Below are 115343 nucleotides of genomic sequence, written 5' to 3'. Positions count from 1 at the left end.
TTCTTTAAGAATGGGGCTTTTTTCAAGCAGGTTTTTATCTCTAGAGAGCGATGCGTAAGAATATTTGGCGAACGCTTTAACGACTTCATTAGAAGATTGCGAAAGCCTTTTAAACTCGTTTGCATCGTTTCTCTCACTCGCTCTGGCGAACTGATACAAATCATACAACTCTGGGGCGACTTCTTTCAATCTTTTTTGCAAGGCTATATTATTAGGACTCTCTAGCACTTCATTATAAATTTGAGTGATCCGCTCTCTCGTTTGCTCATGCTTATAATCTTGCAATTTCGTATCCCCTAAATAAGCGATAAAAGCCACCACGATAAACAACAACACCCACTTGTAGCGTTTGAAAAACTTTTCTAATCTAAACGCCCCCTCTAAAAGCTTTTCATCGCTTTTGAATTCGTTTTTAACTTGCTCTAAATTTTCCTTAATACTCATGCCTTGCTCACTCCTGTGCTACCAAACCCCCCGCTACCCCTTGAAGTTTCATCTAATTGTTCGCATTCTATAAATTCGGCTTTATAAGTTTTTTGAACCACCCCTTGAGCGATCCTATCCCCTACTTGGACTTTAAAATCTTTATCGCTCAAATTCGCTAAAATGACCTTAATTTCGCCCCTATAATCATTATCCACCGTGCCAGGAGAATTCAACACCATCACCTGATGGTTCAAAGCCAAACCGCTACGGGTGCGCACTTGCAATTCATACCCCACTTCTAAAGACAAACAAATCCCTATTTTCACCAACCCCACGCTATGAGGTTTGATCGTTACTTCTTCTACAGCGTGCAAATCAAAGCCTGAAGAACCCTCGGTTTGGTATTCAGGGATAAGGGCGTTTGGGTGGATTTTTTGGATTTTAATTTTCATCAAAACAAATCTCTTTATAATAAATGTCTAAAATTTCAAAATCGCTCTCACCATTAGGCAATTGAATGCTCACCGCATCGCCCTTGCTCTTGCCTATCAAGCTCTTAGCGATCGGCGAACCAAAAGAGATCAACCCTTTAGCCGGATCACTCTCCACGCTCCCTACTATCGTGTAAGAAAACTCTTTATCGTTATCTAAATTAAGGATTTTAATCGTGCTGCCAAAACTCACTTTATTATGGGCTAAAGCGCTTGGATCAATCACTTGAGCGTTAGCGACAATTTCGCTTAAATCCACGATCCTCGCTTCAATGAAGCGTTGTTTTTCTTTAGCGGCATGGTATTCAGCGTTTTCTTTCAAATCCCCATGCCCTCTAGCAATATCAATTTCTTTCACAATATTAGGCCGTTCCACCTCTTTTAATTGCTTTAATTCCGCGCAAATCTTATTGTATCCATGCATACTCATAGGTTCTTTATTCATTTAATCTCCTAAGCTTATTCAGTAGAGATTATAGTAAAAATTAAGTTAAATTCAGCAAAAAAGCCATTTCATTAGCGATTTTTCTCGCGCTCCCACTGGCTAAATATTCCCTTAATCTCAAACTTTCTTTAAAATAGCGCTCTCTGTCCATTTCTTTATACGCTTTTAACAAACCCTCTACGCTCAAAAAATGCTGGATCAATTCCGGGTGTAATTGGCTCTCCCCAAGCCCTGGAGTCTCATCATTTAAGGCGTTATAAAAGATGTTCGCTAAACCTATATAATGCAAATTGACCAACATTCTAGCGATCAAAAAATCCATCGTTTTAGCCCTATACGCTAACACAAAAGGCGTGCCAATCAAAGCGGCCTCTAAAGTCGCTGTGCCGCTGCAAATGAACGCAAACTCCGCTTCAAACAAACTCTTATGCGCATCATAAGAAATTTCAAATAATTGAATGTCTTCTCCATAAAGAGCTTTCAAATCCAACCCCTTAAAGAAACTCGGCACCACTAACACACGCCTTTTAAACCCTTTGTTTTGTTCTAAAATTTGAGCCACTTTGACAAACAAAGGGAACATTTTAGCGATTTCGCTTTTTCGGCTTCCTGGCATAAACACTAGAGTTTCGCCCTTAATATCTTTTTTATAATATTTAATTTCATCTAATAGAGGGTGTCCCACATATTGGGCTTTTTTTTGGTAATAGCTCACTTCAAAAGGCAAAATCGCTCCCAAAAAATCGCAGTATTTTTCAAGGCTTTTAGCGCGCCATTTTTTCCATGCCCAAACTTGCGGTAAAATATAATACATGATTTTTTTATGCGGATCTTGTTTTTTGATTTTTTTGGCTAGGGGGATATTGAAAGAAGAAGAATCCATTAAAAGCACCATATCCGCTTGTTTGGCTAATTGGACCATTTCTTTATGGGCTTTGAGTAAAAACCCTAAACGGCCTATCACATCTCTAAAACCCATGATAGAAAATTCCCTAGGGCTATAGAGAGCCTCTTTGCCTTCAAACACGCCAATAAAACGATAATCTTTAGGCAAATTGCGGCGTAATTCCTCTAAATGCACATTAGAGCTCGCTTCTAAAGCGCTCACTAAAATCGTGGGCATTATTTGTCTTTCAAAAGGTTTTGGACTTGATAGAGCTTGACTTCTTTATGCAAATCCCTTAATTCAATTTTGAGTAACGAATTTTCAAAATCTTTTTTAGAGAGATGGTTTTTTAAAAACCTGTTTTCGCGCAAAACGCTGCGGTATTGCAAATAAAGCCCTTCATCAAACACGCGCTTGCTTGGTTTTGCTATTATAACTTGATTGTCCTTAGTGTAAATCTCCACTTCTTCAAGGGCTTTAGGGAAAATTACATCCTCTTCTGTATTTTGTGTTTCTTTGTTTAAGCGGGAGTTTTCTTTTTCTAATTTTTTTTGATAGATTTCTTGTTTCAAACCTTTTAAAGCGCTCTTTTTCTTACGCAAGATTTCTTGGACTTGCTTCAATTCCAAACGGATTTTTTTTAAAACTTCTCTAGTGTCTTTAATTTCTTGTTGGTAAGCGTTCAATTCTTCTTGCATCGGTTATTCCGCTAACATTTCCAAAGACAACAAACGCATTTCATTACCTTGAGTGATAACGACATTCTTGCTGTGGCATTTCTCACACACCCCATAATCTAGCGCGTTAGGCTTAAAAACATGCAAACAATCCTTGCATTCTAATTCAACTTTTTCATCCACAATGTCTAAAATAGCGTCTTTACACACCAAAGATTCTTCTCTAAAAGTCTCAAACGCGCTCACAAACAAGCTCTTATCCATAGCGCTTCTTTCACCAATACCGACCACAACTCTTTCAATCTTATGGGCTTGATTTTTCTTCGCATGCTCTTCGCAAAGAGCGATTAAAGAAGAAACGACCGAGTATTCATGCATACTAAACCTTAATCTTTAAATTAGCCCCTATTATATTGTATTAGAGTAATTTTTTAGTTTATTGCTTCAGATTCAATAGGGTGTTAAGGATTTGATCGGATGTGGTTACCGCTTTAGAGTTCGCTTGAAACCCCCTTTGAACCACAATCAAATTCGTTAAACTCCGGCTCAAATCCACATTACTAGACTCCAGTTTAGATCCTGAAATCGAACCCCTACGCCCCGTATTAGCCGCACCGATTAAGGCTTGCCCTGAGTTTCCGGTTTGAGAAAAGACATTCCCGCCTAAAGCCTGTAAGCCCGCATCGTTAGCGAAATTCGCTAAAGCCACTTGAGCGAGCGCTAAAGTCCTGCCATTACTGAACGCTCCTAAAAGCACCCCGTCTGAATCAAAGCGGACATCCATCAAATCGCCCGCTTGATAGCCGTTTTGCTCAATCGCATACGTTTCAGAAATCTTATCCACGCTCGTTAGCCCGTCAAAACTCCCTGAGGAACCAAAGGCTAAATTGATGCGTTGGGGGGCATCAGCGCCATTTTTAGGGTCAAATTGCAAAAGAGGCGGGTTCATGCCTGCAAGCGATCCGTCATTATTGAAGTGCAAACGGCCTCCCTCAAACACATTAGGCCTAGCCGCTGACCCCCCTACTAATTCCCCAGGCTCAGGCACGATCACTCTAAAATTCCATTCCGCTCCCCCACTCCTATAAAACTCAATGCGCATGGCGTGTTTAGTGCCTAAGCTGTCTATCACATCAATGCTTGTCGCATGCGTAGCGTGGGTGAATTTAGAACTGCTCGCTGACGCTCCCCCTTCAATTAAAGAAGCGGTATTAAGCCCTTTCATGGCGTTTTTAAACAAAACATTGTTCGTTACGCTGTCTGAAGAATACCCGCTCACAAAGATATTAAGATTTTCTTTAATGACATTTTTATTGTCTTTATTATTGATTTCAAACATGCCGTATTGGTTGATTGTAACCCCTATAGAAGCCGCTGAGTCCTGGTAATTGTCCGCTAAGCTAGGATCTTTAACGATATTAGCGTCATGCTGGATTAAGGTGCGCAAGTCTTCAGTGGTCCTAAACTGCCCAATATCCGCATTAGGGCTGATAGAATGCGTATAACTATATTTGAAAGCCGTTACATCTTTATCGCCGTCTAAAAAGTTAGCGAACGCCCCGGTTCCGGCTTGAGTAACCACAATGTTTTTAAGCTTTTCATCGCCGTCTAATTCATTGGTGTTTTCCAAACGCAATTGTTTGCCGTCCAAATAAGCTTCAATCCCTGTTTGGCTTTTGACCGCATTGATCGCATTTTTCGCCGCTACTAAGCTTGAAGTCCGGCTCACCGCTGAATCGTTTGTGAAAGAAATCTTAACCCCATTCAATTCAAGCGTGCTGTTTTCTGCAGAAGGGAGGATGTCTTTGACCATTTTCGCGCTTTTATAGCTCACCCAAATTCCTTGGTTTTCATTCAATAAAAGAGCGTCGCCATCTTCATTGTATAAAGATCCCATGTCTTCGGCGACTTGAGCTAGATTCGTGCCTGAATCATACACCGGATTAATGCCATCTGAAGGGGTTTTGGCTGAAGAATCCAAAGCAAATATCGCCGCTGTTTGATCCGCATGCCTTCCAGCGTTTAAATTCGCCCTCATAGAAATGCGGTTACTCGCTCTAGCAGGCATCACCATTCCAGGATCAATTCTGATGTTTTCTAAAGGGCCTGTGTTATCCACTTTTAAAGCGTCCGTATCGCTCCCTTTATTGCCGGTATCGCTCCCGTTTCTCACCCACCCTTGCACCACAAGCCCGCCGGTGGTAACCAAACTCCCTTGCGAGTCAAAAAGAAACTCCCCATCTCTAGTGAAATTGCGCGTGATCCCCCTATCAGGGCTAATAATAAAAAAGCCATCGCCTTGAATCGCTAGATCGGTTTTGACATCTGTGTTTTGGATATTGCCTTGTGAAAAGATTTTAGTCGTCGCATCCACGCCTACCCCAAGCCCCACAGAAAAGTCATTCTGCCCTGCTAACCCGTTTTTATAGGGTGCAGTAGCGATGAGTTTGACTTGAGAGAGCATATCCACAAAAGAAGCCCTAGAATATTTAAACCCAGTGGTATTCACGTTCGCAATATTGTTACTCTCAATATCCAAAGCGATTTGGTGGGCTTGCATCCCATTGACACCAGACCATAAAGACCTAAGCATGGTTATCCTTTAATGTAAAGAAATTCAATCTATGCACAATAAAGCAAAAGTTGTTCCTAAATAGCTTTTTAGAATGATTGGTTGCGGATTTTAAAGTTTTGTTAATCAAAAAGATCGGTCAAATTCATAAGGGTATAGGGGGTTTTGTAACACTACCCCTTAATTACGCTTTTTAAAGACTATCGCTCAAATTTAAGAATCTAACTCGCTTTAGCGCAAAATCGCGCATTCATGATCTTGAATCTCTTCGGCTGAAGCGCGATTTAAAGTCAATGGGTTAAATTGTGTCGCTAATAAGACAAAGGAGTTATCACTTTGTTGCACCACCGCCAAGCCATAGTCCCCCATGCGTTTGTGTGCATTAGGCACTTCTTTATTAAGCATGACAAACGGGCTTTTTTGCGCTAATTCGCTCTCTGTTACCCGACGCGCCAAGTATTTATGCCCATTCAAGCCCCCTGATAATGGCGACCAACGGCTGTTGATTTTTTTTAGATGATTGTCCAGCCGTTTGCGCACATCAAGGCTAATGCAAGAGATATGGATGTGAAAATGGTTTTGCGATCGCCCTTTTTTAGAGTTGATCGTCAAAGAAATTGCGCTATCAGGAATGGGTTGGCCGTATTTTTTACTCATAAAATCACGCGCTTGCCAGGATAAATAAAAAAAGTTAGGCGTAGAGGGATCAAGCAACAAAGGGCTTTCAATACCGCTAATGTGAGTTGTTGGCATCAACAAATATTGCAACGGGCCGTTAATATCTTTTAAAACCACATAGCCGGCATCGGGTTTGACTTCTATGCATGGCGAAGGATTCTGACTTTTCTCATAATTAGGCAGACATTTCTCAAAAACAATCTTACGCAACACATTTGGATCTTTAGCGTTTAAACTCATAACAGCGATAGCTACCACCGCTAAAAAAAGAAAGCCCACTTTTTTCATCTTTTTTGCTCCTTGTTTTTAATGAGAGTTTTTACAAACCCTTTTATTATTTTTCTACAATAGTGGTTAAAATCTTTAATCATTATGATTATTTTAATAAATTTTAACTTATTCGCTCCATTTAGTAACCTATTTTAAAAGAGCTTTTTGAATACCAACGAGAAAAACTTAAATTGATAACATTAAAAAAAGCTAAAAGAATTTTTTAAAATATTAAATAGCTTGCGTTAATCAGGTGGTAATTTTTCATCATGCGATCTTATGGGGTTGGTGCTTATCAAAATAAAGCGTTTTATAATCTTGATTTAGGTAATATCATCGCACTAATACCACAATAAGGACGATTATCATGCAAGATTTACCCCCATGCCCTAAATGCAACGACGCCTACACCTACCATGATGGCACGCAATTGGTTTGCTCTAGCTGTTTGTATGAGTGGAATGAAGATGAAGTTAATGATGAAGAATTGATCGTTAAAGATTGCCACAATAATCTTTTACAAAATGGGGACTCGGTCATTCTCATTAAGGATTTAAAGGTTAAAGGCTCATCTTTAGTGCTTAAAAAAGGCACTAAAATCAAAAACATCAAGCTTGTCAATAGCGATCACAATGTGGATTGTAAAGTGGAAGGGCAGAGCCTATCTTTAAAATCTGAATTCCTTAAAAAAGCTTAGGAAAATACAAAAACTTAAGAGTAAGAAAAACTTAGTGGCTTTTTAAGCTTGTAAAAATCATTTTTTAGAAAAAATCAACTTATCCAGCTTGAAAAAAATCACCGCTCCAATGGTTTGCCCCAAGAAAAGATTGAGCCACAACGGAAAACTGAAATAATAAAAAATCTCCATAAAAGGCAGCATCACCAACGCGCTCAACATCCATCTAAGCCAATAAACCAAAAACAGCTTGGAAGCGTATTCTGTGCCAAGTTTCTTAAAAAATTCTCGCATAAAGACAATCCTTTAAACCCTTTTTGCAAACTCTCCCTAAAAAGGAAAGCCCGCTATCAAGGAATATTCCTAGATTTCATGCCTTTAGACAATCGTATAGGACACTCTTTTTTCAAAAAGTTTGCTCTCGTAATTGCCTAAATCCCTACCATCCACAAGGGCAAAGGCATCGCCAAAAGTCGCCAATAAGGCAGAATCTAACTGCATGTCTTTATGACGATTCAATGGGATAAAGACTTCCTTGTGGTTATTTTGAAAATCAAACGCTAGAAATGAATCTTTCAAATACACTTCCACTCTAGGAGCGTTTTTCACTACGCTGTTTTGACCCAGTTTCAAGCCTTGCACTTCAGCGCTTTTAATCCCACACGCATGGCATAAGGACACAAACATGCTCTCTTGTGAAATGGTTGCAAACCAAGGCAAACTCTCACGCTTGGGTAAATTTTCTTTACCCTCTAAAGCCTTCTGTCTCTTAGGCATCTCATGCTTGATGAACGCATAAAAGTTACGGACGCTTTCTTTGGGGGTTGTTCCCTTGAGCTGGTTGGCAATGTTAGCCACGCTCGCATCGTCTCTTTCATAACGCCCCATTGCTACAAAATCGCTCGTTTCAAACAAACGCTCATTCAATTGATAGCTAGCGATCTCATAAGACAAATGGACTTGCTTTTTTTGAGCGCTTTTTAAAAAATCCACTTGCAAATAAGGCACTCCAAAATTGAGCATGCTTTTATAACTGGCATGATTGCCTTGTAAATGCACATTGCTCGCTACAACACTCGGCATGGGAATGAAAAGTGAAGTGTGTTCTGCAGAATCAAAATCAATGCTGTATTGAGCTTCTATTTTATATTTTGCAACACTCCCTTTGCTTTCTTCTGCCTGCAAAATCTGTGCTCCTAAAACAGCACCTGTAGCGCCTAAAGCAGTCGTTTTAATAAAATCCCTTCGTTTCATAACTATAACTCTTTATTGTAATTTTTAAATTCGTTGAATGAATGAAAAAGTAGGACACACCACCAAAGGATTGATGAGTATCCAAAAACCTAAATTTTGAAAGACAAAGCGTTCCTAAAAATAAGAACGCTTAAAGAAAAGGGTTACTTTTTCTTTTTTGTGTGGTGCATGTCTTTTCCATGCATGTCTTTCATCATTTTTTGGTGTTTTTCAAGAGCTTTTTTAACTCCCTCAGCGTATTTGGGGTCAGCTTTCTTGAAATGCTCCAATTGTTTATCCACAATTTCCTTATGGGTAACATGAGCCAAAGACTCTCCAATAGTGTCATGCAACCTTTCTTTTTCATCAGCTGGCAATGAGCGGTAGTAATCACCTGGTTGGGTGTAGTAATCGCTATCCTCAGCTCTGTAATCCCAATTCCACACTTCAAACTCTTTTTCAATATGAGCTAAGTTGAACTTAGGATCTCTCGCGCTCTTATCTTCTTTATAGCCAGGCAATGAGCTAGGCGTATAGTTTTGTAAAGAGCCGTAGTATCCGTTTTGCATGTAACCATCTCTGCTAGAAGAGTGGAATGGGCATCTTGGCCTGTTAACCGGTATCTGAGGATAATTAACCCCTAAGCGGTAGCGGTGTGTGTCTCCATAAGAGAATAAGCGGGCTTGTAACATCCTGTCAGGGCTATAGCCAATTCCAGGAACGACATTAGCCGGAGTGAATGCCGCTTGCTCCACTTCTGCGAAATAGTTTTCCGGATTTTTATTCAACTCTACAATGCCCACTTCCATCAATGGATAATCTTGGAGATACCAAATTTTAGTTACATCAAACGGATGGAATCGATACTTCTTAGCATCCTCTTCTGGCATCACTTGAATGCTTAATTTCCATTTTGGGAAATCCCCTCTAGCGATCGCATTGAATAAATCCCTTTGATTGGAATCCGGATCGTATTTTCTGATTTCTGCGGCTTCTTCGTTAGTCAAGTGCTTAACGCCTTGCATGGTTTCAAAGTGGAATTTCACCCAAAAGCGTTCGCCTTTTGCATTGATAAGACTGAAAGTGTGGCTGCCAAAACCATCCATGTGGCGGAAAGATTTAGGGATCCCTCTATCGCTCATAACCCATGTTACTTGATACAAGCTTTCAGGAACATTGCTCCAAAAATCCCATACCATGTCGTGGTTAGGTAAATTGGTTTGAGGGTCTCTTTTTTGAGTGTGGATGAAATCAGGGAATTTGATCCCATCACGGATAAAGAAAACAGGCGTGTTGTTCCCTACTAAATCCCAGTTACCTTCTTCAGTGTAATACTTCATCGCAAAACCTCTAGGGTCTCTCACCGCATCCGCACTGCCTCTTTCCCCTGCCACAGTAGAAAATCTGAAAAAGCATTCTGTTTTTTTGCCCACTTTAGAGAAAATTTTCGCTTTAGTGTATTTAGTGATGTCTTTAGTCACGGTGAAAGTGCCATAAGCTCCGCTTCCTTTAGCATGCACTACCCTTTCAGGGATCCTTTCTCGATCAAACGCCGCTAACTTTTCCAAAAACCAAGTGCTTTGCAATAAAACAGGACCTCTAGGACCAGCTGTAATCACATTGTTGTCATCCCAAACAGGAGCGCCAAAAGCAGTGGTTTGTTTCACATCTTTATTAACCATGATTCTTCCTTTATTTAGTTTTAAATCTTCGTAATCTAACACTAAGCCGATTACTTGTGGTGATTATTACATAATTTGTTATACAAAGACTAACAAGATTCAATTTCCTTAAAAAATCTTTTTTTTAAGAATAAAAAACCCCCTTAAGTATTTCTATTTGTAACAATTAATGAAAATAAGAAAGATTAAAAACAAAATTTTATTTTTAATCTGGTTTTAATAATAATTATCATACTATTCTATCTCAATGCATTGACAGATTTTGTTTTTTTTTTTTTTTTTGATTTTTATTTTTTGAATTTTTAGATTAAGGAGAATTGTTGGATGTTTTTAAGATCATACCCAAAGCTTAGATACGCTTTATGTTTACCCCTACTCACTGAGACTTGCTATAGTGAGGAACGCACTTTAAATAAGGTTACCACCCAAGCCAAAAGGATTTTCACTTACAATAATGAGTTTAAGGTTACTTCTAAAGAATTGGATCAACGCCAAAGCAATGAAGTCAAAGACTTGTTTAGGACTAACCCTGATGTGAATGTGGGTGGAGGGAGCGTGATGGGGCAGAAAATCTATGTGAGAGGCATTGAAGACAGGCTTTTAAGGGTTACGGTGGATGGGGCTGCGCAAAATGGCAATATCTACCACCACCAAGGCAACACCGTGATTGACCCTGGCATGCTCAAAAGCGTGGAAGTTACCAAAGGTGCGGCGAATGCGAGCGCAGGGCCAGGAGCGATCGCAGGAGTGATTAAAATGGAGACTAAAGGAGCGGCTGATTTTATCCCTAGGGGGAAAAATTATGCAGCCAGTGGGGCGGTGAGTTTTTATACCAATTTTGGCGATCGAGAAACTTTCAGATCGGCCTATCAAAGCGCGCATTTTGATATTATCGCTTACTACACGCACCAAAACATCTTCTATTATAGAAGCGGCGCTACAGCGACAAAAAACCTTTTCAAACCCACACAAGCTGATAAAGAGCCAGGAACTCCTAGCGAGCAAAACAACGCTTTAGTTAAAATGAATGGTTATTTGAGCGACAGAGACACGCTCACTTTCAGCTGGAACATGACACGAGATAACGCTACACGCCCTTTAAGGAGTAACGCTATAGGGTTAGCCTATCCTTGTGAAGCCCCTTTTAGCCCTGATAGCGATCAAGGGTGTCCTAATGTGTTGGATAGTTTCACAAGATACATGTATCACTCCGTCAATACCGCCAACAATCTTTCCTTACAATACAAAAGGGAAGCGGGAAATTCTTTTGGCGACCCACGATTAGATTTTACCCTTTATACAAGCATTAGAAACGCTCAATTTGATCCCCTATTTGATCCTAATGGCGTTTATGCTAAATTCCCCACTTCTCAAGCGAGTGCATGGGAAAAAGAAAATTACCCATGCGTGGAAGGCGCTTATTGCACCCCAAGCTTTTCAGATGTGGATAAGCCAAGCTCACAGCCTAGGAATTTGTTTTTAAACAACACCGGGTTAAACCTTAAAGTCGCGCATGTGATTGATGAAGCCACAGACAGCCTTTTTGAATACGGATTCAACTACCAAAATTTAAGCGTTTTTGACGCTCGCATCCCTAAATCAGAATTATACAGGCCTAATCAAGTCTATACTGATGATAAAGGGCAAAAACAAATCGCTTGCAGCCTTGTGGATAATAACCCCAATGACCCTACTTTGTGCCAAAGAGGGAAAGCGAACGGGAATATTTATGGAGGCTATGTGCAAGCGAATTACTCGCCTCATAAAATCATCACTTTTGGAGCCGGGGTAAGGTGGGATGCATACACGCTTTATGATAAGGATTGGAACCACCGCTACACTCAAGGCTTTAGCCCTAGCGCGGCTCTTGTGCTAAGCCCCATTGAGCCTTTATCTTTAAAAATCACTTATTCTCAAGTTACAAGGGGGGTTATGCCAGGAGATGGCGTGTATATGCGCCAAAACGATTTACGATACGCTAAAAATATCAAACCTGAAGTGGGCTCTAACGCTGAATTTAATATTGATTATTCAGGCCAGTATTTTAGCGGGAGGGCTGCGGCGTTTTATCAGGCTTTGGATAATTTCATCTCACAATACGCGCAAAGTTTGATTGTAACCAATTTGAGTCAAGCGATTAGGATTTATGGCTATGAAGTGGGCGGGACATTCAAATACAAGGGCGTGAGTTTGAATGTGGGGATCTCGCGCACTTGGCCCACCACTAGGGGGTATTTAATGGCGGACAGCTATGAGCTTGCCGCAAGCACCGGTAATGTTTTTATCATCAAATTGGATTACACCATCCCCAAAACAGGGATCAATCTTGCATGGCTTAGCCGCTTTGTTACCGGTTTGGATTATTGCGGGTTTGATATTTACTTGCCTGATTACGGGACGGCTGAGAAACCCAAAACCCCTACCGATTTAGCCAAATGCGGATCCCAATTAGGGTTAGTGCATATGCATAAACCGGGCTATGGCGTGAGTAATTTTTATATCAATTGGAGCCCTAAAACCAAAAGCCACTGGAAGGGTTTGTTGCTTTCAGCCGTGTTCAATAATGTTTTCAACAAATTCTATGTGGATCAAACAAGCCCCTATGTCATGAGCCCGGACATGCCAGGCACTGACGCTGTTAAAAGAGCGATCGCCGAGCCCGGGTTTAATGCGCGTTTTGAAGTGGCTTACAAATGGTAGTTAGCGGGGCTTTAAGCGTTGCGCATGCGTGATAGCAACAGCTATCGCATCGCTAATATCCAAAGGCTTGATTTCGCTTGTGATGTTAAGCAAGCGTTTGACCATAAAGGCCACTTGCTCTTTAGCGGCTTTCCCGTTACCGGTTAGGGCTTTTTTGACTTGTAAGGGCGTGTATTCGCTGAAATTACCAATCCTTTCTAAAATCTTTAAGGACAACGCCCCCCTGAATTGCGCGAGCTTGATCACGCTTTTAGGGTTATACGCAAAGAAAATATCTTCAATCGCCACTTCATTAACTTCGTAACGATCCAATAAGCAATCTAAGGCTTCTATCAAGTCTAAAATCTGTTCTTGCAAGCGTGTCGTGGTGATATTAATGAACCCGGCCGTGATTAAAGAAAGCTTGTTAGAAGCGTGAGAAATGATAGCATACCCGCATTTCCTACTGCCTGGGTCTATTCCTAAAATACGCATCAACCATTCCTATTATTTAATTGCAAGGTTTAAAAAACGCTATTATTATATCCATGTTTCTTGTTGGCGCAAAATACAAGATTGCATTAAGAACTTTTAAAAAATTTAGCGTATAAATAAGGGAGCAATAAATGAAAGCAAACACAATCATACTAGTGGATTGGGAGAATTTCAGACGCGATATTAAACAAACAAAATGCGTTAATTACAATATCGCTTTAGATGTGATCGTTACTATCAGAGCTTTTTTACTAGATGATGAATGGATCAGTCGTATTTACTTTTATACCACCCCACCCTTTGATTTTGAACATGCGTTATGGGATAAGAGGAACGACACTCTCCAAAATGAAAAAAATCCGGGAACAGAAATGAAAATCTTCACCAGCAGCGACATTGAAGAGATCTTACAAAGCAGTGAAGCGACTAAATGGGAGAAGATTTATAGCGATGTGGAAAATTTCCAACACGATCTGGCTTCATTGGATCAAGTGGAATTGAGGTTAGGGAGGACTAAGTTAAACGCAATAAGAGTGGAGTTTGATGGGAGTTATAGGGCGTTATTAGAACAAAAACAGGTGGATATGCTCATGGGTCTTGACATTCAAAGAATAGCCTTTAAAAAAATAGCCGATAGGATTTTGATATTTTCAAAAGATACGGATCTAATCCCCGCGCTCAAATTAGCCAGAGATGAGGGGTTAAGGGTGGATATTGCCGATTTGTCTAACAGATTGTCTCTTCTTAGCCAGGATTTGAAATACAATTCGGATAAAGTGAGGAAATTGAGCAGTAACGAAGTCAAAGACAAGCTTTTTTCCATCAGAGAAAATCTCACTAAAACCAACTGGGCTTTAAACTAAACCATAAAAAGGGTTATTTCATTTTTATAGAGTTTAAAAAATCGTTTTTTAAAAACTCAATTATTGGCATTTGATCAGAACAAAGCCAGAATTTTTAAAGGGGTTTTTAGGCTTATTTTTCTCATACTGACTGGGTTGGGTAGTTTATTGCCTTGCTTATTCTTTTGTGGTAGGATTAGGGTTATCAAGGTTTAGGGGATTAGTATCTTTCCCCTTGTAATTTGGCACTAAAGGCGACTGAGTTAGCCCATTCCTTGATTTATCTGCTTCATAGCCTATAATAACCCACTCACTCTTTAATGATTCGCCTTATCCATTATCCTTCTCGCTTCTTCTATGATTTGATTGTAGCTATTGAGTTCGCTTTCTTTCATTTCTTGACTTTTTCAAGTTTTTGTTTTATAGTTTCAATGGTAGCCCACTCATTGCTTTTTAGCATTTTCAGCTATCCTGCGGAATGAAAGAGTGGATAATGTCCGCCTTGTCAATCTCTGCTTTAACATCATTTTTGTTTTTCATTCATTCTCCTTGCGTTCTCCTTGAAAAGATTTAGGTCGTTATTTGACTTTGTTGGGGTTTTTATGGTAGCATCCTTACAGACATCGCTATAGGAACTCGACCTATGGTTGCCCATTAGAGGGTTTGGTGTCTTGCATTAAAGCTTTGATTGGTATATCGTTTTTAAGGTTAATTCATTTTTCACTCCTTGACTTATTAAAGTTTTTTAAGTATTGTTCTTTTTAGCACCACCATGGGAACTCGACCTATGGGACACCTTCGCATTAGCGTTGAGTGAGGTGCTTGAAAATTCTTTATAAGCCTTGTTATTCTTATAATCTCCGTTACTCTTGAACATTGTTTTTAAAACTAATTCACTCTTTCTATTATTTAATATTTTTGTGCTAATATTGTCAAGGCATGGGTTGGAGAATAATTTTCTAACCCACACTAAAAACACTTTAAGTGTGCCAAGAGACCCTGACACATAAGACGCAAGGGCTTGTGTATGGTCAAGGTGAGGCTTTTTAATGCTTTTCATTCCTTACTCCTTGTGTTTAATTTTTTATTGTTAAAGTTTCAAAACGCATTAGCTTTTTCAAGTATGTCTAGCACTCAACTCATAACTGATGTTTAATCGCCATTCTGAGATTTTGCTAATGTTTTTCTATGGGCTACACTATCCTTATAATTTCATTTTATGCTTCGTTTTTAGTATTAATTCATACTTTTTTGCGTTGGCTTGCTCTAAGGGGCTTAAATGGGTAGGTTTTGGTGTGGTTTGGTTTAAATTTTCTGTATTTTTTAATAAATCCTCTTGATCTGTTAGCGGTTTCTGGGTAGGATTAGGTTCTACGGAGTTTAAAGAATGAATGTCCTTTTCTTTAGTGATTGCTTGCGAGGTCGGAAAATGCGTGGGCTTCTCTGTTGTATCTCGTAATTCATAACTGCTTATCACCCAATGATTTTCTAAATCTTTGTTATTCCATGTGTTATTTAAGCCTACTCTCTTGTTTCCATAATCTACAAACACACGCCCTAAATGATCCGTTCCTTTAGTGCCTTTCTCTAACACTTCAGGGATAGATTTAACGATATTTAAAGCGTATTCTTTAGCTTCTGCTTCACTTAAGCCATCAGCAAGCGCTTGCTGTTCTCTTCGTTCTATTATGTGTGCTAACCCATAACCTACGCTCTCTTTAGTCTTTGGCGTTCCCCAAACAAAATCAATCCCTCCTAAATCCTCCCTAAACGCTACACCTGCGACTTGTCCGTTTTTCTCTTGTAAGAGTTTCTCTAACGCTTCCTTAGGCTTTAGGGAAAACTCGGGGTAATTCTTCCCAAACTCTTTGAGTGGGGTTATAGCGTGTTCTAAATCGCTCGCTTTAGATCTTATGTCTTCACTCGCTTGTTTGACGCCGTTATTAAGCTCTTCAATGATTTTAAGCGTGTTGTTTGAGAATTTAGCGTTTTTAGCACTCAAGTCTCTTACTAGGGTTTTAGCGAGCGGATACTAAAAACCTTTTTTAAGAGCGCAGTTGTTGTAAGGCTTCTTTAATCGCTGCTTCTATGCTGAGATTGGGTTTTAGGGTTTTTAAGACTTGGTTGATTTCGGTGCTTTTAAAGCCCAAACTCTCTAAAGCTAAAAAGACTTCGTTGTGCGCGGGTCTGTTTTCATCTTGAATAAAAAAGCCAATCAAATCCACCATGATCTTATCAGCGAGCTTTTTCCCTATACCTGGGACTTGCTGGAGTCTTTTGACTTCTTTAGTAGCGATAATGCTTTCAAATTCATTCGGCGAAAAGCTTGAAAGAATGGCTAAAGCGATACGCCCCCCTACCCCATTGATTTTTAAAAGCCTTTCAAAAAGGATTTTTTCGCCCTCTTCTAAAAACCCGTATAAAAGATGTGCATCTTCTTTAATCACTTGCAAGATTTTCAAACGCGCTTTTTGGCCCGCTTGAAGCAAAGCGGCCGTTCGCATAGAAACTTGCACCCCATAAACAACCCCTTGCACTTCTATATGCGCTTCTAAAGCGGAGATTTTTTCCACAACCCCTATCAAACCCACTATCATTTTTATCCCTTTTTTATCTCGTTGTTTTAGCCTTTTATAGCGCTTTTAGGGATTTTTTGATTTTATGATCTTCATAGATCACATCCACGCTTTCATTGTGGCTTAACATGGCGGTTGAATTGCTCACTTTAGGGTAATTGCGATGGTAAATCACGATATTTTCTTGCTTGAAAGGGTTTTTAGTCGTAATGCTTGCATGCTGGAAGCTGTTTTCTATACTGATGAGTTTAGCGTAACATTCGTTATTGATTTTTTGCAATTCTAGCATTTGAGCTTTTAAGATTTTCAAACGCTTTAAAGCAAACATAAACTCGCTATAAGCGTCTTTCACGCTTTCTTGTTGCATTAAAGAGTGTTTGATTTCTTCAGTGGCGTTTTTAAGCTTTTCCATGATGGCTTGATGGTTTTTGACTAAATGGTTTAAGGACTGGTGCTGAGCGATGATTTTTTTAGATTTTAACCCTAACGCATTGAGTTTTTGTTTAGCGATCTTCAATTCTTCTTGGTTTTCTCGCCCCCCAAAAGCGTAAAAAATAAAGCGGTTGCCATTGCCATCCACCTCATCAATCCAACATTGCTTGGAAAAATACAGCTTGTTATCGCTTTTAAGCTTTTCTAAAGCGATTTCTTTCGCATAGACCACGCTCCCCGCGCTCGCTTCCACTTTAACGCTATTGGCATACACCTTAGCACGCTCTAAATACTTGCACTCAAACTCTTTAGCGTAGCACACGCCCTTATGGTTAGTGATACGCGCTTTATTGGCATAGACATAGCTTTCAGGGTGGATTTGCCCCTCTATAGTAATTTCTTTAGCCACTAAGATCACATTCTTGCCCACATTGCCCTTAATGTTAATCGCACTCGCTTCTAAAATGAGATTAGAATCAATCGCATCGCTCAATTCGTCTTTAGCTTGAATCTCTAAAACCAACCCGCTCTCCACTCCCCCCAAAAGATTGGGCGTTTCAATGGATTTGATCCCGTTTTTAAAAATAAAATTTTGCTTAGAAACCAAACGCCCTTTTTCCATTTTAACCCCTTGTAAGGCTTTGGAGTAATACACTAAAGCGTTATTTTCTTCTCTTTCTTCAAAAGCGTTTTTGTCATGCCCTATAGGGGTGGGCGAATTGGCAACTTTAGGCAATTCAATATAAAGGCCTTTAAGGTTACGGCCATCTCTCCCTTGTTTGGGGTAATTCACGCAAGCGACTTTTTGATTTTCTTTAGCGATATAATCATTTTCTTTAACAAAAAATTCTTCTTGATCGCGAATAATGTGCGTTGGAAGGTATTCTTCTTCTAATAAAAAGTGGGATTGTTCTTCTGTATTAGGGATAAAGGTTGAAGAAGCGTATAAAATAAAACGCTTATTTTGGGCTTCTTTTTGATATTTTCTTAACTCTGTTTTTAAATTTTCATACATTTGTGAAAGGTGGCGAAACACCACGCCTTCAAAGGCTAAACGCTCTTTGATATACGCAAACATTTCTTGATAATGCTCTTCAGTGTCTAGGACAATAAAACACTCGTCTAAAACGATTTCTATTTTACTCAAATGTTCATCCACTTCCACTTCAAAAAAGCGTTTATAAGCGTTTGATTTGATTTTAATGTCGTGGGTTTGATAAAGGGTTAGCTCTTTTTTTTCATAGTATTCATCTTCTTCTAGTTGTTGCAATTCCCCACCAAAAGCCTCGCTAAAATCGTCTTTAGCGCTGTTTTTGATAAAAATAGAAGTTTTTAAAATCTCAAACCACAGATCTTCTGTTTGTAATTTATTTTCAGCGGCTGCTTTTTTTAATTCTTTTTGAATGTCTTTGCACCGCTCAACTTTTATAGGGGCAAAATGCTCCAAGCTCATTTTTTAATCCTTAAATGGTATAATATAAGAATTTGAAAAAAGAAAATATGCTAACAAAAAAACGCTGAAAATTAGGTAATAAATACGACTAATATGCTAAAAAAAATATTTTTAACCAACAGCTTAGGGATTTTATGCTCTAGGATTTTTGGCTTTTTACGGGATTTGATGATGGCCAATATTCTAGGGGCCGGGGTGTATAGCGATATTTTCTTTGTGGCTTTCAAATTGCCTAATTTGTTCAGGCGTATTTTTGCGGAAGGATCTTTTTCGCAAAGCTTTTTACCAAGCTTCATACGAAGTTCCATTAAAGGGAGCTTTGCGAGTTTGGTGGGGCTTATTTTTTGTAGCGTTTTATTGATATGGTGCTTATTGGTGGCATTAAATCCCTTGTGGCTAGCTAAACTCCTCGCTTATGGCTTTGATGAAGAAAAACTCAAACTATGCACCCCTATTGTAGCGATCAATTTTTGGTATCTTTTATTGGTGTTTATCACCACTTTTTTAGGCGCGCTCTTGCAATACAAACACAGCTTTTTTGCCAGCGCTTATAGTGCAAGCTTACTCAATTTATGCATGATTTTAGCCCTTTTTGTTTCTAAAGAAAAAACGCATTTAGAAGCGTTGTATTATTTGAGTTATGGCGTGCTTTTAGGGGGCGTGGCTCAAATTTTATTGCACTTTTATCCTTTAGTCAAATTGGGCTTATGGGCTTTATTGTTTAAAGGGTTGTTGGGTTTTAAGACTAAAAACGCCGCCAAAAAAAAATACCGCTCTCAAAGGGTTAAAAGGGATTTGAAAGGGTTTTTCAAGCAATTCCTCCCCAGCGTCTTAGGCAATTCTAGCGCTCAGATCGCTTCTTTTTTAGACACCACGATAGCCTCTTTTTTAGCGAGCGGGAGCGTGTCTTATTTGTATTACGCTAATAGAGTCTTCCAGCTCCCTTTAGCTTTATTTGCCATAGCCATATCCACAGCCCTTTTCCCTAGCATTGCGATCGCCATTAAAAACAATCAGCAGGATTTAATCTTACAGCGCTTGCAAAAGGCGTGGTTTTTTTTGGTGGGGGTTTTGCTTCTTTGCAGCATTGGGGGATAATGTTAAATAAAGAAATCACAGAGCTTTTATTTGAAAGGGGGCAATTTAGCCCTAAAGACACCCTAATCACTTCGCAAGTCTTTTCGCTCTATCTTTTAGGCTTGCTCCCTTTTGGGCTAACCAAACTCTTTTCTTTGTGGCTTTATGCGAAATTAGAGCAAAAAAAAGCAGCTAAAATCTCTTTGATTTCGCTTTTTTAGGTTTAGCGGCTTCTTTGAGTTTGATGCCTTTGTTAGGGGTTTTAGGTTTGGCTTTAGCGAATAGTTTGAGCGGGTTATTTTTATTCGTTTTAACGATAAAAGCGTTTGGCTTTCAACCATTCTTGGGTATAATTAAAAATTTGAAATTATGGCTTGTAATTCTTTTCCTCGCTTGCGTGGAAATCTTATTACTCTTAGCGTTCAAATCGTGGGTTACACATTTATATTTATTTTATTATTTTCAAGGTTTTTAAATGTTTATTTATGATACCAAATTAAAACAAAAAGTCCCTTTTGAGCCTTTAGTTGAAAAAAAGGCGAATATTTATGTGTGCGGGCCTACGGTGTATGATGACGCTCATTTAGGGCATGCTAGGAGCGCGATTGCTTTTGATTTGTTAAGGCGCACGCTTGAATTAAGCGGCTATGAAGTGGTGTTAGTAAGGAATTTCACGGATATTGACGATAAAATCATCAACAAAGCCCTAAAAGAAAGCAAAAGCATTCAAGAATTAAGCAGTATTTACATTGAATCTTACACGAGGGATTTGAACGCTTTGAACGTGAAACAACCCAGCCTAGAGCCTAAAGCGAGCGAGTATTTAGACGCTATGGTGCGCATGATTGAAACGCTTTTAGAAAAAAATTTCGCTTATAGAGTCTCTAATGGGGATATTTATTTAGACACGAGCAAGGATAAAGATTACGGCTCTTTGAGCGTGCATAATAGCAGTATGGAATTTAGCCGTATCGGTTTGGTGCAAGAAAAACGGCTTGAGCAGGATTTTGTGTTATGGAAAAGCTATAAGGGGGATAATGATGTGGGCTTTGATAGCCCTTTAGGCAAAGGGCGCCCTGGCTGGCATATAGAATGCTCTAGCATGGTTTTTGAAACTTTAGCGCTCGCTAACACCCCTTATCAAATTGACATCCATGCAGGCGGAGCGGATTTGTTATTCCCCCACCATGAAAATGAAGCGTGCCAAACCCGTTGCGCCTTTGGCGTGGAGCTTGCCAAATACTGGATGCATAACGGCTTTGTGAATATCAACAATGAAAAAATGTCTAAAAGTTTAGGGAATAGCTTTTTTGTTAAAGACGCCCTGAAAAACTATGATGGCGAAATTTTGCGCAATTACTTACTAGGGGTGCATTATCGCTCTGTTTTGAATTTCAATGAAGAAGACTTGTTAATGAGTAAAAAACGCTTGGATAAAATCTATCGCTTGAAACAGCGCGTTTTAGGGACTTTGGGAGGGATAAATCCAAACTTTAAAAAAGAAATTTTAGAATGCATGCAAGATGATTTAAACATTTCCAAAGCGTTGAGCGTTTTAGAAAGCATGCTTTCTTCTACGAATGAAAAACTGGATCAAAACCCTAAAAACAAGGCTTTGAAGGGCGAAATTTTAGCGAATTTGAAATTCATAGAAGAACTGCTTGGCATCGGGTTTAAAGACCCTAGCGCGTATTTCCAGTTAGGCGTGAGTGGAAGCGAAAAACAGGAAATTGAAAGCAAAATAGAAGAAAGAAAACGCGCCAAAGAGCAAAAAGATTTTTTAAAAGCCGATAACATCAGAGAAGAGCTTTTGAAACAAAAAATCGCTTTGATGGACACCCCACAAGGCACGATTTGGGAGAAGTTTTTTTAAACGCCTCCAATTTTACCTTTTTACACATTCTAGCCCAAAATTTCAGCCATTTTACTTTTTAATCCTATGGGTTTTATATTCATTTATCTTAACTTAATAAAAATTGAACATTGGTTGTAGATACTATATATTTATAGCCTTAATAGTAAATACAACAGAAATTTTCTAGTCTAAAGTCGCACCCTTTGTGCAAAAATCGTTTTACAAAAAGAAAGGAAAGAAAGGAAAAGAAATGGAAATACAACAAACACACCGCAAAATCAACCGCCCTATTATCTCTCTCGCTTTAGTGGGGGCATTAATGGGCACCGAACTAGGGGCTAATACGCCAAATGATCCCATACACAGCGAGAGTCGCGCCTTTTTCACAACCGTGATCATTCCAGCCATTGTTGGGGGTATCGCTACAGGAACCGCTGTAGGAACGGTCTCAGGGCTTCTTAGCTGGGGGCTCAAACAAGCCGAACAAGCCAATAAAACCCCGGATAAACCCGATAAAGTTTGGCGCATTCAAGCAGGAAGAGGCTTTAATAATTTCCCTAACAAGCAATACGACTTATACAAATCCCTTTTATCCAGTAAGATTGATGGAGGTTGGGATTGGGGGAATGCCGCTAGGCATTATTGGGTTAAAGATGGGCAATGGAACAAGCTTGAAGTGGATATGCAAAACGCTGTAGGGACTTATAACCTTTCAGGCCTTATCAACTTTACTGGTGGGGATTTAGACGTGAACATGCAAAAAGCCACTTTGCGTTTGGGCCAATTCAATGGCAATTCTTTCACAAGCTTTAAAGATGGTGCTGATCGCACCACGAGAGTGAATTTTGACGCTAAAAATATCTTAATTGATAATTTTGTAGAAATCAATAATCGTGTGGGTTCTGGAGCCGGGAGGAAAGCCAGCTCTACGGTTTTGACTTTGAAAAGTTCAGATAAAATTACAAGCCGTGAAAATGCGGAAATTTCTCTTTATGATGGTGCCACGCTTAATTTGGTTTCAAGCTCAAATCATAGCGTTGATCTATATGGTAAGGTGTGGATGGGCCGTTTGCAATATGTGGGAGCGTATTTGGCCCCTTCATACAGCACGATAAACACTTCAAAAGTGCAAGGGGAAATGAATTTTCGCCATCTCGCTGTGGGCGATCAAAACGCCGCTCAAGCGGGCATTATCGCTGGTAAAAAGACTAATATTGGCGTGCTGGATTTGTGGCAAAGCGCGGGGTTAAGCATTATCACCCCTCCAGAAGGCGGCTATGAGAGTAAAACCAAAGATAACCCTAAAGATAACCCTAAAAATGACACGCAAAAAACAGAAATCCAACCCACGCAAGTCGTTGATGGGCCTTTTGCTGGCGGTAAAGACACGGTTGTGAATATTTTCCACTTAAACACTAAAGCCGATGGCACGCTTAGAGCGGGAGGGTTTAAAGCTTCTCTTAGCACGAATGCGGCTCATTTGAATATCGGCGAAGGCGGTGTCAATCTGTCCAATCAAGCGAGCGGGCGTTCTTTATTAGTGGAAAATCTAACCGGGAATATCACCGTTGAGGGGACTTTAAGAGTGAATAATCAAGTGGGCGGTGCTGCTGTGGCAGGATCAAGCGCGAATTTTGAGTTTAAGGCTGGTGAAGACACCAACAACGCCACAGCCACTTTCAATAACGATATCCATCTAGGAAAAGCGGTGAACTTAAGAGTGGATGCCCATACAGCTTATTTTAATGGCAATATTTATCTGGGAAAATCCACGAATTTAAGAGTGAATGGCCATAGCGCTCATTTTAAAAATATTGATGCCAGCAAGAGCGATAACGGGCTAAACACTAGCGCTTTGGATTTTAGCGGCGTTACAGACAAAGTCAATATCAACAAGCTCACTACATCTGCCACTAATGTGAACGTTAAAAACTTTGATATTAAGGAATTGGTGGTTACAACCCGTGTTCAGAGTTTTGGGCAATACACTATTTTTGGCGAAAATATAGGCGATAAGTCTCGCATTGGTGTCGTGAGTTTGCAAACGGGCTATAGCCCGGCCTATTCTGGGGGCGTTACTTTTAAAAGCGGTAAAAAACTGGTTATAGATGAAATTTACCATGCCCCTTGGAATTATTTTGACGCTAGGAATGTTACCGATGTTGAAGTCAATAAGAGGATTCTTTTTGGAGCCCCAGGAAACATTGCCGGCAAAACAGGGCTTATGTTTAATAACCTAACCCTAAACAGCAACGCGAGCATGGATTATGGTAAAGATTTGGATTTAACCATTCAAGGGCATTTCACTAACAATCAAGGCACGATGAATCTTTTTGTCCAAGATGGGCGTGTAGCGACCTTAAATGCAGGCCATCAAGCAAGCATGATATTTAATAATTTAGTGGATAGCGCGACCGGGTTTTACAAACCACTCATTAAGATCAATAACGCTCAAAACCTCACTAAAAATAAAGAACATGTTTTAGTGAAAGCGCGAAACATTGATTATAATTTAGTGGGAGTGCAAGGCACTAGTTATGACAATATTTCTGCAAGCAATACCAATCTGCAAGAGCAATTCAAAGAGCGCCTAGCCCTTTATAACAACAACAACCGCATGGATATTTGCGTGGTGCGAAAAGATAATCTCAATGACATTAAAGCATGCGGTATGGCTATTGGCAATCAAAGCATGGTGAATAACCCTGAAAATTACAAATATCTTGAAGGTAAGGCATGGAAAAATACAGGGATTAATAAAACGGCTAACAACACCACAATCGCTGTTAATTTAGGCAACAATTCTACGCCTACTAACAGCAGCACCGATACCACAAATTTACCCACAAACACCACTAATAACGCGCGTTTCGCTAGCTACGCTCTCATAAAGAACGCTCCTTTCGCTCACAGCGCCACTCCTAATTTAGTCGCTATCAATCAGCATGATTTTGGCACTATTGAAAGCGTGTTTGAATTGGCTGATCGCTCTAAAGATATTGACACGCTTTATACTCATTCAGGTGTGCAAGGTAGGGATCTCTTACAGACCTTATTGATTGATAGCCATGATGCGGGTTATGCCAGAACCATGATTGATGCTACAAGCGCTAATGAAATCACCAAGCAATTGAATGCGGCCACTACCACTTTAAACAACATAGCCAGTTTAGAGCATAAAACCAGTGGCTTGCAAACTTTGAGCTTGAGTAACGCGATGATTTTAAATTCTCGTTTAGTCAATCTCTCTAGAAGGCACACCAACCATATTGACTCGTTCGCTCAACGCTTACAAGCTTTAAAAGATCAAAGATTCGCTTCTTTAGAAAGTGCGGCGGAAGTGTTGTATCAATTTGCCCCTAAATATGAAAAACCCACCAATGTTTGGGCTAACGCTATTGGGGGAACGAGCTTGAATAGTGGCGGCAACGCTTCATTGTATGGCACAAGCACCGGCGTAGACGCTTACCTTAATGGGGAAGTGGAAGCCATTGTGGGCGGTTTTGGAAGCTATGGTTATAGCTCTTTTAGCAATCAAGCGAACTCCCTTAACTCTGGGGCCAATAACACTAATTTTGGCGTGTATAGCCGTATTTTTGCCAACCAGCATGAATTTGACTTTGAAGCTCAAGGGGCGCTAGGGAGTGATCAATCAAGCTTGAATTTCAAAAGCGCTCTATTGCAAGATTTGAATCAAAGCTATCATTACTTAGCCTATAGTGCTGCAACAAGAGCGAGCTATGGTTATGACTTTGCGTTTTTTAGGAATGCTTTAGTGTTAAAACCAAGCGTGGGCGTGAGCTATAACCATTTAGGTTCAACCAACTTTAAAAGCAACAGCAATCAAAAAGTGGCTTTGAAAAATGGCTCTAGCAGTCAGCATCTATTCAACGCTAACGCTAATGTGGAAGCGCGCTATTATTATGGGGACACTTCATATTTCTATATGAACGCTGGAGTTTTACAAGAGTTCGCTCATGTTGGCTCTAATAACGCCGCGTCTTTAAACACTTTTAAAGTCAATGCCGCTCGTAACCCTTTAAATACCCATGCCAGAGTGATGATGGGTGGGGAATTGCAATTAGCTAAAGAAGTGTTTTTGAATTTGGGCGTTGTTTATTTGCACAATTTGATTTCCAACGCAAGCCATTTCGCTTCCAATTTAGGAATGAGGTATAGTTTCTAAATACCGCTCTAAATACCACTCTTAAACCCATGCTCAAAGCATGGGTTTGAAATCTTACAAAACCCCTACAACGCATACACGACAAGCTTATTGTCATGCCAGATCGCTTCTAGGGGCGTGTCATAGAGCGCGCTTAAATTGTGTGAAGTCATAGCGATTGGTGTGGAAGCTTGCAAAAAAAGTTTTTTATCTTTGAGCATGACCACATGCGTGGAGTGCCTGGCAACCAAATTGGGATCATGGATATTGACTAAAACGCTCAATTCTCGTTTTTTCATCTCATCTTTAATCGCATCAAAAAAAAGGGCTTGGTTTTTTAAATCTAACGCGCTCGTAGGCTCATCTAATAACAATAAGGGCGTTCTTTGCAACAAACTTCTGGCTAAAAGCACCATTTGCCTCTGACCCCCGGACAAATCGTTAATGCCTTGATCTTTTAAAGACTCTAAATCCAAGCGCTCTAAAACGCTAGTGGCTTCTTTAATGTGCTTAGCTTTAGGCATAGCGAATAGATTCAAATGCGTCGCTTTCCCCATTAAGACAAAATCTAGCACGCTGAAATTAAACGCATAATATTCCACTTGGGGGATATAAGCAATCAATTTGGCTTTTTCATAAGGCTTTAAGGGTAAAATATCCTTGTTACACGCTTTAATTTCGGTTTCTTCTAAAGGCTTCAAAAGCCCTAAAAGGCATTTTAAAAGCGTGGTTTTACCGGATCCATTAGGCGCTAAAATGCTGGTGATGCTGTTTTTTGGCACGCTAAAACTCAACTTGTCTAAAATGAGTTTTTGAGAATATTTAAAGGACAGGTTTTTAACTTCTAAGACCATCACACCCCCCTAGTCCTGAACAAAAGCCACAAGAAAAAAGGCGCTCCTAAAACGCTTGTCGCAATGCCTACCGGTAAATCATAGGGGGTAATGGTTTTAGCCACCACATCCGCTAAAAGCAAGAAAAACGCCCCCATTAACAAAGAGCTTAAAAGCAATTTTTGCAAATTCGCCCCAAAAAACAACCTAGCCACATGCGGAATGACCAACCCAATCCAGCCAATCGTGCCGGACACGCTCACCGCTAAAGCGCTCGCCACGCTCACACACACCAGACAAAGCGATCGCAATAACACTGGGTTAATCCCCAAGCTCAAACTTTGCGCATCGCTCAAGCTCAATAAATTAATACGCCACCTTAACAAAAAGAGCGGGATAAAGCCTAAAGATAGCCCTATGAAAGCGATCAAACAATCCTTGTAACTGCTCAAAGACAAGCTCCCTAAAAGCCACACGACAATCGCTTGCGCTTTTTGGGGGATCACAAAGAATTTGATCGCTCCGGCAAGTGCGCTTAAAAACGCGCTCAACACCACCCCTGAAAGCACCAATGAAAGGACGGAATTGCCTAAAACCCTATTCATTGCTAAGACAGCAAGGCTGGCTAAAATCGCCCCAAAAAACGCTAAAATCGCAATATTAGACTCCACTACCGCTATCGCCATCGCCACGCCTAGCATCGCCCCGCTAGAAATCCCTAATAAAAAGGGATCAACTAAGGGGTTTCTAAAAATCGTTTGCATCACCACCCCACTCCCGGACAAACTCGCCCCCACCAGGAGCGCTAAGATCACTCGTGGTAATCGTATTTCTAAAATAATAACACTTAAAGAGCTCAGTTCTTCATTGTGCAAAAAGTGGTTTTTCACGTTAAGGCACACTTCTTGCCATTCTTCCAAACTCAAAGACTCCCCTCCAAACAACAGCACCACCACCGCTAAAATCACGCAAGCTAAGGCGATATGATAGGTTTTAAGCATCACGCTTCCTTTTAAGAACGATTAATCTGAACAAAGAATCATACCAGCTACTCGGGAGGATTTGATACAACGCTAGCAATAATTGGGTTTTTAAGCCGATCAAATAACGGGCCTTGATTTTTTGACTCATACTAAGAAAAACGATTTTTTGCGCCACGGCTTTAGCGCTTAGGGCTTTTTCATACACGCTCGCATAAAAAGTTTTAGCCGCATTCACTTCTAACGCATAAAGGCTATCTTCGCTCTCAAAATTCTCAACTGAAAAAGCGGTTTTTTTCCAGTTGCTTTTCACTGGGCCTGGCTCAATCAAACACACTTGAACGTTAAAGGGTTTAAGCTCTAAACGCAAGGCATCGCTATAAGCCTCTAAGGCATGCTTACTCGCGCTGTAATGGCCTAAAAAGAGCATGCTCATACGCCCCGCTATGGAAGAAAGGTTAAAAATCTTAGAATAGGGCTTGTTTTTTAATAAGGGCAAACAAAGCTGCACCACTTCACAAAGGGCGAAAAAATTCACGTTAAATTGCTTTTTAACCTCTTCAATGGGCGTGTCTTCCACGCTCCCAAACACCCCATAACCGGCGGAATTGATCAAAACATCGCAATGATCTTCTTTAGCGTTGATGTTTGAAAACACTTCCTTTAAAGCGTTAGAATCGCTCACATCAACATCAACGCTCTCGCATAACGCATGGTTTAACGCCACGCACAAAGTCGCATGCCTAGAGAGCGCATAGACTTTATACCCTTGATTTAACAGCATTAACGCGCACTCCAACCCAATCCCAGAACTCGCCCCAGTGATAATTGCCACCTTTTGGCTTTCTTTTTTCTCTCCAACGCCCATTATTTAACGCTAACCCTCTTATTATTTTTCTAATGTCTCTAATATTCACTCAATATTACTTAATTTTTACTAATATATAGTTCTTGGAATGTTTTTTACAAAAAACATTTTTAACACCAATTTTAATTAAGGAGGAGCAATGCCTCAAATACAATCATCGCATTCTAGCCATTTTGATTTTACTATAGACACAGCGGATCGCACTAAATTATTGATGAGCTATTTAGTCGTGCCTACAACCGCTAATTTCAACAATGTCATGCATGGGGGGGAATTATTGAATTTATTGGATAAAGTGGCTTATGTGTGCTCGACTCGTTATTGCGCTAAAGGAACGGTCACTTTAAGCGTGGATGGGGTTACTTTTAAATACCCCATTCCTGTAGGGAATTTGCTCACTTTTTTAGCCAGCATCAATTACGTAGGGAACACTTCATGCGAAGTGGGCATTAAGGTTTTGAGCGAAGACATTAAAACTCGTGAAATCACGCACACGAATTCATGCTATTTCACCATGGTGGCTGTGGAAAATGGCAAACCCACCCCCATGCCTAAATACGAGCCTAAAACAGAGGTTGAAATCCGCCGTTATGAAGGGGCTTTGAAGCGCAAGGAAATGCGCACACGAGGGTATTTAAAAAGTGGCAAACACGATGGTGTTTAAAAAGCAAAAAAAGCGTAAGCGGTGTTTTAACCCTAAATTTTATCCCTAAAAAGGGGGGGGTAGTTGGCGAGCGATTGGTTTAAGCGTTATAAATTGTGTGGGTGGATTAAAAACAGCTTGCTATGACTGCCTAGTCTTACTAAAAAAGCGTTGCTTTCCACTCTATAAGTGCCAAAAATTTTAAAAATTTGGCTAAACACTAGGATTTCACAATCTCAGTAAAATCGCTAAAGTCCTCTACCTTAAACGCTCTAATATCCCTAACAGATTTTTTAAACCACTCAATTTGAGAGAGTTTATTGATCGCTTTATAGACTTGCGCTAAAGTGTTTTCTTTAGAATAATTAACATAAACGCTCCCTTGAGTGTTTTCAAACCCTAATAGCTCTAATTCTTGTCTTAAACCATCATAGGCTTTATTGTAGGGTTCTCCGTATTCTTTTTTTTAAAATCTCAATCTTTAAATCAAACGCTAAAGCATACATTTTCAAAACCTTTACTATTTTTTCTTTTTAACTCGTTTATAAAATCATTTAAACTATCAATTTGAGTGAGATTAATTCCATTTAACGCATCTCTCATGGCTTGTTGCGTTTCAAGATTTGGGATCTCATGCCCCAAAACAACAATCTCTTTTATCATCAAAAGCTTGGCTGATTTTTTACTCTAATTGATTGATGAGATTAAAAAGCTGTTTTTGGCTGTATTTTGTGTAGTCTTTGTTGGTGTGGTGTTTGGCATGCTGATTCCTTTTATTAAATTAAGATAAGTTCATTATAACAGCCCAGTCAAAACAGCTCGCTATGACTGCCTAGCCTTAACAAAAAAAGAATGTTTTCTTGTTTTTTAATTTGATAGACAAGCAATAAATCCGGTTTTAGGTGGCATTCCCTAAAGTCTTTTAAAGTGCCTTTGAGTGGGTGGTCTTTGTATTTGGGTTCTAGGGGCTGCTCTGTGGCTAAATTTCCAACCACTTTATACAAAAGCTTTAAATCAAACCCATTTTTAACAAGAATTTTAAGATCCTTATCAAATTTTTTACTGGTTTCAATCGTCAGCATTTTTAAATCTTATTTACAAGTTTTCACAATGCTTCTTAAAATCCTCTATGCTTTTAAAACAAAGGCGGTTCTTGGTGTCCTTAGCCCTTGCTAAGATTTCTCGCTCTTCTTCTATGGTGTATCCATTTTCGGTTAAGTTTAGCGCTTTAAATTGGAGCGCTTTTTTAATCCTTTGTTTTTGAGCTTGGATTTCTTTCAATTTTTCTAACGCTCTTTTTTGCTTGGTTTTGATAGAATTTAAAAAATTAAAAAGCTGTCTTTGGCTGTATTTTGTGTAATCTTTGTTGGTGGTGTTTGGCATATTTATTCCTTTAAAAATATAAGATCAGTTCATTATAGCGCAAGCGATAGAGTGGGATTAAAAAGGTTAGAAAAATCAAAAACTTTGTTTTGTGAAAAAACTTAAAAAAACAGATGAAAAATCAGTGAAAAACTAAAAGATTAAAAAGCGGAGGGAGAAGTCAGTGAAAAATCAGTGAAAAAGATTAAACCCCCCTAAAGAAACGCTTTTTAAAAACTATCGTTTAAATTAACGCCAAGTTCCCCACTAACTAATCACTAAAAACGCTAAAAAAGATTTTTCATTTTTAAAATTATCACTTGCTTTTGGCAAGCTCTTTTATCATTGGTTATAAAAAATACTAAAAAGGATTTTTTTATTAAATCTCCCCAAAAAAAAGAGGATTCAAAAAAAAGAGGGTTCAAAGAGGGTTTAAAAAAGAAATCCCTTAAAAAGAAGCCCCCTAAAAAAAGGGAATTTAAAACAAAGAATTTAAAACAAAGAATTTAAAACAAAGAATTTAAAAAAAAGAGAGTTCAAAAAAGAAGCCCCCTAAAAAAAGAAAGTTCAAAGAAAGAGAGTTCAAAGAAAGAGAGTTCAAAGAAAGAGAGTTCAAAGAAAGAGAGTTCAAAACAAAGGGTTCAAAAACAAAGAGTTCAAAACAAACCCCTAAAAGGGAGTTTCAAAACAAAGGGTTTTAAAAAAGAGAGTTTAAGAAAAGAAATCCCTTAAAAAGAAGCCCCCTAAAAAAAGGGAATTTAAAACAAAGAATTTAAAACAAAGAATTTAAATAAACCCCCCAAAAAAGAGAGGATTTAAGAGGGGGTTCAAAAAAAAGAAAGTTCAAAAAAAAGAAAGTTCAAAAAAAGAAAGTTCAAAAAAAAGAAAGTTCAAAAATAAAGAGTTCAAAAATAAAGAGTTCAAAACAAAGGGTTCAAAAATTTAAAAAAAGAGAATTTAAAAAGGGGGTTCAAAGAAAAAGGGGGTTCAAAAAAGAAATACCTTAACAAGGGAGTTTAAAAAACAAACCCCCCAAAAAGAGGGTTAAAAAAGGGAGTTCCACAAATAGCTAAACATCAATAAGCGAACACATAATTCAAATACACGCTATAGAGCCTTCGGTATTTGAGTTCAGCCCCCATAAAGGAATAGTAATTGGTGTTGATGGTGGGGATTTTAAGCCCTAGTTCAATGCCGTGTTGAGCCACATGATCGCTGCCTTTTTTCTTAGATCTAGCGAGATTCATCCTCACTCCCATGTTGAATAAGAATTGGAAATTCGCCACGTTCATTTTAGCGTTATAGACGTTATTCACGGTGGCTAAATTCACGTATTCAGAGTTAAGCCATGAAGTGCCCGCTAACGCAATGCCACCAAAAAGCCCCACAGAAAGCTTGTTGTTTTTGCCTAAGAAATTGGTGGCTTTATCGTTGATGAAGTTATAGAGGGCGTCCGCTCCAAAGCCATAAGTCCACACGTCAGAAGCCGAGTTGAAGAAGCTGGATTTGATGAACGCATGGTTGTAATCAAAAAAGCCGTAGTATCTTGCGCCCCATTTTCTTTTTTGGCCAAAGAATTGCTTGTAGCCCACCTGAATACCGATCCCATTCATGGCACCGTTGTTGGTTTGAGAACTGACGATGCCCACTTTCCTAAAGGGATTACGCCCTAACTCTTGGTTGATGGTTTGGACTTGGTTATACGAGTTTTGATTCAAGTAGTAGTTGGTTTCTATGCCTTGCGGGCTATAGGGGTTATTCTTTTTGCTCACCGCATTTTGCAAGCTTGAGCCGTTAGGGATGCTTGAAAGCGCAGTAGTGATGCTGTTATAGGTATTCCCTAATTCATTGTATCGGGATTTGAAATTCACCAAAGTGTCAGCGATGTTTTCGGCTTGCTGTATTTGCTGTTCTTGAGTGCCAAAATGCGCGATGCTGTTGGTTAAAGCCGTTATGGTTTCTTGCACATACGCGCAACCGGCCCCCCAAGTGTTAGAAGTTACCCCTTGATTAGGCAATGTCCCACCCCCATCTCTGCATGATGCCAAAAAAGCGCTAACAAAATTGGTCATTTCTTTCTTAGATCCTACTAAAATCGTAACATTATTGTTGTTTTGCATGACTTCCAAGTTTTTTTCACTTGCTCAGCTAAATTGAACATACTCGCTTGCGCTTTAGCGTTAGCGAGCATGCCTTGTGCAAAGCCAGCGTCTGTGAAAGGGTTGAAGTTACTGGGGTTAGCTATTTCTGCTTTTTGGTTAGTGTTAGCGATTTTGCTTTGCACGACGATTTCTTGAGCGTTTTTGATCATGCTAGTAACCTGGCTAAATTCCTGTTGGAAGATTTGGCACGCGTTCCCCCTTGTGTTTAAACCCCATGGTTGGCCATCCCCTGGAGCGTTTTCGTTATTTGTGGATCGCACGAGAGGGCATTGCGTGTTAAGGACTTGCATGATGTTTGCTGCTTGATTTAACAACTCTTGAGCGTTATTGGTGATACTAAATTTGACGGTGGCTTTGTTATCATTATAAGTAGTGGTGATCGTTACGCCGTCTTGATTGGTTGTTTGCGTGCTACTACCATTACTACCATTACTACCACTGCTACCGCTGCTGCCATTTTTCGCTTGGCAGAACTGAACCACACCGCCGTTAATACTACTATTCTGTTTCTGTTTGCATTCGTATTCATATTCCACATGCACTTCTGTGCCGTTCCCGCCTAATTCAGGAAACCCCTTTTGATCTTTTAAAGCTTGTTGGATGATTTGATAGGCTTCATTGAGTTTTTTGAATTCATCAATAGACATGCTTTTACCAGGACCAGTCGGTTCATACCGGTTGCAAGTAATGCTCGTGGAACGCTGTCCTGGCTGGCTATTAAAGATTACGCTGCCAGGCCCACTCCCTGTGCCGTTCCCGTTCCCACACATGATTGCATAGCCGATGGTATTCCACAGCCCCACCGCCGCATTTAATGCCAAAAAGACGGCTTGATAAGCGGGGGAGTTGGTTTTTTCTTTGAGCAAACCCGTCGCGCCCGCATTCAAATTGTTGATCGCGCCAGATACAGCACTCGGATCAGCGGACAATTTGATCAGGGTGTTTAGGGTGCTGTATCTAGTTAAAAGGTTGTTCAGCTTTTCATAATTGTCTGAAAGCTCTTGGATGCCTTTGGTGTTTTTCACCATTTGAGCGGCTTCACCGATTTGATAGCCTACGCTTGTGTAAAAGCCGTCGTCTTCAGCGCTCAATGCGGAAACTAAAAGCGAACCTAAAGTTAATGAAAGGATGTGTTTTTTCATGTTTTCTCCTTTTTGGATTAAATTGGATTAGTATTAGGGATTTCATACATTAGAATACATTTGCATTAGAACGCATTTGCATTGGAATGTATTTGGAGTATTATAACATAAAGCGTTTTTTTTTTTTTTGTCATTTTCTTAAAAATTTTGTCATTTTTTTGCTTTTGGCGCTTTTTGTTTCGTTTGGTGGTGTTAAAGTCATGGTTAAAACTCAATTTTCTTCATTTGAAATTCGTTTTCTTCACTTGAAACTCATTTTCTTAAGTTAAAACTCGTTTTCTTCATTTGAAATTCGTTTTCTTAAGGGGATAGGGGGGTATTTTGAAATAACTCTCCCCCTACAACCCCCAATTAAATCCCCCTAACCCAAGAAGACCGCTTTTTTAGTAAAGTTATCGCTTGCTTGAGCTCTTTTATTATTTATCTTAAAAATGCTAAAGCATTTTTTAAATTCTATAAATTCTATTAAACAGAGTTAAATTTAAAAAAAGGGATTGGTTGCGGAGAATGGATTTGAACCACTGACCTTTGGGTTATGAGCCCAACGAGCTACCGGACTGCTCTACTCCGCGATATAAGAACGCGCTAAAAGGAAAAATGGCTGGGGTGCAAGGATTCGAACCTCGGAATGCCAGGACCAAAACCTGGTGCCTTACCGCTTGGCGACACCCCAACAAATAAAAGAAGCATTATACAAAAGCTTTTTAAAAAAGTCAAGCTAAAACGCTATAATTCCATCATGGAAAATGGATTTGACCCCATCATTTATAAACGCTATTTGAAAAAGAAAGAAACCTTTTTGCTGTTTAAAAAAATCGCTCAAGTCTCTGCGTTTAAAAATTTAAAACTCCAACTCAAGCGAAGAGAAGTAATCAACCGCTATGTTTCTCAAGCTTTGGGGGATTTAAAGCATGGGTTTAGATACGCTAAAATAGAACACCAAATCCTAAAAATCTATTTCACGCACCCGAGTTTCTTGAAAGCCTTTAAGATAGAAGAATACTATTACACCAACCGCCTGAAAGCCCATTTTTTAGAAACGCAAAAAACCCTAAAAGCTTTAAATTACCCTTTTGATTTTGACACTATCCAAGCGAGCGTTAAGAAAAGGGCTTATCAAAAACCAGTTGTTAAAAAAGAAAAACCCCCTAAAAGCGTGAATGTCAATTGCGAAGGTTTGAGCGATTTCACTAAAAAGCAATTTCTAAAGCTCAAACGTGCTTGTAACGATAATACGCCGCACACGCCCCCTTGAGAGCTGACCATGCAACTGCCGATCGGGTTTTGCGGGGTGCAAGTTGTGGCGAATAGTGAGCAATCTAAGGGCTTAGAGCAATTTCTAAAGCTCAAACGCGCTTGTAACGATAATACGCCGCACACGCCCCCTCAGAGCTGACCATGCAACTGCCGATCGGGTTTTGTGGGGTGCAAGTTGTGGCGAATAGCGAGCAATCTAGGGGCTTAGCGATGCCTTTTAAAATTTCCCCGCACTTGCATGCCTTGTTTTCTTTGGAGGTTTTGTGGCTTAAGTGTTCTTTAAAGACTTTTTCAGCGTCATAAGAAGCGAACGCTTCTTTGAGTTTGAGAGCGGATCGTTTGATATTCCCTAACCCTCTCCATTCAAAATTTTCTCTCACTTCCATGCATGCATTGACTAACTCTTGCGCTTTTACATTCCCCCAATAGCTCACCGCTCTTTTGTATTGGATTTCTAGCTTGGCTTCTTTGTTTAAGGCTTGTTTAATAAGCATCAGCACGCTTTCTAATATATCCACCGGCTCAAAACCGCTCACAATAATGGGGAGTTTAAAGCGATCCACTAAAGGAGTATAGATTTGAGCGCCGCTGATCACGCTCACATGGCTAGGGGCTAAAAGGGCGTTAATTTGGCAGGCTGGATCTTCTAAAATCGCGCTCACGCTCGGAGGCACTAAAATGTGGTTGATGTGGAAAAAAAGGTTGTGGATTTTTTCTTTTTTAGCATTCCATAAAACGCTAGCGCTCATCGGCGTTGTGGTTTCAAAACCGATCGCAATGTAGATGACTTTTTTATACGGGTTTTCTTTAGCGATCTCTAAAGCTTGCATGGGCGAATACAAAAAGCGCGCATCCAGCCCCTTTTCTCTGGCTTGTATCAAACTCCCATAGCTCCCGGGGACTTTCATCATATCCCCTAAACTCAAAACAATGCTGTCTTTGATCATAGCGAGTTCGTAAGCTTCATCAAGGCGCGCTCTTGGCATCACGCATACCGGACACCCCGGCCCATGCGCAAACTCTAAGTTGTTAGGCATCAAATCCAAAAGCCCGTATTTCATGAGAGAATGCGTATGCCCTCCGCACACTTCCATGATGACTAATTTTTTTTCAAGTTTAAAAGCGAGTTTTTTGATTGCATTAGAGAGCGCTAAAAGGGTTTGCTTGTCTCTAAAAGGGGCGATGAGATGATTAACGCTCATTATCACTCATGCGTTTCGTTCATTTTGGCGATCATTTCTTGATAAAGTGCAATGGATTCTAGGGCTTCTTTTTCATCAATCTTACTCATCACATAGCCGATGTGGAGCAACACATAATCGCCCACTTTAACGGACTCGCCCATTAAATCCAAGCTCGCCTCTCTTTGAACGCCTAAAGTTTCTAAAAGCGCCACATTATCGTTAATGGCTATGACTTTAGAGGGGATCGCTAAACACATTAAAACGAATGCGTGGATTGGTAATTTTCACGCTTTTTTTCTAAAAGGAAATTTTTAAAATCTTCCAAGCTTTTAGGGTCTTTGGAACTCATTAAAAAAATAGGCGCTTCAGGCTTTAATTTTTGCATGTCTTCTTGGACTTGAGAAACCCTGAAATTAAACACTTCAATCATATCCGCTTTACTGATAATGACCGCATCCGCGCACATAAACATCGTGGGGTATTTTAGCACCTTATCATCGCCCTCTGGGACTGAGAGTAACACGATATTCATCGCCGCTCCTAGATTATAGCTTGAGGGGCAAACCAGATTCCCCACATTTTCAATGATTAAAAAATCGCTTTTTTCTAACGCCCCCTCATCTTTGAGTAAATCAAACGCCCCCTCAATCATGCTCGCTTCCAAATGGCACGCTTCGCCGGTGGTGATCTGGTGCGCGCTCACGCCTTTTTTACGCAACCTGTCCGCATCTCTGTTGGTTTGCAAATCGCCCTCTACCACGCAAAACTTAAAGTCTTTAAAATCCGCTAGATTTTCTAGCATCGTGGTTTTACCGCTGCCAGGAGAGCTCATGAAGTTTAACACATACAGCCCTTCTTTGAGATAGCGCTCTTTCATTTCAGCGGCTTTAATGTCGTTCTTGCTCAAAATCTTTTCCACGATTTTGACGTCTTTTTTACTCAAATTAGGGTTATTTTGTAAAGATTCTTTTCGTTGTTCGCTCATTTCTTTTCCTTGTCTTTTAAAATTTTCGTATTGTAGCGTGCTTAATTAAACGACTATCATTAAACGACTTCTTTTATCTTTTTGGCTCATTTTTTAGATTAAAACGCGCTTTTACCCTAACCCCTTATCGTCGCTGTCGTTTTTATCTTTTAACACTAATTTAATGATCCTCCATATGATGATTAATAAAATGATCGTTAAAAGCAAATACCAAACATTGATAAAAACGGCTTTCATCATTTGATTTTCCTTATTTTTTACTCAAAGACAATCTTATAACGCTATTTTCTAAAGCGTCCAAACGGTGCGAAACTTGGGCTTCTAGGCTGATTAACGCTCCCTTAGGCATTTCTATTTTTTCATCTCCCACTTCAAAAACGATTTTTCCCTCTAAAACCTGCACGCTAATCGCTCCCGGGGCCTTGTGTTTGTCCATAACAGCTCCTTTAGGCATGCAAATGCGGATTTCTTTATTGGAAGAATTTTCATTCAGCGTTTCAATGTGGAGTTTTTCAAAACAAACGCCCTCTAAAAAATTAACCACTTCCATCAAAAACTCCTAGTGTGATATTTTCTTAATTTAGAACTTAATTTAAGAAAGCTAATTTTTACCCAAAAATTTCTTATAGATTTCTTAAACAATTCTTTATCCTGTTTTTTCCAAAACCTTTTTGGTTTGCAAAGCGATTTCTAATTCTTCATCAGTAGGGATGCGTAAAACTTGGACTTTAGTATCAGGCTGGCTCAAATCCACTAGAGCGTTATCCGGATTGTCGTTCGTGGGCTTACATAAAGCGATCCCTAAATTTTCTAAGCCTTCACACACGCTCTCTCTTAAAGCCGAGTAGTTTTCCCCTAATCCCCCTGTAAAGAGGATCGCATCTACTTTTTTTAAGACTACCATGTAAGCCCCAATATACTTTTTAATGCGATAAGCGCACATTTCAAAAGCGAGTTTGGCTTGCTTGTCGCCTTTTTCCTTTCTGGCTTCTATGTTTCTCATTATCCCCACCAATGCCTTTCAAACCGCTTTCATGATTTAAAATTTTCATCACTTCTTCTAAGCTCTTATTTGCGCATTGCGCGATGTATTCCACCACAGTGGGATCAATATCCCCACACCTTGTGCCCATAATCAAGCCTTCTAAAGGGGTTAGCCCCATAGAAGTGTCCACGCTTTTACCCTTTTGAATGGCGGCTGCGCTTGAGCCGTTCCCTAAATGCAAACTAATCGCGGTGAAGCACCCAAACGCTAAAGCAATTGGGCTTCCTAGGCTGATGTTGCCCGTAGGGAAAGTTTGGTTCTCACTCTGTGTCCCTAATCATAGGGATTTTACAGAGTTTGAGCTCCAACGCATTCCCTACAGGTCTCACACATCATATCTCCAAAGGCGTAACTTTGCACACTTCCTGCACTAGATACAAATGTATGGGGGTATTATACTACAAATTAGTGGCATTCATCCCAAACACTAAAGATATTTGGGATTTCTGCTTGGGTGGTTTTAAAAGCCCACTCGCATGATCTTTAATCACAAGCTTTTCTTTTAATTCTTGATCGTTATGGTGCAAATGCGATTTGATTTTCAACTGCCCTATTTCTTCGCCGATTTTTTCGGCCAAACCGCTCGCTAAGGGCTTATTTTCTTGCATGTCAAACAATTTAAACTTAATAGACGAACTGCCCAGATTCAAAACTAAAATTTCCATCATTTCTCCTAGTCAATTAATCTTGCGCTTGAAGGGCGCTAATCAAAACGGTGTTAACAATATCTTCCACTAAAGCACCCCTACTCAAATCGTTAATGGGCTTGTTCAAGCCTTGTAAGATAGGCCCTATCGCCACGGCTTTAGCGCTCCGTTGCACCGCTTTATAAGCGATGTTTCCGGCGTTCAAATCCGGGAAAATAAAAACGCTAGCTTGCCCGGCCACTTGGCTGTTAGGCATCTTTTTCTTCGCTACGCTTTTGTCAATGGAAGCGTCAAATTGTAAAGGGCCATCAATTTCTAATTGGGGATCTAACTTTTGAGCGATTGTTAAAGCTTCGTTGATTTTGTCTATCATTTCGCCTTGAGCGGAATCGCCTGTCGCATAAGAGAGTAAGGCTACTTTAGGCGTGATATTGAATTGCTTGGCGCTCTGCGCAGAAGTGGTAGCGATCTCGGCTAATTCTTTAGCGCTAGGGTTAGGGATAATCGCGCAATCCCCAAAGACTAACACTTGGGTGTCCAAACACATTAAAAACACGCTTGAAACCAGGCTCACGCCGGGCTTAGTCTTAATGATTTGTAAAGCGGGTCTAATGGTCTCAGCCGTGATTGACCCCAGAAACCATGGCATGCACATAGCCTGAATGCACGAGCATGGTCGCAAAATAAGTCTTATCCAGCGCTAATTGCTCGGCTTCTTGCTCACTCAATCCCTTTGATTTTCGTAATTCATACAAACTATTAGCGAACTCTTCTCTATAATGAGAAGTGTTGGGATCAATGATTTCTACATTTTCCAAATTCAAGTTCAAATTTTTCGAATTAATGGTTTCTTTATCGCCTAATAAGATCAATCCCACCGCGCCCATGGCGTTCAAACGATGCGCGGCTTTTAAAATCCTTTCATCTTCGCTCTCTGGTAAAACCACTTTTTTAATCTGTTTTTTAGCCTTTTTTTCCAAACTCCTTTGAAAGGCTAAAGGGGTAATAATCTCGCTTTTTATTTGCAATAAATTTTCAACTACACCCGCTTCTAATTCGCCCTTACAAAGAGACGCACTCAAAAAATGTGGTTTTTCAAGCGTTTCGCCCGCAAATAACCCTACAGCGAAAGGGGCTTCTTTTTTGAGAATATGAGAATGCATGGCTTTCAAATATTCCAAACTCGTTTGCGCGACAGCCACAACAGGAGCGTTTAAATGCTTGGCTAAAATGGTGTTTAAATCTAAAAGAGCGTTTAAGAAAAACTTCGGCGTATACCCCAAGCAAACCACAAAATCATGCGTGGTTTGTAATTCATCATAGCGTTTGAGAATCGTTTCAAATAGTAACTCTTCTTGAGCAGCACTCACAAGCTCTAAAGCCTTTTGTTTGTCTATGGTGCTATGAAATTCTAAAGAGTTCAAGCCCTCGCACTCCCCAAAGCCCTCACGCCCCCCATCAATGGGCGAAAACAAGGCGATTTTTTGATAGCGTGGCTTCAATGCTTTTAAAAGGCTCTTACAAGCAGCCCCTAAAACTTCGGTATCCTCTGGGTAAATCCACAAACCTTGCATGCCAACCTCACTAAAATTATCGTTTTTATTTAATTGTAGCAAAATTTAATTAAACCTAAACGAAACCATGATTTTGTAAAAAGGCTTTTAGCATTTTTACAACACTAATATAAAAGAGCTTGACGCTAGCTGTAAAACAAAATTTTAAAAACCAATTTTTTAAAGATTAAAAACAATATTTTATAATTCCAATCAAAACAGAGTTAAGGAACTCTTTTTGCTTGGCTTCCACCATGTAAAATAAAAGAGTTGTTTTAAAAAGGATAATCATGCCATCTCCTGTTAATCCCATTCACACCAACGCAAGCGCCAACGCAAACGCTTTGAATAGCGGAGCGAAAAACGAAGACACCAAAAACGCCCCTAAAAGCGCATCAAAGGATTTCAGTAAGATCTTAAACCAAAAGATCTCTAAAGACAAAACCGCCCCTAAAGAATCGCCAAACCATAGCACGTTAAAAGCCACGCCCAAAGACGCTAAAGAGGACGCTAAAGCGCTTGAAAAAACCCCTACCCCACACCACCAACACGCTCAAAATCCCGCCAAAGACCAACAAGCCCCTACCCTAAAAGATTGGCTCAACCACCCAAAAACCCACCCAACAGCCCCACATGAGGCCCAACATGAAACCCATGAGGTTTTTGAGACTGACCCCAAAAACCCTAACGAAACTTTAAACAAGAATGAAAAAAAGCCTAACGAAGTTGCTTCTAACGCTCATCAAACAAACTTGCCTAATAAAAACCCTATAACCCCCACTAACCACGCTAACAACGCTATCAAAAACCCCACAACCCCAACCCATAGCGCCAAAGAGCCAAAAACCCTTAAAGACATCCAAACGCTCAGCCAAAAACATGACTTAAACGCTAGCAACATTCAAGCGGCCACTCCGTTAGAAAAAAAAGAAACTCCCTTAAGCACGAGCGATCAGCTTGCTTTGAAAACAACGCAAACGCCCACTAACCACACCCTTGCAAAGAACGACGCTAAAAACACCGCCAACCTTTCTAGCGTTTTGCAATCTTTAGAAAAAAAAGAACCGCAAAATAAAGAACACACAACCCCCAAAAATAATGAAAAAAAAACGCCTCCTTTAAAGGAAGCTTTACAAATGAACGCCATTAAAAGGGATAAAACGCTTTCTAAAAAAAAGCCAGAAAAAACCCCTACTAAAACCCAGATTACAGCCCCAAGCGCAACGCCAGAAAATGCCCCTAAAATCCCTCTTAAAACGCCCCCTTTAATGCCTTTAATAGGAGCTAACCCCCCTAACGATAATATTCCAACGCCCCTAGAAAAAGAAGAAAAAACTAAAGAAGTAAGCGATAATAAAGAAAAAACTAAAGAAACTAATAACAGCACTCAAAACGCGCAAAACGCCCAAGCTAGCGATAAGACAAGCGACAATAAAAGCGTTACCCCTAAAGAGACGATCAAGCATTTCGCCCAACAATTAAAGCAAGAAATCCAAGAATACAAACCCCCCATGAGCAGGATCTCTATGGATTTATTCCCTAAGGAATTAGGCAAGGTTGAAGTGATTATTCAAAAAGTGGGTAAAAACCTTAAAGTGAGCGTGATTTCTCATAACAACAGCTTGCAAACCTTTTTGGATAACCAACAAGATCTCAAAAACAGCCTGAACGCTTTAGGTTTTGAAGGGGTGGATTTGAGCTTTTCGCAAGATTCTTCTAAAGAGCAACCCAAAGAGCTATTCAAAGAGCAAGAATCAAGCCCCTTAAAAGAAAACGCCCTAAAAAGCTACCAAGAGAATACGGACCATGAAAACCAAGAAACGAGCATGCAGATCACTCTTTATGCGTGATTTTAAGCAAGTTTGCTCTATAATAAGACATCTTTAATAAGGAAGAGATCATGGCCATTGATTTAGCAGAAGTTACAGGAGCTAAAGCCGCACAAGAAAGGAAAAAAGAGCAGCCCACCATCGCTAACGGGTTGGATAAAAACGCTTTCATGAAACTCTTTTTAGAGCAATTGAAAAATCAAGACCCCACCGCTCCTATGGAAACGGATAAGATCATCACCCAAACCGCGCAGCTCACGCAAGTGGAAATGCAAGAAGAAAACAAAAAAACCATGCAAGAAGTCGCCAGTGCCATGAAATCCAATAAAGAAACTAACGAGTCTTTAAAAGATTTTCAAGGCGCTTTAAAAGACACCATGGAAAACCTGAATAAAGGCATGGACGATAGCTTGAAAGCGAATAACGCTTTAAGGGAAGTAAGTGCGCTTAATTCTGTGAGCATGATAGGCAAAATCGCTGAAACCGATGTGAGCGGGGCGAATTTTGACGGCAACAATAAGCTTTCTTTCTCGCTCTTTTTTGATGAAAAAATTGACGCTTCTAAAGGAGTGCCAGCGATTCAAATCTTAAATGAAAACAATGAATTAGTCAAAACGATTTCTTTAAAAGATTATAACGGGCAAAAGGGGTATATCAATTTTGAATGGGACGGCACAAACGAAAAGGGCGAAAAAGTCCCTAAAGGCAATTACAAAATCAAGGCTGAATACAATTTAGACTCTCACAACAAGCAGTATTTGCAAACGCGCATTGGTAGGGGCGAAGTGGAAAGCGTGGTTTTTGATAAAGGCAAGCCCATGCTAAGAATGGGCGAAATGATTTTACCTATAGACAGCGCGATAGAGTTTTACAAACCGGATCAAAAACCCCTTGATCAAAAACCGCTTGAACAGAAATTCTCTGAACAAAAACCCATTGATCAAAAACTCTCTGATCAAAAACCGCTTGAACAAAAGCCCATTGATCAAAAACTCTCTGATCAAAAACCGCTTGAACAAAAGCCCCAAACCCCCCCTAAAGAGACAGCATGAACGACACCTTATTAAACGCTTATAGCGGGATTAAGACCCATCAGTTTGGTATTGACAGCCTTTCCAATAATATCGCCAATGTCAATACTTTAGGCTATCGCTCTAATGATCCGGAGTTTAAGACCCTATTTTCTTCGCATTTAGACGCTTTGAACGCCAAATCCGTTGTGGCTAACGACCGAAATTACGGCGTTACAGGCTCAGGCAATGTCCTTTCTAATAAAGACGGCGAATACATGCCTAGTGAGGGGGAATTCCACATGGCGTATCAAGGCAAGGGCTGGTTTGTGATAGGGCCCAATAAAAATGGGGAAATGACCATTAATAAAGACGGCTTTAGCAAAAAACAGGATAATTTTCTCACGCGCGCCGGTAATTTCGCACGAGATGCTGATGGCTATTTAGTAACCCCTGAGGGCTATTATGTTTATGGCATTGATTTGAAAAAAATCAAAGACGGCACGCTCAATTCCACCGCTAGAGATGAAGACATTGAAAAATTGCATGGCAACACCCTTTCGCCCTTACAAATCCCCCAAGATTTGACTTACCAGCCCGTGCTTAGCACGAAAGTGGGTATTAGCGTGAATTTAAACCCTAAAGACCATTTAAAAGGCGTGCAAGATTTTTTCTTAAACGATAAGGGCGAGATTATTAAAGAGCGTTTTTTAAACCAAGATATTAACGCTTTAGCGAATAACGATAACGAGCCCATAGACGCGATCACTAATCGCAAGTTAAACGTCAGTATCCAAAAAGAAGATGGCAAAAAAGAGGATTTTGTTTTCACTTATGGGGACGCTGAAAAAGGCGAAAACCAATTCAAAACTTTAGGCGATTTGCAAAAACTCCTTAAAGAAAAAACCGGGCTAGACTTAAACCTCATCAAAAGCGAAAAAGACGCCAAAAGCCCCCCCCTTTTATTAGAGATCGCTAATCCTAGCGAAACGCCTATCACCTTTAGCTTGAGTGGGGGCATTGCGGATAAATTGGGCTTGAAAGCGGACGGAATGGAACTGAAAAAGGGCATCAGCAGGGATTCAGTAGCGATTAAAATCCCTTATTACAGCACAGAAGTGGATATTTATGATAAAGCCGGGGATAAATACTTGCTCCAAAGCGAATATTACATGACCAATTCCAACGATCCCACATCAAGCCCCACGAGTAAAAGGAAAAACCAAACTTGGGAAGTGAAAAGCTACATCGCAGATCCCAAAAACAAAACCCCTATCAATGATCCCACTTGGGAAATTGTCGGCTTTGATTCAGCCACGCACAAGATGAAATCCGCCCCCATGACTTTGGATTTTAAAGGCAATAAGCTCACCTATTCTTTAGATAAGAGCGAAAACCATGATTCTAGCGATTTGTCTTATCAAGACTCTAAACTCTTAGAAGCGAGTCAAGATGGCAAGCCTAGGGGCATTTTTAGAGACATGCGCATTGAAGAAAATGGCGTGATTTCTCTAGCCTTCAGTAACGGGGTGGTAGAGCCGGTCGCTCGCATCGGTATTTTAGCTTTCACTAACGATCAAGGCCTAAGGAAAATCGGCGGTAATCTCTATGAAATGCAAGAAGGCACCATTAATGGCGAAAACAGACCCCTAAGCGGTAACCCCATTTTAGGGTGGGACGAAGAGGGCAAGCTCAAGTTTGGGAAAATCAGGCATAAATATTTAGAAACGAGCAACGTGAATGCCGGGAACGCCCTAACCAATCTCATTTTAATGCAAAGAGGCTATTCCATGAACGCTAGAGCCTTTGGCGCGGGCGATGACATGATTAAAGAAGCCATTAGCTTGAAAAAATAAAAGGCTGAAATAAGGAGTGTGGTAAAATATCTTTTTTAATAAGGATATTTAATGATACCCACACAGCTTAATGAAATTGCAGAATTTTTAAAAACAAACCCTTATCATTTGTCTCAACCCTTACAAGATGGGTGCTTAAATTCATTGGTCAATGAAGAAGAAATTTTAAATACCATTAAGGATTATTTTCCTATCCAACTGCCAAAAGCCAGAGAGTGGTGGGATTTTAGTTTTGAAGAAAACGATATTTTTTATCCTGTTAATATTAAAACCACCACCACAAAAACCGCTGATAATCTTAATTGCAAATTAGGGATTTATTATGCGTTGTGCGGCTTAGTGCCGGAATTTAATAACGAAATCGCATGGGAAAAATACTTTCAAAAACTGCATAAAGACTTAGGCAAAAACACCAATAGGGACTATTATTTTTTAATTATCAACAAAAACGATCCTAAGGATATTTTTATCAATTCCTTAAAAGGCATTCAAACCCTCCAACCTAATGGCAATAACTTGCCCTTCCAATGCAAGTGGGACAACAACAGAGAAATCATTCAAAGAGATTTTGATGGAAGTAAAAATTTCATCTTAAGCGCTTTAGCTAAAAGTGTAACTCTAAGGGCTAATATTTATTAAGAGAATTTTTTGGAGAATTTTTTGCATAATTTAGATATTAAAACTTTAGGGCAGGTTTTCACCCCTAAAAAGATAGTGGATTTCATGCTCACTCTCAAACACAATCAAGGGAGTGTTTTAGAGCCAAGCGCGGGCGATGGGAGTTTTTTAAAGCGCTTAAAAAAGGCTGTAGGGATTGAAATCGATCCTAAAATCTGCCCTAAAAATGCCCTTTGCATGGACTTTTTTGACTACCCTTTAGAAAATCAATTTGACACCATTATTGGTAACCCGCCCTATGTCAAGCACAAGGATATTGCGCCTAGCACGAAAGAAAAACTCCATTACAGCCTTTTTGATGAAAGGAGCAATCTCTACTTGTTTTTCATAGAAAAAGCGATCAAACATTTAAAACCTAAAGGCGAATTGGTTTTCATCACCCCAAGGGATTTTTTGAAATCCACTTCCAGCGTGAAATTAAACGAATTGATTTACCAAGAAGGCACGATAACGCATTTTTTTGAATTAGGCGATCAAAAGGTTTTCCCAAACGCCATGCCTAATTGCGTGATTTTTCGTTTTTGTAAGGGCAATTTCAGTAGAATCACCAACGATGGTTTGCAATTTTTGTGCAAAAAAGGCATTTTGTATTTCCTCAACCAATCTTACACGCAAAAATTAAGCGAGGTTTTTAAGGTTAAAGTGGGGGCAGTGAGCGGGTACGATAAGATTTTTAAAAATGAAAAATACGGGAATTTAGAATTTGTCACCTCAATCACCAAAAGAACCAATGTTTTAGAAAAAATGGTTTTTGTCAATGAGCCTAATGATTATTTACTCCAGCATAAAGACAGCTTGATGCAAAGAAAGATTAAAAAATTCAATGAAAATAACTGGTTTGAATGGGGGAGGATGCACCACATATCCCCTAAAAAACGCATTTATGTCAACGCCAAAACGCGCCAAAAAAACCCCTTTTTCATCCACCAATGCCCTAATTATGACGGCTCTATTTTAGCGCTATTCCCTTATAACCAAAACCTAGATTTACAAAACCTCTGCGATAAACTCAACGCTATCAACTGGCAGGAATTAGGCTTTGTGTGCGGCGGGTGTTTTTTATTTTCGCAACGCTCTTTAGAAAACGCTCTTTTGCCTAAAGACTTTTTAAATCTAGGATAAAACTTGTTAGAAACTTTGCAATTAAACCCTGAGCAATTAAAAGCGGCCAAGGCTTTACAAGGGCATAATTTAGTGATTGCGAGCGCTGGCACGGGGAAAACTTCTACGATTGTGGGGCGCATTTTACACCTGCTTAATAACGGCATCAAGCCTGAAGAAATCTTGCTTTTGACTTTCACCAATAAAGCGAGTAATGAAATGATTGCCAGGGTGGCTAAATACTCCAAATTAAGCTCCAAAATTGAAGCGGGCACTTTCCATGCGGTAGCGTATCGCTATTTAAAAAAGCATTACCCTAATTTAAGCCTGAAACAACCTAAAGAATTAAAAAAACTTTTAGAAAGCATTGTGGACACTAAAAACGCCATAGACGATGATAAAAAGCCCTACACTTCACAGCATCTCTACGCCCTCTATTCTCTTTATACTAACGCTCTAAAACAAGAAGATTTTAGCGCATGGCTTTCTAATAAAAGCCCTGAACACACGCCATACGCTGCCTTTTATGAAAACATTTTAGAAGAATTTGAAAACACCAAAAAAAAGCATAATTATATTGACTATAACGACTTGCTGTTGCTCTTTAAAAAAGCAATGCTAGAAAGACCTAGCCCTTATAAAGAAGTGCTTTGCGATGAGTTTCAAGACACTAACCCCTTACAAGAATCCATTTTAGACGCCATCAACCCTCCCAGTTTGTTTTGCGTGGGCGATTACGATCAGAGCATTTACGCTTTTAACGGGGCGGATATTTCTATCATTTCTAATTTCACTCAAAAATACAAAAACGCCCAGGTTTTCACGCTCACTAAAAACTACCGCTCTTCTAAAGAGATTTTAGATCTCGCCAATCAAGTGATACAGCATAACGAGCGCATTTACCCTAAAAATTTAGAAGTGGTGAAATCAGGGAAATTCAATAAACCCACGCTTTTAAATTACAACGACAATATCGCGCAATGCCAAGACATCGCTAAACGCATTGTCATGCGGAAGAATTTTAAAGAAGTGGCAGTGATTTTTAGGAATAACGCGAGCGCGGATCAATTAGAAGCCGCTTTAAGATCCCACAACGTGCCAAGCAAAAGAAAAGGGAGCGCGAGTTTTTTTGAATCCAAAGAAGTGGCGTTAGCGTTAGATATTTGTGCACTCATCTTTAACCCTAAAGACATTATGGCAGCGATTCACATTTTAAGCTATATCAGCGATATTGGCTCTAACACCGCTAAAGACATTCATGAAGCCTTAATGCTTTTAGGCAATGGCGATCTCAAACTAGCCCTAACCCACCCAAATAAAGAAGCCAAAATTTACACGAAGAAAAAAGAAATCACCTCTATGGGGCTTTTTGAAGAAATTTTTGCCCTAGAAAACAGCTCAAGGTTTAATAGCGTGATAGATAAAGCGTTTCATTCGCACCCAGTATTGATGCACCCTAAAATCTCACTCAATGGGGCTAAAACGCTGAGCGATTTTTTCACTCTTTATACTAAAGCCCCTACTCATTCCCCTAGCGCTTTAATCAAACACATTCTAGAAAGCGTGTTTTTTCAAACCTTTAAAACACGCCTTTTAAAAGAGCGCTCTAAAAATAAGGACGGCTCTTATAACGAATTTAAAAAACTCCAAGCGCAAAAACGCTTCAATGAAAAAATGGACTTGCTGAGTTCTTTGGCGAAAAATTACCAAAATTTAGGGCGTTTTTTAAACGGCACTTTAATAGGCTCTAGTGAAGCCACGCAAGGCTGTGGCGTGAATTTATTGAGCGTGCATGCTTCTAAAGGATTAGAATTTAAAGACGTTTATATTATAGATTTAATGGAGGGCCGTTTCCCTAACCACAAGCTCATGAATACCGGTGGGGGCATTGAAGAAGAGCGGCGGCTTTTTTATGTCGCTATCACAAGGGCTAAGGAAAATTTATGGCTTTCTTATGCGAAAAACGAATTGAGGGAAAACACCAAACCTAAAGAGCATAAGCCTTCGGTGTTTTTGTATGAAGCGGGGCTTTTGAAACCTGATTCAAAATAAAATTGGTTTTTGTATTGTTTGTTTAAAACGCTAGCAACCATAGATTTAACTCTAGCTTGCGCTAGAGCCAAAATTTTAGTATAATTGCGTTGCGAAGGCCATTAAAACTATGATTACTAATAGTAATTTCATAGTTGGTTATCTCCTTTCGGGGTAACCACCCACTATCACCCCAAACCCTAACATACTCCAAATTTTCACAACGAAAGAGAAACCTAGAAATTACTATTTGCGTTAGCGTGATTTTACATTAAAAAACCAAAGAATGCCAAAAAGCGTTTTTAAAACCCCCCCAAAATTTAAGGCTAATCCCCCTATGAAATCCCGTTTTTTTTTTTTTGTAACAAGCGCTCCAATTGCTGTAACTTTATTTCCTTGATAAGGGGTTTTTAAGGGGATTTTTAAGGTTAGTTTAATTTTCATTATGTGAAAATATCACAATTACATCTAACAATTTGTATTACTAAACATTATTTACAAGCTCTGATGTAACTAAATCCCAAATTTAATCTCAATCAAGGAGCATCCCATTGATAAGGAAAATCATGATAAAGAAAAATAGAACGCTGTTTCTTAGTCTAGCCCTTTGCGCTAGCATAAGTTATGCCGAAGATGATGGAGGGTTTTTCACCGTCGGTTATCAGCTCGGACAAGTCATGCAAGATGTCCAAAACCCAGGCGGCGCTAAAAGCGACGAACTCGCTAGAGAGCTTAACGCTGATGTAACGAACAACATTTTAAACAACAACACCGGAGGCAATGTCGCAGGGGCGTTGAGTAACGCTTTCTCCCAATACCTTTATTCGCTTTTAGGGGCGTATCCCACGAAACTCAATAGTAACGACGTGTCTGCGAACGCTCTTTTAAGTGGTGCGGTAGGCAGTGGGACTTGCGCGGCTGCAGGGACGGCTGGTGGCAACTCTCTTAACACTCAAAGCGCTTGCACCGCTGCGGGCTATTACTGGCTCCCTAGCTTGACTGACAGGATTTTAAGCACGATCGGCAGCCAGACTAACTACGGCACGAACACCAATTTCCCTAACATGCAACAACAGCTCACCTACTTGAATGCGGGGAACGTGTTTTTTAACGCGATGAATAAGGCTTTAGAGAAGAATGGGACTGCTACTAATAGTAATAGTGGAACTAGCGGTGCGACTGGTTCAGATGGTCAAACTTACTCCACACAAGCTATCCAATACCTTCAAGGCCAACAAAATATTCTCAATAACGCAGCGAACTTGCTCAAGCAAGACGAATTGCTCTTAGAAGCTTTCAACTCCGCCGTAGCCGCCAATATTGGGAATAAGGAATTCAATTCAGCCGCTTTTACAGGTTTGGTGCAAGGCATTATTGATCAATCTCAAGCGGTTTATAACGAGCTCACTAAAAACACCATTAGCGGGAGTGCGGTTAATAGCGCCGGGATAAATTCCAACCAAGCTAACGCTGTGAACACGCGCGCTAGTCAGCTCCCTAACGCTCTTTATAACGCGCAAGTAACTTTGGATAAAATCAACGCGCTCAACAATCAGGTGAGAAGCATGCCTTACTTGCCCCAATTCAGAGCCGGGAACAGCCGTGCGACGAATATTTTAAACGGGTTTTACACTAAAATAGGCTATAAGCAATTCTTCGGGAAGAAAAGGAATATCGGTTTGCGCTATTACGGCTTCTTTTCTTATAACGGAGCGAGCGTGGGCTTTAGATCCACTCAAAATAATGTAGGGTTATACACTTATGGGGTGGGGACTGATGTGTTGTATAACATCTTTAGCCGCTCCTATCAAAACCGCTCTGTGGATATGGGCTTTTTTAGCGGTATCCAATTAGCCGGTGAGACCTTCCAATCCACGCTCAGAGATGACCCCAATGTGAAATTGCATGGCAAAATCAATAACACGCACTTCCAGTTCCTCTTTGACTTCGGTATGAGGATGAACTTCGGTAAGTTGGACGGGAAATCCAACCGCCACAACCAGCACACGGTGGAATTTGGCGTGGTGGTGCCTACGATTTATAACACTTATTACAAATCAGCAGGGACTACCGTGAAGTATTTCCGTCCTTATAGCGTTTATTGGTCTTATGGGTATTCATTCTAAGAAAGGGGGGAAGAGACAAACATGAAACAAAATTTAAAGCCATTCAAAATGATTAAGGAAAATTTAATGACACAATCTCAAAAAGTAAGATTCTTAGCCCCTTTAAGCCTAGCGTTAAGCTTGAGCTTCAATCCAGTGGGCGCTGAAGAAGATGGGGGCTTTATGACCTTTGGGTATGAATTAGGTCAGGTGGTCCAACAAGTGAAAAACCCGGGTAAAATCAAAGCCGAAGAATTAGCAGGCCTGTTAAACTCTAATACGACAAACAACACCAATATCAATATTGCAGGCACAGGAGGCAATGTCGCCGGGACTTTGGGCAACCTCTTTATGAACCAATTAGGCAATTTGATTGATTTGTATCCCACTTTGAACACTACCAATATCACACAATGTGGTGCTACTAATAGTGGTAGTAGTGGTGCGACCGCAGCCGCCGCTACTAGCAATAGCCCTTGTTTCCAAGGTAACCTGGCTCTTTATAACGAAATGGTTGGCTCTATCAAAACTTTGAGTCAAAACATCAACAAGAATATCTTTCAAGGCAACAACAACACCACGAGCCAAAACCTCTCCAACCAGCTCAGCGAGCTTAACACCGCTAGCGTTTATTTGACTTACATGAACTCGTTCTTAAACGCCAATAACCAAGCGGGTGGGATTTTTCAAAACAACACTAATCAAGCTTACGGGAATGGGGTTACCGCCCAACAAATCGCTTATATCCTAAAGCAAGCTTCAATCACTATGGGGCCAAGCGGTGATAGCGGGGCTGCCGCAGCGTTTTTAGACGCCGCTTTAGCCCAACATGTCTTCAACTCGGCTAACGCTGGGAATGATTTGAGCGCTAAGGAATTCACTAGCTTGGTGCAAAACATCGTCAATAATTCTCAAAACGCTTTAACGCTAGCCAACAACGCTAACATCAGCAATTCAACCGGCTATCAAGTGAGCTATGGCGGGAATATTGATCAAGCGCGCTCTACCCAACTGTTAAACAACACCACAAACACTTTGGCTAAAGTTACCGCTCTAAACAACGAGCTTAAAGCTAACCCATGGCTTGGGAATTTCGCTGCCGGTAACAGCTCTCAAGTGAATGCGTTTAACGGGTTTATCACTAAAATCGGTTATAAGCAATTCTTTGGAGAAAACAAGAATGTGGGCTTACGCTACTACGGCTTCTTCAGCTATAATGGCGCGGGCGTGGGTAATGGCCCTACTTACAATCAAGTCAATCTGCTCACTTATGGGGTGGGGACTGATGTGCTTTACAATGTGTTTAGCCGCTCTTTTGGTAGCCGAAGTCTTAATGCGGGCTTCTTTGGGGGGATCCAACTCGCAGGGGACACTTACATCAGCACGCTAAGAAACAGCCCTCAACTTGCGAGCAGACCTACAGCGACGAAATTCCAATTCTTGTTTGACTTGGGCTTACGCATGAACTTTGGTATCTTGAAAAAAGACCTAAAAAGCCACAACCAGCATTCTATAGAAATCGGTGTGCAAATCCCTACGATTTATAACACTTACTATAAAGCTGGCGGTGCTGAAGTAAAATACTTCCGCCCTTATAGCGTGTATTGGGTCTATGGCTACGCCTTCTAAAAAAGCTCAAGGCCTTTTATAGGCTTTGATTGAACCCTTTAACCCCCACTTTAAAAACAACCCAAAATCTTTATCAAATGTTGTCAAATAATGGAATTAACCCCCCTAAGAACGCTTAAAAAATTTGTTTGTGCAAGCTCTTTTATTATGTTTATTTTAAAATGCGTCTTTGAGTGTTTTTAACTTGTTGCGATTAGTCTTTGAACAAACCTTTTAACCCCAACTTTAAAGACAACCCAAAATATTTATCAAATATTGTCAAATATTGAGATTATTCCCCAAGAACGCTTTAATGGTGAAAGTGTTCAAACGCTAAAGGCGTTTAGGATTTCTATGGTTTAAAACTTTGTTTTATGGTTTTAAATTTTATGATAAAACCCATTTTTTAAGGGGATAGGAAGTATTTTGAAACCCCCCCCAAAACTAAATTCTCTCTAACCCAAGAAAACCGCTTTTAAAACCCCCAAGCAGAAATCCTAAACATCTTTAGTGTTTGGGGTGAATGCCGCTAATTTGCAGTATAACACCCCCATACATTTGCATCTAGCGTAGGAAGTGCACAAAGTTACGCCTTTATAGATATGATGCGTGAGAGCTGTAAGGAATGCGTTGGAGCTCAAACTCTGTAAAATCCATTAGGCACACAGAACAAGAACCAAACTCCCCCCAACATCAGGAAGCCCAATCGTCTTTAGCGTTTGATCACTTCACAAAACGAGCCACGCAAAGTATTAGATTTTAAAAAATGCTTTGGAGTGTTTTTAGTTTGCTGTGATTGGAAATCAAAACTTCAGCGTGAGGTTGGTCATCATGTAACTTCTGTCTTGGTAATTCGCGCTAAAGTCGCCATCAGGATTATTGAATTTGGGCGCTCCAAAATACCCTGCTTGATAGCCTTTATTGATCCTAGCCCCATAATAAGTGATCCTAAAGTTAAGGAGAACCGATTCAGTGAACGCATAGCTCGCATTGAATTGCAAGGAATATTCATTAGCCCTCCCCACTTGCCCTAACGCATTCTTATTCGCATGAGAGACGCGCCCAAAAACATGCCATGCAAAACGCTTATGGATCCCTCCAACAGAAGTGTAAAAAGTGAAAGTGTTAGCGTTAGTGATCGCATCAGCCAACCCATCATAAGCCGTATTATCCCAAAAATCATAGCCAATCATTCCGGCATGCTTAGTCGTTATGGAGATTTCACTACCGATATAGGAAGTGTTATTCCCCCTTGGCATCGTGTGAGAGCCTAAAAAAGCGTCCGAATTGCCAAAGGTGTTATAAAAGCCAATGGACCAGTTGAAATTATCCCACCAAAAAACCTGGCGGATATTTAAAGTAACGCCATTCCTCCCTAACAACGAGCCATGGGGCGTGCTGTCTTCTAAACTATAAGTGTTTGTCTCTGGGTTATACCACCCCCTATAGTATAAAGGAAAGGTTGTCATGATCATGCTTTGAGAGCGAAAGCCCACATTTTCAAAATTCCTATTCGTGTCATAGACTAGCTTAAAACCAGGAGCGTTATAAGTCTTAGGCGCAAAATAATAAAAAAATTGAGCGTCTAAACCTTTATAAGAATAAGTCGTGGTGATCCCATGCCAGCCATAGTTGATAAAATCGTTGCTGTTATTAGGATTGCCTCCCTTTTTCAAATAAGGCACGGTCGCAAAAAACTCATAAATCCAAGAGTTAAACGCTAAACCTCTCCCAAAAGAACTCCACCACCAAAACCTTAACCTTTGCGTTTCAGTCTTATAGGGCTGATAATACACTTCCCACCCTTGATTCGATCCGCTCATAAAATCAATATTCGCTTCATAACGCCCCGCTTTAAACCCAAAAACATCTTTGTAATCGTATCGTAAAAAAGCGGTATCCACCACATAAGGCCTTGCATGATAGCTCGCTGATTGAGAAGTCCCCGCATAAGCAGGGCCAAGATACTTATTGAAAAAGTATCCATGATAGCCCCCAATGAAATTCTCCACAATTGAGCCAAAAACCTTCCCGTTAGCCTGGTTAATATAATATTTGGTCTTATCGTAAGGAATGGCTGCAATCGCCCCACCAAAAGAGACAGAGAGCCTGTGGTTTTCGGTGCCTTTAGGGAGTAAATTGACTTTGACTTGCGCTAAAGTTACAATATCTATAAAACTTTCAGTAGGATAAATCCCTTTTTTGGTATTGATTTGAGAATTGTTAAAACCAATCTTAGAAAAGTTCTCCACACGACCACTAAACCGATAATCAAAAGCTTCTACAGGACATAATAAAAGCGATAAAGAATAAGTCAAAAAATACTTTTCTTGCCTCATTAAACTCTCCCTAATTTTAATGGTATGATCTTTTTTGTTGAGATTATAATTATAATCAAAAATAACATAAAATTAAAATATTAATTAAAATCCGCAACCCTATTTTACAAAAAATAACCTTTTATTTTAAATTGGTTTAAAATCAAAGGATTAAAATCATATATTTGTTACTTCTAAAGAATGTTTTATTTTTTGATTAGATCCGCTACCCATGAAATCCTCATTTTTAGCTCCATTATTAAAACTTATAAGAAATTTCAAACCTAGCGTTAAAGCCAGGCTCTGCCATGCCCCTTGCGTATTTGTCTTGATTGGGTTCATCAGGGCTCATCACCGGGCTTGCTTGATCAATATATTGTTGGTTAAAAACATTGTTAAACACAGCGTTCAAGCTCAACCCTTCAAGTTTTTTATAAGCGGGCTTATAAGTGATAAAGAAACTGCTCACCCCATAGCCGGGCTTATGCACATGAAAAATCCCGGGCGTTTTAGGGCAATTACTAGACCGTCTGTCAATATCCGTAGGGCCGTTACGATAAGGGCTATAAGAGCAATAACTCAAATCCGTAACAAAGCGTGAAAGCCAAGTGATGCTAAGGCCGGTGCGTGGGATTGTATAGCTTGCCGTTAAAATAAACACATTGCCGGTCGTAGCCGCCAATTCATACACATCAGCGATCAAACGCCCTTTTAAAGAAGGCCATGATCGCGCCACGCTCAAGCCTAAAGAAAAGCCCTTGTATTTAGCCGTCCCTGAAACTTCATAACCCGGCACATAAATAATATCTTGTGCGGGCAAGTTGGTTACAAAAAGCGTTGAAGAAAATTGATTGATGTAATTAGAAATCAATTGGACAAAACCGGCAGCTCTAAAATCAAAATACTGACTGCTGTATTCGGTATTAAATTCCACATTTTGCCCGATTTCTGGCTTTAAATTGCGGTTGTAGCGCAAATTATCTTGACGCATCCACACCAAACCTCCAGGCATAGGGCCTCTGGTTACATACGCGTAAGAAAGCCTGAAATTCAAATTTTCTAAAGGCGAGACATTTAAAGCCGCACTAGGGCTAAACCCTTGGGTTATGTGCAATTGCCAGTCTTTATCCACTAAAGTATAGACATCGTAACGAGTCCCTGCCCCTAAAGTTACCATAGGATGCAAGGTGTAATTCGCTTGCGCATACACCCCAACCACATTCGCCGTAGCGCCATTCCGTTGGCAACGCCCGTTCATGTTGGGATCATTAGGGCTTGTAACCCTTAAGCACGCATCAGGGGCATCGCCCGGTTTGACTAATTCGCTATTAGGGATCGCCTTATCAAAAGTGGTTAAGTTTTGGTAATTCAACCCGTATTCCAAAAGATTGTCATTCTTATGATCTATGGTGTGGATCACGTTCGCATTGAACCCAGAATTGATGATGAATAAATTTTTATTAGCCACCACAGAACCCCCTCCAAGGCTTTTAAAAGTGATGGAGCAGGTTTGTTTAGTAGCGTCATAAATGCCCCCTTGCGCCACGCATTGATTTTCTTCACCGAGTTTTGGGTTTGGGGTGAAAGGGATGATAGTCGCTATATCGCTAGGTCTGAAAAGCGGATCAATTTGGACATTCCTGATACTTGTATAGCCATTGATTTTTAATTTAGGATCACCAAAACGACTCCCCCCTTCTCTTTCATAATTCAAACTCACGTTATGCACTAAATTGACGCTATAAGTTTTAAACAAACTGGCGTCATTTTCAAACAAGCAATCATCAGGGTTTTTCTCGTTAGGGAAAGCGTTGAAATCGCCGCAAGAATAGGGTAAAAAAGTGCCGGTAAAATTCGCTCTTAAAGGGCGATTAGCGTTATCTCTAGTCATGTTATAGCTGAGCGTTAAGGTATCTCTTTCGCTCAAATAACCATTGATCTTAGCCATCACGTTGTTTTGCTCGCTAGGACTCCCTGTAACTTTATTATCCGCTTTAGGGTCAAAAAGATTTTTCATCGCATTATCCCCATCACGATAGTAAAAAATATTTTGGTGCGTGTAATACAAAAGCGCATCAAAATGATGGTTACGATAAGCGCCCATAATGGTTTCCCTGTCCCCAAAGTTGGTTAAAAAAGTGGCAGCCCCACTTATGGCGTAGTCTTTACCTTTAGGGATAAAATCGCTCGCGCTTTTAGTCTCCATTTTGATCGCGCCAATCAAAGCCATAGGCCCAGCGCTCGCTTGAGCCGCCCCCTTAGTAACCACCACGCTTTTGAGCATTCCAGGATCAATAATCGTATTGCCTTGATGCCCATAGCTTGCGCCCATTTGCGCCGCGCCATCCACCGTAACCCTAGCCAATCTGTCTTCAATACCGCGCACGTAAATTTTTTGCGCCATAACCGCGCCTCCGCCCACATTGATATTGGGGTTTCTTCTAAACATGTCGCTGATTTGGTTGGCTTGCCTTCTTTCTAATTCCTTACTTGAAATGGTTGTCTGGTTGTTGTAATTAAAGATTTTAGCCGCTTGAGTGGTAACCTTACCCAAAGTGTGTTGGGCGTTCTTTTCTTTATCCTTTTTTCTTTCTGTCTTTCTTTCTTCTTCTTTGGCCTCTAATTCAAACATTCCTAATAAGGACAAAAAAATAGAAAAACTACAATATTTTCTAAAACGCTTGTCATTCATTCTTAAAATCCTACTTATGATAATAATTTCTCTTAAAAAATAAAGGTGTTATTATAGTCAAAAAAATATTACAATCGCCTTAAAAGAGCTAGCCATTTTTGATAAACAAATGATAAACTTTTAGAAAAATCCCACAAAAACCCCTTTCAAAGCACGCAGAATGCGAAATAATAAAGGGTAATTTTATCTTATTCTCACTTTTTTATTTTTATAAAGCCTGAATATTTTAGAGCTAGAGCTTTCAAACAAACCCCTTTCATCGCTCACAATGACATCAGCGAGACTAAAAGCGATTTCTTTATCATAAGCGCATTGGGTGAGGTTGGCTGAGGTGCTATAGAGCGTTTTAAAACGCTTTAAAAAATCCCCATGCCTGCCCCTAACCACACGAACGGCCTTAGAGTTAGGATAAATAAAAGTAGTTTTAGCGCTTCTTCTAATGAGGCTTTTAAACGCGTTGGGCGCGCGCACCAGGCTTTTTAGGGTGCTAAAATCAGCGCTTTCTATTAAAACGCTTTGGTTTTTAGGGCGATTTTTTAAGGCGTTGAGCTTTTCGCTATCTTTAGAAAGCAGTCCTATAGTGGTATCGCTTTGAACGAGATACACTAACGCCATCAAATTACTTCAAATAATCTTGTAAGGCTAACAACTCGTCTTTTTGAGAACTTTCTTCTAACGCTAAAATTAAGATTTCTATCGCGCTTAAAGTCGTGAAATAACTCACATGGTTTTTAAGCACAGAAGCGCGTATGAGTTTGGCGTCATCTTGAGATTTGTGATCGCTGGTGTTGATAGCCATGCTGATTTCCCCATTCATCATCAAATCCATGACATTGGGGCGGCCTTCGGAAATTTTAAGCACTTTTAAAGACTCCACACCGGCTTTTTCCAAAGCCTTATGCGTGCCTTCTGTGGCGCACAATTCAAAACCTAACTGAACCAATCGTTTCATTAAAACGCACGCTTCTTCTTTATCCTTATCTTTAATAGAAACAAAAATAAGCCCCTTGTTTTTAATGGGGTTAAAGCAAGCCGTTTGAGCCTTAAAAAATGCAAGCCCTAAAGTTCTAGCAATCCCCATCACTTCACCGGTGCTTTTCATCTCAGGCCCCAAAATCAAATCCGATCCATAAAGTTTATTAAAAGGGAAAACCGCTTCTTTTAAAGCCACAAAATGGGGCATTTTAGGCTTATAAACGCCATTAGAATACTCTACGATATTTTTTTTATCATAAAACTTCAAGGCTTCTTTCAAATCTTCTAACACCATAACCCTAGTCGCCACTTTGGCTAAAGGAACGCCTAAAGCCTTGCTTAAAAAAGGCACGGTTCTGCTGGCTCTAGGATTGACTTCAATCAAATACAGCGAATTTTCATAAACAGCAAATTGGATATTCAATAGCCCTACTACGCCTAAATGCAGAGCGATTTTCGCGCTCACTCGCTCAATTTCATCTAAAATTTCAGGGCTTAGAGTGGAAGGGATAAAGCATGCAGAGTCGCCTGAATGGATACCGGCTTCTTCAATATGCTGTAAAATGCCGGCAATATAGACCTCTTTTTTATCGCAAATAACATCCACATCTAATTCCACCGCTTTTTCTAAAAACTTATCAATGAGGAGCGGATTTTTAGGGCTAATCTCCAAAGAATGCGTAACGCTTTCTAAATAATGGCGCAATTCTTCAATATTTTCTAAAATTTGCATGTGTTGACCGCCTAGCACATAACTAGGGCGCACGATAATAGGGAAACCAATCACATTAGCGATGCTATAAGCTTCATCAACACTCTTAGCCATGCCGTTTTTGGGCTGCTTAATGTCAAGCTCTTTTAAAAAGAGGGAAAATTTTTCTCTATCTTCAGCAATATCAATCACTTTAAAAGGCGTGCCAATAATGGGGGCTTGCATTTTAGCTAGATCTTTAGCGAGTTTTAAAGGGGTTTGTCCTCCAAAATGCACGATAATGCCATCCACGCGCTCCCTTTGAATGATGCTTTTCACGCACTCAAAATGAATGGGTTCAAAATAGAGCGTATCGCTCGTGTCATAATCCGTGCTAACCGTTTCTGGATTGCAATTGAGCATGACGCTTTTAATGTTTAAATCTTTTAAAGCAAAGCTCGCATGCACGCAACAATAATCAAATTCAATGCCTTGACCGATGCGGTTAGGCCCAGAGCCTATGATTAGGATTTTCTTTTCTTGTTTTTCTTGTTTGTTTCCAATAGGGGGCAAAGGATTAGGGGCATAGGTGGAATACAAATAAGGCGTGAGCGATAAAAACTCCGCCGCGCAAGTGTCCACTTCTTCAAAATTGGGCGCGATTTGTAAATTAGATCTAGCTAATTCCACTTCAAAAGGACTCACCTCTAAATTTTCATTTTCTTTGATTTTAACGGCAATCCTGGCATCGCTAAAGCCTAAATTTTTAAGCCCTCTTAATTTTTTGGCGTCCGTTAAAACGCTAGAATTGATGCCCTCTTCTGCTTTGACTAGCTTTTGAATTTGAGATAAAAACCACTTGTCAATCTGGCACAATTCAAACACTTCATCCACGCAAACGCCGAGCCTGAACGCATCAGCGATATAAAGCAAGCGTTTGGGATTGGGCCGGCGGATTTCCTTTTTTATCGCTTCTAAATCTTTGCTCAACGATTCAAACCCTAGCCAATTGTTTTCCAAAGAGCATAACGCTTTTTGTAAGGCTTCTAAGAAATTCCCCCCTATCGCCATCACTTCGCCAATGCTTTTCATAGAAGTCCCTAAAGTGCTAGAAACACCGGCAAATTTTTCAAACGCAAAGCGAGGGATTTTCACCACGATATAATCCAAACTAGGCTCAAAACTCGCCGGGGTGTTGGTAATATCGTTTTTAATTTCATCTAAACTAAAACCCACCGCAAGCATGGTAGCGACTTTTGCAATGGGAAACCCGGTCGCTTTTGAAGCTAATGCGGAGCTGCGGCTCACTCGTGGGTTCATTTCAATCACAACCATTCTTAAAGTCTCTGGGTGGATCGCAAATTGCACATTACTCCCGCCCGTATCCACGCCAATTTCTCTCAAAATCGCAAAGCTCGCATCGCGCATGCGTTGGTATTCTTTATCGGTTAAGGTGAGGCTTGGAGCGATGGTGATGCTATCGCCGGTATGAACGCCCATGGGGTCAATATTTTCAATGCAACACACAATGATGCAATTATCCTTGCTGTCTCGTATGACTTCCATTTCATATTCTTTCCATCCCAACAAGGACTCTTCAATCAAAATTTCATTAATGGGCGAAGCGTCTAGGGCGTTTTTAGCCAATTCTTGAAACTCTTCAATATTATAAGCGACCCCACTCCCTCCCCCAGCCAGCGTGAAACTCGCTCTAATAATGGCTGGAAAGCCAATTTCATTAATGGCTTCTAGGGCTTCTAACTCGTTATAAGCGTAACGCCCTTTAGGCAAATCCATCCCGATTTTTAACATCGCTTCTTTGAACGCTTGCCTGTCTTCGCCTTTTTTAATCGCTTCAATCTTAGCCCCTAAAAGCTCCACGCCTTCTAACATGCCCTTTTGGTGCATCTGCATGACCGCATTTAAAGCGGTTTGCCCGCCCATTGTGGGCAAAATAGCGTCAATCTTTTCTTTTTTGATGATAGCGGCGATATTTTCTGGGGTGATGGGTTGGATATAGGTTTTATGAGAAAATTCAGGGTCAGTCATCACGGTGGCCGGGTTAGAATTGATTAAGATCACTCTATAACCTAAAGATTTTAAGGTTTTACAACTTTGAGTCCCTGAGTAGTCAAACTCACAAGCTTGCCCGATCACAATAGGGCCTGATCCTATCAGTAGAATGTTGGAAATATCGGTGCGTTTAGGCATAACTAATCCTTAAAGAAAGAATATCAACGAAGCGTTATCAATATTTTAAAGTATTTTTTATTAGGTTTTTGCGTGGCTTCCCCCCTATTTTTTCAAACTATTTGTCTCTGTCTGAAAAAATACCAATGATTTGCAAGATAGAAATAAAGACATTCAAAAAGTCTAAATACAAGCTCACCGCCGCATCAATGGGGCTATCGTACATGCCCTTAACGATGTTTTGGGTGTCATAAGCGATGTAAAGACTGAATAAAATCGTGCTCGCTCCCGCAATGACAACCTGGAACATGGGGCTACCCAAAAACAAGTTAATAAGCGAACACACCACCACCACAATCAAAGCGATAAAGAGCATTTTACCCATGTTCGCTAAGTCGTTTTTAGTTTTAAGGGCATACACGCTCATCAAACCAAAAACAATGGTTGTCATGCCCAAAGCTTGCCAAATCGCTCCTAAACCAGCTTTTGCAATCACCATACCCAACAAAGGCACTAGCGTAACCCCTGATAATGAAGTGAAAGCAAACAGCATGAATAAATTCAATCCGGGTTTAGATTTAGAAAACATCAAACCAAAAAACGCCGCAATTTCAGCGATAAAAAACACCCATTTATACTGCACTACGGCTTGAAAGTTCATTAAACCCAGTAACGCCCCGATAGTCGCTAGTAACAAACTACCCGCAAAGAACTTGTAAGTCGTTTTAACAAAACCCACCAGCTCGCTTTCATGCAATAAAGAATCTTCTGCATACGCGTTACGAGAATTAGCTCTGTCATACAATGCCATGTTTTACTCCTTGATTTCAACTCAATATAAATAATTTTAATTAACCTACAGCTAGGTCCAATATAATAGCGCAAAATGTAGTAAAATACCAAACAAAAACCCCCTAAAATTGAAACTGAAGTCTGAAAATAGGATAATAGTTACGATGAAAATTTTTATCAATGGATTTGGCCGCATTGGGAGATGCGTTTTAAGAGCAATCTTAGAGCGTAGCGATACAAACTCTCATTTAGAAGTGGTAGGCATCAATGACCCTGCTAATTGGGAAATCCTGGCTTATCTTTTAGAGCATGACAGCGCGCATGGGTTGCTTTTTAAAGAAGTGCGTTACTCTAATCATAAGCTTATTATCGGCTCGTTAGAGATCCCTGTTTTTAATAGTATCAAAGACTTGAAAGGCGTGGATGTTATCATAGAGTGTTCAGGGAAGTTTTTAGAGCCTAAAACGCTAGAAAATTACCTTTTGCTTGGGGCTAAAAAGGTGTTGTTATCCGCTCCCTTTATCGGCGAATACGATGAACAACAATACCCCACTTTGGTGTATGGGGTCAATCATTTTCTTTATCAAAACCAAGCCATTGTTTCTAACGCCTCTTGCACGACTAACGCTATCGCGCCCATTTGCGCGATCTTAGATAAAGCTTTTAATATTAAAGAGGGCATGCTAACGACCATTCATAGCTACACGAGCGATCAAAAACTCATTGATTTAGCCCACCCTTTGGATAAACGGCGCTCCAGAGCGGCCGCAAGCAACATTATCCCCACCACCACTAAAGCCGCTCTAGCCTTGCATAAAGTGTTACCCAATCTCAAAAATAAAATGCATGGGCATAGCGTGAGGGTGCCTAGCCTTGATGTGTCCATGATAGATTTGAGTTTGTTTTTAGAAAAAAAAGCCCCTAAAGATCCGATCAATGAATTATTGATTGAAGCTTCCAAAGGGGTTTTAAAAGGCGTGTTAGAAATAGATTTAAAAGAAAGGGTGAGTTCTGATTTCATTTCTAACCCTAATAGCGTTATCATCGCGCCTGATTTGACTTTCACGCTAGAGAATATGGTCAAAATCATGGGGTGGTATGATAATGAATGGGGGTATTCTAATCGTTTGGTGGATATGGCGCAGTTTATGTATCATTATTAAGTCATTTTGCGAATCTTTTTGAGTTTGTTTAACATCAAATTGTATAATGTGGGATTTAATAAAAACGATTGGAGTTTTAAATGGCGTTTAAAAAGGCCAGATTGATTTCTAGGTTTATTTCAAAAGGATCTTTCAAATTGAATAAGATCTCAAAGAAATTTTTCAAATTGAATCAAATCTTAAAATGTGAAAAGCCCTTAAAAGGCCATAAAAAAACAAAATCCATTAAAAAGCTCTCTAATCGCAACAAATCTTTTTTAAAAGTTTCGGTTTTATTGATAGGAGCGTTAGGGGGATTATCCCACCTAAGGGCTAACGAATGCCGTTATTGGTCATGGTCGTCTTGGAGTTATCAAGATAATATTGAAAGCGGTCCTAATTCACCCACGCACAACTCTTATTGCCTTTTTAGTAGCGCTCAAGGCTCTGGGACTTATTATTTAAACACTCTTACCACTTATAGTGCTGGTGGGGCTAGTTTCACGCAAAAATTCAATGGTGGCACGCTTGATATAGGGGGGAATATCCGCTTTGGAGGCACAGGTATTAATGGAGGTGATGTCGGCTATATCACTGGAACTTATGACGCTCAAACGATTAATTTTAATTCTAGCCATTTAACAACCGGAAACTCATACGCTGATGGTGGTGGGGCCACGCTCAATTTTAATGCGGCTAACAATATCACTATCAATCAAGCGAGTTTTGACAATAGCGATGCAGGGACGCAACACTCTTACATGAATTTTAAAGGCTCTAATATCAATGTGAGCGGCTCTAGCTTTACAGACGACACTGATGGGGGCTTTAGTTTCAGCGGTAATAATAATCATAGCGCTATCTCCTTCAATCAAACCAACTTCAATCAAGGCACTTATAACTTTAGTAATAGTGCAAGTTCAAGCTTTGATAATAGTAACTTCAATCAAGGGACTTATCATTTTAATAGCACCCAATCCACTTTTGAAAACAGCAATTTCAATCAAGGCACTTATAATTTTAATGACAATACTAGCTTTAATAACGACACCTTCAATCAAGGGACTTATAATTTTAATACCAGCAAGGTGAGTTTTTCAGGCATTAACACTTTAAATTCAAGTTCGCCTTTTGCCAGCCTTAAAGGCAGTGTGTCTTTTGGTTCTGGTGCGGTTTTTAACCTCAATCAAACCCTTAATAATAATCAAACCTATGATATTCTCACTACAAACGGAGCGATCCAGTATGGGGTTTATCAAAGCTATTTGTGGGATCTAATCAACTATAAGGGCGATAAAGCCATTAGCCATGTTGGAGTGGGCAATAACACTTATGATGTAACCTTTGATATTAACGGGCAAGATGAAACCTTACAAGAAACCTTTAACAAACAATCCATCATTACCCAATTTTTAGGAGACGATTTACAACAACAAGCCCAACAAACCTATCAAGAGGATGTAGCTCATTCCCAAAACGCTTTGAATAATGTTACTAGCGACAACACGATCGCAAGCAATGATACAAGCTACACTCAAAGCAAAAATGCTACTGTCGCTAAAGACGCTCAAGGTTTAGAAAACACCAACCAAAAAATCCAACAAGATGAGCAAGCCTTAGAAAAAGATTTAGCTCAAATCAAGCAATTAGCCAACTCCACCACAGGCTTTAGTGAACAAGCTTTCAATCAAGCTCAAAAACAAGAACAACAAGATTTAAAAACCTTACAGAGTGAAGAAAGCACTTTTAATACTGAGCAAGAGGGATTAGAACAAGCGATACAACAAGAACAAGCTCAAGAACAAAAACAAGAACAAGCTCAAGCCCAAAAAACCTATCAAGAGGATGTAGCTCATTCCCAAAACGCTTTGAATAATGTTACTAGCGACAACACGATCGCAAGCAATGATACAAGCTACACTCAAAGCAAAAATGCTACTGTCGCTAAAGACGCTCAAGGTTTAGAAAACACCAACCAAAAAATCCAACAAGATGAGCAAGCCTTAGAAAAAGATTTAGCTCAAATCAAGCAATTAGCCAACTCCACCACAGGCTTTAGTGAACAAGCTTTCAATCAAGCTCAAAAACAAGAACAACAAGATTTAAAAACCTTACAGAGTGAAGAAAGCACTTTTAATACTGAGCAAGAGGGATTAGAACAAGCGATAGCTAACGCTAAGCCTACAAGCCCTACACCCACTCCTACAAAACACACAGTGCAAAACACTCCCCCTAGTCAAGTTCCACCCACACCCCCTACTCAAAATTTACCCACAACAAATGTGTGGAATGGGGTCTATAACCTCCAAAATCAAACTTACTCAAACAAAGGCATTTATTATATCGATCCCAACCTTTCAGGACAGAGCGGTCAAAGCGGCAACACGCTCAGCACTTATACGGCTAATTTGTTTGGAAGAAGTTTTGGCGTCAATATCCAAAATGGCACTTTAGTTATAGGGAATGACACAGAGAGCGTGAATGATAATGGGTTGATTTGGATAGGGCATGGAGGCTTTGGCTATATCACGGGAACTTTTAATGCGGCTAATATTTACTTGACCAATAATTTTAAAACCGGTGAAGGCGTTTCAAATTCAGATGGTGGGGGAGCGAACATTACCTTTAAAGCAAGCGATAACATCACTATGGATGGCTTGAATTATAATGACGCTGAAACCGTTACTAAAATGATTCAAACGGGGGCCAGTCAGCATTCCTATGCCACTTTTGACGCTCTAAATAATATCAGCGTAACCAATTCCAGTTTTAGCGATATGACTTGGGGGAAATTCAGTTTTAGCGCTAAGAATATTTCCTTTTCTAACGCTTCGTTCAGCGGCTTTACAAACCCTGGAGGATCAAGCACTATTAGCGCTAACGCTTCTAATTCTTTAAGCTTTATCAATTCTCGCTTGAATGGGGGAGCGGTTTATAATTTGCAGGCTAATAGCCTTATTTTCAATAACACGCAAGCGGTTTTCAATGTCTTGTATTCTAGGGGGACAAGCAATTTTAACGCTACGACACAGCTTTTAGGCAACACGAATTTTACGCTCAGCTCTCAAAGTTTGCTGAATTTTAATGGCGATACAACCTTACAAAACAACGCTAATATCACGCTTGGCAATAAAAGTCAAGCCGCTTTTAAAAATTCTTTAACGCTTGATAACAATTCTAATTTAAGTTTAGACAATCAAAGCGTTTTGAATGCCAATGGCACAAGCGCTTTTAACAATCAAGCGAGTCTCAATATTTATAACGGGAGTCAAGCGACCTTTAATAGCCTCTTTTTTAATGGCGGGACACTCAGTCTTAACGCTAGTAGCAAACTCAACGCTTCTAGCGCTAGTTTTTCAAACAACACCACTATCAATTTAGACGATAGCGTTTTATCAGCCAATAACACAAGCTCTTTAAACGCTAATATCAATTTTCAAGGTGCAAGCCAGGCTGATTTTGGAGGCAACACGACTATTGATACAGCAAGCTTTAATTTTGACAGCGCAAGCTCATTGAATTTTAATAACCTTACGGCTAATGGGGCGTTGAATTTTAATGGTTATGCACCCTCTTTAACTAAGGCTTTGATGAGCGTTAGCGGGCAGTTTGTTTTAGGGAATAATGGGGATATTAATTTATCTGACATCAATATTTTTGACAACATCACAAAATCTGTAACCTACAACATCCTAAACGCTCAAAAAGGGATCACTGGCATTAGTGGGGCTAATGGCTATGAAAAAATCCTTTTTTATGGCATGAAAATCCAAAACGCTACCTATAGCGATAATAACAACATTCAAACTTGGTCGTTTATAAACCCTCTCAATTCTTCTCAAATCATTCAAGAGAGCATTAAAAATGGGGATTTAACCATAGAAGTTTTAAATAACCCTAACTCGGCTTCTAACACTATTTTTAATATCGCTCCTGAGCTTTATAATTACCAAGCTTCTAAGCAAAATCCTACCGGCTATAGCTATGATTATAGCGATGATCAAGCAGGCACTTATTACTTGACAAGCAACATTAAAGGCCTTTTCACCCCTAAAGGCTCTCAAACGCCTCAAGCCCCAGGCACTTATAGCCCGTTTAACCAGCCTTTGAATAGTTTAAATATCTACAATAAGGGTTTTTCTAGTGAAAATTTAAAAACGCTTTTAGGGATCCTTTCTCAAAATTCCGCTACCTTAAAAGAAATGATTGAATCTAACCAATTAGACAATATCACTAACATCAATGAAGTGTTGCAACTCTTAGACAAGATTAAGATCACCCAAGCGCAAAAGCAAGCGCTCCTAGAAACGATCAACCATTTGACTGACAACATCAATCAAACCTTTAATAACGGGAATCTAATTATAGGCGCTACTCAAGATAATGTTACAAACTCTACTAGCTCTATATGGTTTGGGGGCAATGGCTATAGCAGTCCTTGCGCGCTAGATAGCGCCACTTGTTCTTCTTTTAGAAACACTTACTTAGGGCAATTATTAGGCTCAACTTCCCCCTATTTAGGCTACATTAACGCTGATTTTAAAGCTAAAAGCATTTATATTACCGGAACAATTGGAAGTGGTAACGCCTTTGAAAGCGGAGGGAGCGCGGATGTAACCTTTCAAAGCGCTAATAACTTAGTGTTGAATAAAGCTAACATAGAAGCTCAAGCTACAGACAATATCTTTAATCTTTTGGGCCAAGAAGGGATTGATAAAATCTTTAATCAAGGGAATTTAGCGAATGTTCTCAGTCAAGTGGCTATGGAAAAAATCAAGCAAGCCGGCGGTTTAGGAAACTTTATAGAAAACGCTCTAAGCCCTTTGAGTAAGGAATTGCCCGCTAGCTTGCAAGATGAAACCTTAGGCCAACTTATAGGTCAAAATAACTTAGATGATTTATTGAATAATAGCGGAGTCATGAATGAAATCCAAAACATTATCAGTAAAAAACTGAGCATTTTTGGTAATTTTGTTACCCCATCCATCATAGAAAACTACCTTGCTAAGCAGTCTTTAAAAAGCATGCTAGACGATAAAGGGCTTTTGAATTTTATCGGTGGGTATATAGACGCTTCTGAATTAAGCTCTATTTTAAGCGTGGTTTTAAAAGACATTACTAATCCCCCTACAAGCCTGCAAAAAGACATTGGTGTGGTGGCGAACGACTTGTTGAACGAGTTTTTAGGACAAGATGTTGTTAAAAAGCTAGAAAATCAAGGCTTAGTGAGCAATATCATTAATAATATTATTTCTCAAGGCGGGTTAAGCGGTGTTTATAATCAAGGTTTAGGGAGCGTGTTGCCGCCCTCTTTACAAAACGCGCTCAAAGAAAACGATTTAGGCACTCTTTTATCGCCTAGAGGCTTGCATGATTTTTGGCAAAAAGGGTATTTTAACTTTTTAAGCGATGGCTATGTTTTTGTCAATAACAGCTCTTTTAGCAACGCTACAGGGGGCAGTTTGAATTTTGTCGCTAACAAATCTATTATTTTTAATGGCGATAATACGATTGACTTTAGCAAGTATCTAGGTGCATTGATTTTTGCTTCTAATGGTGTTTCTAATATCAATATCACCACCCTAAACGCCACTAATGGCTTAAGCCTTAATGCGGGTTTGAATAACGTGAGCGTTCAAAAGGGTGAAATTTGTATCAATTTAGCCAATTGCCCCACAACCAAAAACAACTCTTCTACAAACTCTAGCGTAACCCCCACTAATGAATCTTTAAGCGTGCGTGCTAATAATTTCACTTTCTTAGGCACAATCACCTCTAATGGGGCTATTGATTTGTCTCAAGTAACAAATAATAGCGTTATAGGCACGCTCAATCTTAATGAAAATGCGACCTTGCAAGCCAATAATTTGACGATCACCAACGCTTTTAACAACGCCTCTAACTCTACAGCTAACATTAATGGTAATTTCACCTTAAACCAACAAGCGACTCTAAGCACTAACGCTAGTGGCTTGAATGTCATGGGGAATTTTAACAGCTATGGCGATTTGGTGTTTAACCTCAGCCATTCAGTTAGTCATGCCATTATCAATACTCAAGGCGCAGCGACGATCATGGCTAATAACAATAACCCCTTAATCCAATTCAACACTTCTTCAAAAGAAGTCGGCACTTATACGCTTATTGATAGTGCTAAAGCCATTTATTATGGGTATAACGACCAAATCACAGGAGGCAGCAGTCTGGATAATTACCTTAAGCTTTATGCGCTCATTGATATTAATGGCAAACATATGGTGATGACTGACAACGGCTTAACCTATAACGGGCGAGCCGTGAGCATTAAAGATGGCGGTTTAGTTGTAGGCTTTAAGGACTCTCAAAATCAATACATTTACACTTCCATTCTTTATAATAAAGTGAAAATCGCTGTTTCTAATGATCCTATCAATAACCTACAAGCCCCTACTTTAAAACAATATATCGCTCAAATTCAAGGCGTTCAAAGCGTGGATAGCATTGATCAAGCTGGAGGCAACCAAGCGATTAATTGGCTCAATAAAATCTTTGAAACTAAAGGAAGTCCTTTATTTGCTCCCTATTATTTAGAAAGCCATTCCGCAAAAGATTTAACCACGATCGCTGGAGATATTGCCAACACTTTAGAAGTCATCGCTAACCCTAATTTTAAAAATGACGCCACCAATATTTTACAGATCAACACCTACACGCAGCAAATGAGCCGTTTAGCCAAGCTCTCTGACACTTCAACCTTTGCCAGTGCTGATTTTCACGAGCGATTAGAAGCCCTTAAAAACAAGCGATTCGCTGATGCGATCCCTAACGCTATGGATGTGATTTTAAAATACTCTCAAAGAAACAGAGTCAAAAATAATGTGTGGGCGACAGGAGTTGGAGGGGCTAGTTTCATTAATGGAGGCACTGGAACTTTATATGGTATCAATGTAGGGTATGATAGGTTTATTAAGGGCGTGATTGTGGGGGGTTATGCCGCTTATGGGTATAGCGGGTTTCATGGAAATATCACTCAATCAGGCTCTAGCAATGTCAATATGGGCGTTTATAGCCGAGCGTTTATCAAAAGAAGCGAGCTAACAATGAGCTTGAATGAGACTTGGGGATACAATAAGACTTTCATCAACTCCTATGACCCCCTACTCTCAATCATCAATCAGTCTTACAGATACGACACTTGGACGACTGACGCTAAAATCAATTACGGCTATGATTTCATGTTTAAAGATAAAAGCGTTATTTTTAAACCCCAAGTAGGCCTAGCTTATTATTACATTGGTTTGTCTGGTTTAAGGGGTATTATGGATGATCCTATTTATAATCAATTCAGAGCCAATGCTGACCCTAATAAAAAATCCGTTCTAACGATCAATTTTGCCCTAGAAAGTCGGCACTACTTCAATAAAAACTCTTATTATTTTGTGATTGCGGATGTGGGCAGAGATTTATTTATTAATTCTATGGGGGATAAAATGGTGCGTTTTATTGGTAATAACACCCTAAGCTATAGAGATGGCGGCAGATACAACACTTTTGCTAGCATTATCACAGGCGGGGAGATAAGGTTATTCAAAACCTTTTATGTGAATGCGGGCATTGGGGCTAGGTTTGGGCTTGATTATAAAGATATTAATATCACCGGAAATATTGGTATGCGCTATGCTTTTTAATGGTATCATTAAACCTGTTTTTAACAAGCCTAATTCATAATAGGATCACCCATGCAATTTCAAAAAACCTTATTTTCTTTACCCTTATTATTTTTATCTTATTGTATCGCTGAAGAAAATGGGGTGTATGCGAGCGTGGGTTTTGAATATTCCATCAGTCATGCCGTTGAGCACAATGACCCTTTTTTGAATCAAGAACGCATCCCAATCATTTCTAACGCTCAAAACAAAATCTATAAACTCAATCAAGTCAAAAATGAAATCACAAACATGCAAAACACCTTTAACTACATCAACAACGCTTTAAAAAACAACTCCAAATTAACCCCCACTGAAATGCAAGCCGAACAATACTACCTCCAATCCACCCTTCAAAACATTGAAAAAATAGTCACACTTAGCGGTGGAATTGCATCTAACCCTAAACTAGTCCAAGCGTTAGAAAAAATGCAAGAACCCACTAATAGCCCTTTAGAATTAGCAGAAAACTTAAGAAATTTAGAATTACAATTCAATCAATCTCAAAACCGCATGCTTTCTTCTTTATCTTCTCAGATCGCTCAAATTTCAAATTCCTTAAACGCGCTTGATCCTAGCTCTTATTCTAAAAACATTTCAAGCATGTATGGGGTGAGTTTGAGCGTAGGGTATAAGCATTTCTTCACCAAGAAAAAAAATCAAGGGTTTCGCTATTACTTGTTCTATGACTATGGTTATACTAACTTTGGTTTTGTTGGCAATGGCTTTGATGGTTTAGGCAAAATGAATAACCACCTCTATGGGCTTGGCATAGACTACCTTTATAATTTCATTGATAATGCACAAAAACATTCTAGCGTGGGTTTTTATGCAGGCTTTGCTTTAGCGGGGAGTTCGTGGGTAGGGAGTGGTTTAGGCATGTGGATAAGTCAAACGGGTTTTATCAACAATTATTTGACGGATTATCACGCTAAAATGCACACGAGTTTTTTCCAGATCCCTTTGAATTTTGGGGTTCGTGTGAATGTTAATAGGCACAACGGCTTTGAAATGGGCTTAAAGATCCCTTTAGCGGTGAATTCCTTTTATGAAACGCATGGCAAAGGGTTAAACACTTCCCTCTTTTTCAAACGCCTTGTGGTGTTTAATGTGAGTTATGTTTATAGTTTTTAGGGGGGTAGGGAAACAGACACCCCTTAAATGTCAGTGCACCGCAACCTTTGAATTTCAAAAACTCTTTAGTTTTTTTGCCTCAAATGATGGACACTCTCGCCCCCAAGACCATAATTATTAGAATCAATCTCATCTATAATGACCACAATAGAAGCCTTATTTTTGTTTAACACCTTCACCATCAAATCTGAAACCCCTTCAATCAATTGCTGTTTTTGCTCGTTTGTTGGCCCTCCATTTTCTGGCACAAGTTTGATATTGATAAACGGCATGTTATTCCTTAAAATTGAGATAGCGTATTATATCGCTTTTATCTAAACGCTTCATTAGTCTTTCATGATTAAATCCTCTTTTAAAAACAATAAAAGCCCTTTTAGTGGCTTTCAAGTCAAGTTAAGTTTGATATACTAACAGAATGAATACTTATAAAAACAGCTTGAATCACTTTTTAAATTTAGTGGATTGTTTAGAAAAAATCCCCAATGTGGGTAAAAAGTCCGCCTTTAAAATGGCGTATCATTTGGGTTTAGAAAACCCCTATCTGGCGCTCAAAATCACGCACGCTTTAGAGAACGCGCTAGAAAACCTTAAAACATGTTCATCTTGTAACGCGCTCAGTGAGAGTGAGGTTTGTGAGATTTGCTCTGATGAAAGCCGACAAAATTCTCAACTTTGCATGGTTTTACACCCAAGAGACGTGTTTATTTTAGAAGATTTAAAGGACTTTTTAGGGCGCTATTATGTGTTAAACTCTATAGAAGAAGTGGATTTTAACGCCCTAGAAAAACGCCTGATTGAAGAAAACATTAAAGAAATCATTTTTGCTTTCCCTCCCACTTTGGCCAATGATTCTCTAATGCTCTATATTGAAGATAAATTACAACGATTTCACCTCACTTTCACTAAAATCGCTCAAGGCGTGCCTACTGGAGTGAATTTTGAAAACATTGACTCCGTTTCGCTCTCAAGGGCGTTTAATTCAAGGATCAAAGCATGAATTTAAACTTTATACCCCTATTGCATGCTTATAACCATGCGAGCATTGATTTTCATTTCAATTCTAGCGCTAGGGATTTTTGCGTGCATGAAGTGCCTTTGTATGAATTTAGCAACACGGGCGAACATGCCGTTATTCAAGTGAGGAAAAGCGGTTTAAGCACTTTAGAAATGCTTCAAATTTTTTCTCAAATTTTAGGGGTAAAAATCGCTGAATTGGGTTATGCGGGCTTGAAAGATAAAAACGCGCTGACGACTCAATTCATCTCACTCCCTAAAAAATACGCCCCTTTATTAGAAAAAAATACGCATAATTTGCAAGAAAGAAACCTTAAGATTTTATCTTTGAATTACCATCATAATAAAATCAAATTAGGGCATTTAAAGGGTAATCGCTTTTTTATGCGTTTTAAAAAAATGACCCCCCTAAACGCTCAAAAAACAAAGCAGGTTTTAGAACAAATCGTGCAATTTGGCATGCCGAATTATTTTGGCTCACAACGCTTTGGGAAGTTCAATGACAACCATAAAGAGGGGTTAAAAATCTTGCAAAATAAAACGAAATTCGCCCATCAAAAATTAAACGCTTTTTTAATTTCAAGCTATCAAAGTTATTTGTTTAACTCGCTTTTAAGCAAACGATTAGAAATCAGTAAAATCATTAGCGATTTTAGCGTCAAAGAAAATTTAGAATTTTTTAAACAAAAAAATTTAAGCGTTAATTCAAACACCCTAAAAGCCCTTAAAAACCAAGCCCACCCCTTTAAAATCCTAGAAGGCGATGTGATGCGCCATTACCCTTATGGGAAGTTTTTTGACGCTTTAGAATTAGAAAAAGAAAGCGAAAGGTTTTTGAAAAAAGAAGCTGTGCCTACGGGGTTACTAGACGGCAAAAAGGCTCTTTATGCAAAAAATTTGAGTTTAGAAATTGAAAAAGAATTCCAGCATAATCTTTTAAATAGCCATGCTAAAACGCTAGGCTCTAGGCGGTTTTTTTGGGTGTTTGCAGAAAATATAACTTCTCAATACATCAAAGAAAAAGCGCAATTTGAATTGGGATTTTACTTGCCTAAAGGGAGTTATGCGAGCGCGTTGCTCAAAGAAATCAAGCATGAGAAAGGAGAAAATAATGACGAATTTTGAAAAGATTATCGCGCGAAACAGGCTCAAAACGAACGCGGTTTTAGCGACTTATTGCGCGATTTTTGCTTTTATCGGGTTGTTGGTGGATGCTATTAGAATCAACGCTAATGATTTAGGCATAGCCCTTTTTAAACTCATCACTTTTCAAATTTTTCCTACGATTACTATTGTCATGTTTGTGGTGGCTTTTGTCATTATTGTTATTTGTATCCAAAATTTTAGCTCTATCATGTTAAGCGGCGATGAATACAAACTCATTGATCCGAGCAAGGTTTTAGGCTCTAAAGAAAATCAAATCCATCGCCTTTTGTTAGAGCTTTTAGAAGAAGCCAAGCTTCATTTTGAACCGAAGCTTTACATCATTAACGCCCCTTACATGAACGCTTTTGCGAGCGGGTGGGATGAGTCTAATTCCCTTATCGCTCTTACAAGCGCTTTAATAGAGAGGTTGGACAGAGATGAATTGAAAGCCGTGATCGCTCATGAGCTCAGCCACATACGGCACAATGACATCCGCTTGACCATGTGCGTGGGGATTTTGAGCAATATCATGCTGTTAGTGGCTAATTTTAGCGTGTATTTTTTCATGGGGAATCGCAAGAATAGCGGGGCGAATTTAGCCCGAATGATTTTATTGGTTTTACAGATCATCTTGCCTTTTTTAACGCTTATTTTACAAATGTATTTGAGCCGCACACGAGAATACATGGCCGATAGCGGGGCGGCGTTTTTAATGCATGACAATAAGCCCATGATTAGAGCCTTACAAAAAATTTCCAACGATTACACCAATAACGATTATAAAGAAATAGATAAAAATAGCACCCGATCAGCGGCCTATCTTTTTAACGCTGAAATGTTTAGCACCCACCCTAGCGTTAAAAATCGTATCCAATCCTTAAGAAAGCGTGTGATTTAAATGGAAAATTTTTTCAACCAATTTTTTGAAAGTATTGGCGAAGACAAGAATAGAGAAGGCTTGAAAGAAACGCCTAAAAGGGTTCAAGAATTATGGAAATTCTTGTATAAAGGCTATAAAGAAGATCCTAAAGTGGCTTTAAAAAGCGCGTATTTTCAAGGCGTTTGCGATGAAATGATAGTGGCTCAAAACATTGAATTTTACTCCACTTGCGAGCACCATTTGCTCCCTTTTTTGGGGAATATCAGTTTAGGATACATTCCTAAAGAAAAGATTGTAGGCATTAGCGCGATCGCCAAACTCATTGAAATTTATAGCAAACGCCTACAAATCCAAGAAAGGCTGACCACTCAAATTGCAGAAACCTTTGATGAGATCATAGAGCCAAGGGGTGTGATCGTGGTTTGTGAAGCCAAGCATTTGTGCATGAGCATGCAAGGGGTGCAAAAGCAAAATGCGATCATTAAAACAAGTGTGTTAAGAGGCCTCTTTAAAAAAGACCCTAAAACCAGAGCTGAATTTATGCAACTCTTAAAATCTTAGGTTATAATTCTGTGCATGAATAACCCTAATTTATCCTTTTACTATAATGAGTGCGAGCGTTTTGAAAGCTTTTTAAAAAACCATCATTTACACCTTGAAAGCTTCCACCCTTATTTGGAAAAAGCCTTTTTTGAAATGGTGCTTAATGGAGGCAAAAGGTTCCGCCCTAAGCTTTTTTTAGCCGTGCTTTGCGCATTAGTGGGTCAAAAAGATTATTCCAACCAACAAACAGAATATTTTAAAATCGCTTTAAGCATTGAATGCTTGCACACTTATTCGCTCATCCATGACGATTTGCCATGCATGGATAATGCCGCTTTAAGGAGAAACCACCCCACTTTACACGCTAAATACGATGAAACCACAGCCGTTTTAATCGGCGATGCGCTCAACACTTACTCTTTTGAATTGCTTTCAAACGCTTTACTAGAAAGCCATATCATTGTGGAATTGATCAAAATCTTAAGCGTTAATGGGGGGATTAAAGGCATGATCTTAGGGCAGGCTTTGGATTGCTATTTTGAAAACACGCCCTTAAATTTAGAGCAGCTCACTTTCTTACACGAGCATAAAACCGCTAAATTGATTAGCGCGAGTTTGATGATGGGGCTTGTTGCAAGTGGTATTAAAGATGAAGAGCTTTTTAAATGGCTTCAGGCTTTTGGGTTAAAAACGGGTCTTTGCTTTCAAGTGCTAGATGATATTATAGATGTTACGCAAGATGAAAAAGAAAGCGGTAAAACCACTCATTTAGACGGCGCTAAAAACAGCTTCGTGAATTTATTAGGGCTAGAAAAGACAAGCGGTTACGCTCACACTTTAAAAACAGAGATTTTAAACGATTTGAATGCATTAGAACCTACTTATCTTTCATTGCAAGAAAATTTAAACGCATTATTGAACACTCTATTTAAAGGCAAGACATGAAAAAAATTTTACTCACTAACGATGACGGCTACCATGCAAAAGGCATTAAAGCTTTAGAACAAGCTTTAGAAAACATGGCAGAAATCTATGTGGTCGCCCCCAAGCATGAAAAAAGCGCATGCTCGCAATGCATCACGATCACTGCACCTTTAAGAGCGGAGAAAATTAAGGGTAAAGAAGGCCGGCATTATAGGATTGATGATGGCACGCCAAGCGATTGCGTGTATTTGGCTATCAATGAGCTTTTCAAACATGTCCCTTTTGATTTAGTGATTTCAGGGATCAATCTTGGATCTAACATGGGCGAAGACACAATTTATTCGGGAACGGTGGCCGGAGCGATTGAAGGCACCATTCAGGGCGTGCCTTCCATTGCGATTTCTCAAATCCTTTCTAACAAAAATAAAAACACTCCCTTAAGTTTTGATCTAGCTCAAAAGATTATCCAGGATTTAGTCCAAAACATTTTCACAAACGGCTACCCTTTAAAAGGGCGCAAACTCTTGAATGTGAATGTCCCTAATTGCTCCTTACAAGAATATAAGGGCGAATGCATCACCCCTAAGGGCTATAGGTTGTATAAAAAAGAAGTGCATAAGCGCACAGACCCCAAAAATGAAAGCTATTTTTGGCTAGGGCTACACCCTTTAGAATGGCAAAAGCGCGAAAATGAAGACAGACTCTCTGATTTTGACGCTATTGCTTCAAACCATGCCTCTATCACGCCTTTAAATTTAGACTTAACCAGTTATGATGATCTAAAAAGCTTGGAATCTTGGCATGAGGGAATGTTAAAGTGAGTAAAAAGCACCGCTTGGCTTTTTTAGGGCTAATTGTTGGGGTGTTTTTTTTCTTTAATGCATGCCAGCACCGCTTGCACATGGGGTATTATTCAGAAGTTACAGGGGATTATTTGTTCAACTATAATTCCACTATCGTGGTGGCTTATGACAGAAGCGATGCGATGACTTCTTATTATATCAATGTGATTGTTTATGAATTGCAAAAATTAGGCTTTTACAATGTCTTCACGCAAGCAGAATTCCCATTAGATAAAGCCAAAAATGTGATCTATGCGCGCATTGTCCGTAATATCTCGGCTGTGCCATTCTACCAATACAATTACCAACTGATTGATCAAGTCAATAAGCCTTGTTATTTTCTTGGGGGGCAGTTTTATTGCTCCCAAACCCCTACCGATTATTACGCTATCAATGGCTTTAGCGAGCAAATTTTAATGAGCGCTAATTCGCATTTTATTTTGGATTGGTATGATGTGGTGTTGCAAAAACGGGTTTTATATGTGGATGGGAGCGTGAGCGGGAGGACTTGCGGCTATCAAATGCTCTATAGGGATTTGATTAAAAGCACGATCAAGCGCATTGATTTTAACCGCCCTGAACGCTACTACTACAATTTAAGACTGCCCCTTTATCAGCCATGTTATAGGCAATGAGTGATGGTTATCAGGAGATTGTATAAATTTTGCGCTAGCCATGTGGTGCGCAATTGCTCTTCTTTAAAATGCGCTCAAAATATCCATGGGCATAATTATGAAGTGGAGGTTTTTATTGAAACCAACCGCTTAGACAGCGCGAACATGGCGTTAGATTTTGGGCTGATGCAACAAGAAATGCAAGTTTTCATTGAGTCGTTTGATCATGCCCATCATTTTTGGGACAAAGAAAGCGATGAGTTCCAGAGTTTTATAGAAAATCATTGCGTTCGTTATGTGAAATGTTCGTTCAATTTGAGCGCAGAGAGTTACGCTCTCATGTTTTTATACTACCTGACAAGGATTTTACAAAAAAGCGTTTTTTCCAATAACGAAGGGGAGTTAAAAATCTCTAGCGTGCGCGTGCATGAAACTAAAAACGGCTATGCGGAGAGCTTTTTAAAAGATTTAGAAAACCCCCATTTTAAATCTTTAGTGCATCAAAATTGCGTCTCTTTCTCGCAAGGCATTCAAAAATTGTGGCATGATAAGGATTTTTTTAATAAAATCATTAGCGATGAAAAACAATGCTTTTTCCACGCTAAACCCCTACACCAGATCCCATGAAACTCCCGGTCGTTGAGAGCTTTTTTTCCCTACAAGGTGAAGGAAAAAGGATAGGCAAACCCAGTCTTTTTTTGCGCTTAGGGGGTGTAACCTTTCATGTAAGGGCTTTAATTGTAAAACCATATTGCATGATGAAATCCTAACAGGTTGCGATAGCTTGTATGCGGTGCATCCTAAATTCAAAGAAACTTGGGATTATTACAATGAGCCTAAATCTTTGATTGAACGATTAGAGGGTTTAGCCCCTAATTATAAACATTTTGATTTCATTCTTACAGGCGGGGAGCCAAGCTTGTATTTTAATAACCCTATTTTAATCAGCGTTTTAGAGCATTTTTACCACAAAAAAATCCCTTTATTTGTAGAGAGTAACGGCTCTATTTTTTTTGAATTTAGCCCCATTTTAAAAGAATTGCATTTCACCCTGAGCGTCAAACTCTCTTTTTCTTTAGAAGAAGAAAGCAAGCGGATCAACCTTAAAGCCTTGCAAAATATCTTAAATAACGCTAAAAGCGCGCATTTTAAATTTGTTTTAGAGAGCAAAAACGCCGCTCAATCTATCGCAGAAATCAAAAACCTTTTGAAACAACTTTCATTAAAAAATAATGAAATCTTTTTAATGCCCTTAGGTGCAACGAATAAGGAATTAGACAAAAATCTCAAAACCCTAGCCCCCTAGCCCTAGAGCATGGTTTTAACCTTAGCGACAGACTCCATATCCGCTTGTGGGACAATCAAAAAGGGTTTTAAAAAGTTAATCATGACCATCAAAGTTTTTTCGCCCAAATACCCTACTGAATTGGAAGAATTTTATGCCCAACGCATCGCTGATAACCCTTTAGGGTTTATCCAACGCTTGGATCTTTTGCCCAGCATTAGCGGGTTCGTTCAAAAATTGCGCGAGCGTGGCGGGGAATTTTTTGGAATGAGAAAGGATAAAAAGCTCATTGGGATCTGCGGGCTTAATCCTATCAATAAGACAGAAGCAGAGCTGTGCAAATTCCACATGGATAGCGCTTATCAATCTCAAGGGCTGGGTCAAAAACTCTATGAGAGCGTGGAGCGATACGCTTTTATCAAAGGCTATACTAAAATCTCTCTGCATGTGAGTAAGAGTCAAATCAAGGCATGCAATCTCTATCAAAAGCTGGGTTTTGTGCCAATCAAAGAAGAAGATTGCGTGGTTGAGTTGGGCAAAGAAACTTTGATTTTTCCCACTCTTTTTATGGAAAAGATTCTGTCTTAATTGGTGCATCAATTTGACACGCGCCCAAGCGACATTCAAACTATCAAACTTTTATTAACACAGCCTAATTAATGATAAATAAACCCTAAAACAAACGCTTGCTGTTAAAATTTTGTTTTTCAAGCGCTTCGCAAAGTTTTAGAAGCCCTATTTAGGGGTTAACGCTAAAGTAGGCTATCAAAACTACTTTAATGATTTTATAGGGTTGGCTTATTATGGCATCATCAAATACAACTACGCTAAAGCGAGCAGTGAGAAAGTCCAGCAATTGAGCTATGGTGGGGGGATAGATTTGTTATTGGATTTCATCACCACTTACTCCAATAAAAATAGGGGTTAGGGGATTTTAATGAGATTGCAGAGAGGAATTATAATATTCTCTCACCCCCTTAAGAGTTTTACAACAAAATGAGATCCAAAACGAAAAAATTTTATCATCACCAAAACCCACCAACGCTATCGGCTAAGTTTTGATTGAATGACTCAAAGGTTTGCGCATCCTTCATGCCGTGGGCGACACTTCGGTATCACTAGATTTGTGGTAAATTGGCGCCATTAAAAGCGATACGATAAAAGCGATTAAAGCAACCACAAAAATATAAAAGCTTAAACCATAACTTTGCAAGCTTTCAGGCGCTGCTATGGCTTTTGCGTTTAACCAGCTTGAAAGTTGAGGGGTAAAGCCAGCAGTTATAGCATAGGCTATGTTATAAGCGAAAGAAATCCCGCTAAAACGGATTTTGGCGCTAAACACATCGCTCATAAAAATGGGGCAAAAATTCATAATACCTGCGCAAAAGCACGCTAAAAAGTATAAAACTATGGTATTGACTAAACTTGGCGCGTTAGAATAAAATTCTTTAAAGAATAAAAAGCCAAAAAACCCAAAGGCCGCACTAAAAGCCATGCAAACTTTGTGCGGTTTGATTTTATCGGCCAAAAACCCGGTTAAAATAATAGAACTTACAATACCAACAAGTCCTAAAATTTGAAAATAGGTTTTTTCAAACGGAGTGAAATGAAAATTAGGATGCGTAAGGGTAAAATTGGGAACAAAAAGGATAAAAATCAAAATACAAGCGGTTAAAACCCAAGTGATAAGCATGGAGATTGATATGCCAAAGAGAGAGTTTTTAAACACCTCTTTAAGCGGGAATTTGACTAAGGCATCGTCCTGCTTCATTTGCTGAAAAACAGGAGTTTCTTCTAAAAAGCGCCTCAAATACACAGAAATGATACCAAAAATCCCTCCAAGCCCAAAAGCAACCCGCCAAGCCCAATCTTCAACAACAGGCTTGTCAAAAACCATGTAAATCCCAATATAAACCAAACTCCCAAGCAAAATCCCAGAAACTACGGAAGCGGTTAAAAAACCAATATAAGTGTTTTTTTGGCCTTGCGGAGCATGTTCATGGACAAAAACCCAAGCGCCAGGCAATTCACCACCCACAGCGACGCCCTGACAAATCCTAACAAACACCAAAAAAACAGGAGCTATATAACCAAGATAATGAGCGTTTTTTAGGCTAAGTCCCATGCTATCCACGCCAAAATTCACCAAATGATTAAAAGTTGGCATCAAAGCTAACGCAAAGGTTGGGATCACCATCAATAAAATAGAGAGCATGAACATGTTTTTACGACCGAATTTATCCCCAAAGTGGGCCATCACTATGCCGCCAAGCGGGCGTGCTAGATAACCTGCAGCAAAGATACCATAAGTGTTGATTTCAGACCAAATAGGGCTAAGCGTGTTTGGGAAAAAGTGTTTGGCAATGATGCTTGTAAAAAATACAAAGATGATAAAATCGTAAAATTCTAAAGTCCCGCCAAGCGAAGATAACCCTAAGGTTCTTACCTCTTTTTTGCCTAAATGTTTTATGGATTATCCTTTCACTAAGGCTATCGCCCCGTTTTAAATTTTTCATTTTGAAACTAAGATTGATAGAATTAATGTTATATAGCTACCCTACACCTTAACGGCATTTTTAGATAACAAGCAGTAAATTTATCGTTCAAAAAGTGAATCATTTTACCTTTTTTATCATTAAGCATGACTTAAACGAGTTTAAATTTTGTTTTACCCGTTTTGTCAAAACGCTTTACCCGATTCTATCAGCTAAAAAAACACTCCTATTTAAGACTTAGGCAATAACACTTCTTTTAATTTGGTAATGATAGCTTCTTCTCTTTTTTCACGAAATTCCTTGATATTTTCCCATTCTAATTCTAGGGTAGGGTCAATATAATTTTTTCTTTTATACTCTTCTATGGCTTGTTGATTATCTTTATATTCTTCTTTGAGCCACACCTCAGGGTCTTTATCCTTTTTGGCTTGGTTCTCTGCACCTTCTAAAAGCTGGAGATTGAATAAATAATTCCCCCACTTATAGAAATCTTTATTTAATTTTTTATTTTCCTTTTAAACTTGGACTTTGGATAAATATGGTCTATATGAAAAGTGGTGGTTTTGCAGTTTAGGTTTGGGTATAAGATTTGTAAAATAGGAAAGACTAAAGCATGGCTACTAGAACACATCATTTCTTCTATAGCATCGTTAGTGATTTTTAAAGGCCATGTTTGGTGTTTGGCTAAATTGTGGTTGAATGCTTCAAAAGTGCGAGCTTCTTTGATGCTATGAGCTATGGCACTTAATTTTGTATCCGTTGTAGAACTAAAATAACTCGTGATTTGAGCGTTACGGACAAATTTTAGGGCTTGTTCTTCATCGTTTTTATTCATTTTTGAATTTAAAAAATAAAAATAGGCTAAACTGGATAGGATATAAGCTGAACCTAAATAGCCGGCATAACCATCTAATAGTTCTACAGCATTATAAATGCTCTCTGTAATTTTTTCCCAATTGTCTTCAATCTCTTTGATATTCTTTTTATTAAAATTTTTTAATTCAAAAGTAGTGTCTTTACCAATGAGAAGCAAGCAAGTTTTTAACACCTGGTCTTGCCCCATGTTTGGAAAACCTTTATCTTTTAAAGCATCCACCAGCTCATTCATTTTTTCTCTAATATCGCTTGAAAAGCTTGCTGTCAAAATAGACATCAATAAATCAGAATAGCTTAACTTGACCCCGCCGCTATTGACACGGATAAAAATATTTAAAACTTTATCAAGATTTTTTTCTGTTTCTTCAAAATATGAAATGAGTTGTTTGTCGTGAAAAGCTTTGTTTAGTGTTTCTAGTAATTCTGACTCTTTATCACCTAATTCGTGTTCTCTCGTATAATTTACAACACTTTTTAATTCTAAAATATCCCCCACCTTAAACCACCAATGTTTTTTATCGTTTTCAGGCTTTTGAGCATGAAATTCAAACTGGTAATTGTCTTCTGGGTTGTCCATGTTTGGCTGGTGCTTCAAATTCAAATACAAACGCTTTTCTTCATAAGCGTTAGGGTTATCGTTTTTAGCGTTCTTTTTCTTAAGCGTTCTAGTGCCTTTAAGCCCGATATAAAGTGAGGTCAAGCGTTGTTGGCCATCTAGGACAATATACAACTCATCACGCTTGATTTGTTCAATACGGATTTTTTCATTGTGAGGCTTCCGCTCATCGTAGTTTGTAATGAATTGATAAAGTTGGAAATTGAGTTTATCGCTATCTTGTTCTTCGCTCTTGGCTATATCCTCCTTCTGTAATTTCCAAAATAAAAAAGAGCCGATAGGATAGCCCCTAAGAATGGAGTCAAAAAGTTGCTCTATCTTTTTTCCATCGGCTTTTTTGAGCCACACGTATTCACGCTGAATGTCAGGCAAAAAATAACGAACATTCAATTCATCTACCACTTCTTTAATGCTTTTATCTAAAAACACACCCATGAGAATTTCCTTATTTTGTATTATTTAGGCTGTATTATAATCAAATATTAGAATGAGCCAACCTAATTTAAGATTTTTTCCACGCGTTTTTGGATCACTTCTAAAACCAAGCAAAAAAGCCAATAAATCAAAGCGGCTTCCAAATAAATAGGCAAAAAATCATAGCTGGCGTTCGCTTTTTGTTGCGCGATTCTAAAAACCTCTGCGATAGTTACCACAGACGCCAAAGAAGTTTCTTTAAAAAGGCTAATGAAAGTGTTACTCAGGCTTGGCGTGGCGACTTTGAGCGCTTGAAAAAAGATGACATGCCAAAAGGTTTGCAAGTAATTCAAGCCCAAACTCAAGCTTGAATCCCATTGATCTTTAGGGACAGAAAGAAAGCTCGCCCTTAAAGTCTCTGAAGCGTATGCCCCCACATTAAAGGAAAACGCAATAATACCTGCCGGGATTGGATCCATATAAACCCCAAGAGCGGGCAAACCATAAAACACCACCACGATTTGGACCAATAAAGGCGTGCCTCTAATGATTGACACATAAAAATTCACGCCCGCTAATAAAGCCTTATGCATGAAATGTTTGGGGGGTGCGATTTTAATGAGAGCCACCACAATAGCAATCAATAAGCCCAAAATAAAAGAGATGATCGCTAAAGGCAAAGAAATGCAAAAAGCGGCTTTTAGCATGGGGTAGAAAGCCTCTAATAATAATTCCAAACGCTCCTTGCTCAAATCTAAAGATTCAAAAAACAAAGACAAATTAGGGCTGGCTGACATCTTTTCCAAAAAATTGTTCGCCTAAGCGTTTTAAAACCCCTTTGTTGATCAATCTTTGCATCGCTTGGTTGATAAGCTCTAAGGCTTTTTCTTGGTGCTTGTTAATAACAAAGGAAGCGCCCCCATCTTTTTCTTGGGACTCCCATGCGATTTTAAAGGGGCTATTTTTATGGGTGTTAAGGTAGTTTAAGATCGCTAAAGAACTATTTAAGGTCAAATCGGCTCGTTTTTGCGCCACTAACAACAAGGCTTGCGCCATAGAATCCACCGAAACGATTTGAGCGTCGTATTTGAAAGCGATTTCCCCATAAGTGGAGCTTAAAGTGTTAGCCGCTCTCAAGCCTTTAATGTCTTTAATGTCTTTAATGCGGTTTTCATCTTTTCTAACTAACATGATCGTGCCTGAATAGCTATAAGGCAAGCTTTTATCAAAAGCCGCTTGGCGTTTTTTAGTCGTCAAACTCACCTGGTTAGCGACCATATCAAAACGCCCCGATTTTAGGCCTGTAAGCATGATATCCCATGAAGTTTCATGGAATTTGATTTTCACGCCAAGCTCTTTAGCCAACTCCCTAGCCACTTCCACATCATAGCCGGTGAGCTTGCCCTCTTTATCATGGTAAGTGAAAGGGGGGTAAATGCCTTCTGTGCCAACGCTGATCGTTTCTTTATTAATAAGTTTTTCATACAGGCTAGAAGCGTTCAAAAAACCCAAAAAAAAGCTTATTACTAATAAAAATAAAACTTTTTTCATTTTATATTTTAATCCTGAATTTTTTCAAGCATTCTAACACAAAATAAAAATTTTGCATGGTTTGATTTTAAATATAGACGCGCTCCAAGCGTTTGGATAGGGTGCTGATGGTTTCATAAGGAATGGTGTTTAAAAGCGCAGCGATTTCGCTTGCGTCATTAGCTCTAGCGCTTTTATCCCCAAACAAAATGACCTCATCGCCCTCTTTGGCTTGAATATCATTGAGTTTGACAAAGCACTGATCCATGCACACCTTGCCAATCAGGGGGGCTAATTGGTTATTGATCGCTACTTGAATGCGATTGCCTAAGGCACGCGCTAACCCATCCGCATACCCTAGAGCTAAAACGCCCACTAAAGTCTCTTCATTGGTGTAAAAATGCTCGCCATAGCCAATAAATTCGCCTTTTTTAACGCTTCTGATTTGAACGATTTGCGCTTTCAGGCTGACAACATTTTTCAAGATGGTTGGGCATGATTCTTTCATTTCATTAGAGGGGTAAAAACCATAGAGCATGATGCCTGGGCGATAAAGGTTTAAGAAGCGGTTTTCATTCCCGTTACACAAAGAAAGGATGCCGGCAGAATTGTAGGCATGGCGGTATTGGAACTCTATTTTTTGATCCAAAAGCTGCTCTAAAAAAGCGTTAAAGGCTTTCATCTGGTTTTTAGCATGGGTTTTAATCTTAGCATCAGCGTTGCTTAAATGCGTGAATATTCCTTCCACTTCTAAGCCCTTTAAAGCGCGGATTTTTTTAATGATTTCTATGCTTTTAAAATTAGGCTCTAGACCCAAGCGGTGCATGCCGGTATCAATTTTGAGATGCACTTTTAAGCGTTTTTGAGATTTTAAAGCCATTTGAGAAAAAACTTCCGCTTGTTCAAGGCTAAAAACCATAGCGCTCAAATCGTTATCAATCAGCATGGAAGCGTTAGCATTAGGGCTATAGCCTAAAATCAAAATGGGGGTTTTAGAAAAATGAGAGCGCAATTCTAAAGCTTCATCTAAAGTCGCTACCCCTAAATAATTAGCCCCTTCTTGTAAAAAAATTTCACTCGCTTTGATCGCCCCCGCCCCATAAGCGTTCGCCTTGACAACCGCCATGACACAAGCGTCTTTAGGGACAATGCTTTTGACTGCGCTAAAATTATGCCTTAAAGAAGCGGTATCCACTTCTACAAAACTCGCCCTTTTTAACATGCCATTTTACTTGTTAGAATGCTTGCTAAAATACCAACGAGTTTCAGAATAAACCACTTTATGCAATAAAATCAAAGCGATCAAATTAGGGATAGCCATAAGCCCGTTAGAAAGATCCGCTAAATTCCACACAAAATCAATTTTGGCCATAGCCCCCACCATCACGCTCGCTAAAAAGATCAAGCGGTAATATTTCACTTTTTTTTCACCAAAGGCGTATTCAGTGCATTTTTCCCCATAATAAGCCCAACCAATGATCGTAGAGTAGGCAAAAAAGATCATGGTCAAAAAAATCACCACCGCCCCTAACGAGCCTAGAAAATACTCCGTGCTTTTTAGAGTGAGCAAATTAGCGCTTAATTTTTCCCCATTAGGGAGCAAGGTGTTGTATTCTGGCGCCATTAAAATCACGCTCGCTGTTGCCGAACACACTATTAAAGTTACAATAAAAGTTTGGAGCATGGACACTAGGGCTTGACGCACCGGGTGGCGTGTTTGAGCACTCGCAGCAATAATGGCTGAGCTCCCTAACCCCGCTTCATTAGAATACAACCCCCTAGCCACGCCCGTTTTTATCATCGTCGCCATTAGCGCACCCGTCGCTCCGCCCACAACGGGTTTAGGGTTAAAGGCTTCTTCAAAAATGAGTTTGATCGCTTGAAGGGCTAAATCAAAATGGCTAACAATAATATAAATAATAGCGATCAAATATAAAAGCACCATCACAGGAGCTAAGTAAGAAGTAAATTTACCAATGGATTTGATCCCCCCTATGACAATGAAAGCGGTTAAAAGAGTGAGCAATAAGCCTGAAACCCAAGTAGGCAAGTTTGCTTGTTCGCTCAAAATGGAAGAAACCGCATTGGATTGCGTCATGTTACCGGTACCAATGCTCGCAATAATCGTAAAAATCGCAAACGCCATGGCGAGTTTGGGCATGTTAAGGCCGTTTTTGATGTAATACATGGGCCCTCCGTTGTATCCAAACACCCCTTTTTCCCTGTATTTCACCGCTAAAATCCCCTCAGAATATTTAGTTGCCATGCCAACAAGCCCGGTAACCCACATCCAAAACACCGCTCCTGGCCCTGCGATGCTGATAGCGGTCGCTACGCCTACGATACTCCCAATGCCTACAGTCGCCCCCAAAGAGAGCATGAGAGCGGAAAATTGCGAAATGTCGCCTTTAGATTGGGACTCTTTGTCAAAAAGGATTTTGATCGCATAAAAGATCTTACTGAATTGCAAACCCTTAAGATAAAAAGTTAAAAACAAACCGGTGCCTACTAATAAAATTTGCATGGGGATCCCCCACACAAAATTGGATAATAAACGCACCACCGAATCAATCGTTTCCATAAAAACTCCTTAACAAACTAGGGTTTAAAAAAGAAATTCCTTAATCCCTAAAAAATGCAGAAAAAAGCATAATATCGGCATTTTTTTCATTCGCTCCGTCTTGGCTTAAATTGGCGATGATTTTACCAATGGCCGGGCCAAAAGTGATGCCAAGCCACCCCAGCCCTGTCGCATGGATTAAGTTTTTATAGCGTTTGTCATAGCCCAAATAAGGAATATCATTAGGGGTTAAGGGCCTGAAACCGCACCACTCTGTGGCGTCTTTCATTTCAAAAGGCTGCGTGAAAGCGGCTAAATTCTTTTTCATGTTAGCGATTTGCTCTTTATCAATGAGAGCGTTGTCGGTGTTTAATTCTAGTTTAGAAGTGACCCTTACAGTGTCTCTTCGTGGGGTCATTGCCATGAAAATATCCGCAAATAAAGAAGAGGTTTTGGGTTTTAATTCTTCAGGCATTTTAAAGGTGATGCTATAGCCTTTAGCCCCCATCATTAAAAAATCGTTCTTGGTTTTTTTAATGAGAGTGGGGTTAGCCCCGGTGGCCAGAATGATTGTTTCTGCTTGGATTTTTTCCTTGTGCGTGATGACGCCATCAATGAGATTATTTTTAAACTCAAAATCGATCACTTCTTCATTATAAAGGAACTCCACGCCAACATTTTGCAAATATTCTTGCAAAGAGTGCATCACTTCGCCCGGATCCACATGCGCGTTTTCGGTTAAAAGCACGCTCCCGCAGATATTGTCATTAACAACGGGCATGTATTCTTTGGTCTCTTTAGCACTAAGGATTTTATAAGCACCGCTGTCATCGCAAGTTTTAATCTTTTTTTCAAAACTTTCTTCTAAAGTGTAGATCATTAAAAGCCCATCTTCTTTATACCAAAAGTCCATGCCGTCTTTTAGCATTTGATGATACATATCAATACTCAGCCACCCGTAGCGTTCAAACAACGCCATGGTGCGGTGCGTGGATTTGGCGTTCGTGCTTTTTACAAATTTTAAAATCCATTGATAAAGCTTTAAATTAAGCCCAAAATGGAATTTTAAAGGGGCTTGGTTTTTGAGCATGAGCTTTAGGGTGTCTAACACCACACCAGGGCATGAGAGTGGGGCTTTTTTAAACGCAGAAATAAGCCCAGCATTCCCAAAAGAAGTGCCGTTTGCACCATCGTTTTTTTCAATCACGCAGACCTTATGCCCTAATTTATGCATGGAATATGCGCAAGAAAGCCCCACAATCCCACCGCCTATGACCACGACTTCTTTTTTCATGCTGATAGTCCCTTTAATAAATTACTTAATGGCTATCGCTTCAATTTCTACTAAAGCGTCTTTAGGCAGTTTAGCCACTTGAAAGGTCGCTCTAGCCGGATAAGGCTCTTTAAAATAACTCCCATAAATTTCATTCACCACCGCAAAATCGTCTAAACTTTTCAATAAAATAGTCGTTTTAACCACGCTATCCATCCCTAACCCTGCTTCTTTTAAAATCGCTTTGATATTTTCCATGGATTGCGTGGTTTGAGAATGAATGTCCGCACCTTTAAATTCGCCGGTAGTTGCATCAATGCCCAATTGCCCAGAGACAAAAACAAGATCGTTAGTAGCGATAGCTTGAGAATAAGGGCCTATCGCTTTTGGGGCTAGCGTTGAATGGATGACTTCTTTCATGATTGAAACTCCTATGATGATGTGTTATGTCAGCTATTATTATGCAATCAAATTAAAAAGAAATAAAAAATGAGCGCAAAACGCCATGAATTTTCATCTTATTATAAGGTATTGTATATTTTTTACCCATATTTAGAAATTCTTAAACGGGTTTTATTTGAATTTTAGGCTTTGTTGTCATCAATTTTAAAAGCTACCACTCGCTTGCAAGCCCTTTTATTATGGCTTATTTTCAAAATGCCTTTGAGCATTTTATAGACACTCATTGCCACTAAAAGAGGGCAAAGCCACAGTCTGTTTTTAAAAGAGAATTGGAAATTTGAACAAAACCTTGACTTTTATTATTGAGTTTAGATACAATAACAATCGTCTTTTTGAATAAAGAGTGCGGGAATAGCTCAGTGGTAGAGCACGACCTTGCCAAGGTCGGGGCCGCGGGTTCGATCCCCGTTTCCCGCTCCATATTTTGATTTAACTTCTAGAGCATGGTTTCTATTTAGTTTGCCCAGGTGGTGGAATTGGTAGACACAAGGGACTTAAAATCCCTCGGTAGCAATACCGTGCCGGTTCAAGTCCGGCTTTGGGCACCATCATTGCAAATTAAACCAAATTAAACATGGTTTGATTTTGTTATCTCAATAGATGTGCTATTGTTAAATTTAAGGCGACATAGCCAAGTGGTAAGGCATGGGTCTGCAAAACCTTGATTCCCCGGTTCGAATCCGGGTGTCGCCTCCATATTGTAGTCATTTAGGGACTTTTGTAAGGGACTTTTATGAAAATAGCGGGAGATGGCTGAGTGGTTGAAAGCGGCGGTCTTGAAAACCGTTGAGGGTCATACCTCCGGGGGTTCGAATCCCTCTCTCCCGGCCACTTGATTAAAATCTTTTAAGCGATTTGTTTTGGCAAATTCATCTCTTCTTTTAATTAATAAAGAATTTTGTGAATATTGATTGTCTCTTTTAATTGAAATTTAAAGATTAGTTTAAAGGATTTTATTCGGTGGGATTGTCAGCATCAAGTCTTATTGTTCCTATTAGCGTTATTTTAATGGTGGTTTTCACTAAAAGAGTCGCGCTCTCGTTGTTTGTGGGCATTTTAGTGAGCGCTGTTTTAATGCATTCGTTACACCTTTCCCAACTCGTAGAATATATTTATCATAAAATCACTTCCGTTTTTTACACTTACGAGCCAGAAAAGGGGCTTCATTTCAATCTTTCCAACCTTTATGTTTTTGGGTTTTTAATCTTTTTAGGCATCTTAAGCCAGGTGATTTTAAAATCCGGTAGCGTGCAGAACTTTGTCAAAAAAGCTAAAAAATACTCTAAAAACGCTAAAACCCCCGAATTTATCGCTTTTTTTTCAGGCATTATTATTTTTGTAGATGATTATTTTAACGCCCTAACCGTGGGGCAAATCTCAAAATCTTTAAACGACGCTCATAACTCCACACGAGAGCGCTTGGCTTATATCATAGATTCCACTTCAGCGCCGGTGTGCTTATTAGTCCCTATTTCTAGCTGGGGGGCGTATATTATGGGGATCATGAATAACGACAGCTCACCCTTATTAAAAGATAGTTTTTTGGTGCTTGTGCAAAGCTTAAGCAGTAATTATTATGCGATTTTTGCGCTCATTGCAGTCTTTCTCACTATTTTATGGCAAATCAACCTCCCTAGCATGAGAAAGTATCAAAACATAGGCGTGAAGGATTTTTATAGCGAACAAGAAGAAAGCTCTTCAAAACTAGCCCCCTTAAGCCTGTTACCCCTTTCCATTTTATTATTGATTGCGTCCATTTCATCATTGATTTTTTATACAGGAGTGATCTTAAAAAACACTGATGCGAGTTTTTCGCTCTTTTATGGGGGGCTGTTTTCGCTCATTATCACCTATCTTTTAGCTTATAAGTTTTTAGAAAAAGGGAGTTTTTTTAAACTCATGTTGGATGGCTTTAAGAGTGTGGGGCCGGCGATATTAGTCTTAACGCTCGCTTGGGCTATTGGGCCTGTGATCAGAGACGACGCTCAAACAGGGCTTTACTTGGCCCACATCAGCAAGGGGTTTTTAAATAGTGGGGGAGGTGCGTATATGCCTTTAATCTTTTTTTTAATCTCTGGGTTTATCGCCTTTTCTACTGGAACAAGCTGGGGAGCGTTTGCAATCATGCTGCCCATTGGAGCGGGCATGGCCAATGAAAGCGATATTATTTTGATTGTTTCAGCAATCCTTTCTGGGGCGGTTTATGGCGATCACACAAGCCCCATTTCTGACACGACTATACTATCAGCTACGGGGGCAGGGTGTTCGGTGCAAAGCCATTTCATCACGCAACTCCCTTATGCGACTATTGCGATGCTTTGTAGTGCGGTGAGTTTGGGGGTGGCAAGTTTTATGCATTCCCACTTACTCGCTCTTTTAATCGGTGTGGCTTTGCTTGTGGGGGTGTTTTATCTTTTAAAAAGGTTGTATGGTGAAAATCTAAAAACTTGAATTGGGCATTGACCTAAAAATTTAAAAATCCCATTTTTTAAAATTAAAATAAGGTTTTAGCGATCCCTATTGGATTAAAAAAGAGTCTTATTTCATTATCAATCAATTAAAAAAAGTTATTCAAAAATAACCACCAATTATAAAAATCTTCACAAACCTCTAAATCGTAACGCTTTTTAAAAAAATACATTTTTTTTAATTTTTTAATCAATCGTTAAGGTGTTTTAAGTTAAATTTCCTTATCTGTTAAACATACGGATAATGTTATATCTTAAGGAAAGAAAATGGGGTTAGGACACTAATAAGTTTAGGGATTTTGTTAAGCGTTTTGAGTGGCGATGATCTGAAGTTGTATTCAAAACCTTCGGTCTATTCGGCTGGAAGTGGGATTATTGGGATTGATATTGACAAACGGACATTTTATAAACGAGCGTTCGCTTTCACGATGAAATCGTTGTTCGGTGAAAACTTGCTTTTATTTGTCAAATTAAAGCATTCTGCGTTGATGAGCAAACACATGAAAGGGCCTTTAGAAAACCGCCATCACCATTCTTTCACTAAAAATTATGAAAAAGCGGTTAATGGTTGTCAAAAGTATTTCCATATCAAATTGCCCGAAGGTGCTCCTAGCAACTTCAAATCAGGTTCATACATGGCCACTATGGTGGTGCGTTTTTAAAGCGTTATTTGGGGTATTCTTTAATACCCTTATCGTCTTTTAAAATATCATCTTTTAAAAGCACAAATTTATTTTTTAGCCCTTTTTTTAAATCTTCTTAAAACTCTTTTGTTGTATTGATTGAGCAAAGTATTTTTAAAAGACGGATAAAATTCATAAAAAATTTAAAAAATAAAAAAGCTCTGTTTTCATCAAATACGGGTTACTAAAACTTTTTATGGCGGGTTAAAGCGTATTTTTGGCTTTAATTGTTTCTTTTAGGGTTAGTTTCATCAAGGTTTAAAGCATTAGCGTCTTTTCTCTTGTCATTTGGCACTAAGAGCGACTCCATTAGCCCATTTCTTGAATTTTTTGCAACCATCTATTTCTATCTGCCCTAAAGCCATGAAACAAAACAAACCCCCTACAAAAACGCTTCCAACTTATAGGCTTTTTTATGCTCTTGTTTCAAATCCATGTAGGCGTTTAAAAGCATGTATTCTTCAAAAGATAAAACCGCTAGATGCTCCTTAGCGAGATCGTTCATTTCTAATTCTAACAACACGAATAAAAAGGCTTTTTGCGCCTTATCGTCTTCTTGGCTTAAAATCTCAAAAAACTGGAACCATTGATCGGGGACAAGAAATTTTTGCGCTTTTTGCGCAAGCTTCAAATAATCGTTCTTGTCATAACCCACCTTTTTGCAAAGCTCTGAAATCTTTAAAGTGTCTGTGTTTAAAGATTTTTCAAAAAAGGCTTTTAAAAAAGACTTCACGCACTCTTTATCCAAGTTCTCTTGCATCGCATTCAAAGCCTTTAAAACCTCTTTTTTGCTGCCTTTTTGGGCGATTTCTATAAAAGCGTAGCGGCGTAATTCCAAGGGGATTTGCGCGTTTGTTAAAACTTCAAAGGCGTTTTTTAAATCGTTATGAATGAAAGCTTTCAAGCGTTTAGAAAAATAAGCATGCTCATAAGCTAACGAATGTTTAGCGTGATCTTTAGGCTCAAGGGTGTTATTTTCTATATTGTGGTAATGTTTAAAAAGGTTATCCACTTTTTCACACCCGCTACTTGGCGTGTTTAAATCAGCTTTTAAATCATAGCGGGCTAAGATCTGGGAGAGGTTTTTAGCGAGATCGCTTTTAAATTTCGTTTTTAAAAAAGTCTTTTGAGTGTCTTGGGATAGGATTTGTTTGAGCAATTTGTCAAAATCCCTTTTTTCGTGGTATAAGCGGATTTTATGGCTGAGATTGTGCTTGAATAAAAAAACCCATGAAAAAAAAGCAAACATGCCTAAAACGCCCATAAGCCATACCGCAATGGGAAGATTAAAGCTGTAGCTCCCTAAATTAAAGGCGTAAGCTTGCGGATCAATACTATAAACAAACACACCAAAACCCACAATAAATAAAAATGTAAAGATAATGTAAAAACGCATGCGCACCTCCTATTTGTGGTATGGATGCTTAAAAATAATGCTCAAAGCCCTATAAATTTGCTCGCACAAGACAATTTTAGCCACTTCATGGCTAAAAGTCATCTCGCTCAAACTCCAAGCTTGACAATCCTTTAAAAACTTTTCTTCAAACCCATACGCTCCAGCGATAAAAAAATTAATATTAAGATGATTTTCTAACATTTTACTAAACGCAAAGCTGTCGCCCCTTTGAGCTTCAGGGTGTAAGGCAATATTTTTTGCCTTAGGGTTTAAATACGGCTCAAAGGCTAGAGAGTAGCTTTTTTGAGCGAGTTCTTTAGAAACTTTTTGAGCGTTGGCGGTATTTTTAGGGAACAAATCCACTAATTCCAACTCGCAATCAAATCGCTTGCATTGCTTTTGATAGCTTTTCACCAAATCTAGGGGCGAACTTTTAGCGATAGAATACACCACGCAACGCATCAATGTTAAAACTTTAAAAAATCTTTGAAGTCTTATGGGTCATCATAGCGATGAGATCGCTCAAAGTCTTCTTCAAATCCTTCCTATGCACAATCATATCAATCAAGCCATGTTCTAATAAAAATTCCGCCGTTTGAAAGCCCTCAGGCAAATCCGCCCCTATGGTTTGTTTAATCACCCTAGGCCCTGCAAAACCTATCATCGCCCCTGGCTCTGCGATAATAAGATCCCCTAAAAAAGCAAAAGACGCACTAACGCCCCCATAAGTGGGATCGCTTAAGAGCGAAATGAAAGGGAGTTTGGCCTCACTCAATCGGTTCAAAGCCGCGCTCGTTTTAGCCATTTGCATGAGCGAATAAGTGGATTCTTGCATCCTAGCCCCCCCACTCGCTGAAACGATCAATAACGCTTCTTTTTTAGCGACCGCACGATTGATCGCTCTTACGATCTTTTCGCCTTCCACAGAGCCTAAACTCCCCCCCATAAAGCTAAAATCAAACACCACGATCTGCAAAGGCATGCGATTAATTTTAGCCTCACCGCTGATCACGGAGCTTGGGCGGTTAGTCCTTTTTTCGTATTTTTTAATGCGTTGCTTATAGCTCTCTTTATCCACGAAATTTAAAGGATCATTAGGCCGTAAGTGCTTGTCAAACTCTTCAAAACTCCCCACATCGCATAAAAATTCAATCCTTTCAGTTGCGTTCATGCGGAAATGGTAATGGCATTTCAAACACACGCTGTATTTACTAAACACTTCTTTATGATACATTAACGCATAACATTTAGGGCATTTCACCCAATGGCTTGGCTGTTCTTCCTTACTTGGTGCTGTCCGCAATTTATTGATCTTAAAATTTTTAAAGAAATCTGCAAATCCCATGTCTTTCCTTAATTTTGCAGTTTTATTAGGATTGTATCCAAGTTTTGCTTATAATAAACCAAATTAGCTTAAGAGTAGCGATGCAAGGGTTTCTTTTACAAACACAAAGCATAAGAGATGAAGATTTGATCGTGCGCGTTTTAACCAAAAACCAACTCAAAACCCTCTATCGTTTCTATGGCAAACGCCATAGCGTGCTGAATGTGGGGCGTAAAATTGATTTTGAAGAAGAAAACGATGATAAATTTTTACCCAAGTTAAGAAATATTTTGCATTTAGGCTATATTTGGGAAAGAGAAATGGAGCGCTTGTTTTTTTGGCAACGCTTTTGCGCCCTCTTGTTTAGGCATTTAGAGGGCGTGCATTCTTTGGATAGCATCTATTTTGACACTTTAGATGATGGGGCTAACAAACTCTCCAAACAGCACCCCTTAAGAGTGATTTTAGAAATGTATGCAACGCTTTTGAATTTTGAAGGGCGCTTGCAAAGTTACAATTCTTGTTTTTTATGCGATGCAAAATTAGAGCGTTCTGTCGCTTTAGCGCAAGGGTTTGTTTTAGCACACCCCTCTTGTTTGAAAGCTAAAAGCTTAGATTTAGAAAAAATCCAAGCTTTTTTTTGCACTCAAAGCACGATTGATTTAGAATTAGAAGAAGTGGAAGAATTATGGCGCACGCTGAATTTAGGGTTTTGAAAGGTTAAAGATGAAATTTAAATTTTTGAATATGGATAATGAGAGCGGTTTTATTTTGATTGAAAAAGAATTGAAACGATTAGACATTCTCGCTCAAGTCAAAGAAGATTGCATTGAATTAAAAGGCAAGAATATCAAACAAGCAAGAATCTATCTTAAAACGCTTTTTAACTCCAATATTGTGGAATTAGACGATCATCAAAAAAGCGCAAACGCTTTAATAGAGCGCTTGAAATCTTTAGATTTAAAAATGGCGGTGGCTGAAAGCTGCTCTGGGGGGTTATTATCGCATGCATTCACTTCCATTAGCGGGGCTTCAGCGGTTTTTATGGGGGGTGTTGTGTGTTATAGTGAAGAGGTTAAGCGCGAATTATTGAAAGTCAATGCCACGACTTTAAAAGTCTTTGGGGTTTATAGCGAAGAATGCGTGAAAGAAATGCTATCAGGCGTGTTTTTCAATTTTAAAGTGGATTTAGCGCTGGCGATCAGTGGGGTGGCTGGCCCTAATGGGGGGAGTAAGGCTAATCCGGTAGGCACGATTTATATTGGTGCGCAAAAGTTAGGATCTCAAGCTTTCATTGATCGTTGTTTTTTTAAAGGGGACAGAGAGAGTATTCAAAATAAAAGCGTAGAGCATGCCCTAAACATGCTCGCTAGAATACTATAAAACTACCTTAATGCACAAACGCTACCGAATTCTTTTTGAGCGACCTTAGCGATGTAAGCGATTTCATTATCGTTAAGGTTTTCAACGCTCGCTTTTAAATACCTTTTGATTTGCTCAATCTGACAACCCACTAGCTTGATTTTCACCACAGCCACCTCCGATTTTAAATTCGTATAGGTGTAGGCTACTTGAATCTTAGTCGCTAGGTAATTATAGATAGCGTAGCTGATATTCGTAGCCGTTTGCTCGGACTCATGGAATTGCTCCATGAAGCGTTTTTTATACTTCAACATGATTTCATGAAAAACCACGATCAAGCTCAATTTAGCGTTTAAGGTCGCTTGCTCAATCCCTAAATATTTATTATTAACAGGGATATACGCCACGCCCATTTCTTCGTAGGGGACTTTAGGGTCTTCAAAAACCCAAGCGGGAGCATCAGACAGTTCTGATTTCATGCCCTTTAAATCAGAGACTAAAATCCCATCATCTCTTAAAAGACTCTTAGTGCTTAATGAAACGCTTGAAAACACCCCTAAAAGAGCGATTAAAACCATTCTTTTAAACAAAATACCACTCCTTAAACTTTAATTTAGGTTTGATTATAGTTAAAAAGTTTTTGATTTTGTTTAATCACAACCAAGTATATTGCATCAACTTTTGATTTTCTTGATTTTTGGCTCGCTTCTGCCACCCTCTTACCCAAAGCGATCAAGCATGCGATTTTAGGCTTATTGATACGCTCTTCTAAAACTTCGCTCACCTTTAAAGGATCAAAGCCTCCAATAATGCAACTATCCAATCCCATTAAGCTCACGCCCATGCAAATCTGCCCCACAGCGATATAGCATTGCTCTAAAATATAGCTTTCTAATCTTTGCATGCTGTGGTTGAATCTCACGCCAAGCATTTGAGTAAAAGAGGGGATCACTCTAGCCTTATAAGACTCCGAGTAAAGGTTTTGCATGTAATGGCCGTGTGGTAACAACTCGCTGGGTCTTAAAGAGCATACCACCATTAACGCTGAAGCGCTTTTAATCATCTCTTCATTAAAATAGCTGTGTGCTGCAATTTGTTTTTTTAAATCCTTATTAGTAACCATCACAAAATGCCATGGCTGCGTGTTGTAAGAGCTTGGCGATAGCCTGGCGATTTCAGCGATTTCTTCTAACTCTGTGCTAGAGAACTCATAATGGCTATCAAACATCTTGCAAGAATGGCGTTCGTTTAATAATTGTCTTCTTTTTTCTTGATCCAAAAATTTCATTGATTTTCCTTTATTTTTTTAGAATTTTTGTAGCATACAATAAAATCCCTAACGAAACAATTACCATAAATAAGCTTAAAATCTGCCCCATGCTCAAATTTAAAAAATAAACCCCCATTTGGCTATCCGGCTCTCTGTAAAATTCCGCAATAAAGCGCATCAAGGAATACCCCAAACCATAAACCACGATGAGCAACCCATGCGTTTTGGTGTGTTTTTTAGCCCACATCACCATTAAAAACACGATAACCCCCTCTAAAAACGCTTCAATCAATTGGCTGGGATAACGCAACTCGTTATCCACCATAATGCCTATGATTTGCCCTAAATGACTGTCTTTAGGGACAACCCTCCCCACAAGCTCCTGATTTAAAAAATTCCCAATCCTCCCAAAAACATACCCTAAAGGCAGGCTGATCGCAATCAAATCCAAATAAATCAAAAGCTTTTTCAAATCCTTACGGCTATAAAGATACGAAGCGATCAAAAACCCTACTAGCCCCCCATGATAGCTCATCCCACGAATGCCTACAAAATTCCCATGGCTATCAAAGGGGTTAAAGATTTGCCAAAAATGCGTCAAATAATAGCCAGAATTAGGCTCATAAATAAGAATGTATCCTATCCTTGCCCCTAGCACAATGCCAAGCTCCGCCCATAGAAAATAACTCTCAAATTCCTTCCTTTCAATGGGGAATCGTTTGGGGTCTTTTTGAATCATTCTTAACGCCATGTAAAATGCGATAACAATCGCACACGCATACGCCAAACCATACCAATGCACTTCAATACCGCCAAGACTAAAAGCGATAGGGTTAAATTGATCATAAATCGTATTCCAAGCGTTCATAATCAATCCTTAAATTTCAAATTCTTTAGGGGGGATCGCTTCAAATTCATACCCTAGTAGCACGATTTTATGCGCATGGAGCATCAAGCGTTTGGCTGAACCTGGCTCATTATTATAAAGCGTATCGCCTATAATGGGGTGGTTGATATGCTTTAAATGGACTCTGATTTGGTGGGTTCTTCCGGTTTTGATCCCCACTTTTAAAAGGGTTTTTTTGTTGATGATTCTTAAGGGCGTGATGATTGTAACCGCTTCTTGCCCTTTTTTAGAGATTTTACTGAAAGCTTTAGTGGTTTTAATGGTAAGAATGGGGGCGTTGATTTCTCGCTCTTCTTCTACAATCCCTTGAACGAGAGCTAAATACTCCTTTTTAACCGCCCTATTTTTAAAAGCCTTTTTAGCTTTTAAGTGGAATTCTGAATTTTCTTTCACCAATAAAATCACCCCGCTTGTTTCTTTATCCAAGCGGTGCAACAAAACCCAACCTTTGAAAAAAGAGATTAAATCATAGCTCTCTATAAAGGGGGGTTTAAAAAGGGCTAGAATGTTTTCATCTTCAAAAATCACGCCGGGTTTTTCAACCTTTTGGACGCTAAAAAGCGTGTTTTGGGGTAATTCCTTTCTGGCGATGCTCAATTTCTTCCCCCCTATACTCACTAACCCCAAATCAATCAAAGCTTTAGCTTTTTTATGCGAAACGTTTTCTTGAACACTCAATATTTTATAAGCTTTTTCCATGTTTATCCTTTGTCCTTTTAATGTTTGATGAAAGCGAGTAATTCGTTTAGATCATGCCCGTTTTCTAAAAAACGCGCCACGCCTAAATTTTTGTAATCTAAAAGAGCGCCTAACAGATCCTCTTTTGGAACGATTTTATAAGGCTTGACTAACTCAAACAACGCTACTTGGTTGAAAAGATGCTCCCCTGTGATTAGGCGCGTATTAAAAAACGCCGGCTCTAAAGGGTTATGCCCCCCCATTTTGACAAACGAACCCCCTAAAATGACAATATCAGCGATCGCATAGAAGTTATTCAATTCCCCCAAGCTATCCACTAACAAAATATCGCATTCCACAAAACCCTTTGAAGAAAAACACTCCCAACTAAAAGGCGTCGTTTTTAAAATATCTTGCAACAAATTTTGCACGCTTTTAAAACGCTCGGGGTGGCGCGGCACGATAAAGAGCCTTGCGTTTTTATGCGTCTTTTTGAACTCCAAAAACGCTTTTAACCCTAATTCCTCCTCGCCCTCATGCGTGCTGGCTAAAACAATGTTTAAAGCGCTTGGGTTTTTAGGGTAAAACGAAGTGATCACAGGCTTTGAAAAACGCTTGATATTCAAAAAATCCACCACTTTTTTAGCCCCTAGATTCAACAAGCGCTTTTGATCCTCCTTGCTTTGCGCTAAAATCAAATCAATGCGTTTGAATAAAAGTGCATAAAAGAAAGAAAAACGCTGGTACTTGGGGTAAGAGCGGACGCTGATGCGAGCGTTAATGAGCATGGTTTTTGCCCCTAATTTTTGAGCCGTATCAAACACATTAAACCACAATTCCGCTTCTGTAACCACCAAAGTTTTCAAGCGTTTTAAGTTTTTTTCCCATGCGAATAATAAAGTTTCAAAAGGCAGGTAACGCACTTCTATATGTTGAGAATGCTGATAAGTTTGAGCGGCTAATTCAAAGCCGGTATTAGTGGTAACGCTAATTAAAATCGGCTCTTTTAAAGCCTGAATGATTGGCTCTAAGGATTTGACCTCCCCATAAGAGCATGCATGGAACCAAAAAATCGGCTCGCTTTTTAAAAGATTGTCTTTGAGAAAAAAACGAGCCTTTAAAGAATGGCGGTATTTTTCCTTAAAGCTCCAAAAAAAGATGAAAGGTGCACAAAAAAGATGCCCCAAAGTTAACAATAAAAGGTAGAAAAACTTAAACAATCAAACGGATTCTTGGCTTTCTTTTTGGCTTTCTTTTGGTTGACTTTCTTTTGGAGGTTGAGCGTTACTTTCATACGCGCTCTCAGCGTATAAAATACGCCCGCAATACGGGCAAGTGATCATGTCCCCACTCGTTAGCACTTCGGTATAAATCTTATCGTTCAATCTAATAAAGCAACCCCCACAAGCCTGTTTTTTGATCGTTACAATGCTCGTGTTTTTCGCCCATCTTCTAATCCTTTCATAAAAGCTATAGATTTTAGGCTCGGTTTTTTCCACGAGTTCTTCTTTCTTTTTGAAGATGATTTGTTGGGTTTCTTTGATGTTTTTGACTTCGTTTTCCACTAAATTTTCCAATTCTAGCGCTAATTTTTCAAGCTCTAGCATTTCTTTTTTCAAATCCTCTTGTTTTTCGCTTTTGCGCTTGATTTCATTTTGCAGGTTTTCAATTTCTCTGTTGGCTTGGTTGGATCGCTCTTTAGCAATATATTCTTCAATGTTTAAAGAGCGCAATTCCCTTTCGGATTTGATCTCGCTCATTTTCTTTTGAATGCTAGCGATTTTAGCGTTCGTGTCTTGTAGGGTTTGCTCGTTTTTAGAAACCTGTAATTTTAGGGCTAATTTTTCTTCTTCCAAATTCAAAATCGCTTTATTTTTAGCTTCTTTATCATTCAAGGCCTTATCCAAGTCTTTTCGTTTTTCTCTGATCAACGGCTCTAAGGAGTCAATTTCTTTATCCAAATGCGAAATTTCAATCAATTGTTTGAGGTGGGTGTTCATCGCTTTCCTTTAAATGATTTGCAAGGGGTTTTTAAAATTCTCTATTGTAACCAAATAATTAAAAGAATGCAAAATTTCAGCCACAATCAGTGCAAAACCCCTTTCGCTATAATAATGCGTGGCGTCAATCAAACTTATCCCTAAAGATTGAGCGATCATAGCGTCATGGTATTTCACATCGCCTGTAATTAAACAGCTTTGTGCTTTTAAAGAAGAGAACATGGACGCTCCCGATCCGCACACAAACGCTAAATCTTTAATGATTGGAGAACTTTTGACGCATGCTAATTGTCCCACCCCTAAAGAAGATTTGATTTTTTTCACCAACGCATCAAATTCTATATTAGCGTTTTCTTTCACTAACATAAGGCCTTTTTCCATCAAGCCATCAAACCCTAAAAGCACATGCGCGAAATGCTTGTTTAAATGCGTTTTGTCAAAATTCGTGTGCATGCTGATGACTGAAATGTTTTTTTGGATTAGGATTTTTAAAATATTTCCCGGATAAGACTCATCATTAAGCGTTTTTAAGGGCTTGAAAATTAAAGGGTGGTGCGTGATGATTAAGGCGTTTTGTGGGGCATTTAGAGCGATTTGAAGCGTGATTTCTAAGCATGCGATAATCTGGCTAAACTCGCTATTTTCACTCCCCACATTCAACCCGCTATTATCCCACAATTCTTGGAGTTCAAAAGGCGAAAGGCGATTCAAAACTCCCAACACTTCCTTAACTAACGCCATTTTAAGCCTTTGTTAAAGCGTTTTTTAAACGCTCTTCTCTTTCTTCTTCTTGCTCTTTGTAAAGAAGCGCGCACCCTTTGGCTAAATCCCTGATTTGTAAAATATAATTTTGCCTTTCAGCCACCGAAATCGCTTTTCTAGCGTCTAAAATATTGAAAAAATGCGAGCATAGCATCACAAAATCATAAGCCGGCAAGGGGAGCTTGTTTTTTAAGCAATGCAAGGCTTCGGCTTGAGCGTTTTTAAACATTTCTAACAGCCTTGTTACGCTCGCTATTTCAAAATGATACTTGCTGAATTCGTATTCGCTTTCTAAATGCACTTGCGCATAACGCACGCTGTCATTATCCTTTTTAGCCCATTCAATCTCTAGGATATTTTCCACTTTTTGCACATACATCGCCAATCTTTCTAAGCCGTAAGTGATCTCCACCGGGATAGGGCCACAAGCAATGCCCCCCACTTGCTGGAAATAAGTGAATTGCGTAACCTCCATGCCATCAAGCCACACTTCCCAGCCAAGCCCCCATGCCCCCAAAGTCGGACTCTCCCAATTGTCTTCTACAAATCGTATATCATGCTCATTAAGGTTTATCCCCAACACTTCCAAGCTTTTTAAATAGAGTTCCTGGATATTAGAAGGGCTGGGCTTGATGACGACTTGGAATTGGTAATAACTCCCCAAGCGGTTAGGATTCTCCCCATAGCGCCCATCAGTAGGCCTTCTAGAGGGCGCGACATACGCCACATTCCACGGCTTTTTATCCAAACTCCTTAAAAGCGTGGCCGGATGGAATGTCCCCGCTCCTGCAGGAATATCATAAGGCTGGATCACCAAACAGCCTTGATCTTTCCAATACTCTTGTAATTTTAATAATAAACTTGAAAAATCTTGCATGCTCTCTTTCCTTTTAAGCGCGTCTGATCAAATCGTTCATGCTCTCTAGCACACTCTTACCCTTTAAAAGCAAGGCTAATTCGCTCGCAATAGGCGTATAAATGCCGTATTTTTTAGCGATTTCCACAATGGCGTTGGTCGTTTTCACCCCTTCAGCCACTTCGCCCAATTCTTCTAAAACCACCTCTAAAGGCTTGTTTTGGGCTAGCCCCAAGCCCACACGATAATTCCTAGATAAAATGGAATTAGCGGTTAAAAACAAATCCCCAGCCCCAGAAAGCCCTAAAAAAGTCTCTGTCTTGCCCCCAAAGAACGCCCCAAAGCGTTGCATTTCCACTAAACCACGAGACAATAAACTCGCTTTAGCGCTATTGCCTAATTTCAAGCCATCACAAACCCCCCCGCAATAGCTATCACATTTTTATACGCCCCGGCGATTTCACCCCCTATGATGTCTTGTTGGGCGTAGGCTCTGATAAAAGAGGGGGTTTTATTGGCAAATTCTAGCGCTAAAGCCTGATTATTAGAATGAATGACTAGCGCGCAAGGCAGGCCTTGAATGATTTCAGCCGCAAAACTCGGGCCCGCTAAAAAACACAAAGAATTAGGATCGATAAAATCCTTTGCGATCTCGCTCACAAACGCCCTGTTTAAAACCTCTATCCCTTTAGAAGCGATTAAAACCTTAGCGTTTTTGGGTAAAGAAGCGTTTTGAAACCATTCCCTTAGATGCTGCACGCTAATAGCGATGACATAGAGCGCTGCTTTTAAGCCTCTTTGTAAATCCACTTGCTCTATGGGGGCAGAACCTTTAGAAATCAAAGCGTCATTGAGCTTTTTTAACGGCTCGTTTAAATCCCGCCTTGAAATGATTTTGACTTCATTCTTTTCTCCAAAAGCAAAGGCTAAAGCCCTCCCCCACGCCCCGCCACCAAATACTGCAATTTCCATTAAATTCCTAATCTCATTGATTGTAAAACTCACCATTTTACAATAATAAGTTTAAAATAGCCCTTACATTCAAAACGCTGTCTTTGATTAAAAATAGGGTAGTTTAAAAAATTTTTTAAATTTTAAAAAATGGGATTTTGGTTACTTTACTTTAAACTCATTCTCTTAAGGGGATAGGGGGGTATTTTGAAATAACTCTCCCCCTACAACTAAAAACCCTTTCACGCTCTGATCTAAATCACCGCCGTTTTGTTCTCCTCCACTCCCGCAAATTATTTTGAAGCTTCTCATCGTTTAAAGACTCTTGATAATTTTTTTCATCTCTTTCTTTAAATCTTTTAAGCTCTATTAGGTTTTTTAAAGAATAGTCTAATTGGAAAAAGCTGTCATTATAATCCACTTTCTCTCTATATTCTTGGATTTCTTCTTGGCTCAATTCATACCAATCCAAGCAAAACATCCAATAATCCCTAAAATACAGCGCCATTTTTTTGATTTCTTCAAATTCTCTGTAATTTTCTTCTTCCGGTGTGTTTTTTAAATCTCTCCACTCTCGCAAATCGTTTTGAAGCTCCTCATCGTTTAAGCACTCTTGATAAATTTTCTCATTTGTTTCTTTGTATCCTTTAAGTATCGATAAATTTTTTAAAGAATAGTCTAATTGGAGCAGTTTATTATCATAATCCATGCTATCTCTTTCTTTTTGGATCTCTTCTTCACTCAATTCAAGCAAATCCAAATAAAACAAACTGCGATCCCTAAAATACAGTGCCATTTTTTTGATTTCTTCAAATTCTCGGCGGTTTGTTTCTTCCGGTGTGTTTTTTAAATCCCTCCACTCTCGCAAATCGTTTTGAAGCTCCTCATCGTTTAAGCACTCTTGATAGTCGTTGTCATCTTCTTCTTTAAATTCTCTAATCCTTTGTAGGTTTTTTAAAGAATAATCTAGTTGGAGTAACTCATTGTATTTATCTAAACCATCTCTAATTTCTTGAATCTCTTCTTCACTCAATTCTTCTTCACTCAATTCAAGCAAATCCAAGTAAAACAAATTGCGATCCCTAAAATACAGCGCCATTTTTTTGATTTCTTCAAATTCTCTGTAGTTTTCTTCGTCGTCCTCTTCGTCATCGTTTTGTTCTTTGTATTTTTCAAAAGTGAAAGCGCTCACGCGATCAAAAACCTTATCAATACTTTCCTTAAACAAGCTGATCACTTGGTTGAGTTGCACTAAATTCTCTCTTTTGGTTTTCTCTTGCTCGGAAAATTCTTTTTTGAGCGAATGAATTTTATTAAAGGTAGCATCGTTGAAATCGTCAAAGCCTTCTTGCATCAAATCCAGTTTGACAGAATGCAAAGCCTTTTGGTAGCGTTTGAATTGGTTAGCGTCTTGCTCAATAGCCTTTTCATACATCAAAAGTGCCTCGTATAAATATCCTAAAATTTCGTTTTGTTTCTCGCTCCTTTTATTTAACTTTTTTAAAAATTTCTCAAGCGAGTCAAAAACGGGGCTTTTTTCGCTGAACTCTTTAATTTCTTGATACCTTGTAGTGCTATAAGCGCCAATCCCTAAAAACTCAATGCCATTATCTTTTAAAGTCTCTTTAATTTGTTTAGCGACTTCTTCTTCTAATTGGCTTTTGGTGCGCCTATCAGCCCTACTCAATACGATAAAAACCTGCTTGCCTTCTTCTTCGTATAATTCTTGCAAAAACTCTAAATCATCTTTATGAAGATCCCCACGCTCGCAACTAACAAGCCATAGAATGTGTTTGGCGTGCTTTAGGGATTCTTTAGAGGCTTCTTTATCCCCACCCGTATAGCCTTGATTACCGGGGTTATAGCCAGGCGTGTCTATGAAGCACAAAAATTCAAAAGGCGCGCTAGGAGCGCTTAAGAGCATGAAGGGCATGATTTCTTTCAAATTAAAGCCAAGGGATTTTAAAAACTGATGGTCAAACTTAAGGTGGGGTAATTCCACCATGCCTCCATTTTGAGAAAACCCCATTAAAACTTCTCTTTTACCCTTTAAGCAATAAGTGGGGATAGCTGTAGTGGGATTCATGTGTTCAGGGAGTTTTAATTTCAAACCCAACAAGTTGTTTAAAAAAGTGGATTTGCCCGCGCTAAACCCTCCCCCCACCGCAACGATGGTTTTTTGGAACAAATTAGGGTAGCTCGCCACTAATTGCAATTCTTTTTGGATTTCTTGGAGCATCAGTAACGCTATTTCCTTTTCTTTGAGCGAATCCACGCCGCTAGCGAACTTTAAAAACTCGTTGTCTAAAACGCTCTGGTATTCTTCTAGCCCTTTATTTTCCATTTTAGCGTTTAAAATACGAGCGATTAGATCGTAGCGTTCTTTTAACCCCTCTGTATTGTAGTGGTTTTCAGCTGCGCTATTGTCATTAAAAATGCCCTTAATAAAATTAACGCTCATTAAATCCCCTTTAAAGCCTTGATTTGTTTCTCTAATTGAGCGATGGATTGCACTTTATTTTGCACTTGATTGTGCAAATTTTGCATGTTTTCTTTAAGTTTTTTAAGCGTATCGCTGGCGAAGTTTTGCCTTTCTAAATTCTCTCTTAAACCTTGGATGTAGCCTTTCACATCTTTTTTAGCCTCAGCTTCAAAATCCCTCACATAATTCCCCACGCTTTGTATGAAAGCATTAGCTTTATCGCCTTTTAAATTACCCGTTTTCCCCCTTATCTCGCCAGGAAGCTTATCAGTGTAATCAAACTCTTTAAATTCAATGGAATCTAAAACAGCTATCACGCTTTTTTGGAAAGCCACCTCATCAATCAAATCATCAGAGATGATTTCGCGCAATTGTTTAAAGACTTTAGCGTAGAGTTCTTTTTTGAAAACGACTTTAAAAGAATCAGTGCTGTCATTCAAAGCGCTTTCGCAGCGTTCATGCATCTCTGTTAAATAATCAAGCACCGCTCCGGCTTTAATGGTTGCTCTTGTGCGTTCTACTTCATTATAGCCCCAATCTTTTTCACCAACAATGCTACCAAACCATCTTGCCAAACCTCCCAAACCGCCTTGCTTCACTCTTTCAATATAACGCTCTTCTTCCTCTTCTTCTCTAGAGCGCGTTTTAGCCATTTGGATAGCTTTCTTCAACGTTTCTTCCAAGCCAACTCTGATATTGTTGATGAAATGCAAGATAAATTCTTCATACACTTCCCTAAACTTCATTTCAATGTTACCAGAGAGGTTTTGATAAGTCTTTATTTGCTCTTTGATAGCGCTAATGTCAGCGCTTTTGATCCTCTTTTTTTCATCTTCTAGGTCTTGCAATAACTGCGTGATCAAATTATGGAGGTTGTTCGCTTGGCTCTGTGCATAATCTTGCAATTTTTGAGACATGATTTTTTCTTTCTCTTGGGCGGCTTTTTCTAAACGCTCTTCAATCGCGCCCATGTTGCTTAAAAAGAGTAAGCTTTCTTTAGACTTATCATCGCTACTAAAAGCGTCAGGGTAAGCGTTAGTTAAATTCCGTAATGCATTGTGATACTCTTCTGTTTTGCTTTCCCAAGAAGCTTGGTTGTTGAAATCTTTATACATGCTAAAGCAAACCCCTGAAGCCAAAATGACGCCATTTTTGATTGCTTTTTCAAAAACCTCTCGTTGGTTAGGGTAGTTTTCAATCAACTTTCCCATGATATTATTTAATTGAGACGAAAGGGCTTTTTGCACGTTTTCAAAGGCTGTAGGGAGGTGTTGGTTGGATTTTTCTACCTCACTCATAGAAAGAACGGCGCTGTCGGCTTGGCTTGCCACGAAATAAATTTCTTGAAGGCCTTCTTTATGAGAAACCCTGTCAAACAAACTCATATCGCTATCCGTTAAAAACTGACCAGAAGGGCTTACGATAAACACCACATTGCAATCTTTCAATAAGGCTTTGGTGCGCTCTTCTCTTGAGACAATCGGATCGTTCACTCCTGGGGTGTCAATCACTTCCAAATCTTTAAGATTGGGGTTATTCAAAGAAATTTGCACCGCTTTAGTGTAGGGCATATACTTCCCGTTCGCGCCCACGAATTGGAGCAATTTTTGATTCAGATCTTCTAAGCTGTTGGCTTGAATGCGCGGATCCAATTTTTCCGTGTTGAGCGATCCGCTTTTTTTATTTTTTCGTATTGATCGTGTGATGAAACGAGTTTTGTGTCCTTTTCTAACTCGTTTTTAGCGATCCTTTCAGCCCTTTTCACTATTTCTTCATCGCTTAAAATATTCTCTTTGGGCGCTGCTTCAGGGTTTTTGTTTCTGTTAAACTTGTTGCCAAAACTCTTAAATCTCTCTTTAGCCCTATTTGCCAAACTCTGTTTTTCTTTTTGTCTTTTGACTTCTTCTTCAACAATCCTGTTAAACTCCCTTACATACCTTTCATGTTCGTTTTTAAGCTCTAAAATATCCTTTGGGCTATAAAACTCCACTTCAGCGCTCAGGGTTTTGGCGTATTTTAAAATGGTAAGGCTAGCGGTCATGGGCGTTGCCGCTTTGGGTAAAACCTCTACACCCTCAAAAATCAAAGCGTTTAAGAGCGAGCTTTTGCCCGCTTTCACGCGCCCGATGATGCCGACTTTAAGATCCCTATTTGTATCTTGCAACTCTTTTAGCGTTTTTTCTAACTCTTCGGTTTTGATCACAGCGTTATCGCTGATAAAAGGTCTCGCTTTTTCTTGCAAGCCTTGTTCTTGTAGCGTTTTTTCAATTAAAGCGCTTTTTTTAATGAGTTCTTGCGCGTTCATTATTAATCCTTTAAATATTGTTGTTCTAGATCGCTTAAAGCGTTGATCTTGTTTTCTAAGATTTGTTTTTGAGCTTCTAGATCGTTTAGGTGTTTTTCTTTTTCCTTTTGAGCGAGCGCGATTTCTTGTTTTTTATGTGTGATTTCTAGTTCGCACCGATCTTTTAAACCTTTTAGGGAATTTTCCAAGCATTCATTAAACAAGCCCGGTAAAACTTTTTTAAGCTTGTATTGAACCTCTGGTATCACTTTGACTTCAATCCAATTTTCTAATTTCGCCCGCTCTTTTTCCTCATTTCTAAAGAATGAAGCGATGATATTAGGCAACAAAGTCAATAAATCTTTTAAAAGAGGTTTTAACCCTTGCAAGATCAGCGCGAAAGGTCTTGTAACCGGGTTTTTGGATAGAAACAGGCTTAAGGCGTTGATCCCTAATTCAAGGCTATGCTCTAAATTTACAGAAAAACCGCTAGAAAGCTGCGTGTTGTTCAAGCTTTCAAATTCTGCGCAAAAATCTTTTGAAAAAGAAAGGTTGATCTTTTCAATCTCTAATTTAGCGTTTTTGATCAAGCTTTGTTGCATGATGCTTTCTATTTCGCTATTGAACTCGTTAGGCTTGTTGATTAAAGAGGCTAAATAGGATTTTTGCTCCCTGACCTCTTCTACTACTTTTTTAACCACCGATCCCACAGCCACGCTAGAATATTCTTCTTCTAAATTAGCCCTTAATTTTTCATAGGTTTTTTCAATGTCTTTAACGCTCAAATCCAACGCTTGTATTTCTTCTAAAGCCTTTTCTTTAGAATAATCAAAGCTTTTAATCACGCTTTTTAGGCTGTTTTGTAACTGGGAATTTAAAAACTTCAATCGTTTCAAATACAAAGCGCTAAAAAGCTTTTCAGCGTCTATTTTATCCGCCACCTCTAAAAGAGCGTTATTGTCTTTATTGGAATGGATGAGGCGCGTTGTCAAATCAAGGTGATCCTGGATTTGCTCTTGAATGTAGTGAGAGATTTCTCCCACTTGCGAAGGCGTTCTCAAATTCGTTTTACTCAAAATAAAGCTAAGGCCTTTGTCAAACTCTAAAAGGTTTTTTAATTCCCTAACCATGCGTTTGGTGAGGTTGCCCTCTTCTACGCTTGTGAGAATGACAAAATGCACGCCCCTTTCTAAATATTCCAAAATGGCATGGGTGTGGCTTGAAATGGGGCTATCAAAGCCTGGCATATCCACAAACACCAAAGGCGCGCTATCTTTTAGCGCTTCATTATTCAAATAAACCTTAAGGTAGGAATACTTCGTGGCATTGTCTTTAATCGCCTCAAAACTTTGCTCATTCAGTTCAAAACTCTCTGTTTTTTCATCATTGTTTGAAAAAGCCTCTATGCGTTCGTTAGCGCTATAGTGCAACTCAGTGGCTAAAGAAGTCTCTGGCGTGATACCGGTAGGTAAAACGCTACTGCCTAAAAAGCGGTTTAATAGCGTGCTTTTGCCTGCGCTAAAATTCCCCACAACGGGTATCACAAGCTGTTGTTTTTGAACGCTTGCTAAAAGAGTAGAGCATTCTGTTTTATCGATCTCCACTTCTTTTAAAACTTCTAAAACCTGTTCTAAAAACTCCACGAAATTCGTTTGTGCGCGTAAAATCATTACCAATCCTTTAAAATTAAAAATTAAAATCTAAACAAGACGCAAAAATCCCTAAAATATAGGTTTATATGGGTATGGGTTTATATGGGGGTGAAAAGATAAAACGGCTGACTAGAGAGAGAGAGAGAAAGAAAGCGGATTTTTAAGAATAATAGTCATTACAAACTCCTAGCACCATTTAATGGTGGGTATTATACTTGATTTTTCACAATCAAAACTAAAAAACTCAAAAATATTAAAGAGCTTGATTTTAATCAAGCGATAATCTCTTGGAAAAAAGCGGAAATAAAGGATATTGAAATTCAATAAGGCTTAAACCCTTACAACCCATGCGTTTTGGAATAAAACAATTTCATTTCTTTGGAAGCGAACTGATTTTTTAAGGCTTTTGCTAGAGATAAAGCGATCTCATCGCTTAAAAAAAGCTTGAATTTAGCGTAATCCTTGCGCCCGCTCACCTGCTCTTTTTGGCTTAAAAGCAGCGAAGAAGCGGCGTATTTATAGCATTCCACATAAAAAAAATCATCAAAGCCTTTTTCAAACAAATAATCTATTAAAGCGTCTTTCAAGCAAATATCAATATAAATTTCTAAAGCGAGCATGTGAAATCCCTTAATTGATTTTAATCTTTTTAGCGATGAGCATGAACATGGGCGGTAGTAGGAGTAAGGTTAGAGCGCTTGAGGTGACTAAGCCCCCAAGCACCACGATCGCTAAAGGTTTTTGGACTTCTGATCCCACGCTATGAGAAAATAATAAAGGGAGCAAACCCAAACCGGCAATGCAAGCGGTCATTAAAACCGGCCTCAAACGCCTTTTAGCGCCCAATAAAACGCATTCTTCTACGCTTTTTCCTTGCAAGAGAAGCTCTTTAAAATAGCCTATCATCACCACGCCGTTTAAAACCGCAATCCCAAAAAGAGCGATGAAGCCCACGCTCGCTGGCACGGAAATATACTCCCCTACCGCAAACAACGCAATAAGGCCTCCGGTAACCGCAAAAGGGATATTCAAAAGAATGAGTAAGGCTAAAGGAATGCTTTTAAAAGTGAAAAAGAGGATGAAAAAAATCGCTAAGATGCTTAAAGGGATAACAGTAGAAAGCCTTTTGTTGGCCCGTTGCTGGTTTTCAAACTGCCCCCCATAAGTGATATAGTAGCTAGGAGGGAGTTTGATGTTTTGAGCGATCACTTTTTTAGCCTCTTCTACGAAAGAATTTAAATCGCGCCCCACCACATTACTGCGAACCACGCTCATGCGCCTTGAATTTTCACGCACGATAGAAACAGGGCCATCCACTTCTTCAATCTTAGCGATAGAAGTGATAGGCACTAAAACGCCATATTTGGAAGTCAAGGCTAAACTTTTGATTTTAGTGATAGAGCTTGCAAAATCGCTCTCTTGGCGGATCATCACCGGGGTTCGTGAAATCCCTGTAGGGATCACATCCACGATCAAGCCCTCTAAAGCGGATTTTAAAAACTTGGAAAATTCATCGCTACTGATCCCCACATCCGCCATCGCTTCTTTATTAGGCGTTACATACAAATAATTCACACCCTCATTAAGCGTGGTTAAAACTTCACTAGAGCCTTTAATCCCTTTTAAAGCTTGCGCGATTTGAAAGCTCAATTTATTCAATTCGCCAATATCATCTCCAAAAATCTTAACCGCTAAATCCCCCCTAACCCCTGTAAGCATTTCAGAAATCCGCATTTCAATGGGTTGGGTGAAAGAAAAGTTAATCCCCTTAAAGTCTTTTAAGGAATCTGTGATTTTTTCTAATAATTCATCTTTGGTTTTAACGCTCCATTCTTTTTTAGGGATGAAAGAAATAAAAGTATCGGTTTGATTCAAACCCCCTAAATCCAGCCCCAATTCATCGCTCCCTGTGCGCGCGACAATGCTTTTAACTTCCTTGATGTGCTTTTTAATCGCGCTTTCAATGTTTAACATGAGATCTTTAGATTGATCTAAGGAAATAGAGGGGGTGGTTTCCACGCTCAAAACCACATCGCCCTCATCTAAAGCGGGCATGAAATTCTTCCCCACAAAAGGGAATAAAGAAAGGCTCGCCACTAAAAAAACAAACGCTCCTAAAATCACTTTTTTAGGGTTACGCACAAAAAATTCCAATAAAGGGGCGTAGAATTTGTTTAAAAATCTCGTTAAAAAGGTTTCGCTATGGGGCGTGGCTTTTAAAACAAGAGAGCTCACTACAGGAATGATAGTGATGGATAGAACTAAAGTGCCTAAAAGCGCATACACTATGCTTTGCGCTAAAGGCCTAAACATCTTGCCCTCTAACCCCTGCAAGGTTAAAATCGGCACAAAAAACACAATGATGATCACCACCCCGCTCACCACTGAAACGGCGATTTCTTTGCATGAGCGATAGATCGCATGGAGTTTAGTGGTTTTAGTGTTAGCGCTCAATTTTTCAAAAGCGTTTTCCACCACCACCACGGCTGAGTCAATGAGCATGCCTATAGCGATAATCAACCCCCCCAAACTCATCAAGTTCAAAGTCAAATTATTGAGCTTGATAAAAATAAACGCCACGGACAAGCTTAAAGGTAAAATCACCCCCACAGCCACGCTCGCCCTCAAATTCCCTAAAAATAAAAAGAGCGTGATGATGATTAAAACAACGGCTTCAATGAGCGTTTTAGAAACGGTGGCAATGGCTTTTTGCGTGAATTCTGAGCGATCATAAAAAACATTAATGGAAACGCCGCTCGGTAAAAAGGGTTTTAATTCTTCTAGTTTTTGATACACTTGAGTGATGATTTCTTTGGTGTTAGCGTCTTTTAAAGAAAGCACTAAGCCTTCTGTGGTCTCGCCCGTGCCATCTTTAGTGACAAACCCTAAGCGGGTGCGAGACTGGCTGATGACTTTCGCAAAATCCTTAATGTGCAAATGCCCTAAATTCGTGGAAACGGTGATTTTGCCAATGTCTTCTAAACTCAAAGAAGCGGTTTGGATTTTGACTAAAAAGGTTTCGCCATCTCTATCCACGCGCCCCGCTCCGCTGTTTCTTAAATTCACTCTCACAGCCGATTCTAAATCAGAAATACTCACTCCAAGTCTCGCCATGTCATTAAAATCCGGCACAATCACAAACGCCCTGCTAAAGCCTCCAATGGAATTGACATCTGCTACGCCGCTAATCATTCTTAATTGCGGGCGGATCACAAAGTCTAAAAGCTGTCGTTTTTCTATCTCAGTGATGTTGCCATCAATGGTGAACATAAAGATGTCCGATAAGGGCGTAACAATGGGCGCCATGCCCCCTTCAACCCCAACGGGTAAATCTTTCATCACGCTGCTCAAGCGTTCATTAACAATATTTCTCGCTAAATAAATATCCACGCTGTCATCAAAATCTATCGTGATGTCTGAAATAGAATATTTTGAAACGCTCCTTAAAGATTTTTGCCCCTTTAAGCCTAAAAGCTCTAGTTCTAAAGGGCGCACGATGTTATTTTCCATTTCTTCAGGGCTAGAGCCGGGGAGTTTTAAAATGATTTTAACTTGAGTGGGCGAAATATCCGGGAAAGCGTCCACTGGAGTGTGGATAAAACTATAAGTCCCAAAAAACAAAATAAGAATTGCGCCAACAATCACGATCACTCTTTGGCGTAAGGAAAATTCAATAATGGAAGCGAGCATTATTCCTCCCCTAAATTGTTGATCATGCCTTTTAACCCTATCAATGACCCCACTGCCACGCTGTCATTGGGGTGTAAATTTTGAGCGCTCACGATAAAAATCTTGCTGCGCTCTTCTAAAACTTGAACCGCCACAGGCCTAAAACCTTTAGGCGTCCTCACAAACACCAGGTAATCTTTCCCATTCCTGATTAAAGCGTTTGAAGGGATTAAAACGGAGTCTTTAGGTTGAGAGCCTTGAATATACATTTCTACCATTTCCCCCACATGGTAATTGCCCTCATCTAATAAAGCGGTGGCTAAAATCGTGTTAGAGCCTTTGTCTAAAACCACCGAAACGCTTTGGATCTTCCCGATTTTTTCCCCCTCTTCATTATAGACTGGCGAATCCCTTTTAATGGTTTTAGAAACGCCTACAGGCAATTTGATTTGAGCGATCAAATCATCGCTTTTTGAAATACGCACGTAGCTAGTGAAAGCCAGAATCTTCTCGCCCACATTTTTAGGCGCTAACGCTAAAAGACCGCCATCTCTAGCCACAATCCTAAAACCATACTGCCCTTTAGGGTTTTTGGGATCCACGCCAAAGCTTTTAAACGCGCTCTCTAATTGTTCCACCTTTAAGCCCATTTCTTCACTGGTTAGAAAGCTCGTTTGATACTCTCTTTTAGGAATGACACCGGCCCTATAAAGCTCTAAATCTTTTTTAGTAATATCTTTAGCGATTTTTAATTTATTTTGGTTGTTTTGCAATTCAAAATACAAATTGCTCAAATCAATAGAGCTCACTTCACAGATCGCATCTCCAGCCTTCACCTGCTCGCCCTCTCTTTTATAAACAGCGACCACAGACGCATCAAAACTCAAACTCTGCACCACAGAGCTTTTACTATCAAAATCAATATAAGCGTTAAAAGGAAGCCCTTTACTAAAAATCTCTTTATCTAATTTAATCACCTTTAACCCCATGGGTTGCAAGTTTTTTTCTTCTAAAACA

90 protein-coding genes, 6 tRNA genes and 16 pseudogenes (2 of these 112 running past the window's edge) are annotated in these 115343 nt (G+C 39.4%); 40 read left to right on the top strand and 72 right to left on the bottom strand.

What is annotated here, in order from left to right; all coding sequences use genetic code 11:
- From D2C78_04920 to D2C78_04880, 9 genes and pseudogenes are all read right to left on the bottom strand, one after another.
- Window positions 1-444 carry the 5' portion of a hypothetical protein gene (locus D2C78_04920; GenBank protein QEF35283.1) on the bottom strand. It extends 213 nt beyond the left edge of the window, so only the first 444 of its 657 coding nucleotides appear in the window; the start codon lies at window positions 442-444; its stop codon lies off the left edge, out of view.
- Window positions 441-878 (bottom strand): dUTP diphosphatase, encoded by a 438-nt coding sequence (locus D2C78_04915; protein QEF35282.1) that lies wholly within the window; start codon window positions 876-878, stop codon window positions 441-443. The genes D2C78_04920 and D2C78_04915 overlap by 4 nt, the downstream gene beginning before the upstream one ends.
- The gene (gene greA, locus D2C78_04910; protein QEF35281.1) at window positions 868-1362 is read right to left on the bottom strand and encodes a transcription elongation factor GreA; all 495 of its coding nucleotides are present in this window, start codon (window positions 1360-1362) and stop codon (window positions 868-870) included. The genes D2C78_04915 and greA overlap by 11 nt, the downstream gene beginning before the upstream one ends.
- Window positions 1363-1402: 40 nt before the next feature.
- Window positions 1403-2485 (bottom strand): lipid-A-disaccharide synthase, encoded by a 1083-nt coding sequence (locus D2C78_04905; GenBank protein QEF35280.1) that lies wholly within the window; start codon window positions 2483-2485, stop codon window positions 1403-1405.
- Complete coding sequence (locus D2C78_04900; protein QEF35279.1) at window positions 2485-2946, bottom strand: hypothetical protein; 462 nt, start codon at window positions 2944-2946, stop codon at window positions 2485-2487. Before D2C78_04900 ends, D2C78_04905 begins: the two co-directional genes overlap by 1 nt.
- 3 nt (window positions 2947-2949) lie before the next feature.
- Complete coding sequence (hypA, locus tag D2C78_04895) at window positions 2950-3303, bottom strand: hydrogenase/urease nickel incorporation protein HypA (GenBank protein QEF35278.1); 354 nt, start codon at window positions 3301-3303, stop codon at window positions 2950-2952.
- A gap of 58 nt (window positions 3304-3361) precedes the next feature.
- The gene (flgE, locus tag D2C78_04890; protein QEF35277.1) at window positions 3362-5518 is read right to left on the bottom strand and encodes a flagellar hook protein FlgE; all 2157 of its coding nucleotides are present in this window, start codon (window positions 5516-5518) and stop codon (window positions 3362-3364) included.
- 210 nt (window positions 5519-5728) lie between these two features.
- A complete protein-coding gene (locus D2C78_04885; protein ID QEF35276.1) occupies window positions 5729-6463 on the bottom strand; it encodes a CDP-diacylglycerol diphosphatase in 735 nt (244 codons plus the stop codon).
- Window positions 6460-6621 (bottom strand): annotated as a pseudogene (locus D2C78_04880) (sugar fermentation stimulation protein). Before D2C78_04880 ends, D2C78_04885 begins: the two are co-directional and overlap by 4 nt.
- A gap of 191 nt (window positions 6622-6812) precedes the next feature.
- Between D2C78_04880 and D2C78_04875 the strand changes: the two are divergent.
- Window positions 6813-7142 carry an alkylphosphonate utilization protein gene (locus tag D2C78_04875; GenBank protein ID QEF35275.1) on the top strand — a complete coding sequence of 110 codons (330 nt, stop codon included), beginning with the start codon at window positions 6813-6815 and terminating at the stop codon, window positions 7140-7142.
- 57 nt (window positions 7143-7199) lie between these two features.
- On the opposite strand, the gene D2C78_04870 is transcribed toward D2C78_04875, so the two are convergent.
- The 3 genes from D2C78_04870 to D2C78_04860 form a co-directional block, all read right to left on the bottom strand.
- Complete coding sequence (locus D2C78_04870; protein QEF35274.1) at window positions 7200-7415, bottom strand: hypothetical protein; 216 nt, start codon at window positions 7413-7415, stop codon at window positions 7200-7202.
- A gap of 84 nt (window positions 7416-7499) precedes the next feature.
- Window positions 7500-8375: a twin-arginine translocation signal domain-containing protein gene (locus D2C78_04865; protein ID QEF35273.1), complete on the bottom strand. Its 876-nt coding sequence runs from the start codon at window positions 8373-8375 to the stop codon at window positions 7500-7502.
- A gap of 143 nt (window positions 8376-8518) precedes the next feature.
- A complete protein-coding gene (locus D2C78_04860) occupies window positions 8519-10036 on the bottom strand; it encodes a catalase (GenBank protein QEF35272.1) in 1518 nt (505 codons plus the stop codon).
- 324 nt (window positions 10037-10360) lie between these two features.
- On the opposite strand from D2C78_04860, the gene D2C78_04855 reads away from it, so the two are divergent.
- Window positions 10361-12736 (top strand): TonB-dependent receptor, encoded by a 2376-nt coding sequence (locus D2C78_04855; protein ID QEF35271.1) that lies wholly within the window; start codon window positions 10361-10363, stop codon window positions 12734-12736.
- On the opposite strand, the gene ruvC is transcribed toward D2C78_04855, so the two are convergent.
- Window positions 12737-13210, bottom strand: a complete 474-nt coding sequence (gene ruvC, locus D2C78_04850) for a crossover junction endodeoxyribonuclease RuvC (protein ID QEF35270.1) — start codon at window positions 13208-13210, stop codon at window positions 12737-12739.
- Window positions 13211-13341: 131 nt separating this feature from the next.
- On the opposite strand from ruvC, the gene D2C78_04845 reads away from it, so the two are divergent.
- A complete protein-coding gene (locus tag D2C78_04845) occupies window positions 13342-14073 on the top strand; it encodes an NYN domain-containing protein (protein QEF35269.1) in 732 nt (243 codons plus the stop codon).
- A gap of 156 nt (window positions 14074-14229) precedes the next feature.
- Here D2C78_04845 and D2C78_04840 read toward each other — a convergent pair.
- Window positions 14230-14447: pseudogene (locus D2C78_04840) on the bottom strand (hypothetical protein).
- Window positions 14448-14797: 350 nt separating this feature from the next.
- Entirely contained in the window at window positions 14798-15112 is a 315-nt protein-coding gene (locus D2C78_04835; GenBank protein ID QEF35268.1) for a DUF3519 domain-containing protein, read from the bottom strand.
- Between the two features lie 88 nt (window positions 15113-15200).
- Between D2C78_04835 and D2C78_04830 the strand changes: the two genes are divergently transcribed.
- The gene (locus D2C78_04830) at window positions 15201-15392 is read left to right on the top strand and encodes a hypothetical protein (protein QEF35267.1); all 192 of its coding nucleotides are present in this window, start codon (window positions 15201-15203) and stop codon (window positions 15390-15392) included.
- A gap of 107 nt (window positions 15393-15499) precedes the next feature.
- Here D2C78_04830 and D2C78_04825 read toward each other — a convergent pair.
- From D2C78_04825 to D2C78_04815, 3 genes and pseudogenes are all read right to left on the bottom strand, one after another.
- Window positions 15500-16054, bottom strand: a pseudogene (locus D2C78_04825) (hypothetical protein).
- 43 nt (window positions 16055-16097) lie between these two features.
- A complete protein-coding gene (gene ruvA, locus D2C78_04820; GenBank protein QEF35266.1) occupies window positions 16098-16649 on the bottom strand; it encodes a Holliday junction branch migration protein RuvA in 552 nt (183 codons plus the stop codon).
- Window positions 16650-16683: 34 nt separating this feature from the next.
- Window positions 16684-18513, bottom strand: coding sequence for a DUF342 domain-containing protein (locus tag D2C78_04815; protein QEF35265.1), 1830 nt, complete (start codon window positions 18511-18513; stop codon window positions 16684-16686).
- A gap of 168 nt (window positions 18514-18681) precedes the next feature.
- On the opposite strand from D2C78_04815, the pseudogene murJ reads away from it, so the two are divergent.
- The 3 genes and pseudogenes from murJ (at window position 18682) to D2C78_04800 (ending at window position 25631) form a co-directional block, all read left to right on the top strand.
- Window positions 18682-20065, top strand: a pseudogene (gene murJ / locus D2C78_04810) (murein biosynthesis integral membrane protein MurJ).
- On the top strand, window positions 20066-21463 hold the full coding sequence (gene cysS / locus D2C78_04805; GenBank protein QEF35264.1) for a cysteine--tRNA ligase: 1398 nt from the start codon (window positions 20066-20068) through the stop codon (window positions 21461-21463). It begins immediately after the preceding pseudogene.
- A 232-nt stretch (window positions 21464-21695) separates the two neighbouring features.
- Entirely contained in the window at window positions 21696-25631 is a 3936-nt protein-coding gene (locus D2C78_04800) for an autotransporter domain-containing protein (protein QEF35263.1), read from the top strand.
- A gap of 65 nt (window positions 25632-25696) precedes the next feature.
- On the opposite strand, the gene D2C78_04795 is transcribed toward D2C78_04800, so the two are convergent.
- From D2C78_04795 to D2C78_04785, 3 genes are read right to left on the bottom strand one after another with little or no spacing between them, the layout of a single operon-like run.
- Window positions 25697-26464, bottom strand: coding sequence for an iron chelating transport ATP-binding protein (locus tag D2C78_04795; GenBank protein ID QEF35262.1), 768 nt, complete (start codon window positions 26462-26464; stop codon window positions 25697-25699).
- Window positions 26464-27444: an iron chelating ABC transporter permease gene (locus D2C78_04790; protein QEF35261.1), complete on the bottom strand. Its 981-nt coding sequence runs from the start codon at window positions 27442-27444 to the stop codon at window positions 26464-26466. The genes D2C78_04795 and D2C78_04790 overlap by 1 nt, the downstream gene beginning before the upstream one ends.
- Entirely contained in the window at window positions 27437-28291 is an 855-nt protein-coding gene (locus D2C78_04785; protein QEF35260.1) for an SDR family oxidoreductase, read from the bottom strand. Before D2C78_04785 ends, D2C78_04790 begins: the two co-directional genes overlap by 8 nt.
- A 139-nt stretch (window positions 28292-28430) precedes the next feature.
- On the opposite strand from D2C78_04785, the gene D2C78_04780 reads away from it, so the two are divergent.
- Complete coding sequence (locus tag D2C78_04780; GenBank protein ID QEF35259.1) at window positions 28431-28955, top strand: acyl-CoA thioesterase; 525 nt, start codon at window positions 28431-28433, stop codon at window positions 28953-28955.
- A gap of 199 nt (window positions 28956-29154) precedes the next feature.
- Here D2C78_04780 and D2C78_04775 read toward each other — a convergent pair.
- From D2C78_04775 to D2C78_04710, 14 genes and pseudogenes are all read right to left on the bottom strand, one after another.
- A pseudogene (locus tag D2C78_04775) lies at window positions 29155-29440 on the bottom strand (virulence associated protein VapD).
- Window positions 29421-29696 (bottom strand): annotated as a pseudogene (locus tag D2C78_04770) (hypothetical protein). Before D2C78_04770 ends, D2C78_04775 begins: the two co-directional pseudogenes overlap by 20 nt.
- Window positions 29697-29743: 47 nt before the next feature.
- Window positions 29744-30016, bottom strand: a complete 273-nt coding sequence (locus D2C78_04765) for a type II toxin-antitoxin system YafQ family toxin (GenBank protein QEF35258.1) — start codon at window positions 30014-30016, stop codon at window positions 29744-29746.
- 13 nt (window positions 30017-30029) lie between these two features.
- Window positions 30030-30317: a hypothetical protein gene (locus D2C78_04760; GenBank protein QEF35257.1), complete on the bottom strand. Its 288-nt coding sequence runs from the start codon at window positions 30315-30317 to the stop codon at window positions 30030-30032.
- A 1055-nt stretch (window positions 30318-31372) separates the two neighbouring features.
- Window positions 31373-33600: pseudogene (locus D2C78_04755) on the bottom strand (outer membrane protein).
- Window positions 33601-34095: 495 nt separating this feature from the next.
- Window positions 34096-34172, bottom strand: a tRNA-Met gene (locus D2C78_04750).
- Between the two features lie 26 nt (window positions 34173-34198).
- Window positions 34199-34273: transfer RNA gene (locus tag D2C78_04745), tRNA-Gln, on the bottom strand.
- 443 nt (window positions 34274-34716) lie between these two features.
- Window positions 34717-34980 carry a hypothetical protein gene (locus D2C78_04740; protein ID QEF35256.1) on the bottom strand — a complete coding sequence of 88 codons (264 nt, stop codon included), beginning with the start codon at window positions 34978-34980 and terminating at the stop codon, window positions 34717-34719.
- Window positions 34947-36059, bottom strand: a complete 1113-nt coding sequence (gene hypD, locus D2C78_04735) for a hydrogenase formation protein HypD (GenBank protein QEF35255.1) — start codon at window positions 36057-36059, stop codon at window positions 34947-34949. The genes D2C78_04740 and hypD overlap by 34 nt, the downstream gene beginning before the upstream one ends.
- A gap of 2 nt (window positions 36060-36061) precedes the next feature.
- Window positions 36062-36298, bottom strand: a complete 237-nt coding sequence (gene hypC, locus D2C78_04730) for a HypC/HybG/HupF family hydrogenase formation chaperone (protein ID QEF35254.1) — start codon at window positions 36296-36298, stop codon at window positions 36062-36064.
- Window positions 36298-37026, bottom strand: a complete 729-nt coding sequence (gene hypB, locus D2C78_04725; GenBank protein QEF35253.1) for a hydrogenase accessory protein HypB — start codon at window positions 37024-37026, stop codon at window positions 36298-36300. The genes hypC and hypB overlap by 1 nt, the downstream gene beginning before the upstream one ends.
- A gap of 111 nt (window positions 37027-37137) precedes the next feature.
- A complete protein-coding gene (locus tag D2C78_04720) occupies window positions 37138-37266 on the bottom strand; it encodes a hypothetical protein (protein QEF35252.1) in 129 nt (42 codons plus the stop codon).
- Between the two features lie 10 nt (window positions 37267-37276).
- Window positions 37277-37576 (bottom strand): cupin domain-containing protein, encoded by a 300-nt coding sequence (locus D2C78_04715; GenBank protein QEF35251.1) that lies wholly within the window; start codon window positions 37574-37576, stop codon window positions 37277-37279.
- A gap of 96 nt (window positions 37577-37672) precedes the next feature.
- Window positions 37673-38306 (bottom strand): annotated as a pseudogene (locus D2C78_04710) (acetokinase).
- A gap of 62 nt (window positions 38307-38368) precedes the next feature.
- Here D2C78_04710 and D2C78_04705 point away from each other — a divergent pair.
- Window positions 38369-38551, top strand: coding sequence for a hypothetical protein (locus tag D2C78_04705; protein QEF35250.1), 183 nt, complete (start codon window positions 38369-38371; stop codon window positions 38549-38551).
- On the opposite strand, the pseudogene D2C78_04700 reads toward D2C78_04705, so the two are convergent.
- The 3 genes and pseudogenes from D2C78_04700 to D2C78_04690 form a co-directional block, all read right to left on the bottom strand.
- Window positions 38533-38736: pseudogene (locus tag D2C78_04700) on the bottom strand (acetate kinase). The gene D2C78_04705 and the pseudogene D2C78_04700 sit on opposite strands and share 19 nt — an antisense overlap.
- Before the next feature lie 16 nt (window positions 38737-38752).
- Entirely contained in the window at window positions 38753-39367 is a 615-nt protein-coding gene (locus D2C78_04695) for a phosphate acetyltransferase (GenBank protein QEF35249.1), read from the bottom strand.
- Window positions 39336-40292, bottom strand: coding sequence for a phosphate acetyltransferase (locus tag D2C78_04690; GenBank protein QEF35819.1), 957 nt, complete (start codon window positions 40290-40292; stop codon window positions 39336-39338). The genes D2C78_04695 and D2C78_04690 overlap by 32 nt, the downstream gene beginning before the upstream one ends.
- Window positions 40293-40561: 269 nt before the next feature.
- Here D2C78_04690 and D2C78_04685 point away from each other — a divergent pair, with 269 nt between their 5' ends.
- Genes D2C78_04685 through D2C78_04660 form a run of 6 tightly spaced genes read left to right on the top strand, consistent with a single transcriptional unit; the run spans window position 40562 to window position 48797 of the window.
- Window positions 40562-42121: a flagellar hook-length control protein FliK gene (locus D2C78_04685; protein ID QEF35248.1), complete on the top strand. Its 1560-nt coding sequence runs from the start codon at window positions 40562-40564 to the stop codon at window positions 42119-42121.
- A gap of 50 nt (window positions 42122-42171) precedes the next feature.
- Entirely contained in the window at window positions 42172-43152 is a 981-nt protein-coding gene (flgD, locus tag D2C78_04680; GenBank protein QEF35247.1) for a flagellar hook assembly protein FlgD, read from the top strand.
- Window positions 43149-44966 carry a flagellar hook protein FlgE gene (locus tag D2C78_04675; protein QEF35246.1) on the top strand — a complete coding sequence of 606 codons (1818 nt, stop codon included), beginning with the start codon at window positions 43149-43151 and terminating at the stop codon, window positions 44964-44966. The genes flgD and D2C78_04675 overlap by 4 nt, the downstream gene beginning before the upstream one ends.
- 51 nt (window positions 44967-45017) lie before the next feature.
- The gene (locus D2C78_04670) at window positions 45018-45605 is read left to right on the top strand and encodes a restriction endonuclease (protein ID QEF35245.1); all 588 of its coding nucleotides are present in this window, start codon (window positions 45018-45020) and stop codon (window positions 45603-45605) included.
- A gap of 21 nt (window positions 45606-45626) precedes the next feature.
- Window positions 45627-46766 carry a class I SAM-dependent methyltransferase gene (locus tag D2C78_04665; GenBank protein ID QEF35818.1) on the top strand — a complete coding sequence of 380 codons (1140 nt, stop codon included), beginning with the start codon at window positions 45627-45629 and terminating at the stop codon, window positions 46764-46766.
- 3 nt (window positions 46767-46769) lie between these two features.
- Window positions 46770-48797, top strand: a complete 2028-nt coding sequence (locus D2C78_04660) for an ATP-dependent helicase (protein QEF35244.1) — start codon at window positions 46770-46772, stop codon at window positions 48795-48797.
- Window positions 48798-49031: 234 nt separating this feature from the next.
- Here the strand turns inward: D2C78_04660 and D2C78_04655 are convergent, their stop codons facing one another.
- Window positions 49032-49220: a hypothetical protein gene (locus D2C78_04655; protein QEF35243.1), complete on the bottom strand. Its 189-nt coding sequence runs from the start codon at window positions 49218-49220 to the stop codon at window positions 49032-49034.
- 122 nt (window positions 49221-49342) lie between these two features.
- On the opposite strand from D2C78_04655, the gene D2C78_04650 reads away from it, so the two are divergent.
- Both D2C78_04650 and D2C78_04645 read left to right on the top strand, forming a co-directional pair.
- Window positions 49343-50902, top strand: a complete 1560-nt coding sequence (locus tag D2C78_04650; protein ID QEF35242.1) for an outer membrane protein — start codon at window positions 49343-49345, stop codon at window positions 50900-50902.
- Between the two features lie 21 nt (window positions 50903-50923).
- Window positions 50924-52510, top strand: coding sequence for an outer membrane protein (locus D2C78_04645; GenBank protein QEF35241.1), 1587 nt, complete (start codon window positions 50924-50926; stop codon window positions 52508-52510).
- Window positions 52511-53292: 782 nt separating this feature from the next.
- Here the strand turns inward: D2C78_04645 and hofG are convergent.
- The 5 genes from hofG to D2C78_04620 all read right to left on the bottom strand — a co-directional run bounded on the left by hofG (window position 53293) and on the right by D2C78_04620 (window position 62166).
- Window positions 53293-54828 carry an outer membrane beta-barrel protein HofG gene (gene hofG, locus D2C78_04640; GenBank protein ID QEF35240.1) on the bottom strand — a complete coding sequence of 512 codons (1536 nt, stop codon included), beginning with the start codon at window positions 54826-54828 and terminating at the stop codon, window positions 53293-53295.
- A gap of 238 nt (window positions 54829-55066) precedes the next feature.
- The gene (locus D2C78_04635; protein ID QEF35239.1) at window positions 55067-57499 is read right to left on the bottom strand and encodes a TonB-dependent receptor; all 2433 of its coding nucleotides are present in this window, start codon (window positions 57497-57499) and stop codon (window positions 55067-55069) included.
- Between the two features lie 183 nt (window positions 57500-57682).
- On the bottom strand, window positions 57683-58114 hold the full coding sequence (locus D2C78_04630; protein QEF35238.1) for a Sua5 YciO YrdC YwlC family protein: 432 nt from the start codon (window positions 58112-58114) through the stop codon (window positions 57683-57685).
- A 4-nt stretch (window positions 58115-58118) separates the two neighbouring features.
- Window positions 58119-61376 carry a carbamoyl-phosphate synthase large subunit gene (locus tag D2C78_04625; GenBank protein QEF35237.1) on the bottom strand — a complete coding sequence of 1086 codons (3258 nt, stop codon included), beginning with the start codon at window positions 61374-61376 and terminating at the stop codon, window positions 58119-58121.
- A gap of 97 nt (window positions 61377-61473) precedes the next feature.
- Window positions 61474-62166: a Bax inhibitor-1/YccA family protein gene (locus tag D2C78_04620; protein QEF35236.1), complete on the bottom strand. Its 693-nt coding sequence runs from the start codon at window positions 62164-62166 to the stop codon at window positions 61474-61476.
- A 145-nt stretch (window positions 62167-62311) separates the two neighbouring features.
- Between D2C78_04620 and gap the strand changes: the two genes are divergently transcribed.
- From gap to D2C78_04605, 3 genes are all read left to right on the top strand, one after another.
- Complete coding sequence (gene gap / locus D2C78_04615) at window positions 62312-63310, top strand: type I glyceraldehyde-3-phosphate dehydrogenase (GenBank protein ID QEF35235.1); 999 nt, start codon at window positions 62312-62314, stop codon at window positions 63308-63310.
- 80 nt (window positions 63311-63390) lie between these two features.
- Window positions 63391-70956 carry a toxin gene (locus tag D2C78_04610; protein QEF35234.1) on the top strand — a complete coding sequence of 2522 codons (7566 nt, stop codon included), beginning with the start codon at window positions 63391-63393 and terminating at the stop codon, window positions 70954-70956.
- A 51-nt stretch (window positions 70957-71007) separates the two neighbouring features.
- Entirely contained in the window at window positions 71008-72108 is a 1101-nt protein-coding gene (locus tag D2C78_04605; GenBank protein ID QEF35233.1) for an outer membrane beta-barrel protein, read from the top strand.
- Window positions 72109-72173: 65 nt separating this feature from the next.
- On the opposite strand, the gene D2C78_04600 is transcribed toward D2C78_04605, so the two are convergent.
- Window positions 72174-72380 (bottom strand): 4-oxalocrotonate tautomerase family protein, encoded by a 207-nt coding sequence (locus D2C78_04600; GenBank protein ID QEF35232.1) that lies wholly within the window; start codon window positions 72378-72380, stop codon window positions 72174-72176.
- Window positions 72381-72523: 143 nt separating this feature from the next.
- Here D2C78_04600 and recR point away from each other — a divergent pair, with 143 nt between their 5' ends.
- From recR to D2C78_04545, 11 genes and pseudogenes are all read left to right on the top strand, one after another.
- Window positions 72524-73105 carry a recombination protein RecR gene (recR, locus tag D2C78_04595; protein ID QEF35231.1) on the top strand — a complete coding sequence of 194 codons (582 nt, stop codon included), beginning with the start codon at window positions 72524-72526 and terminating at the stop codon, window positions 73103-73105.
- Complete coding sequence (gene truD / locus D2C78_04590; protein QEF35230.1) at window positions 73102-74247, top strand: tRNA pseudouridine(13) synthase TruD; 1146 nt, start codon at window positions 73102-73104, stop codon at window positions 74245-74247. The genes recR and truD overlap by 4 nt, the downstream gene beginning before the upstream one ends.
- On the top strand, window positions 74186-75166 hold the full coding sequence (gene htpX / locus D2C78_04585) for a zinc metalloprotease HtpX (protein ID QEF35229.1): 981 nt from the start codon (window positions 74186-74188) through the stop codon (window positions 75164-75166). Before truD ends, htpX begins: the two co-directional genes overlap by 62 nt.
- The gene (gene folE / locus D2C78_04580) at window positions 75167-75709 is read left to right on the top strand and encodes a GTP cyclohydrolase I FolE (protein QEF35228.1); all 543 of its coding nucleotides are present in this window, start codon (window positions 75167-75169) and stop codon (window positions 75707-75709) included.
- A gap of 15 nt (window positions 75710-75724) precedes the next feature.
- Window positions 75725-76636: a polyprenyl synthetase family protein gene (locus D2C78_04575; GenBank protein QEF35227.1), complete on the top strand. Its 912-nt coding sequence runs from the start codon at window positions 75725-75727 to the stop codon at window positions 76634-76636.
- Window positions 76633-77436 (top strand): 5'/3'-nucleotidase SurE, encoded by an 804-nt coding sequence (gene surE, locus D2C78_04570; GenBank protein ID QEF35226.1) that lies wholly within the window; start codon window positions 76633-76635, stop codon window positions 77434-77436. The genes D2C78_04575 and surE overlap by 4 nt, the downstream gene beginning before the upstream one ends.
- Window positions 77433-78092, top strand: coding sequence for a hypothetical protein (locus tag D2C78_04565; GenBank protein QEF35225.1), 660 nt, complete (start codon window positions 77433-77435; stop codon window positions 78090-78092). Before surE ends, D2C78_04565 begins: the two co-directional genes overlap by 4 nt.
- Window positions 78093-78095: 3 nt before the next feature.
- A complete protein-coding gene (locus tag D2C78_04560; GenBank protein QEF35817.1) occupies window positions 78096-78698 on the top strand; it encodes a 6-pyruvoyl tetrahydropterin synthase family protein in 603 nt (200 codons plus the stop codon).
- Window positions 78695-79448, top strand: a pseudogene (locus tag D2C78_04555) (7-carboxy-7-deazaguanine synthase QueE). The gene D2C78_04560 and the pseudogene D2C78_04555 overlap by 4 nt, the downstream one beginning before the upstream one ends.
- 10 nt (window positions 79449-79458) lie before the next feature.
- A complete protein-coding gene (locus tag D2C78_04550; GenBank protein ID QEF35224.1) occupies window positions 79459-79944 on the top strand; it encodes a GNAT family N-acetyltransferase in 486 nt (161 codons plus the stop codon).
- Window positions 79945-80042: 98 nt separating this feature from the next.
- Window positions 80043-80284 (top strand): annotated as a pseudogene (locus tag D2C78_04545) (outer membrane beta-barrel protein).
- A 162-nt stretch (window positions 80285-80446) separates the two neighbouring features.
- Here the strand turns inward: D2C78_04545 and D2C78_04540 are convergent.
- From D2C78_04540 to D2C78_04505, 8 genes and pseudogenes are all read right to left on the bottom strand, one after another.
- Entirely contained in the window at window positions 80447-81826 is a 1380-nt protein-coding gene (locus D2C78_04540) for an MFS transporter (protein ID QEF35223.1), read from the bottom strand.
- Window positions 81827-82081: 255 nt separating this feature from the next.
- Window positions 82082-83778: pseudogene (locus D2C78_04535) on the bottom strand (DUF262 domain-containing protein).
- Between the two features lie 62 nt (window positions 83779-83840).
- Window positions 83841-84554, bottom strand: coding sequence for an amino acid ABC transporter permease (locus tag D2C78_04530; protein ID QEF35816.1), 714 nt, complete (start codon window positions 84552-84554; stop codon window positions 83841-83843).
- Window positions 84538-85308 carry an amino acid ABC transporter substrate-binding protein gene (locus tag D2C78_04525; protein QEF35222.1) on the bottom strand — a complete coding sequence of 257 codons (771 nt, stop codon included), beginning with the start codon at window positions 85306-85308 and terminating at the stop codon, window positions 84538-84540. The genes D2C78_04530 and D2C78_04525 overlap by 17 nt, the downstream gene beginning before the upstream one ends.
- 67 nt (window positions 85309-85375) lie before the next feature.
- Window positions 85376-86509, bottom strand: coding sequence for an alanine racemase (gene alr / locus D2C78_04520; protein QEF35221.1), 1134 nt, complete (start codon window positions 86507-86509; stop codon window positions 85376-85378).
- A 6-nt stretch (window positions 86510-86515) separates the two neighbouring features.
- Window positions 86516-87868: an amino acid carrier protein gene (locus tag D2C78_04515; GenBank protein ID QEF35220.1), complete on the bottom strand. Its 1353-nt coding sequence runs from the start codon at window positions 87866-87868 to the stop codon at window positions 86516-86518.
- A 40-nt stretch (window positions 87869-87908) separates the two neighbouring features.
- Window positions 87909-89141 (bottom strand): FAD-binding oxidoreductase, encoded by a 1233-nt coding sequence (locus tag D2C78_04510; GenBank protein QEF35219.1) that lies wholly within the window; start codon window positions 89139-89141, stop codon window positions 87909-87911.
- A gap of 21 nt (window positions 89142-89162) precedes the next feature.
- Window positions 89163-89540 (bottom strand): RidA family protein, encoded by a 378-nt coding sequence (locus D2C78_04505; GenBank protein QEF35218.1) that lies wholly within the window; start codon window positions 89538-89540, stop codon window positions 89163-89165.
- A gap of 387 nt (window positions 89541-89927) precedes the next feature.
- On the opposite strand from D2C78_04505, the gene D2C78_04500 reads away from it, so the two are divergent.
- The 7 genes and pseudogenes from D2C78_04500 to D2C78_04470 all read left to right on the top strand — a co-directional run bounded on the left by D2C78_04500 (window position 89928) and on the right by D2C78_04470 (window position 92941).
- Window positions 89928-90002 (top strand) — tRNA-Gly (locus D2C78_04500).
- A gap of 41 nt (window positions 90003-90043) precedes the next feature.
- A tRNA-Leu gene (locus D2C78_04495) sits at window positions 90044-90130 on the top strand.
- 73 nt (window positions 90131-90203) lie between these two features.
- Window positions 90204-90278 (top strand) — tRNA-Cys (locus tag D2C78_04490).
- A gap of 47 nt (window positions 90279-90325) precedes the next feature.
- Window positions 90326-90413, top strand: a tRNA-Ser gene (locus tag D2C78_04485).
- Between the two features lie 129 nt (window positions 90414-90542).
- Window positions 90543-92033, top strand: a complete 1491-nt coding sequence (locus tag D2C78_04480; GenBank protein ID QEF35217.1) for a Na+/H+ antiporter NhaC family protein — start codon at window positions 90543-90545, stop codon at window positions 92031-92033.
- A 316-nt stretch (window positions 92034-92349) separates the two neighbouring features.
- Entirely contained in the window at window positions 92350-92712 is a 363-nt protein-coding gene (locus D2C78_04475) for a hypothetical protein (GenBank protein ID QEF35216.1), read from the top strand.
- A 116-nt stretch (window positions 92713-92828) separates the two neighbouring features.
- Window positions 92829-92941 (top strand): annotated as a pseudogene (locus D2C78_04470) (branched-chain amino acid aminotransferase I).
- Window positions 92942-93115: 174 nt separating this feature from the next.
- Here the strand turns inward: D2C78_04470 and D2C78_04465 are convergent.
- Genes D2C78_04465 through accD form a run of 3 tightly spaced genes read right to left on the bottom strand, consistent with a single transcriptional unit; the run spans window position 93116 to window position 95474 of the window.
- Window positions 93116-94129 (bottom strand): LapA family protein, encoded by a 1014-nt coding sequence (locus D2C78_04465; protein ID QEF35215.1) that lies wholly within the window; start codon window positions 94127-94129, stop codon window positions 93116-93118.
- 9 nt (window positions 94130-94138) lie between these two features.
- Window positions 94139-94591 (bottom strand): 23S rRNA (pseudouridine(1915)-N(3))-methyltransferase RlmH, encoded by a 453-nt coding sequence (gene rlmH, locus D2C78_04460; protein QEF35214.1) that lies wholly within the window; start codon window positions 94589-94591, stop codon window positions 94139-94141.
- A gap of 13 nt (window positions 94592-94604) precedes the next feature.
- Window positions 94605-95474, bottom strand: coding sequence for an acetyl-CoA carboxylase, carboxyltransferase subunit beta (accD, locus tag D2C78_04455; GenBank protein ID QEF35213.1), 870 nt, complete (start codon window positions 95472-95474; stop codon window positions 94605-94607).
- Between the two features lie 80 nt (window positions 95475-95554).
- On the opposite strand from accD, the gene recO reads away from it, so the two are divergent.
- Window positions 95555-96169, top strand: coding sequence for a recombination protein RecO (gene recO / locus D2C78_04450; protein QEF35212.1), 615 nt, complete (start codon window positions 95555-95557; stop codon window positions 96167-96169).
- 10 nt (window positions 96170-96179) lie between these two features.
- Window positions 96180-96836: a nicotinamide-nucleotide amidohydrolase family protein gene (locus tag D2C78_04445; GenBank protein QEF35211.1), complete on the top strand. Its 657-nt coding sequence runs from the start codon at window positions 96180-96182 to the stop codon at window positions 96834-96836.
- A gap of 2 nt (window positions 96837-96838) precedes the next feature.
- Here D2C78_04445 and D2C78_04440 read toward each other — a convergent pair whose 3' ends face one another.
- The 16 genes and pseudogenes from D2C78_04440 to D2C78_04365 all read right to left on the bottom strand — a co-directional run.
- Window positions 96839-97405, bottom strand: a complete 567-nt coding sequence (locus D2C78_04440; protein QEF35210.1) for a hypothetical protein — start codon at window positions 97403-97405, stop codon at window positions 96839-96841.
- A 23-nt stretch (window positions 97406-97428) separates the two neighbouring features.
- On the bottom strand, window positions 97429-98103 hold the full coding sequence (locus D2C78_04435; protein ID QEF35209.1) for an NAD(P)H-dependent oxidoreductase: 675 nt from the start codon (window positions 98101-98103) through the stop codon (window positions 97429-97431).
- A 10-nt stretch (window positions 98104-98113) separates the two neighbouring features.
- Window positions 98114-98953, bottom strand: a complete 840-nt coding sequence (locus D2C78_04430) for a prolipoprotein diacylglyceryl transferase (protein ID QEF35208.1) — start codon at window positions 98951-98953, stop codon at window positions 98114-98116.
- 9 nt (window positions 98954-98962) lie between these two features.
- Window positions 98963-99691 carry an RluA family pseudouridine synthase gene (locus D2C78_04425; protein ID QEF35207.1) on the bottom strand — a complete coding sequence of 243 codons (729 nt, stop codon included), beginning with the start codon at window positions 99689-99691 and terminating at the stop codon, window positions 98963-98965.
- A 17-nt stretch (window positions 99692-99708) separates the two neighbouring features.
- The gene (locus D2C78_04420; GenBank protein ID QEF35206.1) at window positions 99709-100890 is read right to left on the bottom strand and encodes a 3-deoxy-D-manno-octulosonic acid transferase; all 1182 of its coding nucleotides are present in this window, start codon (window positions 100888-100890) and stop codon (window positions 99709-99711) included.
- Window positions 100891-101670 (bottom strand): hypothetical protein, encoded by a 780-nt coding sequence (locus D2C78_04415; GenBank protein QEF35205.1) that lies wholly within the window; start codon window positions 101668-101670, stop codon window positions 100891-100893.
- A gap of 9 nt (window positions 101671-101679) precedes the next feature.
- Complete coding sequence (locus tag D2C78_04410) at window positions 101680-102411, bottom strand: Nif3-like dinuclear metal center hexameric protein (GenBank protein ID QEF35204.1); 732 nt, start codon at window positions 102409-102411, stop codon at window positions 101680-101682.
- 1 nt (window position 102412) lies between these two features.
- Window positions 102413-103309, bottom strand: a complete 897-nt coding sequence (glyQ, locus tag D2C78_04405; protein ID QEF35203.1) for a glycine--tRNA ligase subunit alpha — start codon at window positions 103307-103309, stop codon at window positions 102413-102415.
- Window positions 103310-103322: 13 nt separating this feature from the next.
- A pseudogene (locus D2C78_04400) lies at window positions 103323-104260 on the bottom strand (NAD(P)H-dependent glycerol-3-phosphate dehydrogenase).
- A 238-nt stretch (window positions 104261-104498) separates the two neighbouring features.
- Window positions 104499-106700 carry an ATPase gene (locus D2C78_04395; GenBank protein ID QEF35202.1) on the bottom strand — a complete coding sequence of 734 codons (2202 nt, stop codon included), beginning with the start codon at window positions 106698-106700 and terminating at the stop codon, window positions 104499-104501.
- A 576-nt stretch (window positions 106701-107276) separates the two neighbouring features.
- Window positions 107277-107318 (bottom strand): annotated as a pseudogene (locus tag D2C78_04390) (hypothetical protein).
- A gap of 379 nt (window positions 107319-107697) precedes the next feature.
- A pseudogene (locus tag D2C78_04385) lies at window positions 107698-109026 on the bottom strand (ATP/GTP-binding protein).
- 2 nt (window positions 109027-109028) lie between these two features.
- Window positions 109029-110675 carry a GTPase gene (locus D2C78_04380; protein ID QEF35201.1) on the bottom strand — a complete coding sequence of 549 codons (1647 nt, stop codon included), beginning with the start codon at window positions 110673-110675 and terminating at the stop codon, window positions 109029-109031.
- Between the two features lie 320 nt (window positions 110676-110995).
- Entirely contained in the window at window positions 110996-111277 is a 282-nt protein-coding gene (locus D2C78_04375) for a DUF3240 domain-containing protein (protein QEF35200.1), read from the bottom strand.
- A gap of 10 nt (window positions 111278-111287) precedes the next feature.
- A complete protein-coding gene (locus D2C78_04370) occupies window positions 111288-114350 on the bottom strand; it encodes an efflux RND transporter permease subunit (GenBank protein ID QEF35199.1) in 3063 nt (1020 codons plus the stop codon).
- Window positions 114347-115343, bottom strand: the 3' portion of a protein-coding gene (locus tag D2C78_04365) for a sodium:proton antiporter (protein QEF35198.1). It continues 83 nt past the right edge of the window; the window shows 997 of its 1080 coding nt (coding positions 84-1080); its start codon lies off the right edge, out of view — the gene reads right to left on this strand; it ends in the stop codon at window positions 114347-114349. The genes D2C78_04370 and D2C78_04365 overlap by 4 nt, the downstream gene beginning before the upstream one ends.

The sequence above is a fragment of the Helicobacter pylori genome, from assembly GCA_008032935.1.
GTDB lineage: Bacteria > Campylobacterota > Campylobacteria > Campylobacterales > Helicobacteraceae > Helicobacter > Helicobacter pylori_CX.
Note: the sequence above shows the minus strand (reverse complement) of the source record. Positions and strands in the feature narration are given on the sequence as shown.

Coding starts and splice junctions, on each gene's coding strand:
- greA (QEF35281.1), bottom strand. CDS start 1,362: ATGAATAAAGAACCTATGAGTATGCATGGATACAATAAGATTTGCGCG.
- D2C78_04830 (QEF35267.1), top strand. CDS start 15,201: ATGTTTAATCGCCATTCTGAGATTTTGCTAATGTTTTTCTATGGGCTA.
- recO (QEF35212.1), top strand. CDS start 95,555: ATGCAAGGGTTTCTTTTACAAACACAAAGCATAAGAGATGAAGATTTG.
- hypB (QEF35253.1), bottom strand. CDS start 37,026: ATGAGCGAACAACGAAAAGAATCTTTACAAAATAACCCTAATTTGAGT.
- D2C78_04380 (QEF35201.1), bottom strand. CDS start 110,675: ATGATTTTACGCGCACAAACGAATTTCGTGGAGTTTTTAGAACAGGTT.
- D2C78_04780 (QEF35259.1), top strand. CDS start 28,431: ATGCCTCAAATACAATCATCGCATTCTAGCCATTTTGATTTTACTATA.
- D2C78_04430 (QEF35208.1), bottom strand. CDS start 98,953: ATGAACGCTTGGAATACGATTTATGATCAATTTAACCCTATCGCTTTT.
- D2C78_04800 (QEF35263.1), top strand. CDS start 21,696: ATGGAAATACAACAAACACACCGCAAAATCAACCGCCCTATTATCTCT.
- ruvC (QEF35270.1), bottom strand. CDS start 13,210: ATGCGTATTTTAGGAATAGACCCAGGCAGTAGGAAATGCGGGTATGCT.
- D2C78_04875 (QEF35275.1), top strand. CDS start 6,813: ATGCAAGATTTACCCCCATGCCCTAAATGCAACGACGCCTACACCTAC.
- D2C78_04650 (QEF35242.1), top strand. CDS start 49,343: ATGATAAAGAAAAATAGAACGCTGTTTCTTAGTCTAGCCCTTTGCGCT.
- ruvA (QEF35266.1), bottom strand. CDS start 16,649: ATGATAGTGGGTTTGATAGGGGTTGTGGAAAAAATCTCCGCTTTAGAA.
- D2C78_04715 (QEF35251.1), bottom strand. CDS start 37,576: ATGGAAGTGGTTAATTTTTTAGAGGGCGTTTGTTTTGAAAAACTCCAC.
- D2C78_04605 (QEF35233.1), top strand. CDS start 71,008: ATGCAATTTCAAAAAACCTTATTTTCTTTACCCTTATTATTTTTATCT.
- D2C78_04905 (QEF35280.1), bottom strand. CDS start 2,485: ATGCCCACGATTTTAGTGAGCGCTTTAGAAGCGAGCTCTAATGTGCAT.
- D2C78_04435 (QEF35209.1), bottom strand. CDS start 98,103: ATGAAATTTTTGGATCAAGAAAAAAGAAGACAATTATTAAACGAACGC.
- D2C78_04815 (QEF35265.1), bottom strand. CDS start 18,513: ATGAGCTTGGAGCATTTTGCCCCTATAAAAGTTGAGCGGTGCAAAGAC.
- D2C78_04790 (QEF35261.1), bottom strand. CDS start 27,444: ATGCTTAAAACCTATCATATCGCCTTAGCTTGCGTGATTTTAGCGGTG.
- glyQ (QEF35203.1), bottom strand. CDS start 103,309: ATGCAAGATTTTTCAAGTTTATTATTAAAATTACAAGAGTATTGGAAA.
- surE (QEF35226.1), top strand. CDS start 76,633: ATGAAAAAAATTTTACTCACTAACGATGACGGCTACCATGCAAAAGGC.
- D2C78_04600 (QEF35232.1), bottom strand. CDS start 72,380: ATGCCGTTTATCAATATCAAACTTGTGCCAGAAAATGGAGGGCCAACA.
- D2C78_04635 (QEF35239.1), bottom strand. CDS start 57,499: ATGAATGACAAGCGTTTTAGAAAATATTGTAGTTTTTCTATTTTTTTG.
- flgD (QEF35247.1), top strand. CDS start 42,172: ATGGCCATTGATTTAGCAGAAGTTACAGGAGCTAAAGCCGCACAAGAA.
- D2C78_04885 (QEF35276.1), bottom strand. CDS start 6,463: ATGAAAAAAGTGGGCTTTCTTTTTTTAGCGGTGGTAGCTATCGCTGTT.
- D2C78_04395 (QEF35202.1), bottom strand. CDS start 106,700: ATGAGCGTTAATTTTATTAAGGGCATTTTTAATGACAATAGCGCAGCT.
- recR (QEF35231.1), top strand. CDS start 72,524: ATGAATACTTATAAAAACAGCTTGAATCACTTTTTAAATTTAGTGGAT.
- D2C78_04560 (QEF35817.1), top strand. CDS start 78,096: ATGGTTATCAGGAGATTGTATAAATTTTGCGCTAGCCATGTGGTGCGC.
- D2C78_04670 (QEF35245.1), top strand. CDS start 45,018: ATGATACCCACACAGCTTAATGAAATTGCAGAATTTTTAAAAACAAAC.
- D2C78_04860 (QEF35272.1), bottom strand. CDS start 10,036: ATGGTTAATAAAGATGTGAAACAAACCACTGCTTTTGGCGCTCCTGTT.
- D2C78_04610 (QEF35234.1), top strand. CDS start 63,391: ATGGCGTTTAAAAAGGCCAGATTGATTTCTAGGTTTATTTCAAAAGGA.
- D2C78_04690 (QEF35819.1), bottom strand. CDS start 40,292: ATGCAAGGTTTGTGGATTTACCCAGAGGATACCGAAGTTTTAGGGGCT.
- D2C78_04445 (QEF35211.1), top strand. CDS start 96,180: ATGAAATTTAAATTTTTGAATATGGATAATGAGAGCGGTTTTATTTTG.
- hypA (QEF35278.1), bottom strand. CDS start 3,303: ATGCATGAATACTCGGTCGTTTCTTCTTTAATCGCTCTTTGCGAAGAG.
- D2C78_04765 (QEF35258.1), bottom strand. CDS start 30,016: ATGCTGACGATTGAAACCAGTAAAAAATTTGATAAGGATCTTAAAATT.
- D2C78_04915 (QEF35282.1), bottom strand. CDS start 878: ATGAAAATTAAAATCCAAAAAATCCACCCAAACGCCCTTATCCCTGAA.
- cysS (QEF35264.1), top strand. CDS start 20,066: ATGTTTATTTATGATACCAAATTAAAACAAAAAGTCCCTTTTGAGCCT.
- D2C78_04845 (QEF35269.1), top strand. CDS start 13,342: ATGAAAGCAAACACAATCATACTAGTGGATTGGGAGAATTTCAGACGC.
- D2C78_04720 (QEF35252.1), bottom strand. CDS start 37,266: ATGATGAAAGCCGTTTTTATCAATGTTTGGTATTTGCTTTTAACGATC.
- D2C78_04550 (QEF35224.1), top strand. CDS start 79,459: ATGACCATCAAAGTTTTTTCGCCCAAATACCCTACTGAATTGGAAGAA.
- hypD (QEF35255.1), bottom strand. CDS start 36,059: ATGAGCGTTAATCATCTCATCGCCCCTTTTAGAGACAAGCAAACCCTT.
- D2C78_04525 (QEF35222.1), bottom strand. CDS start 85,308: ATGAAAAAAGTTTTATTTTTATTAGTAATAAGCTTTTTTTTGGGTTTT.
- rlmH (QEF35214.1), bottom strand. CDS start 94,591: ATGCGTTGCGTGGTGTATTCTATCGCTAAAAGTTCGCCCCTAGATTTG.
- hofG (QEF35240.1), bottom strand. CDS start 54,828: ATGAGGCAAGAAAAGTATTTTTTGACTTATTCTTTATCGCTTTTATTA.
- D2C78_04760 (QEF35257.1), bottom strand. CDS start 30,317: ATGCCAAACACCACCAACAAAGATTACACAAAATACAGCCAAAGACAG.
- D2C78_04835 (QEF35268.1), bottom strand. CDS start 15,112: ATGAAAAGCATTAAAAAGCCTCACCTTGACCATACACAAGCCCTTGCG.
- D2C78_04655 (QEF35243.1), bottom strand. CDS start 49,220: ATGAAAATTAAACTAACCTTAAAAATCCCCTTAAAAACCCCTTATCAA.
- accD (QEF35213.1), bottom strand. CDS start 95,474: ATGGGATTTGCAGATTTCTTTAAAAATTTTAAGATCAATAAATTGCGG.
- D2C78_04900 (QEF35279.1), bottom strand. CDS start 2,946: ATGCAAGAAGAATTGAACGCTTACCAACAAGAAATTAAAGACACTAGA.
- D2C78_04425 (QEF35207.1), bottom strand. CDS start 99,691: ATGGAAAAAGCTTATAAAATATTGAGTGTTCAAGAAAACGTTTCGCAT.
- D2C78_04505 (QEF35218.1), bottom strand. CDS start 89,540: ATGAAAGAAGTCATCCATTCAACGCTAGCCCCAAAAGCGATAGGCCCT.
- D2C78_04865 (QEF35273.1), bottom strand. CDS start 8,375: ATGAAACGAAGGGATTTTATTAAAACGACTGCTTTAGGCGCTACAGGT.
- D2C78_04855 (QEF35271.1), top strand. CDS start 10,361: ATGTTTTTAAGATCATACCCAAAGCTTAGATACGCTTTATGTTTACCC.
- hypC (QEF35254.1), bottom strand. CDS start 36,298: ATGTGTTTAGCGATCCCCTCTAAAGTCATAGCCATTAACGATAATGTG.
- D2C78_04620 (QEF35236.1), bottom strand. CDS start 62,166: ATGGCATTGTATGACAGAGCTAATTCTCGTAACGCGTATGCAGAAGAT.
- truD (QEF35230.1), top strand. CDS start 73,102: ATGAATTTAAACTTTATACCCCTATTGCATGCTTATAACCATGCGAGC.
- D2C78_04375 (QEF35200.1), bottom strand. CDS start 111,277: ATGCTCGCTTTAGAAATTTATATTGATATTTGCTTGAAAGACGCTTTA.
- D2C78_04625 (QEF35237.1), bottom strand. CDS start 61,376: ATGCCTAAACGCACCGATATTTCCAACATTCTACTGATAGGATCAGGC.
- htpX (QEF35229.1), top strand. CDS start 74,186: ATGCGAGCGCGTTGCTCAAAGAAATCAAGCATGAGAAAGGAGAAAATA.
- D2C78_04870 (QEF35274.1), bottom strand. CDS start 7,415: ATGCGAGAATTTTTTAAGAAACTTGGCACAGAATACGCTTCCAAGCTG.
- flgE (QEF35277.1), bottom strand. CDS start 5,518: ATGCTTAGGTCTTTATGGTCTGGTGTCAATGGGATGCAAGCCCACCAA.
- D2C78_04415 (QEF35205.1), bottom strand. CDS start 101,670: ATGAACACCCACCTCAAACAATTGATTGAAATTTCGCATTTGGATAAA.
- D2C78_04695 (QEF35249.1), bottom strand. CDS start 39,367: ATGCCATGGTTTCTGGGGTCAATCACGGCTGAGACCATTAGACCCGCT.
- D2C78_04685 (QEF35248.1), top strand. CDS start 40,562: ATGCCATCTCCTGTTAATCCCATTCACACCAACGCAAGCGCCAACGCA.
- D2C78_04795 (QEF35262.1), bottom strand. CDS start 26,464: ATGGTCTTAGAAGTTAAAAACCTGTCCTTTAAATATTCTCAAAAACTC.
- alr (QEF35221.1), bottom strand. CDS start 86,509: ATGTTAAAAAGGGCGAGTTTTGTAGAAGTGGATACCGCTTCTTTAAGG.
- D2C78_04630 (QEF35238.1), bottom strand. CDS start 58,114: ATGGCGTTAGTGTATCTCGTTCAAAGCGATACCACTATAGGACTGCTT.
- gap (QEF35235.1), top strand. CDS start 62,312: ATGAAAATTTTTATCAATGGATTTGGCCGCATTGGGAGATGCGTTTTA.
- D2C78_04515 (QEF35220.1), bottom strand. CDS start 87,868: ATGGAAACGATTGATTCGGTGGTGCGTTTATTATCCAATTTTGTGTGG.
- folE (QEF35228.1), top strand. CDS start 75,167: ATGGAAAATTTTTTCAACCAATTTTTTGAAAGTATTGGCGAAGACAAG.
- D2C78_04510 (QEF35219.1), bottom strand. CDS start 89,141: ATGAAAAAAGAAGTCGTGGTCATAGGCGGTGGGATTGTGGGGCTTTCT.
- D2C78_04530 (QEF35816.1), bottom strand. CDS start 84,554: ATGTCAGCCAGCCCTAATTTGTCTTTGTTTTTTGAATCTTTAGATTTG.
- D2C78_04645 (QEF35241.1), top strand. CDS start 50,924: ATGAAACAAAATTTAAAGCCATTCAAAATGATTAAGGAAAATTTAATG.
- D2C78_04785 (QEF35260.1), bottom strand. CDS start 28,291: ATGGGCGTTGGAGAGAAAAAAGAAAGCCAAAAGGTGGCAATTATCACT.
- D2C78_04575 (QEF35227.1), top strand. CDS start 75,725: ATGAATAACCCTAATTTATCCTTTTACTATAATGAGTGCGAGCGTTTT.
- D2C78_04410 (QEF35204.1), bottom strand. CDS start 102,411: ATGGCGTTAGTTAAGGAAGTGTTGGGAGTTTTGAATCGCCTTTCGCCT.
- D2C78_04675 (QEF35246.1), top strand. CDS start 43,149: ATGAACGACACCTTATTAAACGCTTATAGCGGGATTAAGACCCATCAG.
- D2C78_04465 (QEF35215.1), bottom strand. CDS start 94,129: ATGCGTTTTTACATTATCTTTACATTTTTATTTATTGTGGGTTTTGGT.